Origin of the sequence: Buchnera aphidicola (Anoecia oenotherae) (assembly GCF_005080765.1) — a bacterium.
Lineage (GTDB): Bacteria > Pseudomonadota > Gammaproteobacteria > Enterobacterales > Enterobacteriaceae > Buchnera_E > Buchnera_E aphidicola_AB.
On record NZ_CP033012.1, the window covers coordinates 420,456 to 502,975 of the forward strand.

Genomic DNA, 82,520 nt, shown 5'->3' on the forward strand with positions numbered 1-82,520 from the left:
CAACAGGAATTTTATCGCTATCTGGATTTTTTTTAACAGTTTTTGGAAAAAAAGGAATAGACACACTAGAAAAATTAATGGGATTAATTTTAATTATGCTATCTGTTCAAATGTTTTTAGATGGTATTCATGCATGGTTGTTTAATTAATTTTTCAAAAAATTTTTTATTCTATCATTTAAGCTAATAATTTTTTATATATATAAAAAATAAATATATTATATGTATTTATTTTATTTTTATTTTTTTAAATTTTTATAATTTTACAAAGAATTTACATTAAAAGAAATAATATTTAAAAAAAATTAAAGTGATATATTCATAAATATTAAATAGATTAAAAACAATAGTAATTTTAATAGTTTTTTAAACTATATTATTCAATTCTAAATGCGCAAAAATTGTTTAATAACATAGTCTAAATAATACTAAGGAATTAATATGGAATATATAGATATAAAAACTCTAAATTTAAATAATAAACGTGTTCTTATTAGATCTGATCTAAATGTACCAATAAAAGATAGTAAAATCATATCTACAGCAAGAATTAAAGCAGCTATATCCACAATATTGCATTGTTTAAAAAATAATGCTAAAGTTTTAGTCATGTCTCATTTAGGAAGACCTAAAGAAGGAGAATATGATAAAAAACTATCGCTTTTCCCTATTTTTCAATATTTAAAAAAAAAAATCACTTTTACTAAAGTTCATTTTGTTAAAAATTATTTAAATAACGAAATACAACTAATTAATGGAGAATTATATATTTTAGAAAATGTTAGATTTAATATCGGAGAAAATAATAACGATATAAATTTATCAAAAAAATATGCTAAATTATGTGACATATTTGTTATGGATGCATTTGGTTCTATTCATAGAACTCAATCTTCTACGGTAGGAATAGCACAATATGCAAGTATATCTTGTGCAGGATTACTTCTAACTTCTGAAATTACATCACTAGATAAAATATTAAAAAATCCAAAAAAACCAATGATTTCTATCATCGGTGGATCAAAAGTATCTACTAAATTTAATATGTTGAATCATTTACTGCATATTTCGGATATAGTTATAGTTGGAGGTGGAATAGCAAATACGTTTTTAGCTATCAATAATCATATTGGAAAATCTTTACATGAAAAAGAGTTCGTAAAAGAAGCTAGTTTATTATATAAAAATTTTAACATTGTTATTCCAATAGACTCTAGGGTAAGTAAAGAATTTCATGAATATGCATTACCTACTGTAAAACTCGTTTCTAATATACAAAAAGATGAAGAAATTATGGATATAGGTCCTAAATCAGAAAATATTGTTCGAAATATAATAAAATCTGCAAAAACTATTCTATGGAATGGTCCGGTAGGAGTTTTTGAATTTAAAAATTTTTCGCATGGAACAAAAACATTAGCACATGCAATTGCTAATTGTAATGCTTTTTCTATTGCAGGAGGAGGAGATACTATCAGTGCTATAGATATATTTAAAGTAAGAAAAAAAATTTCATATATATCCACTGGAGGAGGTTCATTTTTAAAATATTTAGAAGGTAAAGTACTTCCAGGTATGAAATTTTTAAATAAAAAAGATACAATTTCTAATTAATAATATGTTATTATTGACTTGACATTCAATATATATATACTATATAGGAAAATTAATGTCTAATATTTTACAAGTTATACAACCAGGTGTTATTTTTGGAAAAGATATAAAAAAATTATTTAATTTAGCAAAAAAAAATAATTTTGCAATACCGGCAATAAACTGTATAAATACAGATATTATAAACGCTGTTTTAGAAAGCGCATCAATATATAAATCTCCAGTAATAATACAATTTTCTTATGGAGGATCTTCTTTTTTATCTGGGAAAGGAATACCAAATACAATAGATACACATAAAAAATCAGTCATAGGATCTATAGCAGGAGCTAATTATGTGCATTTAATGGCTAAATATTATAATATTCCAGTAATTTTACATACTGATCATTGTCATAAAAATAATTTGTCTTGGATTGATCAACTATTAATTAAAAACAAAGAATATTTTAAAGCATATAATCGTCCTTTATTTTCTTCTCACATGATTGATTTATCTAAAGAAACGTTAGAAGAAAACATTCATACTTGTAAAAAATATTTAAAAGATATGTCTAGTATGAATATGTATTTAGAAATAGAGCTAGGTTGTACAGGAGGAGAAGAAGATGGAATTGATAATACAAACATAGATCATAATCTACTTTATACTCGTCCTCAGGATGTTAATTATGCATATAAAGAATTAAAAAAAATTAGTTCTCTATTTACTATAGCAGCATCTTTTGGAAATGTACATGGAGTATATAAAAAAGGTAACGTACAGTTAAAACCATCTATATTAAAAAACGCTCAAATTCTTATTAGATCAAATAATCATTCACAAAAAAATCCTGTTAATTTTGTATTTCATGGAGGATCCGGTTCATCTTTGAAAGATATAACAAAATCTATATCATATGGAGTTATAAAAATGAATATAGATACTGATATTCAATGGAAATACTGGAAGGGAACTTTAGACTATTACCGTACTAATAAAGAATATCTAACAAGTCAACTTGGAAATTCTACTGAAAAAAATAAACCAAATAAAAAATATTATGATCCAAGATCTTGGATTCGAAATAGTCAATTATACATTCGTGCTAAATTAAAAAAAATATTTCAAGATTTAAATTCTTTTAATACATTATAATTTATTTGTAATAAAAATATTAATATTAAAATTCAAAAATTTTTACTAAAATTTAATGAAATACTAGTAACATTTTTTAGTTATTCGAACTATTCTAGTTAAAAAATTTATTTATTTTAAATATGAAGTATTTCTTAAATATAAACAAATTCACATTTATAATTTTTTTAATTATAAAAAATTATTAAAGTTTAATTATAAATTAATAACACATTACACAATTAATTTTTAGAGAAAAGAGATAATAATGGAAGATCTACAAATAGCTAATGATATTAATCTCGCAAGTAGTTGGTTAGCGAAAAATGAAGAACTGTTTTGCAGTTATACTTTACACATTACATCATCGATTATTATAATGATAATTGGAATATGTATAGCTAAAGGTATTTCAGAAGGAATAAACAGTATTTTAACGCACAGATGTATTGATGAAACTGTCGCGGGTTTTCTTTCTACTTTATTACAATATGTCATTATCGCCGTATCTTTTGTAGCTTCTATAAGTTGTATAGGAGTTCAAATAACCTCTATTATAGCAGTTCTAGGGGCTGCTGGAGTAGCAGTAGGTTTAGCGTTACAAGGATCTTTATCTAACTTTGCTGCAGGAACGTTATTAGTTACTCTTAGACCACTAAGAACAGGAGAGTATGTAAATTTATGCAATATAAATGGAACAGTTGTAAATGTACATATATTTTACACTATGTTACGTACACTAGATGGAAAAATAGTAATTGTTCCAAATAGTAAAATATTAGATAATAACATTATAAATTATTCTAGAGAACCAGCTAGAAGAAATGAATTTATGATTAGGGTAGCATATAATACTGATGTTGATTTTGTTATTAAAATTTTAAAACAGGTAGCTTTAAACGAACCAAGAGTATTACAAGATCGTGGAGTAATCGTAGGATTAAGTGAATTAGCTCCTTCTTCTATTAATTTTATTGTACGTTGTTGGAGTTATACAGATGATTTAAATGCAGTATACTGGGATTTAATGATACAATTTAAAAAAGCACTAGACAAAAATAACATAGAATCTCCTTATCCTCAGTTAGATGTGCATATTCATAAAAAAACAAAACTATAGTAAAATGATTCAAATTGTTTTTAACATTATTAATTTTCTAAAAAAAATTTATGTATTTTTTACAATGTAAATACAAATTTGTCTTTTTTATAAAAAATACATATTTACATTGTATTTATGTTGTAAATATAAATTTTTATTTATAAAACAAATCAACCATATAATTTTATCATTATAAAATAATTCATGCTATTTTTATATAAAACTAACGATCTTGATATAGTAGTAAACACTATATGTCTTCGTATTAAAGAAAATCCATTAGATAACCCTTTAACACAAGAAATTATATTAGTTAATAGTGAAGAAATTAAACAATGGTTAAATTATTCACTTTCTTTAAAATTAGGAATAACAGCTAATATAAAAATATTACATATACATTCTTATATTAAAAAGTTATATAAATATGTAATTCCAAAAAAAAAATGGTTAATAGAAATTAAAAATGATACTATTTTATGGTATTTACTGCTATTTTCTAGAGAAAAAAATATTTCAGTTTTTTTAAAAAAATTTAAAAATTCTTTTGAAAAATACTTATTTTTATCACACATCGCTGATTTATTTAAGAAATATATTAAAAATAGACCGGATTGGATTAATAAATGGGATAAAAAAAAATATTTCTTTAAAGTAAACAATCAAAAATTACAAGAAAAAATATGGATTTTTTTAATTCAATATATAAAAGATACTAATAATAAATTATGTTTTTATCCTAAGTTATTAGCACACTATATTAAGTATGTAAATAGAGAGAAAATAAATGTTTCTGACTTTCCAAATCGTATTTTTTTAATTGGAACAGTACAATCTTCAATTTATGAAATATTATCTATTATTTCAAATAGCAAATTTATAGATATCTATCTATATTTTTTTACTGTTAGTAAACATAAAATTAATACTAACTTCCAACAAAAAGAAACCAAATTTGTATCTAACAAAATTTTTGATTTTACTAAAAGATACGATATTTTTATTAAAAAAATAAAAAATAAAAATAAAAGATCAAATTTTAATAATTATTTATTAAATTTATGGGGTAATCTAGAATTAGATTCTATTTTTTTTTTAAAAGAAATAGATCATCAATATGTAAATTTATATAAAAATTATAATGTTGATGAAAAAAATAAAACTTTGTTAAATTTAATTAAATCTAATATTGTATTAGACCGTGAAGAAAATCTTATTAAAGGATTTCAAAAAAAACTTTATAATAAAAAAAATGTAAAAGAAAATATATATATAGATAATTCTATAGAAATACATATTTGTTATTCCATTCAAACTGAAGTTCAAGTACTTCATAATAATCTTTTACAAATTTTTAATAACAATCCAGACATCTTTCCTCATGATGTTATCGTAAAAAGTACGAACATTAATATTTATCTCCCATTTATAAAAACAATATTTAATTCTGTAAAAAAAACCCATTATATACCTTTTATTATAATAAATAAAAAAATAAATACAGATAATGTAATTTTTAATAGTTTTTTCAAACTATTAAATTTATCTAAATGTAATTTTTTTCATGAAGAAATATTCTGTTTGTTAAGATTACCATGTATATACAAAAAATTTTTATTGAATAAACAAGAAGTAATTTGGTTATATGATTGGACAAAACAATCCAATATTAAATGGGGTATAGATCAAGAACATCTAAAAAAATTAAATTTACCAATTGATATGTACAATACATGGGAGAAAGGAATAAATAGGATGATTCTTTCTTGTTCTATAAATACAAAAGAAAAAGTAATATGGAATAATACATTTCCTTCTCACGACTTTAATTTAGATGCATCTAATGTTTTAAATAAATTTTTAATATTTATTTCTTTTTTAAAAAAATGGAAAAGTAAATTATCTACTTCAAAAAAAATAAAAAATTGGACATTAATTGGGAAGAATATAATACATGATTTTTATGTAAAAAATAAAAAAACAAGTAAATATTTTAAACTAATTTTAAATGCATGGAAAAAAACAATTACAACTGCTTCAATAATAAAGCATTATCGAATAAATATTCTGTTATTGATAGAAGAAATATTAAAAAATATAAATAACTTTAAACGAAAAAACAAAATATTTATTGGATCTGTTATTATTTCTGATTTTTATTCTTTTGAATATATTCCATATAAAGTAACTTATTTATTAGGATTTAATGAAGAAAGTTATCCTGAAATAAAACATTATGATTTTTTTGATTTAACGAGTGATCAAAAAACTACTACTTATCATAATACTTATGAATTAAAAAAATATTGTTTTTTAGTTACTCTAACAAATACAAAAAACTTTTTTTTTATAAGTTATTCAGAATCTCAACATTTATATAAAGATAAAACATCTCAATCGCCTTTTATCAAAGAGTTAGAAGCATATATTCAAAAAATTATAAATATTAATCTTAATTATTGTAATAATAAAGAAATAAAGAAAAAAAATTTTTCCATAAAATATGATCATTCCACGATTATTCATAATCAAAAAGAATTGAAAAAAAATTCAATATTAACAGAATTTAGTCAAAAATATCTAAAAATGCCTAAAATTTATCATGAATCTAATTTAAATATAAAAAAAAAATTTTATTCGATATCTATATTTAACAAGAATACTATTTTAATAAAAAAATTTATACTTTTTTGGAAAAATCCAATTTTTTATTTTTTTAAATATTATTTAAATATTTTTATATCAAAAAAACATGTAAATGTTTCAGAATTCGAACCTTTTTCTATAGATTACTTGCATCGATATAAATTAAATGATGAAATATTTAATTACAAATTAAAAAACAAAAAAATAAATACTATTTTTAACAGATTTTTATTTTCTGGAAAACTACCATATAAATATTTTGGAGAAAGTTGTTTTTTAAAACAAGAAGAAGAAATAGACAATATAATAAAAAAGATTTCATTTCTAACAAAAAAATCATTTAAAAAAAATGTTTTTAATTTAAAAATAAATAATATTTCATTAAAAGGAAAAATACAAATTCTTACAGAAAAAAAAACTCATAAATTTGGAGTTTTTTGTTTTAAACCTTCCGTATTGAAATTAAAAGATGGTATTTCATTTTGGATACAACATTTAGTTTATTGTGCTTTAGGAGGAAAAAAACCTAGTATGTTAATAGGGTCTAAAAACAGTGAATGGCATCTCACCCCTTTAAATAAAAAAAAAGCAACTTATTATCTAATAAAATATATAAATGGATTTATTGTAGGATCAAAAAATCCTATTTTACTTACTTCTTCTGGAATGTATTGGTTAAATACAATATTTGATAAAAAGTTGAACCAAATTTCTAGTAATGAATGCATCGTCAAAGCAAGTAAAGAAAAATTCATGCAAATATGGAATGGTAATCAATTTCAACAAGGAGAAAAAGATGATATCTTTTTACAAAAATTAATACCTAATTTAAATGAACAAATTATTAAAAAAATTTTAAAAAATGCAAAAAAATGGTTTCTTCCTATTTTAAAACATTCTTTTAGAAAAGTTAATATTAGTTAAATAAATACTTTTTTTAAGAAAAATCATACATATCATTAATAATGAATAAAAATCTTGATATATTTAACATTTCTTTGCCAGGACAACATCTAGTTGAAGCTTCAGCTGGAACTGGAAAAACTTCTACAATTGTATTTTTATATTTACGATTGTTATTAGGTTTAAAAGATACAACATTACAAAAATTACAACTTAACATACAAAATATATTAATTATTACTTTTACAAATAGTGCTAAAAAAGAGCTAAAAAATAGAATTCAAAAAACAATGTTTGAACTTAAATTAGCATTTAAAAAGAATTATACGACACATCCTATCTTTTTGTCCTTTATGAATAAAATAAAAAATATTAATAAAGCAATTCAAATATTAACATTTTCTTTAAACAATTTAGATAAAATTGCTATTTACACTGTTCACAGTTATTATAAATACGTATTAGATATATATAAATTTTCCTGTGGAATTATTTTTAAAAATAAGTTTGTAACAGATGTTTTTAATTTACGACTAAATGCTACTATTTTTTTTTGGCAACATTATTGTTATAAACTTCCTAAAGATATATCAAAAATAATTTTTACGTATTGGAAAGAACCTACAGCATTATTCAAGCATATCAATCCTTGGTTAAATATTAATTTCGGAAAAATTATTAAATCTAAAATATATAAAAAATCTTTAATTGAACAACATGAAATATTAATTAACCATATAGTAGATTTTAAAAATTATTGGACAAAAGAAAATAGAAATATACTAAAAATATACAAATCTTTATCATTAAATAATGTTAATTATAATTTAAAAAAATTATCAAAACAATTTAGTGTAATCACTACATGGAGTAGTGCTAGCACTAACGATTATTACATACCAAAAGAATTACTTAATTTTAAATTAAATACATATTTTATATATGTAGATAAAAAAAATAATCAAGTGAACAATTTTCTTAAAAATGTAAATAACTTTTTAAAAATAAAGTTTTCTTTAAAAAATATTTTTTTATTTTATGCTATAAAAAATATAAAAATATTTATACAAAAAATAAAAAAAGAAAATTTTCAATTAGAATTTAATGAATTAGAAATCTTAATTAAAAAAAAAATTTTAACTAATCAAAATGTTACTGCTGCTTTGCAAAAAGCATATCCTATAGCATTTATAGATGAATTTCAAGATATTAACTATCAACAATACTCAATTTTTTCAAAAATATATACGCAAAAAAAGTGTTCTTCTTTAATTTTAATAGGAGATCCTAAACAAGCGATTTATAGTTTCCAAGGTTCTAATATTTTTTCTTATCTTAAGATAAAATCAAAGATTAAAAATATACATACATTGAAAAATAATTGGAGATCTTCTAAAAATATGATTAAAAGTATTAATATTATTTTTAGTAAAAATACTATACCATTTCTTTTTCAAGATATTTCTTTTTTTAAAAGTTCTATCCCAAATAAAATTAATTTTCAAACATGTAATATGTCTTTTAAAATACATGGAGTTACTCAATCAGCATTAAAAATATTTTTTGTGTCTAAAAAATTAATTTCATTAAAAAAATATAAGAAAAGTAGTGCTGATAAATGTGCAGCTAATATAAATTACTGGCTTCAAAAAGGAAAAGAAAAAAAAGCAGAATTATATTTTAATGGAACTCATCAATTTTTTGATATAGAACATATTACAATTATAGTAAGAAATAAATATGAATCTGAAATAATTCAAAAATCATTAAGTGAATTAAATATAGAATCTACATACTTTTCTGAACAAAAAACAATTTTTTCTTCTTTAGAAGCAAAAAATCTATTTTATATAATGAGATCTATACTAGATTTAAGTAATAAAAAATATTTAAACCAAGTAATTATGACTAATATTTTTTTTAAAAATTTTTTTGATATTTATTGCTTAAAAAATAATAAAATTATTTTTTATGATTTCTTAAAAAAAATGTACTTATATAAAAAATATTGGAAAAAATTTGGAATTTCTTTTTTTATAAAAAAAATTGTTTTTAATGAAATCTCGAATGTTAAATTTATATTAAGTCAAGAAAAAGATTATTCTATTTTAAATTATTTACAATTAGCTGAAATATTAGAAAAAAAAAGCGATTATTTTAAGTCTAACAATTTATTGTTATCTTGGTTAAAAAAAAAAGTTTTGTATGAAAAAAATGAATGTAATTCACAATACGTTCAAATACCACATTCTAAAAATTGTATAAAAATTATTAGTATACATCAATCTAAAGGATTAGAATTTCCTATTGTATGGATTCCATTCGGAATTTCTTCTGTAAAAAATAATTTATGTATGTTTTACAATAAAAAAACAAATTATTTCAATTTAGATATAGAAAAGAAAACAAAAAACGTTATCTTATCTAAAAAAGAAATGCTATCTGAAGATTTAAGATTATTATACGTTGCTTTAACTAGATCTATATTGCATTGTAGCATAAGTGTAGCTCCAGTTTATAAGAAAAAATTTAATACTAAATCTTTATATGAAACTGGATTAGGATACTTATTACGGGATAAATCCTATATAAACTCTAATAATTTGTTTAAAACATTTAAACTAGTACACATTAAAAATGTAATAAATGTTACTAATTATATTAGATGTTTTTCTAATGTAGAAAATAAAGAAAAAAAAAATATATATTTATCAACAATAGATAAATTTAACAGAAAAAAACTAAATAGTTGGAATATGTTCAGTTATTCTAATATAATTAAAAATTTTGTACATAAATCTACAAATGTTAGTCAATATTTGATAATAAGATATAAAAAAATCGAAGAAAATATAACAGAAAAAATATTAAACTCACATACTTTTCCAAAAGGAAAAAAAATCGGAAAATTTATACATTTACTTTTAAAAAATCATAATTTTTTATATTTATTTGATGAAATTTGGATTCAAAAACAAATGTGTAAAATTAATTTAGAAAAAAAATGGACTTCTCCTTTAACACGTTGGATGAATAATGTTATTAATACTTTTTTTCTAAACCAAGAATTTAAATTATTTAAATTAAATCCAACTTTTTTAAAAAAAGAATTTGAATTTCATATTCCAATACTAAACAAAATACATAAATTAGATTTATTTAACATCTTAAACAATTCAAATTGTTACGAAAAAACAATGTATAATCAATTTTCTAATAGAATACATGGATTACTTCATGGATTTATTGATTTAATTGTTATGCATAAAAAAAAATTTTATATTTTAGAATATAAATCAGATTGGTTAGGAATCAATAATAGTTATTATTCTAGTAAAGCATTACAGTCAATTATAAAAAAAAATCATTATCATATACAATATCAATTGTATACTCTTGCTATTCATAGATATTTAAAGTTAAGAATTCGAAAATATAACTATTCAACGCATTTTGGAGGTGTTATTTACATTTTTTTAAGAGCAATAGATAATAGAAAAAAAAACAAAAACAATGGAATATTTCATGTAATTCCAAATTTTTCTTTAATAAATAAGTTAGATCAACTTTTTTCTGGAGTATTTTAAAAAAATTTATGAAAAAAATATTATCATTATTAGTAAAAAAAAATATTATTCGATTTTTTGATTTTCATTTTTCTACAATAATTGCTAAAGAAAATGAAGAAGAATTAATGTTTTTAGCTTCTTGTGTTAGTAATTTTACCTGGCGAGGAAACATATGCCTTCCTTTTATTTTTTTAAAAAAAAAAATGTTTTTATCAAAAAAAATACTCAATGTTTAAATAAAATTTGGAAAAAAATAAAATTCGAAAAAAAAATATGGATAAAAAAAATTAGTACTAGTCATGCTATAACAACTGATCCAGATAATTTAATTGCTCCTATTGTAATAGATAACGATTCAATATACTTATATTCTATGTGGAAATTAGAAAAAAAAGTTATAAATTTTATATATCAAAGAGAAATATATAATACAAAAAATGTTAAAAACTATATTAAAGTAATAAATTTATTATTTTTAAAATATGATGAACAAGAAAAAAAATTAGCTCTTTTTATTAGTTTAATGAATAAAACTACTTTTATAACAGGAAAACCTGGGACAGGTAAAACTACTATGATAGCTAAACTAATCATCGCGTTTTGTATTATAAAAAAAAAAGAAATTAATGTTGGATTATCTTCTCCAACTGGAAAATCTACAATAAAACTAGCATATTCTGTTCAAAAAACATTAATAGAATTAAAAAAAAATAAAAATATTAATAGCAATAAAATAACATTTAAATATAGCGTTAAAACGCTACATTCTTTATTAGGAATTAAAAACAATTTTTCTCAACCTTATTATCATAAAAATCATGTATTAAAATTAGATTTATTAATTATTGATGAATCTTCTATGATTGATATTGATATGTTTTGCAAAATAATAGATTCGTTATCAAAAAAAACAATTCTTCTATTTTTAGGAGATATTAATCAGTTACCACCTATAAAATCTGGATCAATATTTAAAGATGTTTTTAACTATTATAAAAATGGATATACAATTGATCTTATAAAAAATATAAAAAATTTAGGACCTAACAAACTTTTACCATTAAGTAATTTAGATCAAAATTATATTAGTAACAAATTTGTTGTTTTAAAAAAAACCCATCGTTATGAAAAAAATTCAAATATTGATTTTTTTTCTCGTGCTATATTGCATAATGATATAAAAATTATTAATAACATTTTTAATAAAAATTCAAATAAAATCAATTTTTTTCAAATAAATGATGTAGTCAGTTATCAGTACATGATAAAAAATATTACTAAATGTTATAAGAATTATTTTCAATCTGTTAAAAATAATGAATCCCCAAAAAATATTTTAACTATTTTTCAATATCATCAAGCGTTGTGTGCAACAAATATTAGTAATTTTGGAACTAAAATTTTAAATAAAGTTATAGAATGTTATATACAAAAACACAATTTTTTATCTATGAAAAATTTAAATTTATTTGATAAAGAAGTTTGGTATGAAGGAAAACCAATTATAATTACTAAAAATTGTAATGTTTTAGGAATATATAATGGAGATATTGGAATAGTTTTATATGATAAAAACAAAAAGTTAAAAATATTCTTTTTGCTTGCTAATTTTAGATTAAAAAAAATTTCTTGTTATCTTGTTACTCATTATAAGTTAGCTTGGTTTATATCAGTACATCGTTCTCAAGGTTCAGAATATAATGCTGTTAGCTTAATTATGCCTATTAAAAACATTGAATTTATTACTAAAGAATTAATTTATACTGCTATTACTAGATCTAAGAAAGAAATTTTTATTTACGGAAAAAAAAATATTTTTTTTAAAATATTGAAGTATCAGAATACTAATTTTAGCAGAATATATTAAGATTAATTTCTTGATTAAGAATTAAAAATTTTACATGTTAACAATAAATTCTTTTACAATTATACTTAATATATTTTTATTAGAAGTACTAAATGTTATTTTGGTTGCGGGAGCTGGATTTGAACCAACGACCTTCGGGTTATGAGCCCGACGAGCTACCAGACTGCTCCACCCCGCGATGTTTTAAAATAAAATGAAAAACTAATAGAATATAATTTCTATTACAGGTTATCATTATACTATACCAAACAATATTTAGCAATAATTTTAATATTTATTTTAAATAAAAACGATTATAAATAAAATGTTTAAAAATCATTTATTCTAACTACTTAGAATTTTACTATATACTATATATATATAAAAAATATTTCATATACTTTCTATATTTAATTAATTTTATTTTAATAGGAATAGATTTTATTTAAATCGAATTACTTTTATTTAAAACCCGTATTTTACTAAATTTTAATTTTAATTTACACATATTTAATAAATTAAAAACATAGATTATTATACAAGCTATTGTCATTTAGTTAAAAACTATAATCAAAAACATACATTTTGCAAAACAATCTAAATATTAAAAATAATTATTTTTTAATCATTGAAAATGATTTATATATTAAAACTCACTAATAATCAATTTTGTCTTAATTTATTTAAAAAAATAAAAAAAACGCATATCACATGATGAATACCTATTTATTACAATATGTGAATAAAATTTGTTATTTTAAATTTTAAAAATATACCTTTTATTTAGTAATACTAATAACAATATTTTTTGTTTAAAACTAATACTACTACAAAAATAATAAAAACTATATATTTATTTTCATATTCTATCGTATTTAAAATTTAAAAATAATAATCTTATTTACAATATTGAAATTAAAAAAAAATATTTTATAAAAAATATTTTATTTTTGCATTGTTACAAATAAATATGCATTAAACATGTTAATGCATTTTTTTTAAATAATTTTATTATAAATTGTAAATATTTACTAAAATTTTATATTTAAAATTCAATTTAAATCGCAAAATTAATTTTATTAAATAAATAATGTTTTTTATTTGTTTAATTAAATGTTATAAAGATATATGCTAAATTTTTATTCAAAAACGCACTGCTAACAACATAATTTTAAACTTATAAAAATAAACTTTTTTTAATTTAAAATTTTTAATTGTTAAATCACTATTTATATAAATTACACATTACAGGACAAGTATGAAACCATCAGAACGAAGAAAAGCTAGAGAATATGCTGTACAATTACTCTATTCATGGCAATTATCTAATAATAACATTAAAGATAATATAGACTATTTTTTTTTAGAATATGATAGTAAAAATGTTGATATAAAATATTTTTATGAATTAATACTTGGCGTTACTAACAATTATAAATATCTTGATAAACTGATATCTCCATATCTTTCCCGTGATTTAAAAAATTTAGGAGAAATAGAAAAAGCTATTCTTCGTATATCTTTTTATGAATTGTTAAAAAGAAACGATATACCATATAGAGTTTCTATTAATGAAGGAATTGAATTAGCAAAATCTTTTGGTGCTGAAAAAAGTCATAAATTTATTAATGGAGTATTAGATAAAGCTGCTGTTGAACTAAGATATACTAAAAATGATTTTTAAAACTAATTTGTATGATCAAGATTATTTAAAATTAAAATTATACTTTTTATATAAAAATATATACATAGTATAATTATTTATTATAATATTAAAAATATTAAAAATAAATCTTTTTATAAAAAATATATATTGTATAAATATATATTTTATACATTTTGTATAATAGAAATATATATCTATATATTTATATAAATTTAAAAATAGAATAATTAAATAATTGTAATAATTATTAATTTTATTCAATTTTACAAATTTAAATTTAATAAATATATAAAATAATTTTTTTATAAAATTAAAAAAAAAAGTAAGTCATTAATATATTCTAATTTTAATTTAATTATCAAAAATATAAATTAACTTATAAGTATATAATTATACATATATTATAAACAAATATAATTAAAAATGTTTAACTCAAAAAACTTATTTAACAAAAGTAATTTTATTTATAAAATGAACTATTTATTTTAATTTATCACAAATATAAGAAAATTATTTTTATAATATTTATATACATATCTTTAAAATTAAATTTTAATAACAATACATACATACTAAAAAAAATTTAGTATTTTTATATCTAAAAAACACTTATTTTTATAATTGACATACAAATATATAAGAATATATATTGAAAGTTTTTTGCATATAAAACCATATGTATAATTACAATTATTACTAATATATTTTAAGTAAATGTTAAGATTAAAAAAAATATATATATGATATATATATATATACTGTATAAAAATTCATTAAAAATATAATTAGAAATTTTTTTTAAAAATACATACTTTTAATAATAAGTTTTTCTAATAATTTTTTATAACTATTTTAAAAATTTATAAAGTAATTACTAATATAATAATCATATCTATAATTTATAGAAGATATTTTTTTGTATATTAGAATAAATAAGAAAAAAGAAATAAAAAAAGATATAAGAAAATGCTACTATATCTATTTTAAATACAGGTGAATTATTTTTAATATATTAAAAATGATTTAAAATATACTAAAAATATAAAACATATACATATATACCTATATAACTAAAAATATTAAAGAGTAAATAAAAATTCTATGAATATATAATATTCACTATATTTTTTCTTCATTTAAATAATAATAGTAAATACCATATTACTATACAAAAATCGTACTAAGTTATTTTAATATTCTATATTATATAAAATATTAAATAAAAAAGATGAGATAAGCACAAAAATTTCAATAAAAATGAGAAAAATCAGATAATAGTTACTAACTATACTATATTTAATTAAATAAAAATTTGTTTGAATTTAACAAATAGATTCAAAATATATTTAACAAAAAAGTTCTAATAAATAAATTATTTTAATTTTTAAAATGTAAACAATTAGTATTAAAACAATAAAAAGATTTTTTTTAAAAAATTATATAATTAATACTTCTATATATATATATTATAGACTAATTATTGTTTTTTAATATATCAACTAAAATGTTTTTTACCCTAAATTATTTTTTAGAACTCTATACAAATAAAAAAATAAATAAATAAATAAAAACATTTATTTAAAACTTTTTAAAACTAGGTTAATAATAATGAATATAGATTCTAAAGGATATTTACTAAACTATAAAAAATGGGACTTTAACATAGCTAATAGAATAGCAGTAAAAGAATCTTTAATTCTCAATACAGATCATTGGAAAATCATTTTTTTTATTCGACAATTTTATTGCGAATACCATATATTTCCTTCATTAAGAATAATCATTCACAATATGAAAAAAAAATATAGTAAAAAAAAATTTAATAGCCAGTATTTATTCTTACTATTTCCAAAAGGACCATTAAAACAAGCAAGTAAAATAGCTGGACTTCCTAGACCAAATATTTGCTTATAACTTGTAATCATTCTAAACATCAAATTATATATAATATATAGTAAATTTATTTATAATAAATAAAAATTATCTATCATCATTACTAATACATTTACACACATTGTTAATAAAGAAAAAATAAATAATTTTTTAGACCATAAGTATAAATTTACGTTTTTAAATAAACCATAAATAGCTAGAAATAACCATAAAAAAGAAAATATTCCTAATATTATAAAGTATTGTATTTTAACATATGAAAAGTACAATAAAATTGCATTAACAATAATATAAAAAAAAATAAATAAAATGATGTATATTTTAGTTATTTTTATATTTTTATAAATAGGCAATATTGGTATTCCTGATTTTCTATAATCTTCTAAAGAATATAAAGATATAGAATAAAAATGCGATATTTGCCAAAATATCAATGATATATATAGTAATAAAGAACACAAATCAATTTTATTTTTAACCGAACAATAACCTATAACAGGAGGAATAGCTCCTGATAATGATCCAATAAAAGTTGAATATACAGAATATCTTTTAGTGAATAATGTATATACAAATACATATATAAAAAAAGCAAATGCAATTAAATAAAAACATAGTTTATTAACATAAAAATAAATAATATTAAAACCTAATATTGCTAATAAAATACCATATATAAAAACGTGCTGAATTGGTATTAAATTTTTAGGTAATACTCTATTTTTTGTCCTTTTCATTTTTTTATCTAAATCTATGTCAATAATGTTATTAAAAACACAAGCAGAAGCAATAACAAAAAGAGTACCAGTTAAAGAAAAAAGCAATAAATCCCAAATAACTGTTCCTCTAGATGCTAAGAAAAATCCTCCAATTAAAGAGATTAAGTTACCAATTATAATTCTAGGTTTTACAACCTTAAAATAATTTATCATAAGTTATTATTTTACAATCAATTTAATATTGATGAATCATAACATTATAATGTAAATTATACATAATCCAAGTTGATCCTATTATTATTATCAACATAATTATAAAAGTAAATAATAAAAAAACAATATTCCAAAAATTACCCATAGAATCTTTTAAATGTAAAAAATAATATATTTGAAAAAAAATTTGCAAACAACAACAAAGTAAAATTATTAAATTTGTATAAATCTTACTATTCAAAACATTTATTTTTTTTTCTATTAAAAAAAATGGAATAAAAGATAAACAAACAGAAAAAATAAAACCAAAAAAATACGAATATATATTGCTTTTTATAAAATTATTTTTTTCTTTGCTATGTTTTTTTATAATCATAAAGCACCAATTAAATAAACAAAAGTATATATACAAATCCATATTATGTCTAAGAAATGCCAAAATAGTCCTAAACAAAAAAAATCATTTATTAAAGTCGAAGAATAATTTTTCTTGAATGCTAGTTGAATAATCAAAACTACCATCCATATTATTCCTATAAACACATGAATGCCATGTGTTGCTAATAGCGTAAAAAAAGAAGATAAAAAAGCATTTTTTGTAGGTCCGTATCCATGTAATATAAGTGTATATAACTCAACATATTCAGTGAATATGAAATAACATCCTAATATAAAAGATACAATAAAAGTAAAATATGCTTTTTTTAAATGATTTTTTAGTAAAAAATGCATAGATATCCCATAAGAAACCGAACTAAATAATAGTAAAATAGTTTCTAAAATAACAGTATTTATTTTAAATAATGAATTTTTTTGTAAAAAATATGGACAACTACTATGCATAACTGAATATACAGAAAACAAAGTTGCAAAAATAATACAGTCGCTCATTAAATAGATCCAAAAACCAAACGTTTTTTTTCTATCTAATATAAAATTAAATTTTTCATGGTGTAGTTCTTTTTTTTCTTTTAAAATTTTATTTTCTATCATAAGCTTTCTTTTTATTTAAATGTTTAATCCACTGACTTTCTATTTTTAAAACATCATTAGATGTTATAATTTGTTTATTGCTTTTAATAAAACTTCTAACTATTATTAACATTAATATAAAGACAAGTGAAAAAGAGAATAACCACCAAATATGCCATACAGCAGAAAATCCTAAAAAAGTAGAAAAAAGTCCAATTAAAACCCCATATTTAGAATTTGTTGGCATTTTAAAAAAATATTGTTTTTCATGTAATATATTTTTTTTTATCTTTTTATTTTTTGAAAACCAAAAAGCATCTCTATTTGTTATATTCGGTATTTTTGAAAAATTATAAAATGGAGGAGGAGAAGAAACAGACCACTCTAAAGTTCTTCCATCCCAAGGATCTCCAGAAAAATCTATATTCTTTTTTCTATTCTTTATAGAGAAATAAAATTGAATTACTTGACTTATTATTCCCAATAAAATTAAAAATACTCCTATACCTGAAATTAATAATAAAGTATGAAATTCTGGATCAATGTTTTGACTAATACGACGTGTCATACCCATAAATCCTAATAAATATAAAGGCATAAACGCAATAAAAAATCCAGTAATCCAAAATAAAAAAGCTATTTTTCCCCAAAATTCGTTTAAAACAAACCCAAAACATTTTGGAAACCAATAGTTTATTCCTGCAAAACATCCAAAAATCACTCCTCCAATGATCATATTATGAAAATGTGCTATTAAAAATAAACTATTATGTAATACAAAATCAAGTGCTGGTATAGATAGTAATACTCCCGTCATACCTCCAATAGTAAAAGAAATTAAAAATCCTATAGTCCATAACATTGAAGAATGCATTTCAATTCTTCCTTTGTACATAGTAAATAACCAATTAAAGATTTTTACTCCAGTAGGAATTGATATAATCATTGTAGCTATACTAAAAAAAGAATTCACATTAGATCCTGCTCCCATAGTAAAAAAATGGTGCAACCAAACTATGAAAGATAAAATAGTAATAACTATTGTAGCCCATACTAACGAAACATATCCAAATAAAGTTTTTTTAGAAAACGTAGAAACAATTTCAGAAAAAATTCCAAATACAGGTAAAATTAAAATATAAACTTCTGGATGACCCCAAATCCAAATTAAATTAATATACATCATAGGATTTCCATAAAAATCATTTGTAAAAAAATGGAATCCAAAATATCTATCTAAACTTAATAATGATAAAGTAGTTGTTAAAACTGGAAAAGAAATTAAAATTAATAGATTTGAGCATAGAGATGTCCAAGTAAAAACTGGCATTTTAAACATACTCATTCCTGGTGCTCGTAATTGTATAATAGTCACTAGAAAATTAATTGCTGTTAAAGTTGTTCCTATACCTGAAATTTGCAAACTCCAAATCCAATAATCAACTCCTACTCCTGGACTATATATTATTTCTGATAATGGAGGGTATGCCAACCAACCTGTAGCCGCAAATTCTCCAATTCCTAACGAAATATTAATTAATATTGCTCCACTTACAGTTAACCAAAAACTTAAATTATTCAGAAATGGAAAAGCAACATCTCTTGCCCCAATTTGCAATGGAATAATAAAATTCATAAATCCAATTATTAAAGGCATAGCTACAAAAAAAATCATTATGACACCATGTGCAGTAAATATTTGATCATAATGATGCGGCGGTAAAAAACCTGAACTATGATTTAATGTTGAAGCTAGAATCTGTTGAATTCTCATCATAATAGCATCTGTAAAACCACGAAATAACATTACAAAAGCAAGAACCATATACATTATACCTATAGTTTTATGGTCAACCGAAGTAATCCAAATATTCCATAAGTCATTCCATTTTCTTATATATGTAATATATGAAATGATAATACTTCCAATAGTTATTATTATAAGATAAGTAATCATGATTATAGGTTCATGATAAGGAATAGATTGTAAATTTAATTTACCAAACATTTTTTTTCCTAAAATAATCATTTTTAATTTTATAAAATTAAAAATTTAATTATGGATAAAATTGATTAATTATATCCGTAAATATTTTTGAATACACACTAGAAAAATATTCTATATTATGATTTTGATTAGGAACAGAAATTTTTTTAAAATCATAAAAATTATTTATATGTTTTTTAGAATTTTTAACTTTATTAACCCATTTCATAAAAATTTTAGTATTTTTACTAGATATAACTGAAAATTTCATTCCAGAAAATCCTTCTCCGCTATAATTTGCAGAAATTCCTTTAAATACTCCTATTTTATTAGAAATAAGATGTAAAGTTGTTTTCATTCCTGCCATAGCATATATTTGACTACCAAGTGAAGGAATAAAAAAAGAATTCATATTAGAATTAGATGTTATTTTAAAAATGATAGGTACGTTTATTGGAATAGAAATTTCATTTATAGTTGCTATATTATATTGAGGATAAATAAATAACCATTTCCAATCTAAAGAAACAACATTTATATAAATTGGCTTTTTATCTTTTTCTAAAAAAATGCTTCTTTTTGGATCTAAATCATGCGTTGATTTCCATGTCATCTTTGCTAAAAAAAATATAATTATTATTGGAACTGTCCAAACTATAATTTCTACTGGTTTTGAATGACTCCAATTTGGATCATAATTTGCATTTTTTCTAGAAGATCGGTATAAAAAAGAAAAGAGTAAAGTCATTACAATTACTGGAACTACAATCAATAACATAATTAAAAAAGCTGTAATTAATAATTCATATTGTTGAGTGGCTATTATCCCTTTTCCATTTAAAATGCCATTATAACTACAACCATATAACAGTAAAATAGCACTACTAATTAAAAAAATTTTAAAAACTTTACTTTTTTTTATAAATTTCATTTGCAAACCTAATTAGATTATAAATAAAATTACTTGTTTAATATTTTTACCTAACATAAGTTAATGTATAAAATATTAATATAACTAGTAAATTTTTGCTATATGTACAAAATAACTTATAATAATTTAATTAAAAACAATTAACTTTAATTTTATTATTATAATATTAATATTATTTAATAAAGAGTATTTTATGAAAAATTTGTTAAAAAAAATTTTACAAAAAAATTTATCTACTACTACTTTACTAATTTTTAATAATAGTAAATTTCATTTAATAAAAAAAAATCATAGTCATTATAAATTAATTATTGTATCTGAACGTTTTTCTTCCTTATCCTTAATACGTAGACATCAACTAGTGAATTCAATTTTATTAAAAAATAACATTTCTATTTATTCTATTGATTTATATACTTATACACAAATAGAATGGAATACTAAAAAAAATAGTGAAAGTTATAAAATTATTTGTTCAAATAAACGATCTTAATAAGATGAGTAATAATTAATTTTAAATCAATAGAAATATATTCATATATATTTAATAAATGTTTAAATTATATGTAATATCTAATTATTATATAAAATAAAACATAGTATATTATACTTGATAATTATGTTTTTTGATCAATTTAAACTATATAACGCTACTAATTATTTAGTACCTTTAAAGTATTAGTAACAATAATTACTACATGTACATTTCATTTTTCTATAACTGTTATTAATTTATGTAATTTTTAAACGTAAATTAAAAGTAAAATAAAAATAAAAAAATTTTTATTTCTTTAGATTCTATACATATTTTATAAATGTATTTAAATAATTATACTTTATTGGAATTAGTATGAAAAAGAAAAAAAAAGAAAATAAAACAATCACATCTCATTTAGTAACATTAAACATTAGCAAACAAGAATTTTTAAAAAGAATAAATCTAGAAAGTATAATATTAAAAAAAAATATATCTCTACATGGTTTCAGAAAAGGAAAAGTGCCATTAAATATTATATATGAAATGCATAAAAATGAAATTATGCAAAAATCACTTACATATCTGATGGAAAAAAATTTTTTAGATTATCTTAATAAAAAAAAATGTAAAATATTAGAATATCCAAAATATATTTTTCAGGGATATTCTCTTAATAAAACTATTACTTATTCCGTTAAGTTTTATGAATATTTATCCCCTTCGATACAATCAATAAAAAATACTACAATCATAAAGCCAATAATTAATATTACTAATTCAGATAAATCTTTTTATTTAAAAAAAATATATAAAAATTATTTATCATGGAAAAACACATCTTATTCGCTAATACAAAAGTCAGATAAAATTACTATCGATTATGAATTAAAGTTTAATAACCTATATATTGAAAAATATAAAACAAAAAATTTTTCTTTTACTATAGAAAACAAATTGCTTTTTTCTGAAATTCGAAACAAACTATTAGGACATAAAATAGGCGATATTTGTAATATATATAAAACATTTTCGTCAAATTATTGTGAAAAAGAACTTAAAGGAAAAAAAGTAAAAATTGTAATTTTAATCAAAAATGTAGAAAAACCATGTTTGTCTATTTCAAAAAAAAGAGAATTTTTAAAAAAAATTAAAAATAATTTATTTAATACTATTAAAAAAAAAATAAAAATAGAATCAAATGTTTTAAAAAAAATATATATTAAAAAACAAGTTATTAATAATATTTTAAAAAGAAATTCTATATCTTTCCCAAAAAAAATAATAAAAGAAGAAATGGATTTAATATATAAGTATTATAATGTTAAATATAAAAAAAATTTTAGATGTTTACTTTCAGTTTATTCAGAAAAAAAAGTAAAAACTGAAGCTATAAAAAATTTAATTTTAAAATTAACTTTTAAAAAAATTATTAACGATAATCCAATTGTTATTGACAAAAATATTATTCAAAAATTTTTTCAAAATTATTTAAAAGAAAAAAATATATATTCAAGATATCTAAATACTTATTACAAAAATACAGAAATAAGAAAAAAAGTAGATAACCATATTATAGAAAAGCAAATTTATTTATCTTTACTAAAGATAATGAAAATTATATATAAAAAATATTCTTTTCAACAGTTTTTAAAAAAAATCTAAACAAATGAAAATTTTTAAACAATAAATATTGTATTATCTATATACTATCTTTTAATAATATTCAATGTATTTATATGTTGTATATTTTATATACTAAAATTAAAATGTTTTATATATGTAATAATTGTTTTTATTTTTTATAAATTTATCACTTTTAACAAATTAAATATAATTAATAGAAAAAATATGTATAAAAATAAAATATATCAAAATTATGTAAAAAATTATTCACATCTTATTCCTATGGTAGTAGAAAATCATGAAAGAGGAGAAAGATCTTACGATATATATTCTCGTTTATTAAAAGATCGGATTATATTTATAACAGGATCTATAGAAGATAATATGGCTAATACCGTAATAGCCCAACTCCTATTTTTAGAATCTGAAGACAAAGATAAAGACATCTTTTTATATATTAATTCTCCAGGAGGAATTATTAGTGCAGGTATGTCTATTTACGATACAATGCAATTTATAACTCCAGAAGTAAACACTATTTGTATAGGACAAGCATGTTCTATGGCGGCTTTTTTGCTTGCTGCTGGAAATGTAAAAAAAAGATATTCCCTTCCTAATTCTAGAATTATGATTCATCAACCTTTAGGACAATACAAAGGACAAGCATCTGACGTTGAAATACATGCTAAAGAAATTTTGTTTATAAAAAAAAAAATGAATAAAATTCTTGCTGAAATGACTAAAAATACTTTTGAAAAAATAGAAATGGATACTGAAAGAGATCGTTTTTTAAGTGCTCACGAAGCAAAAGAATATGGTTTAATTGATTCTATCCTAACAACTAGAATATAAATTCTATTATTTTGTTTAAATTTAACAATTATTTGTATAAATAAAGTTTATATTTTTTATTAGAAATTTATAAACTACAAAATTAAATATAAACTTTATATGTAAGGTTTCTTATGAACGACGATATTAAAAAAAAAGTTGAATCCATGTTATATTGTTCTTTTTGCAATAAGTCTGAAAATAAAATAAAAAAAATTATTACTGGAAAAAATGTATCTATTTGTGAAGAATGTATTCTTTTATGTAATAAAATAATTACACAAGAAAAAAATAGCGAAATCAGTCAATTTATGTGTAAAATACATTTAACTCCACATGAAATATACGAACATTTAAATCATCATATAATCGGACAAAAAAAATCTAAAAAAATACTTTCTGTAGCAGTATATAATCATTATAAACGCATTAAAAAAAACATTTTCGAAAACGATCAAATTGAATGCGAAAAAAGTAATGTTTTACTAATAGGACCAACTGGAAGCGGGAAAACATTATTAGCTAAAACATTAGCAAAAGTTATAGACGTTCCTTTTGTTATAGTTGACGCCACTACGTTAACTGAAGCAGGATACGTAGGCGAAGACGTTGAAAATATCATACAAAAACTATTAAGAACTTGTAATTTTGATATTAAAAAAGCTGAACGAGGAATTATTTATATTGATGAAATAGATAAAATTGCACGAAAATCTGAAAACGTTTCTATTACTAGAGATGTTTCTGGAGAAGGAGTGCAACAATCGCTACTAAAAATAATTGAAGGAACAATAACTTCTGTTCCACCTCAAGGTGGAAGGAAACATCCTAATCAAGAATTTTTACACGTTAACACTTCTAATATTCTATTTATATGTGGTGGAGCTTTTCATGGATTAGAAAAAATTATTTCAAAAAGAATCCATACTACTAATTCTATCGGATTTCATTCTGTTCTCAACAATATAAAAAAACATAACTATAATTTATTAGAAAAAATAGAACCCAAGGACTTAATAAAATTCGGATTAATCCCAGAATTTGTTGGAAGATTACCTATACTTACAAATGTAAAAGAACTAGATTATAAATCTTTATCAAAGATATTAACTAAACCAAAAAATGCATTAGTTAAACAATATCAAACACTTTTTAAAATTGAAGGGGTAGAATTAAAATTCTGTGATCAGTCTATTAAAGCAATAGCAAAAAAAGCATTACGAAAAAATATAGGGGCTAGAGGATTACGTTCTATTTTAGAAAACATTTTATTAGACACTATGTTTAATTTACCTTCTGTTAAGAATGTAAAAAAAATATTAATTACAGAAGACACTGTTTATAATAATTCTGATCCAGTATTAATATATAAAACAAAAAATTAATAAGCATATATATATAACGATAAATACTAATATTATTAAAACAATCAAAATGTTCATAAAATACGTTTGTCACATAGTTATTGAAAAAGTTTGATTGCCATACGCTATAATCATTAATTATTCATATAATTATTAACTTAGTTAAAAATCAATTTTTTCAAATTAGTTTAAAAATATAAAGGTCTATATTAATGAATATTGACATATTAGAAAAAATTATTAAAATTTCTATTTTACCATTACGAGATGTTGTAGTGTATCCCTATATGGTTATTCCTTTATTTGTAGGAAGAAAAAAATCAATTCAATGCATAGAATATGCTATGGATCATGATAAAAAAATACTGTTAATAACTCAAAAAAAATCAACTGTAGAAGAACCTAAAGAATCTGATTTATTTAAAGTTGGAACTGTAGCTAAAATTCTCCAAATGTTAAAATTACCAGATGGAACAGTAAAAGTACTAGTAGAAGGATTATTTCGTGCAAAAATAAAAAACTTTATAGAAGAAAAAAAAGAATATTTCCTTGCACATATTTGTAAAAACAAATCTGAACCTGTAGAAGAAAAAAAAGTTACTGTTTTATTAAGAACAACTATTAACCAATTTAAGACTTACATAAAATTAAATAAAAAAATTCCTTTTGATATATTGACTACTCTGAAAGAAATAGATGATCCAGAAAAATTAGCAGATACCATCGCATCTCATATTCCGCTAAAATTATCATCAAAACAATTAATACTAGAATTAACAAATGTTGAGAAAAGATTAGAAAATATAATGAGTGCAATGGAATCAGAAATTGATTTACTAGAAATTGAAAAAAAAATTAGAAATCGTGTTAAGAACCAAATGGAAAAAAGCCAAAGAGATTATTATTTAAATGAACAAATAAAAGCTATTCAAAAAGAGTTAGGAGAATCAGATATAAATTTAGACGAAAATGAAAGTTTAGAAAAAAAAATTAAAACAAGTAAGATGCCTAAAGATGCTAAAAAAAAAGCTATATCGGAACTTCAAAAATTAAAAATGATGTCTTCTATGTCTGCAGAAGCTACTGTTATCAGAAACTATATTGACTGGATATTGCAAGTTCCATGGAATATAAAAAACAAAACTAAAAAAAATTTAAATACAGCAAAACATATACTAGATAACGATCATTATGGGTTAGATAATATAAAAGAAAGAATTCTAGAATTTCTTGCTGTACAAAATAGAACAAAAAAATTGAAAGGTCCAATATTATGTTTAGTGGGACCTCCTGGAGTAGGAAAAACATCATTAGGAAAATCTATAGCAAAAGCTACTGGTCGAAAATATATTAGAATGGCATTAGGTGGAATAAAAGATGAAGCTGAAATAAGAGGTCATCGCAGAACATATATTGGTTCTATGCCTGGAAAAATAATTCAAAAAATAGCCAAGGTTGGAGTTAAAAATCCTCTTTTTTTACTAGATGAAATTGATAAAATGGCTTTTGATATTAGAATAGATCCAGTAGCAGCATTATTAGAAGTTTTAGACATAGAACAAAACATAGCTTTTAATGATCATTACTTAGAAATAGATTATGACCTTTCTGATGTGATGTTTATAGCTACTGCTAATTCTACAAACATTCCTACACCATTATTAGATAGAATGGAAATTTTACGAATTTCTGGATATACAGAAGATGAAAAAACAAATATAGCAAAAAATTATTTATACAATAAACAAATGAATAGAAATGCTTTAAAAAGTACAGAACTTGTTATACAAGATGATGCGTTAATTAATATAATTAGGTATTATACTCGCGAGTCTGGAGTTAGAAATTTAGAAAGAGAAATATCAAAGATATGCAGAAAAACAGTAAAGAAAATATTATTAAAAGAAACTTGTACAACTGTGTTAATTGACAAGAAAAATTTAAAAAAATATTTAGGAGTTAAAAAATTTCATTTTGGAAAAACAAGATCTTCTAATCATATAGGTCAAGTCACTGGTTTAGCATGGACTGAAGTAGGAGGAGAAATTCTTACTATTGAAACAGCTTGTGTATCTGGAAAAGGAAAATTAACATATACAGGATCATTAGGAAAAGTAATGAAAGAATCAATTCAAACTGCTTTAACAGTAGTAAGATCACAAGCTAAATATTTAGGAATAAAAAGGAATTTTTATGAAAAAAAAGATGTGCACGTACATGTACCTGAAGGAGCTATACCTAAAGATGGACCAAGCGCAGGAATAGCTATGTGTACCGCTATAGTATCTTGTTTAACTCATAACCCAGTTAAATCAAACATAGCTATGACAGGAGAGATTACATTAAGTGGGAGAGTACTAAGCATAGGAGGGTTAAAAGAAAAACTGTTAGCCGCACGCAGAAGCGGTATTAAAACCGTAATTATACCTAAAGAAAATAAAATACATTTAGAAGAAATTGAAAAAAACATTAAATCTAATCTAAAAATTACTACAGTAGAAACAATAAAAGAAGTATTAATTTTAGCATTAGAAAAAAAACCGTACTTAACTGACAATTTTACAAAATAATTACTATTATTTTGCAACTGGTGAAATTAAATATTTTACCAGTGTGTATTTTTATAAGAAAATATTATATAACTTAACTGTATATTTTTTAAAATAAAATTTTTTAATAATCCAAACATTAAATAATTTTTAACTATAAAATATCGATTTTATATTATATACTAGATATATATATAATATATATATATATATATATTTGTAATTTACACACTTATATATTTGCATTTTTTAATTAATTTAAATCAAATTAAATTTCATTTTTTATAATCAAGGCTAATTTCAAATTGAAAAAGATCATAGTTAATAGTTTATTAACTTTATTAGCTATTTCTTTAATGATAAGTACTACTTATACTTGCATTAAAAAAAACAGCGTAAAAAAAGAACACGTATCTAATGTCGATAGTATACAAAAAAAAGAAAGTACACTTAAGTATATTTATCAATTAATTTCTTTAGAAAAAGATGCAAAATCTAATAATTTACTAAATAATTTTTATTATAAAAAAATTAATTGTACTGATCACAATTATAAAAAATTATTATCTAATAAAATAAAAAGTGTACTATTAGACCAATACATGAACAAAATTCATTTTTCACTAAGTCCTTCTTTTATAAAAAAAAAAATACAATCATTATCTTTTTTTAAAAAAAACAATAAATTTAACCAAGTTAAATTTAATAAATTTTTAAGTATTTTAAATATTTCAAAGCAAGAATATGAAAATTTTGTTAATTTACAAGAATCAAAAAAAAAATTCTTGTCTGTACTAAAAAATACTGATTTTGTGACAAATGCAGAATTAAAAATACTTTTAAGGTCTTTCTCCGAACATAGAATAATTAGTCAAGCTAAAATAAATATTTGCAAACAAATAAATCGAGAAAAAATAAAACCACAAAATATAAAGAAATATTTTAATAAACATAAGTCTTCATTTTTTTATTCTGAAAAACTAAAAATAAATTATATTAAACTTGATATGAACAAGTTAAAAATATTAATTAATGATAATGAATTAAAAAAATGGTATATACAACATCATAAAATTTATAATATTCCAGAAAAAAGAAAATTTACTATTATAAAAACTAAATCTAAAAAAGAAGCTAAAACTATATTCGCATCTTTACTACTTGGAAAAAATTTTGAAAAAATAGCAAAAAAAAGAAAAAGAATAACTAACTATATACCTTTAACAAAAAAAAATAGTACAAATTGGATAACTAAATCATCATTTCCAATTGAAATTCAACATGCATCATTAGTAAACAATGGAGATATTTCTAAAATAATTTGTTCTAAAAAAAATTTTTTTATTTTTAAATTAAGCGGAATAATTCCTTCGCAAAAAAAACTGAATTTAATTCCAAAAAAAATTTTTCTATCACAATTAACTAATAATAAAATTTATCAAAAACTTCCAAATATTAATCAAAAAATAAAAAACAAAAAAAATAACCTAAATTATATTGCAAAAAAATTTAAGTTAAATATTCTACATGCCACTCTTTTTTCTAAAAAAAATACTCTAAAAAAATTAATTGATACTATTTTAGAAAAAAAAATGTTTAAAACAATGGGTATTCGCTCTATATCTTCTATATCTAATATAAATTTATATACCGTTGACTTTAAAAATGGAATATATTATCTCTTTAATATAGAAAAATATATCCCAAAAAAACAAAAAACTATTTCAGAATGTAAAAAAGAAATAGAAAATATATTGAAATATATAAAAATAAGAAAAAAAATAATAATGAATTTAAAAAAAACAATAGATACAAAACCAAATAATGAATTACAAACATTATTAAATAAACAATTTTTTTTCTCTGATAAAATTACCCTTTCTCAACTAAACATTTCACCGGTCCAAAAATTTTCATTTAATTTACAATTTAAATTAAAAAATAAACCAGTTTATGGAATTTTTGTAGATCCAAAAGGAAATATATTTCTTATTGCATGTCACAATACATTTTATTCTAATTCTTTAAACAAAAAAAACGTTTTATTACTACAAAATTATATCAAAAATTATTATTCTGGAGTTTTTCTTTATAACATTATTAATAGTCTAGAACAAAAATCTGATATTAAAAACAACACTCAACTGTTAAGAAATATAGTTTAAAAAAATATTTTTATTTAAAATAATTTTTAAAAACATATTCATTTTCTCTATAAAAATAAATTAGTATAAAATTTTGTATTTTTATTATTATTTTTTAGTATTAAAGTATTATACATAACTATATTTAAATATTAAAAATACAATAATTTTACTCATAAATTATTTATATATATACTTTAACTAGTAGGAAATTTTCTGTGAAATTGTTTAATCAATTAAAATGGTTTTTTTTAAAAGAGTGGAAACGTTATTTAGGAGCTATAACACTATTACTTATAATTGCTATACTTCAACTACTTCCTCCTAAATTACTTGGAATTTTAGTCGACGCAATTATTCAAAATAAAAAAAATAGTATTAATATATTCAACTGGGTTATATCCATGCTTGCTACTTCTATTATTATTTATATATTTCGATATATTTGGAGAATTTTATTGTTTGGTGCATCATATAAATTAGCTGTAGAATTAAGAAAAAAATTGTATGAATCACTTAGTAAACATAACATGTCTTTTTATTTAACAAAAAGAACTGGAGATTTAATGGCTAGAGCTACCAATGACGTAGACCGCGTAGTTTTTGCAGCAGGAGAAGGCGTTTTAACATTGGTTGATTCTTTAGTTATAGGTTTTTCCGTTTTAGTTGTTATGAGTACTCAAATTAGTTTAAAACTTACTATAATTGCTTTACTACCTATGCCAATAATGGCATTTATAATACAAAAATTTGGAAAAAAATTACATATTCGTTTTCTTGAATCACAAGCTGCTTTTTCTTCTTTAAATAATCAAGTACAAGAAAGTTTAACGAGCATTAGAATGATTAAAGCTTTTGGATTGGAAAAAAACCAATTAATAAAATTTAACAAAATTGCTGATTTTACTAGCTTTAAAAATATGGAAGTAGCTAAAGTTGATGCATGCTTTGAACCAATAATTCATTTTTTTATTTCTATGTCTAATATTTTATCTATTACCGTAGGAGGTTGGTTAGTATGGACTAATGTTATTACTTTAGGACAATTAACTAGTTTTATTATGTATTTAGGACTAATTATTTGGCCTATGTTAGCTTTAGCATGGATGTTTAATATAGTGGAAAGAGGAAGTGCTGCCTGGGAAAGAATTCAAGAAATTTTAATTGTTCCAAAACTTATAAGTGATAAAAATTTAAACACTGCTTTTCCAAAAATAATCAATAATTTTATTATTAATATAAATTGTTTTAAATATCCAAAAACTAAAAATTATTTTTTAAAAAATATAAAAATTATTTTATCATCAGGAAAAATATTAGGATTATGTGGACCAACAGGATCTGGAAAAACAACTGTGTTAAATCTTATTCAACGTCATTTCCCAATAAATAAAGGAGAAATTATTTTTAATGGAGTAAACTTAAATCAATTATCTCTAAAAGAGTGGAGAAATCGTATTGCAGTAGTAAATCAAACCACATTTCTATTTTCTGATACAATATTTAATAACATAGCTTTAGGAAAACCTAACGCAACTTATTCTGAAATCAAGTTTGTTGCTATATTAGCAAATATCCATACTGACATCATTCGATTTCCTAAAAAATATAACACTCAAGTAGGAGAAAAAGGAGTTATGCTATCAGGAGGACAAAAACAAAGAATTGCAATTGCTAGAGCTTTACTATTAAATACAGAATTACTAATTTTAGACGATGCTTTATCTGCTGTCGATGGATGCACTGAACATAAAATTTTAAGAAACATAAAAAAATGGAAAAAGAAAAATCAAAGTATAATTATTTCATCTCATAGACTATCTGTTATAAAAAACTCTGATAAAATTATAGTTATGAAAAATGGGAATATTATTCAACATGGTTCTCATATAAATTTAATGAAAGAAGTAAATTGGTACAGCAAAATGTATAATTACCAACATATTTAATATAATTAAAAAGGAAATTATTGAATGCTAAATTGTTTTATAAAACTGTGGCCAATTTTTCAACGATTACTTGCTTATAGCAAAAAATATAGTAAATCTCTCTATATTGCTTTTTTCTTACTAATAGCAGCTTCAATAGCTGAAGTGTCTAGTCCTATATTAATAAAATATTTCATACAAAATATCATAGAAAAAAAAGAAAGAAATGTTCATTTAATAACATTAATTATATTATGTTTTTTAATTTTGCAGATTATTGCTTCTACTCTAACCTATATAGAAGCTATTTTATTTAATAAAATATCTGTAAAAATAGTGTATGCAATCAGATCAGAAGTAATGCGTTCAGCTTTAGCACAACCCGTTTATATTTTTGATGCTCAGCCTATAGGACAATTAATTTCTAAAGTAACTAATGATACTGAAGTTATAAGAGAATTATATGATACTGTAATATCTACTACATTACGTGGAACAGCATTCATTAGTACTATGTTAATCAGCATGTTCTTCTTAGAATGGCATATGGCTATTTTAGCTATAACTATGATTCCTATAGTTTTAATTATTATGTTAATACACCAAAAGTTTAGTACACCCTTATTAAGAAAAGTAAGGTTTTATATTGCTAATATAAATAATAAATTTAATGAAATAATAAACGGCATGAATGTTATTAAACAATTTAATCAAGAAGATAGATTTGGAAAATATTTAAAAGAAACTAGTTATTCTCATTATTTAGCTAGAATTAAAATACTAAAATTAGACGGATTTTTATTACGACCTCTTTTGAGTTTTATTTCTTCAATTATTCTTTGTAGTTTAATGCTATTAGTAAATTATTTTTCTAACAAATTATTTGAAGTTGGTGTTTTATACGCTTTTATAAATTATTTAGGACGTCTTAATGAACCTCTTATAGCTATAATTACGCAACAAACTATTTTACAACAAGCTATTGTAGCAGGAGAAAGAATATTTGAATTAATAGACTCTCCAAAACAAAACTATGGAGAGAACAAAATTACTATATCTACTGGAAAAATTGCTATTAATAATCTAAATTTTTCATATTCTAAAAATAGTGCGCTTTCATTAAATAATATTAATTTAATAATACCAAATAAAAAATTTATAGCTTTTGTTGGAAATACTGGAAGCGGAAAAAGTACATTAGTTAACTTAATAATGGGTTTTTATCCTATTAAAAATCAACGAATCTTTATTGACAATAAAGACATAAACTCATTATCTTACTTTTCTCTAAGAACTGGAATTGCTATCGTACAACAAGATCCAATTATTTTAGCGGATACTATATTAAACAATATTGATTTAGGAAGAAATATTTCTATAAAAAAAATATTAAAAACTCTTAAATTAGTAAAACTTTATTCTTTCATTAAATCTATGCCAAATGGAATTCATACTATGTTAGGAGAACAAGGAAATAACTTATCAGTTGGACAAAAACAATTATTAGCTATAGCTAGAGTATTAGTTATAAAACCAAAAATATTAATTTTAGATGAAGCAACAGCTAATATTGACTCTGAAACAGAAAAGACAATTCAAGAAACCTTAACAACTATTAGAAAAAATACTACATTAGTGATAATAGCACATAGACTATCTACTATTACTGATGCAGATAATATAATTGTTTTACAGAATGGGAAAATAATAGAAGAAGGAACACATAAAGAATTAATAAATAAAAGAAAAGTATATTTTAAAATGTATAAAGGACAAACATACAATCAATAATATTTAATATTGCGTATTTATAAAAAAAAAGTAAATCCCTGTTAGTAATTTTCTAATACCTGATTCACTTGATGTAGCTGCTTTCTTCCGAACCTGACTTATTCATTCAAGATTACAACATTAGGTTACTAACAGAGATTTATTTGTAGTTTTACATATTTACATAGAAATATAATTTCTACAAAAAAAAATTTATATTTCTATATAAATAAAAAACTATATTCTTAATCGATTTATAATAACATAAAATATACATTTTTTCATCCTATAAACATCTATAAATAAAAATTTTTCTTTTTTTTACGATATTTATATATTTACATACATAAAATACAGATAACTATATATATTTTTTTATGATAAAATAAGAAATAATACACTGTTTTTTTTATATAATTATGACTTATAAAATATTAGCTAGAAAATGGAGACCTCAAAAGTTTAGTCAAGTATGCGGTCATGAATATGTTATAAAAGCTATTACTAATAGTATTAAATTAAATAAAATACATCATGCTTGGATTTTTTCTGGTAATAGAGGAACTGGGAAAACTACTATAGCTAGAATACTTGCTAAAAGTTTAAGCTGCGACTACTCTATTACAGAAAATCCGTGCAGAAAATGTTTTATTTGTAAAAATATAGAAAAACATTGCTTTTCAGATTTTATAGAAGTAGACGGAGCATCTAAAACAAAAGTAGAAGATATAAAAGAAATGCTTTCAACTGTTTTTTATAGTCCCTTACAGGGAAGGTTTAAAATATATTTAATAGATGAAATACACATGCTATCTAAACATAGTTTTAATGCTTTACTAAAAATTTTAGAAGAACCTCCAAAACACGTTAAATTTATTTTTGCAACAACAGAAATAGAAAAAGTTCCAAATACAATATTATCCAGATGTTTAATTTTTAAATTAAACGACTTAAATTTTATTGAAATATATAATTTTATTTCTAAAATTTTAAAAAAAGAAAATATAAAAATAGAACCTGAGGCTTTAAAAATAATTTCTAACTATTCTTTAGGTAGTATTCGAGATGCTTTAAATTTTCTAGAACAATCTATATATATAGATAATAAAAAAATTTTAACGTCAACAATTATTAATTTATTAGGAACGTTTAATGAAGAAATTATTTTTAAAATTACACAATCAATCATAAAAAAAAACATTACTAACACGTTTAAAAAATTAAAACAATGTGAATCTTCATATTTTAATTGGGATTATTTATTAGAAGAAATATTAAAAATATTTCATTTTATTTCTATGATAAAATTATATCCATCTATATTAAAAAACAATTATTATATGTCATCTTTTGAAAATGAATTATTAAAAATAGCAAAGAAATTAAGTTTTAATCAATTAAAATTGTATTATAAAACAATTCTTCATGGACGTTCACTAATCCATTTAGCTCCAACTAAAAAAATAGGTATAGAAATGCTATTATTAGAAATATTGCATTTATAAAATAAAATTGATATAAAATATTGCTAAACATTTTATGATTATTGTCAACAACATTAAAAATATAAAATAAAAATGGAATCCAAAGATAAAAATAATAGTTTTTTAAAACGTCAAAAATTATTAATGAATATTATTGAATCTAGAAAAAAAATAATAGAAAAAAAAAAATTATTATTTTAAATAAAGAAAAATATTCTTTAAAAAAAAATAATGCTATTAATTTAAACGAAAAATTTTATAAATTAATAAAAAAAAAATCTACATTTTTTTTAAAAAAAAAAGAAAAAAAATCTAACTTATCATCTTTTGATTTTACTAAAAAAAAAAGTTTGATAAAATCTATATGAAAGTGCAAAAAAAAAATTTTTTTATGAAAAAAAATTTTTTATACGATAAAAATTTTAAAAAAATTATACAAATATTTGAAATACATCTAAATGAAAATAAATTAAAAATAAAAAATTTAAAAAAAAAATAAAAACACCATCTATTATTTTTTTCATAAAAGGTAATATTACTATATGTTCAATAAACACAATTTAGGAAATTTAGTAAAACAAGCTCAAGATATGCAAGAGAAAATGAATAAAATACAAGAAGAAATAGAAAAAATTGAAGTTACAGGAGAGTCCGGAGCTGGTTTAATTAAAATAACTATAAATGGTTCTTATATTTGTAAAAAAGTAGAAATTGATTCTAGTTTGTTTGATGAAGAAAAAGAAATTCTAGAAGATCTATCAACAGCTGCTTTTAATGATGCTATTAGAAGAATATCGGAAATAAAAAAAAATAAAATGTCTTCTATTTCTAATAATATGAACATTCCTAATGCATTTAATTTGTCTAACTAAACTATACAATAGTACTATAATAAACATACTAGATACATCATATTATATACTTATTATTATTTATATCACATTTTTGATATAATTAAAAAAATATATATTTATATAATAAACATAGTCTAAATTTATCATTTAAGTCACAATATATATAAATTAATTTTTTATAAAACATAGAGATATCGATGAACAAACAAAAAAAAACCACTTATTCTTTTAAATCTGAAACTAAAGAATTAATGCAACTTATGATTCATTCTTTATATTCTAATAAAGAAATATTCTTAAGAGAACTAATTTCAAATGCATCTGATGCAATAGATAAACTAAGATATTTTAATATTTCTTCTTCTGTAGAGAACAAAAACGATCAGTTTGAAATAAAAATATTAATTGACACTATTAATAATCAATTGACTATTATTGATAATGGAATTGGTATGAATGAAAAAGAACTTATTGAAAATTTAGGAACAATTGCAAAATCTGGTACAAAAAATTTTTTAAAATCATTAAAAAAAGAAAAATTAAAAGAAAATAATCTTATTGGAAAATTTGGAGTTGGATTTTACTCTTCCTTTATAGTCTCAAAAAAAGTTTTAGTTCATACTAAAAGTGCAATAGATTCAAATTCTGAAGGATTATTATGGGAATCTTCAGGTTCAGGAGATTATTCTATAAAATATCTTAAAAAAGAAACTATAGGAACATCAATTACTTTACAACTAAAAGAAAAAGAAAAAGAATTTTTAGAAGAATGGAAAATAAAAAATACAGTCAACAAATATTCTGATCATATTAACGTTCCAATATTATTAAAAATAGTAAAAAAAGAGAAAAAAGAAAAAGAAAAAAAAGAAGAAAAAAATATTTGGAAAAAAATAAATCAAGCACAAGCATTATGGACAAAACAACAATCTCAAATTTCTGATTTAGAATATATAAAGTTTTATAAACATATAACTAATGATTCGCAAGATCCGCTAATTTGGAGTCATAACAAAGTTGAAGGTGAAAAAGAATATATTAGTTTATTATATATTCCTAAAATAGCACCTTGGGATTTATGGAACAGAGATAATAAAAAAGGATTAAAACTTTATGTAAAACGTATATTTATTATGGATGATGCAGAACAATTTTTACCTAATTATTTGCGTTTTGTACGCGGATTAATAGATTCAAATGATTTACCATTAAATATATCAAGGGAAATATTACAAGATAATCATATTATTAATTCTCTAAAAAAAGTAATAACAAAAAGAATACTAAAACTTTTAAACAATATGCTTGTTAACAATAAAGAAAATTATATAGAGTTTTGGAAACAATTCGGTGCAATTTTAAAAGAGGGACCAGCTGAAGATCCAATAAACAAAGAAACAATATCTAAATTATTACTTTTTACTTCTATTAATAATAAAAGTAAAGAACAAACTATTTTACTAAAAGATTATGTGAAAAATATGCCTTCACATCAAGAAAAAATTTATTTTGTTACTGCAGAAAGTTATGAAGCAGCTGTAAATAGTCCTCTCTTAGAAGTATTTAAAGAAAAATCTATTGATGTTTTACTATTATCTGAAAGAATAGACGAATGGATGATGAACTATCTAACTGAATTTGAAAATAAAAAATTTCAATCTGTTAGTAAATCAGATGATTCTTTAAATAAATTATTTTCAGAAAACAAAAATAAAGAATCTACTATAGAAAAAAAATTTACATCTTTTATTGAAGATATAAAAAAAATATTAGGAAATAAAGTAGAAGACGTAAGAATAACTTATAGATTAACTAATTCGCCTTCTGTTCTTTTAACAAACGAAAATGCAATGTCAACACAAATGGCTAAATTATTTTTATCAGCTGGACAAAAAGTCCCTCCGATTAAATATATTCTAGAAATAAATCCTAAACATAAACTAATAAAAAAAATATCTTCAATACAAGATACAGAAGAATTAAACGAATGGATTCAATTATTATTTGAACAAGCCTTATTAATCGAAAAAGGAAATCTAACAAATCCTAATCAATTTATATCGCGAATAAATAAATTGCTAATTTCTTAAAAAGTTTTACATCTAATACAGTAAAAATATTATATCAAAATATAAAAAATATTTTCTTGGAATAAGGAAAAAAATGAATATTATTTTTATTGGACCCCCAGGGGTAGGAAAAGGAACACAATCATTGTTAATATCAAAAAAAATGAAAATTCCAATAATATCTAGTAGTGAAATTTTAAAAGAAAAAATAAATGCATTGTCTTCAATGCAAGACGTATCAAAAAAAATAAACAATGGAAAACTAATTGACGACAATATTATTGTAAAATTAATTTTTTCTCAGATAAAAAAAATTTTTTTTAAAACAGGATTTATTTTAGATGGATTTCCAAGAACTATTATTCAAGCAAAAAAATTAAAAAAGTTTAGAAAAATTGATATAGTCTTTAATTTATTCGCTAAAAAAGATCTATTAATTAACAGATTAATGGGTAGAAGAGTTCATATTCCTTCAGGAAGAATATTTAATATTAACTCATTTTCTTTTGGAGAAAAACAATTAGATCCTTTAACTAAAGAACCGTTAAGTATTCGTAAAGATGATTCTGAAAAAATAGTTAAAAAAAGACTAAAAATATATAACTCTTTGACTAAACCATTAATAGAATTTTATCGAAAAGAAAGTAAATACGGAATATGTAAATTATATGAAATAGATGCTAGTAAAACTATTGAACGTATTCAAATAGAGTTATTAAATCATTTACGTTAGAGTGATTAATCTAAACTTAAAGTTTAAAAATAATCGTATAACACATTTGTACATTAAATATTATTTAAAAAAACGTTCAATTATTTGTTTAAAATTAAAAAAATTGCACTCTACAAGATTCGAACTTGTGACCTACGGCTTAGAAGGCCGCTGCTCTATCCAACTGAGCTAAGAGTGCAATCCAAAAAAAATATAATTTGTATATAAAACTAGTTAAAAATAACTATATATAAAATATATTACATATAAAAATCATGTTATGCAACATAAAATTATACAAATATTTTTGTATACAGAGATTACTATAATGAAATTAATAGAAAAAATTATGGATGGAGTAAAAGTATCTAATTTTTTTAAAGAAAAATTAAAAAAAAGATTATTATATTATAAAAATAAAGGAAATAGACCTCCATATTTGGCGGTGATATTAATAGGAAAAAATCCTGCTTCATTAATTTATGTACAACATAAAAAATTAGCTTGTAAAAATATAGGAATAAAATTTATTTTTTTTCATTTTTCAAAAAATGTATCTGAAATATCATTATTAAAACAAATTAATCATTTAAATAACGATAAAAAAATAGATGCAATCTTAATTCAACTTCCTCTTCCTAATCATATTAACACTGCAAACATATTTAATTCTATCTCTCCATACAAAGACGTAGACGGTTTTCATCCATACAATATAGGTTCTTTATGTCAAAAAAATCCTACAATAATACCTTGCACTCCGAGAGGAATAATTACATTAATGAAATTTTATAATGTACCGACCTATGGATTAAATGCAGTAATAGTAGGAGCTTCTAATATTGTTGGAAGACCTATGAATTTAGCATTACTTCTGCATGGATGTACTACTACTGTAACCCATAGATTTACAAAAAACTTAAAGGAACATACACAAAAAGCAGAACTTTTAATAGTAGCAATTGGAAAAGCAGAATTTATTGATTCTTCATGGATTAAAGAAAAATCTATAATAATAGATGTAGGAATAAATAAACAACATGATGGTGGAATTATAGGAGATGTAAAATTTAAGTCTGTAATAGATAAAGCTTCCCTCATTACTCCAGTACCTGGAGGAATAGGTCCTATGACAATTTTATCTCTTTTACAAAATACTATAGACATTTATGAAAAAAATATTAAAAAAATATATTAAATACTGTCGTTATTAAATGTATTTATATATTTCCATGTAGTTTTTTTTTCAGAATCTTCTACTCTTATATTTAGTTTTAAGAGTTTTTCTTTAATAAAATCAGCTTTTTTCCATTTTTTTAATATTCTAAAATAATTTCTTTTCTTTATTAACGTTTTAATAAATCGTTTATATTTTTCATTCTTAATAACTGAATTGGTGCTAAAAAAATCACTTGTATTTTGAAACAAAATACCTAATACATTTCCTAATTTTTTTAAAATGTAACTCAAATAATTAGAATAACAATAGCTTTTTTTCTTTTTATACATTTGTATTTTTTTTGATAATTCAAATAATATAGATAAAGCTTTTGGAGTATTAAAATCATCGTTCATAGCATGGAAAAATTTTTTTTTATACGATAAACCATAAATTTTTATTTGTTTAAATTTATCGTTTGTAAAACAAAAAATGTTTTGTTGCTGTAAAGCAACATATAATTTAGATAAAGAAAAAAAAGAAACTCTCAAAGAAGAATTTTTATCGTAATAAATTGGTTTTTTATAATGTGTAGATAAAAAAAATAAACGAATACTTTCTGGATTATTTTTTTTTAAAATGTCACGTAAATAAACACAATTTTTACCAGATTTTGACATTTTTTGTTGTTTTAAAAAAACCATTCCAGAATGCATCCAATATTTTGAATACATTGATGATTGATTATAACATGTCGATTGAGCGTTTTCATTTTCATGATGAGGAAATAACAAATCAATTCCTCCTCCATGTATATCTATTGTATTTCCAAAATAAAAATCATTTATAGCTGAACATTCTATATGCCATCCAGGCCTTCCTTTTCCCCAAGGAGAAATCCAATAAGGTTCGTTTTGTTTTGATTTTTTCCATAAAACAAAATCTTCAACATGTTTTTTACTGTTTTTATTTATACTAATTTTTGTTTTTTTTAATTTTTTTAATACTTGATTTGATAATTTTCCATAATTACTATCCTTGTTAACAGAAAAAAAAATGTCTCCATTTTTAGAATGATAAGCATAATTAGTAGCTAATAAAGATTGAATCATTTTAAATATAGATTCCATATGATCAGTAACTAATGGTTCTTGAGTAGGAATTAACATATTTAACAAAGAAAAATCCTTACGCATTTCTTTTATGAAATTGTTTGTAATAATATCTACAGGTAAATTATATTCTTTTGATTTTTGTATAATTTTATCATCAATATTCGTTATATTACGAATGTAATTAACTTGATATCCACTTTTTCTTAAGAATCTTACTACAATATCAAAAAATATAAAAGTTCTTCCATGTCCCAAATGACAGAAATCATAAGGTGTAATCCCACAAACATACATGTTCACTATATTTGATTTTATAGGTGTAAATTTTTCTTTTTTATTGTTTAAAGTATTAAAAATTCTTAACATGCTTCTTTATCTCATAATAAGAGTTTATTTATTTAAAAATAAAATGGTATAATTTTATATATATATAATTTCCTATTTATATAAATAAAAATTCTTAAACATAAATTTTTATTTTTTGATAAAAATCATATTTTATATTTAAATTAGGATAAATATGAAGACAAAACTAGAAGAATCTTTAAAATTTCCTTGCTTTTTTACTTATAAAGTTATTGGAATTGCTAAACCAGAATTGATTGATAACGTTATTAAAGTGATTCAATTAAGAATTCCTGGAGATTATATCCCAATAATAAAATCAAGTAGTAAAGGAAATTACTTATCTATTTCTATTACTATATATGCTAATAATTTTACTCAAATAGAAAATTTATATAATGATATAAATAAAATAAATATAGTAAGAATGGTTTTATAAAATTTATTCAAAAAAGTTTAAAACGGTACTTAGTGTACCGTTTTAAATGATTTAAAAGAATCTAATTTATACTTTTATTACTTTAAAAAAATTAAATACTTGTGACATTAGCAGCAGAAGGACCTTTCGCTCCTTCAGTAATTTCAAATTCTACACTTTGACCTTCCGCTAAAGTTTTGAATCCATTACTTTGTATAGCAGAAAAATGAACAAAAACATCCTTACTTCCATCTTCAGGAGTAATAAAACCAAAACCTTTAGACTCATTAAACCATTTAACAGTACCTTTAATCTTAGACATCTATATTACCTTTACATAAAATTACACTATTTTTTCTAAAAAATTTATTTTATTTATAAGTTATAAAAGACTTATAAAAATTAATTAACTATAAAATAAAATTTTATTTAAATTACTGTGAAAATATAAAACTATTTTAGTAAAATAACTACCTGGAAATTTCCTACTCTCACACGGGGAGACCCCGTACTACCATTGGCGTTAAAGTGTTTCACTTCTGAGTTCGGTATGGTTTCAGGTGGTACCACATTACTATAATAACCAGGTAATTATTTTACTAAAATTAAATTTTATTCATTAAAAACAAGCATTCAATAAAAATTTATTACTATTCATTTTAAAACACCTCTGGTGTTGTAAGGTTAAGCCTCTCGGGTCATTAGTACTAATTAGCTCAACACATTGCTGTGCTTACACATTTAGCCTATCAACGTCGTAGTCTCCAACGTCCCTTCAGTAAACAAAAGTATGTTTCAGGGAAGACTAATCTTGGGGTAAGTTTCGTGTTTAGATGCTTTCAGCACTTATCTTTTCCGCATTTAGCTACCGGGCAATGCCATTGGCATGACAACCCGAACACCAGAGATGCGTCCACTTCGGTCCTCTCGTACTAGAAATAGATCCCCTCAATCTTCCTACGCCCACGGCAGATAGGGACCGAACTGTCTCACGACGTTCTAAACCCAGCTCGCGTACCACTTTAAATGGCGAACAGCCATACCCTTGGGACCTGCTTCAGCCCCAGGATGTGATGAGCCGACATCGAGGTGCCAAACACCGCCGTCGATATGAACTCTTGGGCGGTATCAGCCTGTTATCCCCGGAGTACCTTTTATTTGTTGAGCGATGGCCATTCCATACAGAACCACCGGATCACTAAGACCTGCTTTCACACCTGCTCGCATTATCATGCTTGCAGTCAAATTGGCTTATGCCTTTACACTAACCTTACGATGTCCGACCGTAATTAGCCAATCTTCGTGCTCCTCCGTTACTCTTTGGGAGGAGACCGCCCCAGTCAAACTACCCACCAGACACTGTTTCTACACCGGATAACGGTGCTAGATTAGAATACCAAATTATACAGGGTGGTATTTCAAGGTTGGCTAAATTTAAACTAGCGTCTAAACATCAAAGCCTCCCACCTATCCTACACAATAGAACTCAGTAGTCAGTATCAAGCTATAGTAAAGGTTCACGGGGTCTTTCCGTCTTGCCGCGGGTATACTGCATCTTCACAGCAATTTCAATTTCACTGAGTCCTAGGTGGAGACAGCCTGGCCATCATTACGCCATTCGTGCAGGTCGGAACTTACCCGACAAGGAATTTCGCTACCTTAGGACCGTTATAGTTACGGCCGCCGTTTACCGGGGCTTCAGTTCAGAGCTTCAAGTTTCCTTTAACTCCTTCGATTAACCTTCCGGCACCGGGCAGGCGTCACACCGTATACTTCCACTTTCGTGTTTGCACAGTGCTGTGTTTTTAATAAACAGTTGCAGCCAGCTATTATCTGCGACTAACTTCAGCTAATAAAGAGTAAATCTTTCTCACTTACTGTTAGCGTGCCTTCTCCCGAAGTTACGGCACTATTTTGCCTAGTTCCTTCACCTAGGTTCTCTCAAGCGCCTTGGTATACTCTACCTAACTACCTGTGTCGGTTTGTGGTACGATTTCTTGTTATTTATAGCTTAGAAGATTTTCCTGGAAATATGGTATTAATTACTTCATCACCGTAATGACTCGTCATAACGCCTTAGCTTAAAAAAAACCGGATTTGCCTAGTTTTTATACCTACACGCTTAAACCAGGACAACCAACGCCTGGATAATCTAACCTTTTTCGTCCCTCCTTCGCAAATAACAAGAAGTACAGGAATATTAACCTGTTATCCATCGATTACGCCTTTCGACCTCACCTTAGGTGTCGACTTACCCTGCCCCGATTAACGTTGGACAGGAAACCTTAGTTTTTCGGCGAGCAGGTTTTTCACCTGCTTTATCGTTACTCATGTCAGCATTCGCACTTCTGATACCTCCAATATACTTTACAATATATCTTCATCAGCTTACAGAACGCTCCCCTACCCAATAAAATTAATTAATTTTATTGCCGCAGCTTCGGTATATAGTTTTAGCCCCGTTAAATCTTCCGCGCAAGCTGACTTAACCAGTGAGCTATTACGCTTTCTTTAAATGATGGCTGCTTCTAAGCCAACATCCTGGCTGTCTATGCCTTCTCACATCGTTTCCCACTTAACTATAATTTAGGGACCTTAGCTGGCGGTCTGGGTTGTTTCCCTTTCCACAACGAACGTTAGCACCCGCTGTGTGTCTCCCGTGATAACATTCTTCGGTATTCGGAGTTTGCATCGGATTGGTAGTCCGGGATGGACCCCTAGCCGAAACAGTGCTCTACCCCCGAAGATGAGTTCACGAGGCGCTACCTAAATAGCTTTCGGGGAGAACCAGCTATCTCCCGGTTTGATTGGCCTTTCACCCCTAACCACAGATCATCCGCTGATTTTTCAACATCAGTCGGTTCGGTCCTCCAGTTGGTTTTACCCAACCTTCAACCTGTCCATGGCTAGATCACCGGGTTTCGGGTCTGTATCTTGCAACTAAAACGCCTATTTAGGACTCGGTTTCCCTACGGCTCCCTTATTAAAGTTAACCTTGCTACAAAATACAAGTCGCTGACCCATTATACAAAAGGTACGCAGTCACTTGTATATTTCAACAAGCTCCTACTGCTTGTACGTATACGGTTTCAGGATCTATTTCACTCCCCTAGCCGGGGTTCTTTTCGCCTTTCCCTTACGGTACTAGTTCACTATCGGTCAGTCAGGAGTATTTAGCCTTAGAGGATGGTCCCCCTATCTTCAGACAAGATTTCTCGTGTCCCGCCCTAATTTTTTGAGTTTATAAAATATTTATTTTTCATATACGAGGCTATCACTCTGTATCGCTGATTTTTCCAAATCATTCTATTAAATTATAGATTATATAGTTAACTCATGGCTGGTCCCTTTTCGCTCGCCACTACTAAGGGAATCTCAATTGATTTCTTTTCCTCGAGATACTTAGATGTTTCAATTCTCTCGGTTTGCTTTACTAACCTATATATTCAGTTAATAATGATGCTATATATTGCATCGGGTTTCCCCATTCGGATACCAACGGTTAATATCGCTTCTTATCAGCTCACCGATGATTTTCGCAGATTAGCACGTCCTTCTTCGCCTCTGACTGCCAAGGCATTCACCATATACGCTTATACGCTTAACCTTACAACCCACAGGTGTTTATAAAATAAACTTACATTTATATTATATTGTATGCTTGTTTTCAATTGTTAAAGAACAAAATAATAAATTTTAAATCATAATAAGATTAACACAAATATAAAAAATAGTATACAAATAATTTAATTTCTTTACTAAATTTTTGTAGTTTGTCCCCTAGGGGAATTGAACCCCTGTTGCCGCCGTGAAAGGGCGATGTCCTAGACCGCTAGACGAAGGGGACTAGAAAAGTTTTTTTTAATATATAAAATATATATTTTATCAAAATAAAATAAATTATTATTATTTAATAAAACTACTTACTTTATATATAAAATTTATTTAATTAAATAAAAAATTAAATTACTTATCTAAATTAATATTTAGAATTCATACCTAAAACAAGATTACCACGTTGTTGCAATAAAGTAAAATACTATTATTTGTATATAAAAAAATAGTGAAAAGAAATAAAAATATTAACTTATCTGCATAGGAAAAATGTAAAATACTATTTTATAATTTTTTAGTTTTAATATATTTATATTAAACAAATAAAAAATTACATGCACTATTTTTCTATTTTTAAAAAATAGAGTTAATTCCATTATTTATATTTGGAAATTTATTGTACCATAAAAAAAAAGCAAATGCAGCTTGACTAACTAACATCCCTTTTCCATCAGACAAATGAATAGCTCCATGTTTTTTACAAAATTTTAAAAAAATAGTATTTTTTTTACTATAAAATAAATCGTAACAGTATGTATTACTACCAATAAAACATGTTGGAAAATCTGGAACCTGATTTTTCATACTACAAGAAGTTGCATTAATAATCAAGTCAAAAGGTTTTTGATAAAATTTCTGATTAGATAAATTTAAACAAAATATATTCCCTAAATACTTAAATCTTTTTTCTATTACTTCAGCTTTTTCTACTGTTCTATTTAATATAAATATGTTTTTACCTGTTTCTAATAATACACTAATTATTCCTGATACAGCTCCACCTGCTCCAAGTATAAGTACATTACTTATTCTATCATCTATAAATTTTTTTTTTTTAAATCATAAATCAATCCTACTCCGTCAGTATTATCACCTAATAAAATCTCATTATTTAATTTTTTTATTACATTTATACTATTACTAACTTTAGCTCTATCTGTTAAAGAATGACAAACAGATATAGCTGTTTCTTTAAACGGTACAGTAATATTTGCTCCTTTACTACTTTTTAAACTAAAAAAGCACTTTATTTCTTCAGTTAAATTATTTTTACATACACTGAGTAATTTGTACTGTAATTGAACACCTTGTTCTTTAGAAAAGATTTTATATATTTCAGGAGACTTAGAATGACTAACTGGATTCCCAAATAAAGCAAAATTATCTATTTCATCGTTTTTAGAATTTTTTTTACTCACTATATCATTCATATCTAATGTACTCTTGTGTATTTGCATTAATAATATTAGATGGATTTTTATTTTTACCAAGACTTCCTCTAACTATGTTTATAGTATTTCCAAATTGTTCTTTTAATTCTAATAAAGTTTTACATGGAGATTTTCCTGAAATATTAGCACTAGTAGAAATTATAGGTTTTCCAAACCTAATACATATACTTTTTATTACACTATGTTTACTTATTCTAATAGCTATTAAATTTGAGCTTCCAGTAATCCAATATGGTACAGAATTCTTTGAAGGTAATAATACAGTATTCATGTTTTTCCAATAACTAAAAAGTTGTTGTTTACATATTTTTAATCTAGAATACTCTATATAATGCTCTACTTGATTGTAATTATGAGATACTAATATAAATCCTTTATTTATGTTTCTATTTTTAATGAATAATACCTTATGAACTGCATTTTCATTTTCTGGATCACATCCAAGTCCAAAAACTGATTCTGTTGGATAAAAAATCATATGTTCGTTTTTTAATAATTGAATACTTTTTCTTATAGAAATAAGCATTATTTGCACTCTTGTGTAATATTATATAATTTAAAAAATATAAATCCAAAAATACAACTCACATAAATATTTTGTCTTTACAATGCTTTAGTATTAATTGATTGAATAATATTCATACTTTTAGTTATTTAACTATATATAAATCAATACGTTTTATTAACGTATATATTAAATGCTTTATAAAGTATATAAATATAATATATATATATATTCTTAGTTATTAGATATAAATGTTTCTCTATATATATATTTTAAATCTAATAAATTAACGCTACATTTTAGACTTTTTCATTTACTAAATTTAGTAAAAATAATTTATATCATGTAATTAATTAAATTAATTTAAACTATAACTATAGTAACAAGTAGTTATATATGTTATTTATTTTTTTTTATCTTTAAATAATTTTTCTTTTATTAGTACAGTATTAATATAACGGTATTTATTCTAAAAAATTGACTTATTATTGGTTAATAAAATATTACTTTGATAATTTTATAAAAAAACAAACTTTTTATATACATAATTATATAAAATAAATGGTTTTTAATTACTAGTTAAATATCAAAAATGCACACTTTTTTGACTATTATTTCATTAAATTTATTAAAATTAATTTTTAAATTAAAATAATACTTTTATTTTTTTTGTACTTTAAATGAAATTCAAACATTTTTACTTTCATCTTTTAATTTTTTTAAAAAGATTTATAATAAAAAATACTGATTGATTATTTTATAATAAAACTATGAGTATATTAAATATATTACAACATCCAGACATTCGTTTAAGAAGCATAGCTAAACCTGTAAAAACAGTAAATAAAAAAATTAAAACTATTATAGATAACATGTTTGAAACTATGTATAAAAATAATGGGATAGGATTAGCAGCTACACAAGTCGATATAAATTTACAAATAGCTATTGTTGTAGATTCTGAAAAAAAAAATAATCCTATAATACTAATTAATCCAACCATATTACATTATTCTGGAAATATTGAAGTAGAAGAAGGTTGTTTATCTATTAAAAATAAACGTGCAATAATATCACGATATTCTTATATAGAAATTAGCGCAACAAATTGGTCTAATAAATTATTTTTTATAAAAGCACACGAACTTTTAGCCGTATGTATACAGCATGAAATAGATCATTTGTCAGGAAAATTATTTATCGATTACTTACAACAAAAAAAATAACTACAAAAAGTTCATATATATACTACTATGAAAACACAAATTTTAAACAGAAATAATCCTAAGAAATTAAAAATTGTTTTTTCTGGAACTCCTATGTTTGCTGCTAAATATTTACAATCACTAATCAATTATAAATATGATATTTTAGCTGTTATTACTAAAAAAAATAACAAAAGTAAAAGAGGAAAAAAAACAATTGATAGCCCCGTAAAAAAAATAGCAAAAATCTTTTCTATTCAAGTATTTGAAATTAATTGCTTATCAAAAGATAAAAAAATCATAAAAAATCTTAAAAAATTAAATGCAGATATTATGATTGTCGTAGCTTACGGTTCAATTGTTCCATATTCTATATTACATTTATTTCCTTTTGGATGCATTAATTTACATCCTTCGCTTTTACCACGTTGGAGAGGAGCATCTCCTATACCTCATTCAATTTTATCTGGAGATAAAATAACTGGAATCACTATTATACAAATGAATGAATCTATAGATTCAGGAAGAATAATGTTTGCTTCTAAATGTTTAATTAAAAATAAAGAAACTAGTTCTAGTTTAGAAAAAAAATTATTTAAAATTGGAATTTATGGAATCGTTTATGTACTAAAAAAAATAGAACATAAAGAACCAATAAAATTAATATATCAAAAAGAAACTCTTTCTACATACTCTAAAAAAATAAAAAAAGAAAACGCAAGAATAAATTGGAATAAAGAAGCTTGTTATATAGAACGATTAATTAGAGCATTTATTCCATGGCCAATCGCATTTTTTATTTTTAATAATATTAAAATAAAAGTACTTCAATCATCTATTGTATACAATAATGAAATTTATAAAATAGGAGAAATTATTAAAATTAATAAAGAAGGAATCCAAGTTAATACAAAAAATGGTTTAATTTTATTAAAAAAAATACAGTTTCCAGGAAAAAAAATTATTTCTATTCAAGATTTTATTAATTCAAACAAAAAATTGTTGAAACCAGGAATTGTTTTAAATTAATATTTTACTTATTTAAAATTAAAAAAAGTTATATATAAATCTTATATTATTTTTACGAATATATAAAATCCTAAACTAATTATCTTTTATTTAAGAACATAACAAAATTTAAAACGCTATGTTCTTAATAATTATATATAAATGTATATGTATAGTTAATAACTATCAATAACATCTTCAAAAAACTTAATTACACTTAATGTAATTTATTTTCTAACTTTTTAGTAGTATTTAATTTTAAAATATTTTCAGTATTTTTGTTCACCAGTTCGATATATGCTATTGGAGCACAATCTCCAGATCGTACTCCGCATCTTAATATTCTAGTATATCCTCCAGTACGATTTAAAAATCTTGGACCAATATCTTTTATTAATTTAAAAACAATTTTCTTATCTCTAACTTTAGAAAATAATCTTCTTCTATTAGATAAAGTATCTTTCTTAGAAAGAGTAATTAATGGCTCTACTATTCTACGTAACTCTTTCGCTTTAGATAAAGTAGTTTGTATTATTTCATACGTAAATAAAGAATAAGCCATATTTTTTAACATAGACTTCAAATGACCTCTTTTTCTATTTAGTTTACGTCCAATTTTTCTATGTCTCATCTCTATATTCCTTTAAAAAACTATATAGATTTAAATTACTCTATAATTTTAAATTTATTAAACATTTAACAACTTCTTTGGAGGCCAATTTTTTAAACGCATACCCAAGGAAAGATTTCTTAATGCTAAAATATCTTTTATTTCTGTTAAAGACTTTTTTCCTAAATTAGGAGTTTTTAATAATTCTACTTCTGTTTTTTGTACTAAATCTCCAATATAGTAAATCATTTCTGCTTTTAAACAATTTGCTGAACGAACTGTCAATTCTAAATCGTCGACAGGACGTAATAAAATTGGTTCAAATTCAGGTTTTTCCTCTTTAATTTCTACTTCTGGAATGCTACTTAAATCTACAAAAGCTTCTAATTGATCTGATAAAATAGTAGCTGATTTTCTAATTGCTTCTTCAGGATTAATAGTTCCATTAGTCTCTATTTCTAATACTAGTTTATCTAAATCAGTTCTTTGTTCAACTCTAGCTGCTTCTACATTATAAGAAACACGATTAACAGGACTATAACAAGCATCCAGTAGTAATCTACCTATTATTCTTTCACTACTATTCCTAACTCTAGCAGAAACAGGAACGTATCCTCTTCCTTTTTCTATTTTTATTCTCATTTTAATAGAAGAATTTAAATCTGTTAAATAACAAATATGATGTTTTGGATTAATTATTTCTATATTAGCATCGTGAATAATATTAGATGCTGTAACTACTCCAATTCCAGATTTTTCTAAAAATAAAATAGCTTTATCTTTTCCATGAATTTTTACAGCTAATTTTTTTAAATTTAATAAAATTTCCAGTATATCTTCTTTAATACCTTCTTTAGTACTATACTCATGTAAAACATTATCAATTTCTACTTCTGTAACAGCACTTCCAGGCATAAAAGATAATAAAATTCTACGAAGTGCGTTTCCTAATGTATGACCAAATCCTCGTTCTAATGGTTCTAAAGTAACTTTTGCACGAGTTATATTTATTTGTTCTACATTTACTAATCTAGGTTTTAGAAAATTTTTATTTAAAAGTGACATATATTCCTCTCTTAATGATGGTTCTTTATTTTGAATATAGTTCAACAATTAAATGTTCATTAATTTCTGAAGAAAAATCAACCCGTTCAGGAACTCTAATTAATTTAGCCTGCATAGTAGACTTATTTAAATTTATCCACGTGGATGGTTCTCTTTGTTCTGCTAACTGCATAGAATTTTTTATTCGAATATAATTTTTAGCATTATTTTTTATTCCAATAACGTCGTTTTTTAAAATTTGATATGAAGGAATATTTACTATTTTATCATTGATGGTAATTATTTTATGAGTTATTAACTGTCTAGATTCAGCTCTAGTTGAACCAAATCCAATACGGTAAACAATATTGTCTAATCTATGTTCTAATAAAAACAATAAATTTTCACCTGTATTTCCTTTTAATCTTGCTGCTTTTTTATAATAGTTTCTAAATTGTCTCTCTAGAACACCATATAATCTTCTTACTTTTTGCTTTTCTCTCAATTGTACACCATAATCTGATAATCTTGTTTTTTTTATACCATGCTGACCAGGCGGTCTATCTATTTTACATTTCGATTCTATAGATCGAACTCCTGATTTAAAAAACAAATCTGTTCCTTCTCTACGACTCAGTTTTAATTTTGGACCAAGATATTTTGCCATGTATTATTTCTCCTTAACATTGACTAATTTATACACGTCTTTTCTTAGGAGGACGACATCCATTATGTGGTATAGGAGTTACGTCTGTAATATTAGTAATTTTAAATCCAGCAGAATTCAATGCTCTAATTGTAGATTCTCTTCCAGGTCCAGGCCCTTTTACCATTACTTCTAAATTTTTTAAACCATAATCTTTTACTAATTCGGCACACCGTTCTGCTGCTACTTGTGCTGCAAACGGAGTAGATTTTCTAGATCCTCTAAAACCAGATCCTCCTGCAGTTGCCCATCCTAAAACATTTCCTTGTTTATCAGTAATAGTAACAATAGTATTGTTAAATGAAGCATGAATATGCGCTATTCCGTCTAAAACTTGCTTTTTTACTCGTTTACGAGTACGTATTGTGGTTTTTGCCATAATTCTTTTATAAAACTCCAATTATTTTTTTATAGATTTTCTAGGACCTTTACACGTTCTTGCATTAGTTTTGGTTCTTTGACCTCGTACTGGTAACCCTTTTCTATGTCTTAATCCTCTATAACATCCTAAATCTATCAAACGTTTAATACTTAGCGTTTTTTCTCTTCGTAAATCTCCTTCTACAATAAATTTAGAAATAGCTGTTCTCAATAAATCTATCTGTGAATCACGTAAATCCTTTACTTTACTATCTTCATTAACACCTATACTATTGCAAATTAACTTAGAACTAGAAATTCCAATTCCGTATATTTTTGTTAATGCTATTCTTATATGTTTATGATCAGGAATATTAATTCCTGCAATACGAGCCATAAAAACTCCTAAATATTATAGTACAAAAGTTAATTATTTATAATAAAGTTTTATTTAATGTTATTTAACTTATTAAAGTTTAATCTAAATATTATTTATCCTTGTCTCTGTTTATGTTTTGGATCGCTAATGCAATATACACGAATCACATTTTTTCTACGTACTATTTTACAATTTCTACATAATTTTTTTACTGATGCTCTTACTTTCATTTGTAGATCTCAATATATTTAATTAAAAACTATTTTTTTTTATTGTTAAAATATAAATTAGATTTTTTTAAAATAACATCATATTGATTTGATATAATTAAAGTTTGTATTTGAGTTATAAAATCTATTATAACTACAACAACTATTAATAATGATGTTCCTCCAAAATAAAACGGCATATTAAAAACGTTTTTTATAAATTCTGGCATCAAACAAATAAACATCATATATATAGAACCAATACATGTTAATTTCAGCATAATACTACTAATATACTTTTCTGTCTTTTCTCCCGGTCTAATTCCTGGAATAAAAGCTCCTGATTTTTTTAAATTTTCTGCAGTTTCTCTTGGGTTAAATGCTAATTGACTATAGAAAAAACAAAAAAATACTATCGATATAGCATATAACAAACTATAAAGAATATGACTGAATTTAAAAAATAGAATTATTTTACATAATACATTTAAATTATCCAAATGTTTACTTAAATACCAAGATGCTATAATAGAAGGAAAAATTAACATGCTAGACGAAAATATTGCTGGCATAACACCAGACATATTTAATTTTAATGGTAGATGAGTATTTTGAGTAGAATACATTCTACTTCCTCGTTGACGACCAGCATAGCGTATTGTTATTTGTCTTTGACACCGCTCAACAAAAACTACGAAAAAGATAGATATTGTAATAATGATCATTACAACTATATACTGTAATACAGTATATTCATTGTTATAAAATTGATTAATTATTTTACTAAAAATTGAAGGAAATCCTGATAAAATACTGATAAATATTAATATAGACGTTCCATTTCCTAAACCATATTCAGTAATCAATTCACTTAACCACATTAAAAACAATGACCCTGAAATTAAACTAAAAATAGCAATAAAATAAAAATAAATGTCAGGATTAAGAATAAAATATTTCATTCCAGGTAAAAATGGAAGGCTAGTAGCTAATCCAACTGATTGAAAAATAGCTAATAACAATGTCAAATACCTTACATACTTATTAATTTTTTTACTTCCTAATTCTCCTTCTTTTTTTAGCTTAGAAAAAGTAGGATAAGCTAAAGTTAATACTTGAATAATAATAGACGCTGAAATATAGGGCATAATTCCTAATGCAAATATAGAAGCTCTACTTAAAGATCCACCAGAAAACATATTAAATATGTCAAAAATTCCACTAGAATTAGAATATATAATTTTTGACAATACTGGAATATTAATTCCAGGAATAGGAATAAACGAACCAATACGAAAAACAATAATAGAAAAAACAAAAAATATTATTCTTCTTTTTAATTCAATTATTCCTTTATTATAATTTTTGTAATAGTTAATCAATTTATATTCCATAATAGATTATTCATTTTTAATTGTTCCACCACATGATTCTATTACTAAACGTGCTCCTTTTGTAACAGATAAACCTTTTACTATAAGAGATTTTTTTAAAGTACCATGTAAAATTATTTTCACGTACTTTATATTATTATTTATAATATTATTTTTCTTTAATTCATTAATAGTAATAGCATGTTTAGTATTTATTTTATTTAAATCTGATAAACGAACTTCTACTGTTAACTTTTTCTTTCTGGAAAAAAAACCAAACTTAGGTGATCGTCTATATAAAGGAGTTTGTCCTCCTTCAAACGTTCTGCTAATTTTCCTTCCACTCCTAGATTTTTGTCCCTTGTGACCTCTTCCACACGTCTTTCCTAACCCTGAACCAATCCCTCTTCCAACTCTTTTTTTTCTTGTAACAGAACCTTTTTGTGAAGAAATAGTATTTAAACGCATATTAAAATTCCTTTACTGCTAACATGTAAGATACTAATTTTATCATTCCTTGCAAAGAAGGATTATTTTTTCTTATAACAGTATGCCCTATATATCTAAGACCTAGTCCTTTTAAAGTAGCTTTATGCTTTGGTAATATTCCTATAGAACTTTTAATTTGAGTGATTTTTACACTATCATTATTTATCATTTTACTTCACTCCAATATGTCACTAATAAGTTTATTTCTTTTTTTAGCTACCATAGAAGGGGATCGCATTCTAGACAAACCATCTAATGTGGCTCTAACTACATTAATAGGATTAGTAGATCCATACGTCTTAGCTAATACGTTGTGTATACCTGAAACTTCTAATACAGCACGCATAGCACCTCCTGCTATTATCCCTGTTCCTTCTGAAGCTGGTTTCATAAAAATATTCGATCCAGTATGAGATCCTGTAACTGAATGTTGTAATGTTCCTTTATTTAATGGAATACTAATCATATTTTTTCGTGCTTTTTCCATAGCTTTTTGAATAGCAGCAGGGACTTCTTTAGCTTTTCCATATCCGAATCCTACTTTTCCACGTCCATCCCCTACAACCGTTAATGCAGTAAAAGAAAAAACCCTACCACCTTTAACAGTTTTTGATACTCTGTTAACAGCTACTAATTTTTCTTTTAAATCTCCATGAGAAACATTCTTTTTTTCAAATTTTGACATCCTATTTTACCTTAAAAATTAAGTCCTGTTTTTCGTGCTGAAACTGCTAATTCCTTTACACGACCATGATATTTAAAACCAGAACGATCGAAAGAAACTTTTTTAATACCTTTTTCTAAGGCTCTTTTAGCTATTTCTTTTCCAATAATCGAAGCAGATTTTTTATTTCCAGTTCCTTTTTTACTATTTATTATTCGTTTTTCTAAAGTGCAAGCTGATGCTATAATTGTACAAAAATCTGAGCTAATTACTTGAGCATATATATGTTTTGAAGTACGATGAACAACTAATCGAATTGCTTTTAACTCTTTTAATTTTTCTCTTGTTTTACGTGCTCTACGTAATCTAGACATTCTTTTAATATTAGGATTCATATAAATTATTTCTTTTTTGCCTCTTTAATTCGAACTTTTTCATGTTCATAACGTATACCTTTTCCTTTATAAGGTTCTGGTATTCTGTAACTACGCAAATTCGATGCTACTTGACCAACTAACTGTTTATTAGCACTTTTCAATATAATTTCAGTTGTAGATGGACTTTCTGCTAATACACCTTTTGGTAAAATATATTCAACATTATGCGAATATCCTAATGACATATTAATAATGTTTTTTTTTGATAAAGAAATTCTATATCCAACACCTGATAACTTTAACTTTTTAATAAATCCTGTAGAAACTCCAACTATCATTGAATATATTATTGATCTAGTAGTACCTGCTTGAGCCCAACTTTTAGAATCATCGACCTGAGTTTTAAAAACTAAAACATTACTTTCATACTGTACATTAACATATTTGTGTATTTTATATGATAAAGAATCGAATGATCCTGTTATATGAATTATTGGATAGTTTAAAACAACTTTTACTTCTTTTGGAACAACAATAGGTAATTTTGCAATTCTAGACATACACACACTACTCCAATTAAGCTACATAACAAATTATTTCTCCACCTAATCCTATTTTACGAGCATTCTTATCTGTCATAACTCCTTTAGAAGTAGATAAAATGGAAATTCCAAAACCATCCATAACCATTGGAATAGATCGCTTTTTTTTATATATCCTAGAACTAGGACGACTTGCTCGTTCTATTTTTTCTATAACAGCATGACCTTGAAAATATTTTAAAAATATTTCTAAAAAAAATATTTTTTTGCTTTTTTTTATTATTACATCTAAAATATATCCTTCTTCTTTTAATACTTTACTAATTTCTAATTTAATGTTTGAAAAACTTATTTTTACTGAAATTTTATTAGAAGCTTGACTGTTTCGTATACGAGTTAACATATCTGAAATAGGATCTTGCATGCTCAATTAAATTTTCTCCCCTTAAATCTTTCTACTATATATGTGTATAATACTTAAATAATAGACATAAATATTAAAAATATTGGTCTTTTGACACCGTATATAAACTACCAACTAGCTTTTCTTAAACCTGGTATTTCTCCTCTCATAGCAGATTCTCTTACTTTCATTCTACTTAATCCAAATTTTCTTAAATAAGCATGAGGTCTACCTGTTTGACGACATCTATTTCTTTGTCTGCACATACTAGAATCTCTTGGTAATGACTGTAGTTTTAACACAGCATCAAAACGTACTTCTTCTTTTAAATGAGAATTTAAAATAATAGATTTTAATTTTTTTCTTGCATTGAAAAATTTTTTAGCTAAATAAATTCGTTTTACTTCTCTAGCTTTCATTGATTGTTTAGCCATAATAATACATAATTCCTTTCTTTAATTTCTAAATGGAAAATTAAACGCAGATAATAATTCATATCCTTCAGAATCTGATAAAGAAGTAGTTGTAATAGTAACGTTTAATCCTCTTATTTTATCTACTTTATCATAATTAATTTCTGGAAAAATAATTTGTTCTTTTATTCCAAAATTATAATTTCCTTGTTTATCAAAAGAAGAACGAGGAAATCCTCTAAAATCACGAATTCTAGGTATAGCTATCGATATTAAACGATAAAAAAAATCCCATTTTCTTTTTCCTCTTAAAGTAACCTTACATCCTATAGGATACCCTTTTCGAATTTTAAATCCTGCTACTGATTTTCGAACTTTCGTAATCAATGGTTTTTGACCTGATATTAATGATAAATCTGATACAGCATTATTTAATATTTTTTTATCTGATATAGCAGTTCCTACACCCATATTTAAAACAATTTTTTCTATCTTAGGAACTTGCATTATAGAACTATAATTAAATTTAACCATAAGTTTCTTTATAACAACACTATTAAAATAATTATATAATATAGACATATAAATAATCCTTTTTTTCTTTCTATATAAGTATTTCATTACTGGACTTAAAAAATCTAAATTTTTTTCCTGATTGAAATTTAAATCCTATTTTTTCTGATTTTCCAGTTTTTTTATTTAAAACACCTACATTAGAAATATGAATATAAGCCTCTTGTTTTATAATTCCACCACTTTTATTTTGAGAAGGAACTGACTTTTGATGTTTAGTTACTATATTAATCCCTTTAACCATTACTTTATTACTATCTGATTTTATTCCTATAACTTTTCCTACTTTACCTTTATCTCTCCCTGATAAAATCATTACTGTATCATTTTTACGAATTTTAGCTGCCATAATTTTACCTTTATATTACTTCTGAAGCTAAAGAAACAATTTTCATAAATTTTTCATTACGTAATTCTCTTGTAACAGGACCAAAAATTCTAGTACCAACTAATTGTTCATTTACATTATTTAATAAAACACAAGAGTTTCTATCAAATCGAATTAAAGAACCATCAGTTCTCCTAACACCTTTTCTTGTTCTTATCACTACAGCTTTAAGAACATCTCCTTTTTTTACTTTTCCTCTTGGAATTGCTTCTTTTATAGCTATTTTAATAATATCTCCAATGTTCGCATATCTTCTCTTTGAACCACCTAATACTTTTATACAAATTGCTAATTTAGCACCCGAATTGTCAGCTACATTAAGAACAGTTTCTACCTGTATCATTTTAAATTTTATCTCTTTATTATATTCACAAAATTATAAAACATAGTTATATTATGTTTGTTAAACATATATGAAAAAGTCATGATATTAAACTATATACTTATTCTTATATAGTATAATACTATATTGAAATATAAATAAATTAAATAACTATTTTTTTTACTATACATACTAATTTCCATGATTTAGTCTTAGAAATAGGACGACATTCCTGTACTTTTACAATATCTCCTACAGAACATTCATTCTTTTCATCATGAATATGTAATTTAGTAGTACGCTTTACAAACTTTCTATACAAACTATGCTTTACTAATTTTTCTATTATTACCGTTGCTGACTTATACATTTTATTACTACTTATTTTTCCCTGTAATGTATTCTTTTTTTTAACCATTATCTTCATGCCTTTTTTCCATAAAAATAGTTTTAGTTCTAGAAATTTGCTTTCTAATTTTTTTTAATAAATGTGTTTGTTTTAATTTTCCTGATGAAAATTGCATTTTTAAATTAAACTGTTCTCTATAGAAAATTATTAACTGCTCATAAATTTTGTTTTTTTTTAAAGAACGCAATTTATCTATTAACATGTATAGTCTCTCTTTTATTAATAAATATAGTTTTTATAGGCAATTTTGATGATGCTAATTTAAATGCTTTTCTAGATGTTTCTTCAGAAATTCCTGAAATTTCATATAAAATTTTTCCAGGTTGAACTAATGCAACCCAATATTCAACATTACCTTTTCCTTTTCCCATTCTCACTTCTAATGGTTTTTGAGTAATAGGCTTATCTGGAAAAATACGAATCCATACCTTTCCTTGTCTTTTGATAAAACGAGAAATAGTTCTTCTAGCCGATTCAATTTGTTTTGCAGTCAACCTTCCGCGATCCACTGCTTTTAATCCAAACATTCCAAAACTAATCTCATCTCCTACTACTATCCCTCTATTACGGCCTTTATGCATTTTTCGAAATTTAGTACGTTTTGGTTGCATCATAATAAATGTTTATCCTTTATCTTCTGTTCTTTTTTTTCTTTCTGGAAAGTAAAGTAGGTTTTTCTAACCTATCTATTTCTTCAACTGAAGTCATTCCTCCTAATATCTCTCCTTTAAAAATCCATACTTTAACACCAACTATTCCATATGTAGTTTTAGCTATTGAAGAATTATATTCTATATTCGCTCTTAAAGTATGTAATGGAACTCTACCTTCTCTATACCATTCCGTTCTAGCTATTTCAGCTCCTCCTAATCTTCCACTCACTTCTACCTTTATTCCTTTTGCTCCTTGTCTCATAGAATTTTGAACAGCCCTCTTCATAGCTCGACGAAACATAACTCTTCTCTCCAATTGAGAGACAATGCTATCCGATACTAATTTTGCATCTAGTTCAGGTTTTTTTATTTCTGCAATATTTATTTGTGCAGGAATACCGGTAATATTTAAAATTTCTGATCTCAATTTTTCTATGTCTTCTCCTTTCTTTCCTATAACTATTCCAGGTCTAGCTGAATAAATAGTAATTCTAATACTTTTAGATAATCTTTCTATTACTATTTTTGATACTGATGCTTTTAACAATTTATTAGTTAAAAATTCCCGTACTACAAAATCACTATGTAGATTATTTGCAAAATTCTTACTATTAGCAAACCAAACTGAATTCCATTTTTTCACAATTCCTAACCGCATTCCGTTAGGATGAACTTTTTGTCCCATATTATATTACTCCAAAAACTTAAGTATCAGAAACAACTACTGTTATATGACTTGTTCGCTTTAAAATACGATCTGAACGTCCCTTAGCTCTAGGCATCATACGTTTCATGGTAGGTCCTTCATCTGCAAATATTTTTATAATTTTTAGTTTTTTTGAATCACAATTATTGTTATGTTCAGCATTTGCAATAGCAGATTGAAGAGTCATTCTAACAAAATGAGCAGCCTTTTTTTTTACAAAATTTAAGATGTTCATAGCTACTAAAACATTTTTCCCCCGTATTAAATCAGCGATGATACGTATTTTTTGAGCTGAAGAACGAGCTTTACAATATTTTGCTAAAATTTCCATCGTTATACCTTTAATTAACTCTTAGATGTTTTTTTCACTTTTTTATCTGAAGTATGTCCTCTATAAGTTCTTGTTAAAGAGAACTCTCCAAGCTTATGTCCTACCATTTCTTCAGTAATAAATACTGGAATATGTTTTTTTCCATTATGAACAGATATAGTTAAACCAATCATATTTGGAAATATAGTAGAACGCCGAGACCAAGTTCGTAACGGTTTTTTGTCTTTATTTTTAACTGTATTTTGTACTTTATTAAACAAATGTGAATCTATAAAAGGACCTTTTTTTAAAGAACGTGGCATATGCAACTACCTTATAAATAATTATCGAGTTCTACGACGTAAAATAAATTTATCAGTTCTTTTATTTTTACGAGTTTTTTTTCCTTTCGTTTGATAACCAGAGGGAGAAACTGGATGTTTACCAAAATTCCTACCTTCACCACCTCCATGAGGATGATCTACTGGATTCATAGCTGTTCCTCTAACAGTAGGTCTAACTCCTCTCCAACGAGATGCTCCTGCTTTTCCTAAAATTTTTAACATATTTTCAGAATTTCCTACTTCTCCTATTGTTGCTCTGCATTGAATTTCAATTTTTCTCATTTCTCCAGATCGCAATCTTAACGAAGCATAATTTTCTTCTATTGAAATTAACTGAGCATAATTTCCAGCTGATCTAGCTATTTGACCTCCTTTTCCAGGTTTCATTTCTACATTATGAATAAGACAACCTATAGGTATATTTTTTATCGGCAAAGAATTTCCAATATTAATTTCTGATTTAGGACCTGAAACTACTGTATCTCCAATGCTAATATTTTTTGGAGCAATTATATAGCTTCTTGTTCCATCTTTATATAATAATAATGCTATATTAGCTGACCTATTAGGATCATGTTCTATTCTTTCTACAACTGCCAAAACATTATCTTTATTTCTTTTAAAGTCTATTACCCTATACCTTTTTTTATGACCACCTCCAATATGTCGAGTAGTTATTCGACCATTGTTATTTCTACCTCCTGTTTTAACAATTTTTTTTAATAAAAGGGAATGTGCTTTTCCTTTATATAAATTAGTAGTAACTACTTTTACAGCATGTCTACGTCCTGGAGATGTTGGTTTATATTTAACAACTGTCATTTTTTTTCCTTTAGTACAACTATTTATTTTCTAGAATCAATTAAATCTAATTTTTGTCCTTTTTTTATAGTGACAAAAGCTTTTTTCCATTTTTTTCTAAATCCTATTTTTTGTCCATGTCCTTTTTTTTTTCTCTTTACGATTAATGTGTTTACGCTATCTACTTGTACAGAGAACAATTTTTCTACAGATTTTTTAATTTCATATTTTTTTGCAGAATATAATACTTTTAACACTATAGTATTTTTTTTTTCTGCAGAAATAGTTGATTTTTCAGAAATATGACGAGATAAAATTATATTTAATAAGCGTTCTTCCATAATCATACCAGCATATCCTCAATTTTTTTTACCGCTTTTACAGTAATCACTGTTTTATCAAATTTTATTAAGCTATATGGATCAATATAAGAAGCTTCTCGAACTTCTATTTTTTTTACATTTCTAGAAGCTAACATTAAATTCTCTTCCACTTTATTTGTAATAATTAATACTTTATCTAAAGATAGTTTTTTTGTTAATGCTATAACTTTTAATTTTTCTAATAACAATTTAGTTTTTGGATATTCTAACGAAAAATCTTTAAAAACTATAAATCTTTTTTGCCTTATTAGTTCAGATAATATACTTTTTAAAGCTCCTTTATACATTTTTTTGTTAATTTTTTTTGAATAATCTTTATTGCAAGATGCAAAAGTTACTCCTCCAGAACGCCAAAGTGGACTTCTTATGGAACCTGCTCTTGCTCTTCCAGTGCCTTTTTGTCTCCATGGCTTTTTTCCTGAACCAGAAACTAATGCTCTACTTTTTTGAGCTTTTGTTCCTTGTCTAGCGTAAGAAGTATATGCCACTATTACTTGATGAACTAAAGCCTCATTAAAATCACAACCAAAAACAGATCTAGATACAGGGACTAATTCCTGTATGTCTTGAAGTACTAAATCCATATCTAAATCCCTCATCCCTTAATAGCTGGTTTAACAATAATATTACTATTTTTTGGACCAGGAACAGATCCTTTAATCAGTAATAAACTATTATTTACATCAACTTCTATTATTTTTAAATTTTGAATAGTAGTTCTACTGTTTCCTAAATGACCAGACATTTTTTTTCCTTTAAAAACTCTTCCAGGAGTTTGATTTTGTCCAATAGATCCAGGCACTCTATGTGATAACGAATTTCCATGAGTAGCATCTTGCATTTTAAAATTCCATCTTTTGATAGTACCGCTAAATCCTTTTCCTTTTGAAAATCCAGTAATATCTACTTTATTAATATTTGAGAATATATCTACAGTCAAAATTTGACCAACCTTAAAATCTACAATATTTTCGACTCTAAACTCCCATAAACCTATTCCTGCTAATACTTTATTTTTCATAAAGTGTCCTATTGCAGGTTTTTTTAATCTATTATTCTTTATCTTACCAGTAGTTACTTGAACAGCATTATATAAATCTTTTTCTTTTTTTTTGATTTGTGTAACTCTATTATTATTTACTTTAACAACAGTAATAGGAATGACTATACCTTCTTTAGTAAAAACTCTAGTCATTCCAATTTTTTTTCCTACTAAACCTATCATTTTTAGTACCTCTAAATCACATTAAGATACCTTAACTTAAGCTAATTTGAACATCTACACCAGCAGCTAAATCTAACCGCATTAATGCATCTACAGTTTTTTCAGTAGGTTCAACGATATCAATTAATCTTTTATGTGTCCTAATTTCGTACTGATCACGAGCATCTTTATTAACATGCGGAGATACTAAAATAGTAAATCTTTCTTTTCTCGTTGGTAAAGGAATAGGACCTCGAACTTGAGCTCCTGTTCTTTTAGCTGTTTCTACTATCTCAGCTGTAGATTGATCAATTAGACGATGATCAAAAGCCTTAAGACGAATACGAATTCTTTGGTTCTGCATAGCATCAGAACTCCATTATATACAAACTATAAATTTACTCCATATACATGAAAATACATGTTATTTGGCGTAATCGTGTTAATATAAATCCTTTATTAGGAATTTTTGAAATAAGTTTTAATATTTTTATATTATATAGATAACCCTACAATTTAACTCCTACAAAGAATATTATATTCTTTAAAATAAAAAATAAAAATAAAGCTAAATCTAGCTATATTTTATCATATAAAAAAAAAAAAAAAAACTCATAAATTATTATTTACATATATAACTATATTATTAAATAAATAAATATATATATAAACATAAAATAAAACTTACTAAAAATACTATTTTTAGTATTAAAAAAAATTTAAAACAATTTTTATTTAATTAAATTCTACTTTCTGAAAAATTATTTTGTTTAAAACGAGAAAAGAGCATAAAAAAACTACTCCTTTCCCTATCTTTATTTATTATATTAAGTAACAAACATATAATAATACATTATTAGTTTTTTACATTAACTCATCACTTTAGAAACTACTCCAGCACCCACAGTTTTTCCTCCTTCTCTTATAGCAAAACGCAATCCTTCTTCCATTGCGATTGGATGAATTAAAGTAACCACCATTTCTACATTATCTCCAGGCATAACCATTTCTACTGAACCTAAAAGTTCAATTGAACCAGTTACATCAGTAGTTCTAAAATAAAATTGAGGTCTATATCCTTTTAAAAAAGCTGTATGCCTTCCTCCTTCATCTTTAGATAATACATAAACTTTAGCTGTAAATTTAACATGAGGTAAAATAGAACCCGGTTTTGATAAAATTTGACCACGTTCTATATCTTCACGTTTTGTACCTCTTAATAATACACCAACATTTTCTCCTGCTCTACCTTCATCTAATAATTTTCTAAACATTTCAACACCAGTACAAATCGTTTTGCTCGTTGGTTTGATTCCAACTATTTCTACTTCATCTCCAATTTTAATAATACCTCTTTCTACTCTTCCAGTAACAACAGTTCCTCTTCCAGAAATAGAAAAAACATCTTCTATTGGTAATAAAAAAGGTTGCTCAATAGCACGCTTTGGCTCTGGAATATATGAATCTAAAAAATCTGTTAATTCAATAATTTTTTCTTCCCACTTTGCATCTCCTTCTAATGCTTTTAAAGCGGATCCTCTAATAATAGGAGTGCTATCTCCTGGAAAATCATATTGTGTTAATAGATCTCTAACTTCCATTTCTACTAATTCTAATAATTCTTCATCATCTACCATATCACATTTATTTAAAAAAACTAATATATAAGGAACTCCTACTTGACGTCCTAATAAAATATGTTCTCTAGTTTGAGGCATAGGTCCATCTGTAGCTGCTACTACTAAAATTGCGCCATCCATTTGTGCTGCTCCAGTAATCATATTTTTTATATAATCAGCATGTCCAGGACAATCTACATGAGCATAGTGACGCTTTTCAGTATCATACTCTACATGGGAAGTATTGATAGTAATACCTCTTGCTTTTTCTTCAGGTGCATTATCTATTTGATCAAAAGCACGAGCCGTACCTCCATATTTTTTAGATAAAACTGTTGTAATAGCTGCTGTTAAAGTAGTTTTACCATGATCTACGTGACCGATAGTACCTACGTTTATATGCGGTTTAGAACGTTCAAACTTTTCTTTAGCCACTTTCTATATTCCTCATATGTTTATTTATGTTTTAAAAAATCACTATTATTTTTTTCTACTATCTAAAATAGAAGAAATTGTAGATTTTGAAGCTTCTGCATACTTTAAAAATTCCATAGAATAAACAGCTCTACCTTGTGTTTGAGAACGCAAATCAGTTGCATATCCAAACATTTCTGATAAAGGAACTTGAGCTGTTATAAACTTTGCGGACATTATATCTTCCATTTTTTCTATATGCCCCCTTCTTCTATTTAAATCTCCTATAACATCTCCCATATATTTTTCTGGAGTTTCTATTTCAACTTTCATAATTGGTTCTAACAAAATTGGGTTAGCTAAATTAAAAGCTTTTTTAAATGCAAAAGAAGATGCTAATTTAAAAGCAATTTCTGAAGAATCTACATCGTGGTATGAGCCGAAATGTAGTCTAACTCCAATTCCAACTACTGGATATCCAACTAGAGGACCTGATTTTAGCTGCTCTTGAATACCTTTATCAATAGCCGAAATATACTCCCCTGGAATTACTCCTCCCTTGATGTCATTAATAAATGTATAATTTACATCACTATCTTTCAATGGAAATAAATCAATTACTACATGACCATATTGTCCTCTTCCTCCAGATTGTTTAATATGTTTTCCTTCTACATCATTTACTCTTTTTTTAATAGCTTCACGATATGCAACTTGAGGTTTTCCTATATTAGCGTCCACATTAAACTCACGTTTCATACGGTCTACAATAATTTCTAAATGCAATTCTCCCATTCCTGATATAATAGTTTGATTAGATTCAATATCAACATGTACTCGAAATGAAGGATCTTCTTTCGCAAGACGAGCTAATGCAGAACCCATTCTTTCTTGATCAGATTTTGTCTTAGGTTCAACTGCAATAGATATTACTGGTTCTGGAAACTCCATTTTTTCCAAAACAACAGGATTGTTCTGATCACATAAAGTATCGCCTGTAGTAACATTTTTTAAACCTATTGCAGCGGCTATATCTCCAGCATATACTTCTTTTATTTCTTCTCTCTTATTTGCATGCATTTGAACAATACGACCTAATCGTTCTTTTTGATCTTTAACAGAATTAAAAATAGTATCTCCAGAACGAACAATCCCTGAATAAACTCGAAAAAACGTTAAATTTCCAACAAACGGGTCATTTGCTATTTTAAAAGCTAAAGCTGAAAAAGATTTTTTATCTAAAGAATCAATATTATTAGAAATAATGTTATTGTGTCTAGTATTCTTATTATCGTTTTTTAATTCTTTTTCTAACTTTACAACATCTAAAGGAGAAGGTAAATATTCTATAATAGCATCTAATAAAGCTTGTACACCTTTGTTTTTAAAAGCAGAACCACAAGTTACTAACATTATTTCATTTTTTAATGCCCTTTTTCTTAAACAATTTTTTATTTCTTTTTCAGATATATATTGATTATTTAAATATTTATTCATCAAAAATTCATCTTCTTCTACTGCTGCTTCGATCAAATGCTGTCTCCATTTATCAGCAATAACTTGCATATCTACAGGTATATTTTCATATTTAAAAGTAATACCTTGATCTTCTCCATTCCAACTAATAGCTTTCATTTTTATTAAATCAATCAATCCTGTAAAATTTTCTTCTTTTCCAATAGAAAGTTGAAGTGGAACTGGATTAGCACCTAATCTAACTTTAATTTGTTCTACTACTTTTAAAAAATCAGCTCCCATTCTATCCATTTTATTCACAAAAGCAATGCGTGGAACCTTGTATTTATTAGCCTGCCTCCATACTGTTTCAGATTGAGGTTGAACTCCTCCTACTGCACAATATACCATTACTACTCCGTCTAGTACTCTCATTGATCTTTCTACTTCTATAGTAAAATCAACATGTCCTGGCGTATCAATAATATTTATTCTATGTGGTTTAAACTGATTTGCCATTCCAGACCAAAACGTTGTAGTAGCAGCAGAAGTGATTGTAATTCCTCTTTCTTGTTCTTGCTCCATCCAATCCATAGTAGCTGCTCCATCATGAACTTCTCCTATTTTATGATTTATTCCTGTATAAAATAAAATTCGTTCTGTAGTTGTAGTTTTTCCAGCATCAATATGAGCACTAATTCCAATATTACGGTAATGTATAATAGGTGTTATACGAGCCATTATTTCTTCTGCCTTTTTATATTAATAAACATACTGGGACTAAATAAGAAATTTAATTTTACTTAGTACAAATGTAAAATAATTTATTTTATTTTTACCAACGATAATGTGCAAATGCTTTATTAGCTTCAGCCATTTTATGCACTTCTTCTCGTTTTCTCACTGCAGCTCCTTTATTATCTATAGCATCAAGCAACTCATGAAACAAACGTAATGTCATAGATTTATCTTTTCTTTTTCTAGCTGATGAAATTATCCATCTCATAGCTAAAGCATTACGCCTTACTAAACGAACTTCAACTGGTACTTGATAAGTAGAACCACCTACTCTACGTGATTTGACTTCTACTACTGGACGAACATTTTCAAAAGCAATTTCAATAGCATCTATTTCTTTTTTTCCAATTTTTTTTGATAATTTATCTAACGCACTGTAAACAATACATTCTGCAATAGATTTCTTTCCATTTACCATTAATATATTAATAAACTTAGCTAATAATTCAGAAGAAAACTTTGGATCAGGTAAAATTTTTCGATTATTTACTACTCTTCTTCTTGGCATATAGTTCTCCTATTTTAAAAAATATTCATTTAAACTTATTTAAAATAAAACATTTTTATATTATCTCAAATAATAAATTTAAGATTTATTTTTTTTGACTCCATATTTTGATCTACTAGTCTTTCTTTCCTTTACTCCGGCACAATCTAAAGATCCTCTAACTACATGATATCTTACTCCAGGTAAATCTTTTACTCTTCCACCTCTTATTAATATTACAGAATGTTCTTGCAGATTATGCCCTTCTCCACCTATATATGCAGTAACTTCAAATCCATTTGTTAAACGAACTCTACATACTTTTCTTAATGCTGAATTAGGTTTTTTAGGAGTAGTCGTATATACTCTAATACACACTCCTCTTTTTTGAGGACAACTATTTAATGCTGGAACATTACTCTTAGTACTTTTATATAACCTTGACTTTCGCACTAACTGATTAATAGTAGACATAATTTTTCCTAATATTTTTAAGTTTTATTTAAAATATATTGTGTTTTTCAATAATTTGTTTTATAGATACTTCAATTTAAATAAAAATACTTCTTTACCAATTCATTTGTGTGGTATGTTTAAACGTAAGCTGTACAAATTGTATGTAATTTATAACTTTAAAACTAGAATTAATATTTTTCAAACCCCGAGCTTCTAAATCTTCCTTTAAAATATATATAATATTTATATAACTTTTATAAGTTAAAACAAAATTTTCATCTACTGCAAAAATCACTCCATCTTGCAACATAATAATGTCATCATTTAAATCTACCATTAAAAACATAGTATCTAAATCGATAAAATATGGGGACTTCATCAATGTATGCAGCAAATCTATTACCTCTAAAAATTTACGATGCAATTAAAACTATTTAATTTTTTTTTAAAGGATAAAGTATTTAATACTTCTATATTAACTAAAAAGTCATCAAAAAAAAATATCCCTCGCTTATTAACAGATTCTAAATGTAAATAACACTTTTTTTCGCAATAAATTGAAAAAATGCGAAATGCATGAGTATATTTATAAAAAAAAATATTTTTAGAATTCTGCTGTTTAGATAATTGAAGTACTCCGTCATTTATAAAAAAAAGCCCTATTTTATTAGTAAATGAAGATAATGCTAAAGCAGCATTTAAACCTTCTTGACCATTAGAAGTTCCATAGGGAAGATGAGAAAAAACAAAAGCTATATTATTCATTATTCACATAAATCTATTTTAATTAACTGATTAATACAATTTAAAATTGTATAAAACGATGAGACTTTTTAACTGATTTCAAAAACCTACTAAAACCTACAATAGAAAATGCTTTTGAAATATTTTTTGTATTTTTTTCTTTACTTAAATTAGTATTTTTCTTTATTACTCCACGTTGTATTAATGAATTTATACACAAATATAATCTCACATTATGTGTATCATGTAATTTTCTCCATTCTTCTTCTATATTTACATAATGTACATTTTTCATGCTACTAGTAGTAACTCCATTAAAAACACCATCACCATAAAAAAATACACTGTATATATTATGTCCTAAACTAATAACAGTTCTAGAAAAAATAAAAGAACTCATGGAATTTTGTGAACTATACAACGAAGAAGTTACCATTACTGTATAAACATATTTCATTGTTAAAAAGATCAAGTTGATTTGATATAAAATTATTATTTACAACCTTAAACTCATCTAAGTTTAAGATAACGCATTAACAATCTATTATTATATAAGCAATATATATATACTAATTATTTAGTATTAAAAAATTTAAATATATTTTTTTAAAATAATAATTTATTACTAAAATAACGATTAAATTTAATAATTCATTTTATAGTTCTAACAAATTAAACAAAATTAAGCTAGCATTTTTTTTAAAAAAATAATCAAATAAACAAATTAAAAAAATAGCAAAACATCATAATTTGAATAAATAAGTTTTAAATATTTTAACTAATTTATTCATTCTATACTTCTAAATATTTTATTTAAATAAATAATCTATATTTAAATAGTATTTTTAAAAAAATTATTAAACAAAAATTTTTTTTTAAAATTAAAGTTAATTCAATTAAATGTAATTAATCAAAAAAAAATAAAACCATTATGTTTATTAATTCTTAACTTAATATAAATTCTGCACTTAATAATATCTAATATATAAATATTCTGTATATAATATAAAAATATATATTTACTTTAAATTAATTATTATTAACGCTAATATCATGAATACACATATATATTTCTCTTAATTTTTCATTTTTAAGATATAATAATGATTATTATATTAATAATCATATTAATTATTACTAATAATATATACTTATATCTTAATTGAAAGTATGAAAATTCTTAATTTAATACTAAAACTGTTATTAAGTATTAGTCTAAAACAAAAAAATATAACCTATATAACACTAAACATTATTACTTTGTATATATGTGTTCTGTAATTAAATTTATTAAGACCAAATATTTACAATTATTTCTAATAGAATTTTTAACGGTTTAATATAAATTCTCAGTTCAAAATTATAATGTTTTTAAAATTTATATAAAATCCAAAAACTAATAATAACTATATAAATAGTGTATATATTTATCTATAATAAAATATTTGTTTAACACTCTATATTTTCTAATTAAAACTATGCTTATATATTAAAACTACAAATAACTGTAACTATTTATAATATTAATAACCATAAAATAATAATTATTTATTATTTCAAGTTATATGTAAATTATCATTTTTAATGATTTTTAACATAAAACTAGTATTTTACAACATTTATAACACCAATAAATACTACTATTGTAATATATAAATATATAGTCAAAAATACTATTCAATAAATTTTACGTATTCAATTACAAAACAGTAATCACTACTACTATTTTTTATTTATATTTTCTTTACTATTAAAAACATTATTTTTATTTTATTTCACAAAATATTAAAAAAATAAAAAACATATTCAAAGAATTTTGTAAAACACCACTTTACTTTTAAAATAAACTATTTTTAATTTTAAAGTTAAATAAAAAATACTGTTCTCTACAAAAAATAATTATACTTTTTAATATTAATTTATTTTCTTAAATACTTTAACTCATTCAACAAAAATATATATAATATTTTCATTATAATTTCTTATATAAAAATTTTTAAAAAAAAATATACTATATTATGTTTTCTATAACTAACACTCTACTATTTATTATTTGTATTATCTATTCGTATTAAAAACTATATTTAATAGAAAAAACATAATTTACTACTAACGTTTTTAATAACAAATAAATCTATAGTATTGTACAATACATATTTGTATTGTATATTTTACAATTTTAAAATTAAATTATAATTCTTTTTTTTCTTAAGTACTGCGAAGTTTTAAATTATCATCAATAGGAAAACTCTAATCCTCATAATTTTTTTTTTAAAATTGATTGCACATTCTTTTTTATGAATAATAATTAAGGAACAATAATGAATTATAACCGTGTTGGTTTAACTTGGATTAGTTTTTTATCATATGCTTTTACTGGAGCTTTAGTGACTGTTACTGGTATAGTAATGGGTAATATAGCAAAAGATTTCAAACTATCTTTAGTAGATATGAGTAATTCTTTCACTTACTTAAATTCAGGAATTTTGACCGCTATGTTTATAAATAACTGGTGTGTCAAAATTATATCTTTAAAAAAACAAATTTTTTTTAGTTTTATATTAACTGTATCGTCTATTTTAGGATTATCATTTTTTCATAGCATCACTATTTTTTCTTGTAGTATGTTTATATTAGGTAGTGTTAGCGGTCTTACTATGTCTATAGGAACATTTATAATTGCTAATTTATATAATGGCACAAAACGTGCTACTTTTCTGCTATTAACTGATTCTTTTTTTAGTATGGCAGGTATTTTTTTTCCATTTATTACTGGATTTTTACTAGCAAAAAATGTTCCTTGGAACTGGATTTACATCCTAATAGGAATAATAGATTTATTTATTTTTTTTATTGCGATGAATGTGCAGTTTCCCGCTGTTAAAGAAAAAAATATAGAAGTACACTCAAAACTATCAAAAAATGGAAAAATTAGTGTAATTCTGCTTGCTGTATCTGCTTTTTTTTATATTTTAGGACAATTAGGTTTTATTTCTTGGGTTCCTCAATTTGTTATGCAAAACATGCATACAAATATCAACTATTCTAGCCAATTAGTAAGTAATTTTTGGATGGCGTATATGGTAGGAATGTGGTTTTTTACCGTTGTATTAACTTTATTTGATTTACAAAAAATAGTTATATTGTTAACTGCTAGTTCTACTGTACTAATGTATATTTTTATTCATAGCTATGATATTCATCATTTACCATGGATGATTTCTATGTTAGGATTTTTTTCAAGTGCTATATATACAATAATTATTACTTTAGCTTCATTACAAAAAAAAGTAGCTTCTCCAAAAATCGTAAACTTTATTTTAACATCTGGAACAATTGGAACACTATTAACCTTTGTTTTCACAGGTCCTATCGTAGCTGCAGGTGGAGTTAATGCTGCATTAAACACTGCTAATTTTTTATATTTAATAGTATGTGTTTTACATGTAATAGTAATCTATTTTTCTCAGCATAAAAAATATTTATTAAGAAAAATATAAAATATATTTTTTTCATTTTAAACTAATTTTAATAAAAATAATTACATAAAAATATTAAGTAAACTTTTAAACTATAATGTATATAATTATATATTTTATATTTAAAAGTTTAATTGTAAAATATAAAGCATATTTACTTGATGTAAAATACACTAAATAATTAAACTACTTATCTAAAAAATAGATATATTTATATTTTTAGTTAAATAAATTAAATAATCTTTCAATTGTTTCTTTCGCTTTTTTTGTAGCTTTTATTGCCCCTTTAAATAAAATATCCCTTAAATATACTTCATCTCTTCTATATAAAAAATATTTTTCTTGTATAGGTACTAATTTTTTTTTAACTGTTTGAAAAATCATTAGTTTTAAATCTAAATATGTCTTATTTAAAAAAAATTTTTCTAATTCTACAATAGGTATTTTTTTAAAAGCAGAAAGTATTTCTAAAAGATTAGAAATTCCTGGTTTTTTTTTCTTATTAAAAGATATGTTTGCTGGATTTTCAGAATCTGTTACTGCTTTTGCAAATTTCTTCTTTATTAAGTCTATATTATCTAACATAAATATACTACTATTTCTATTAGAATCTGATTTAGACATTTTTTTTGTTGGATCTAATAAAGACTTTATTCTAGATCCTGATTTAGTTATAATTAAACTAGGAATAGTAAATATTTCTTTTTTGTAAATTCTATTTACTCTGCGAGCTATTTTTTTTGTTAACTCTATATGTTGTTTCTGGTCTTCTCCTACTAATACTTTATTAACATCATATAGTAATATATCTGAAGCCATCAATATCGGATAAGTTAATAATCCTGAATTTATACTAGCATTCTCATTTTTAGACTTGACTTTAAATTGCGTCATTCTAAATAAATCACCAAGATTCGTATAACAATTTAATATCCAGTTTAATTGAGTATGTTCAAGTACTTGAGATTGCAGAAATACAATACTTTTATTTGGATCTACTCCACATGCCAAATATAAAGCTAAAGTATCTAATATAGTTTTTGTACTTCCATTCTTATTTTTTTTTTTATAAATATTTTTTTTTGCTGTCATAGCATGTAAGTCAGCAATACAATAAATACATTGATAACTATCTTGCATTTTTTTCCAATGACATAAAACTCCTAAGTAATTAGCAATAGTTAACAATCCAGAAGGTTGAACAGCACTAAATAAAATCTTTTTTTTTTATACATATTTTTCATTTCTTTATTCACAGTTACAATTTTCATTTATTTGTTTAAATAAGTTTTTGATTATAAATAATTAATTCTTATTTATAAATGTTACTCAGTATATATTAATATTATTATTTATTCTATTAAGCTTCATACTATCTATTTCAAAAATAATTCATTACTACCCAATTAATATATATTGTTTGCTTGCTCACGTAATTTTTTTAAAATAGAAAAATAATTTTTACTTTCAAATACTACAGAACCAACAATAAATACATCACTACCTGCTCGTGAAATATCTGCAATATTTTTTAAATTAACACCTCCATCGATATGTAATAATATTTTTAATTTACTATTTTCAATTATTGATCGAACTTTTCGTATTTTACCTAATGTTGAATCAATAAACGATTGTCCTCCAAATCCTGGATTAACTCCCATTAATACAATGTTATCTACTTTATCTATAACATGTTCTAAACAACATAAAGAAGTTGCCGGATTGAAAACTAAACCAGTCTGACATCCATACTCTTTTATTATATTTAATATTTTGTCTATATGATCAGTGCATTCTGGATGAAAGAAAATTGAATCTGCTCCTGCTTTTAAAAAATCGTGAATCAAATTTTCTAATGGTCTCGCCATTAAATGCACATCGATTCGTGACGTAATATTAGATTTTCGTAAAGATTTTAAAACCATTGACCCAAAAGTTAAATTAGGAACATAATGATTATCCATCACGTCAAAATGAATCAAGTCTGCTCCAGAAGACATTACGTCTATAATTTCTTTCTCTAAATTTGAAAAATTTGCAGATAAAATTGATGGAGCTAATAATATTTTTTTCATAGCTTTATTCCATATGTACAATACAATTGTAAAAATAATTCTAAATAATTAAAGTAATGTGTATAAATTTTAAACTATTAAATTAAATATATATTCATCGTATTTTTAAATAACTTTTTATAAAAATTAAAATTATTTACACCATCACGCTTTCAATAGATTTCAAAATTATATCTGAATCTATTTTTGAATAAATATCACACTTCCCTATTTTTTTTGGCAAAATTAATCGTAAAACTCCTGAAATTACTTTTTTATCTCTTTGCATATGATTTAAATAAGATTGTGCGGAACTATTTTTAGAAAGATGTACAGGCAAACCGATATTTTTTAACAAAAATATAATCCTTAATAATTCTTGTTCTTGAAGAAATCCTAATAAAAAAGAAGTATACGAAGAGATTACAATACCTACTGAAACTGCTTGTCCATGAGACCAAAAACCATATCCTAATTCTGTCTCTATAGCATGACCATAAGTATGTCCTAAATTTAATAATGCTCTTAGATCATTTTCTTTTTCATCATTAGATACTATTTTAGCTTTTAATTCACAACACTTTTTTATACAGTATAGTACTGATACTTTATCTAAATTTAATACTAAAGAGAAATTTTCTTCTAACCAAATAAAAAATCGTTCATCAAAAATAATAGCATACTTTACTACTTCTGCCATTCCAGATTGTATTTCAGAAAAAGGTAAACTACTTAAAAAATCTAAATTTAAAATTACACTTTTAGGTTGCCAAAACGAACCTATCATATTTTTCCCAAAAATATGGTTTACCCCTGTTTTTCCTCCTATAGAAGAATCAATTTGAGATAAAAAAGTAGTAGGTAACTGAATATAACTAATTCCTCTTAAATATATAGATGCCACAAAACCTACAATATCTCCTATTACTCCACCTCCTAAAGCAATTAAAACACTATTCCTGGAATATTTCTTTTTTAACATAATACTGATAACAAACTCCACTGTTTTTAATTGCTTAAACTGTTCTCCATCATCGAGAACAAGTTCATCTATATGTCCATATTTTTCACTTAAGTAGGTAATAACATTATTTTTCCATAATTTAGATATACGTGTGTTTGTTATTAACATTACCTTATTTTTTTTTTCTATACAAAAAAAAGATTTATCTATTTTTTCTAATTTAGATCCTATAATTATAGGATAACTACGATTCCCTAAATTTACTCGTAAAATATCCATAAAGTTATTCCCTATAAATGTGTAATAAAAATATATGTATATAAAAATGTTTTTTTATATTGTACTGGCTATAATAGTCATAGCTTAAACTAAATTGTCTATATATCTAATTATTTCTAATACTAATGTTTTAATTCCTTTATCTTCTGTATATATTACTATATCTTCAATTTCTTCATACAAAGGATTTCGAATATTTTCTAGTTTCTTAAAAATTAATTCATTTGGATCTTTAGTATTTAACAAAGGCCTATTTTTATCTCTTGACGTTCTAATAATTTGTTTTTCAATAGATGTTTTTAAATAAACTACTATACCTCTAGAAGACAATTTATTTCTAACTTTTTTAGATAAAATAGATCCACCTCCAGTAGCTAAAACTATACCTTGTTTTTTTACTAGAGTATTAATTACTTTTTCCTCTCTAATTCTAAATTTTTTTTCTCCTTCAACATCAAAAACCCAACTAATATTTGCTCCAGTACTTTTTTCAATCTCATCATCTGAATCATAAAAATCCATATTTAATCGTCGTGCTAATTGTTTTCCAATGGTGCTTTTTCCTGCTCCCATAGGTCCAATTAAAAATATATTACGTTTTTCTGCCATATTTTACTATTTTAAACTTAATCATTTTGTTGTGTTGTATAAAATCCAGTATAACCATACTGGTGAGAATAAAGTATAAAACTATAAACTAAAGTAAAATTACTACTTTAAATAAAAAAAATTTAGCTTATTTTGTTTTTTTATATTAAATATTGTCTATCAATTTAATTAACTATATCTAATTATTAGTTATATCTAATGGTGAACACAAATTACCGCTCTAAAAATACTAACTATTAGTAATAATATGTTTTAATACTATAAAAATTTACCATCGATTTAATTTATAAAATTTGAAATTATCTAATTAATAATATTTTAAAATTTAAAAAAAATATATAAAATAAACAAATATATAAACCTATTTAGATTTTAGTTACAATAATAAAAAGTCTATATTTATTACACAATTATTAAAATATTTAAACATTGTTTTACATATAAATAATATATATTACTTATTTTGTTACATAATACGAAAATATATAAATTTGCATAAAATTTATATATACTTATTACATCAAATAATGTACATTTAAAATGTAAAATAAAAAAGGTGAGATGTCCGAGAGGATTAAGGAGTACGCCTGGAAAGCGTATATACGTTATTCAACGTATCAAGGGTTCGAATCCCTTTCTCACCGGAAAATAACTAAATATTTTACCTAAAACAGTTTTTAGATTAATTATTAATATATAAAACAATACTTTTATAACAATTACTAGAAAATAAATATAGGTTGTATACTATACTTTTAGTTTAAATGAATAGAATTCAATGCTATGTCTATCATTTTACTACAACTTTCTTCTCTATCTTTGACACTTAGTTTATCATTTTTTATTAAATGATCTGTTACAGTGCAAATAGAAACTGCTTTCGCATTAAGTTCTGCTGCAATACTATAAATTCCAGACGTTTCCATTTCTATTGCAAGAATATTATATTGCACTAACATTTTTAATAGTTCACTAGTATTAGAGTAAAAAGAATCTGTTGTAAAAAAATTTCCTACCTTAACAACAATATTCATTTTTTTAGCACTTAATACTAATGAAGATAACGTATCGTAGTCAGCAATAGCTGAAAAATCATGATTTCCAAAACGTAATCTATTAATTCTAGAATCAGTACACGCACCCATTCCAATAACAACATCATTTAAATTGACAGAATCTAATACCGCACCACAAGTACCAACACGAATTATCTTTTTCACTCCAAACTCTGAAATTAGCTCTCTTACATATATAACAGAAGAAGGGATTCCCATTCCATGGCTCATAACAGATACTCTCTTATTTTTAAAAAATCCAGTAAATCCTAACATAGATCGTACAGTATTTACTTGTATTGCATTTTTTAAATAATTTTCAGCAATATACTTAGCTCTTAACGGATCTCCAGGCATTATAACAACTTCAGCAAAATCACCTTTTTGAGCATCAATATGCGGTGTAGACATAAAATTTCTCCTAATTATTATATATTTCTTTTATTACTACACATTAATGAAATTAAAGCATATTTTTTCCATAATTCATTCTAGTAGTTCCAAAATAAGAAGCAATAGTTTGAGCTATATCTGAAAAAGTTTTTCTAAAACCTAAATATTTAGGTTCAATACTTAAACTATATATTAGTATAGGTATATTTTCTCTAGTATGATCAGTCCCAAACCATGTAGGATCACAACCATGATCAGAGGTTATAATTAACAAATCATCTTTTTTTAAAGATTTTAAAATTTCAGGCAATCTAGAATCAAACAACTCTAGTCCTGCAGCATAACCAGATACATCTCTTCTATGTCCCCAAGAAGAATCAAAATCAACAAAATTAACAAAAATCATAGAATTGTCTTGATTACATTCTTGAATTTCTGTTAAAGTACAATTAAATAATTCATCTATACCAGTAGCTTTTATTTTTTTTGAAATTCCTACATTAGCATATATATCTGAAATTTTTCCTATAGAAATAACATTTCCTTTTTTTTCTTTGATAACTTTTTCCATTATAGTAACAGATGTAGGTTTAACTGAAAAATCATGCCGATTTCCTGTTCTATAAAATTCACTTTTACTCTGTCCAAGAAAAGGTCTAGTTATTACTCTAGCAATATTATATTTCTCTTCATCAAGTATTTTTCGGATATCTTGTCCTAATTTATTTAAATTATTTAATCCGAATATTTTTTCATGACACGCTATTTGAAATACAGAATCTGCAGAAGTATAAAATATAGGATATTTAGTTTTTATATGTTTTTCCCCTAAAACACTTAAAATATCTGTTCCAGAAGATCTGCAATTACCTAAATAACCATGTAAAAAACACTTATCTACAATTTTTTTTAACAAATTTTCAGGAAAACTATTTTTATATTCAAGAAAATAATCCCAATTAAAGAGAACAGGAACACCTGCTATTTCCCAATGTCCAGAAGAAGTGTCTTTTCCAGAAGATATTTCTTCTGCATAACCATAACTTCCTATTAAATCTAATGAATTATTGATTTCTAACCCGATCACTGGTTTTTTTCTCGATTTTTCAGCTGCTTTTGATATACCTAATTGAACTAAATTAGGGATTTTTAACAATCCTTCTCTTAACTTACTATTTGCTAATCCTCTAAAACAATACTCAGCGATATGACCGAAAGTGTCTGATCCATTATCTTTGAATTTATATGAATCTTTTGTAGATCCAATTCCAAAAGAATCAAGTACTATCAAAATTACTCGTTTCATATAAATATCACTCCATATATATATACATTATTATAACAAATGTGCATCTATACTTCTTTATAAAAAATCACTATACTTAATATACGCAAAATACAATCTATATAAATTATATTTTACATATCTAAAAAAACAAATTTCGTTTTTAAATCACATATTTATAATGATTAATGTTTTTAATTAAAAAATACTTTATTCAGATTAAATGTTAATTATTTTCTTTAATTAATAAAATTTTCTATTTTAAAAAAATAAAGTTTTAAAAAAATATTTAACATTTAAGTGTATTATTTTTTACAAAAAATTTTTTTTGTTTTATACAAATGAATGTATTTATTTATTAAAATAAGTATTTCTTTTAAAATTAAAAATTTATTGTACTAGAGAAAGATATGTATTTCTTATATAGATCAGACGTAATCTTTAAATTTGCTGAACTTGTAGCTATATAAACTAAGTTTTTTTTAAAATCAAGAGCTAAGTACTGAGAATACTTATTCATAAAATCTTTCAATTTTTTTTTAGATTTACATTTAATCCATCTAATTAAAGATATATTAATATCATTATATACTATATCAACTTTATACTCTATTTTTAGACGATCAAGTACTACTTCAAATTGTAACAAACCTATAGCACCTAAAAATATAGTATTATTATCTATTTTTTTAAAAACTTGTATAGTTCCTTCTTCAGATAACTCTATTAATCCTTTAACTAATTGTTTTTTTTTTAAAGGATTTTTCAATAATATTTTTTTAAAAATTTCTGGAGCAAATAATGGAATTTCTATAAAACTAAAATTTTCCCCTTCAGTAAAAGTGTCTCCTATATTTATAGTACCATGATTATGTATTCCAATAACATCTCCTGGATAAGCAACATTAACTATTCGTCTTTCTCCTGCTATAAAATATACAGCATCTGATAAAACAAATATTTTTCCTGTACGAACATTTTTTAACTTCATGCCTTTAAAAAAAGTTCCAGATACAACTCTCATAAAAGCAACTCGATCACGATGTCTTAAATCCATATTTGCTTGAATTTTAAAAATAAAACCTGTTACAAAAGATTCTTTTGGATCAACTATTCGAACATTAGTTTTTCTAGAATTAGGACTCGGTGCATATTTCACTACATAATCTAACATGTAATCAATTCCGAAATTTCCTAGAGCTGTACCAAAAAATACAGGAGTAGATATAGACTTAAGAAATTCTATAGAATCATACTTATCATATACGTTTTCTATTAATTGTAATTCTTCATATATTTCTTCAGCATAATTTTCTTCATATATCTTTTTTAAAGAAAATAAATTTAAAATTTTAGGATAATTAAATAAAATATCGTGATTTTGTTTATTTTTTTTTTTTTTTAAATATTTATATATTTTTTTATCTTTTAAACTATAAATTCCGTAAAAACTAGTTCCAGAACCTATAGGCCAATTTATAGGAATACATTTAATATTTAAATCTGATTCAATTTCGTCTAACAAAGATATAGAATTCTTAGAATATCGATCTAATTTATTAATAAACGTTATAATTGGAGTTTTTCTTAATCTAGTAACTTCAATTAATTTTTTTGTTCTTTCTTCTACTCCTTTAGCAGCATCTATTATCATTATACAAAAATCTACTGCTGTTAAAATACGGTATGTATCTTCAGAAAAATCTTCGTGTCCAGGAGTATCTAAAAGATTTATTATATAATTTTTATAAGAAAACTGCATGACCGATGTAGTAACAGAAATTCCTCTTCTTCTTTCTATCTCCATCCAATCAGATTTTGCATATTTACTACTTCCCTTCGATTTTACTGTCCCCGTTGTATGTATAACTTTTCCTAAAAACAACATCTTTTCTGTAACAGTAGTTTTACCTGCATCTGGATGCGAAATAATAGCGAACGTCCGTCTTTTTTTTATTCTATCTTCATAGTTAATAGTAAACATTCATTGATCCATACATATTTTATAATAAATAAATTTAATCCCTTTTAAAAATGTCTTACAAGACTTACTAAATAACTATAGATTGATTAACATTTATATAAATATTAGTATCTTATACTAAGACAAATAGATTAGCTTAAAATTAAGCTATATTATATCCAAAGTATATTATGAATTACATTTGAGTATTATGAAACTTATATAACTTAAATAGTATAGTACATTATATATATATATATTATTCAAATAAAAACATTAGACTAAAAATAATCAATATTGTATTTTATATATACTTAAAATCAATTTTATGACTGTTCATTTATATAATAATTGTATTGATATTTTCATATTTTATATTATCTAATTCTATTTTATAAAATATATATGTATATACTTTATATTAATATTTCATTATATATATTGAATATTATGTTTTAAACTACTCAAATAATGTCATAATTAATTACTATACTATTTTTTTAATGAAAATTAAAAAAAATAAAAAATAAAATTATTCTGTTAAATATATAAAAGCGTATTAATTTATTTTTTATAGAAATTCATTAATCATTTAACTAATACTTAAATAGTTAATTATACCTTTTTTTTTTTTTTTTTTTTTTTATTTTTTGTGTATATTTTTTTTTTTTTTTTCTTTTATTTTTTTAAAAGTTCTATAGGTACTATTGTTTTTTTTTCCTCGTTTGTTACTTTTCATTTTTTTTTTTTTTCGAATTTTATAGGGTCGATTTTTTTTTTTTATTTGTTTTTGTATTTTTTAAATAAAGAATACTACTTTACTTTCAAGTAAACAAGAAAAATTATTCTCATGTTTCTTTTCTGTAAAATAAATAGAATTTAAAAAAATACTATTTTCATCTTTTTTTTACATAGCAAAAATTATTACATGAAAAATAATCCTATTAGAAACATAGACTTTTCCTCCACATATAGAATTGTAAATATATTTAAAATA

The 82,520-nt window shown here is 23.7% G+C and carries 79 protein-coding genes, 4 tRNA genes and 2 rRNA genes (1 of these 85 only partly in view); 28 read left to right on the forward strand and 57 right to left on the reverse strand.

The window, feature by feature from the left end; all coding sequences use genetic code 11:
- The 8 genes from D9V65_RS01745 to recD all read left to right on the forward strand — a co-directional run.
- Window positions 1-149, forward strand: the end of a protein-coding gene (locus D9V65_RS01745) for a YhgN family NAAT transporter (protein WP_158341924.1). It extends 445 nt beyond the left edge of the window; the window shows 149 of its 594 coding nt (coding positions 446-594); its start codon lies beyond the left edge, outside the window; the stop codon is at window positions 147-149.
- Window positions 150-440: 291 nt separating this feature from the next.
- Entirely contained in the window at window positions 441-1,613 is a 1,173-nt protein-coding gene (locus tag D9V65_RS01750) for a phosphoglycerate kinase (RefSeq protein WP_158341926.1), read from the forward strand.
- 55 nt (window positions 1,614-1,668) lie between these two features.
- A complete protein-coding gene (gene fbaA, locus D9V65_RS01755; protein ID WP_158341928.1) occupies window positions 1,669-2,751 on the forward strand; it encodes a class II fructose-bisphosphate aldolase in 1,083 nt (360 codons plus the stop codon).
- Between the two features lie 247 nt (window positions 2,752-2,998).
- Window positions 2,999-3,850 carry a small-conductance mechanosensitive channel MscS gene (gene mscS / locus D9V65_RS01760; protein WP_158341930.1) on the forward strand — a complete coding sequence of 284 codons (852 nt, stop codon included), beginning with the start codon at window positions 2,999-3,001 and terminating at the stop codon, window positions 3,848-3,850.
- Window positions 3,851-4,036: 186 nt separating this feature from the next.
- The gene (locus D9V65_RS01765) at window positions 4,037-7,402 is read left to right on the forward strand and encodes an exodeoxyribonuclease V subunit gamma (RefSeq protein ID WP_158341932.1); all 3,366 of its coding nucleotides are present in this window, start codon (window positions 4,037-4,039) and stop codon (window positions 7,400-7,402) included.
- Window positions 7,403-7,443: 41 nt separating this feature from the next.
- Complete coding sequence (recB, locus tag D9V65_RS01770; RefSeq protein WP_158341934.1) at window positions 7,444-10,968, forward strand: exodeoxyribonuclease V subunit beta; 3,525 nt, start codon at window positions 7,444-7,446, stop codon at window positions 10,966-10,968.
- Between the two features lie 8 nt (window positions 10,969-10,976).
- On the forward strand, window positions 10,977-11,186 hold the full coding sequence (locus D9V65_RS01775; protein ID WP_158341936.1) for a hypothetical protein: 210 nt from the start codon (window positions 10,977-10,979) through the stop codon (window positions 11,184-11,186).
- On the forward strand, window positions 11,123-12,817 hold the full coding sequence (gene recD, locus D9V65_RS01780; protein WP_158341938.1) for an exodeoxyribonuclease V subunit alpha: 1,695 nt from the start codon (window positions 11,123-11,125) through the stop codon (window positions 12,815-12,817). The genes D9V65_RS01775 and recD overlap by 64 nt, the downstream gene beginning before the upstream one ends.
- A 101-nt stretch (window positions 12,818-12,918) precedes the next feature.
- On the opposite strand, the gene D9V65_RS01785 is transcribed toward recD, so the two are convergent.
- Window positions 12,919-12,995 (reverse strand) — tRNA-Met (locus D9V65_RS01785).
- Between the two features lie 1,059 nt (window positions 12,996-14,054).
- On the opposite strand from D9V65_RS01785, the gene nusB reads away from it, so the two are divergent.
- Together nusB and D9V65_RS01795 are read left to right on the forward strand one after the other, a co-directional pair.
- Window positions 14,055-14,480: a transcription antitermination factor NusB gene (gene nusB / locus D9V65_RS01790; protein ID WP_158341940.1), complete on the forward strand. Its 426-nt coding sequence runs from the start codon at window positions 14,055-14,057 to the stop codon at window positions 14,478-14,480.
- 1,590 nt (window positions 14,481-16,070) lie between these two features.
- The gene (locus tag D9V65_RS01795; RefSeq protein WP_158341942.1) at window positions 16,071-16,376 is read left to right on the forward strand and encodes a TusE/DsrC/DsvC family sulfur relay protein; all 306 of its coding nucleotides are present in this window, start codon (window positions 16,071-16,073) and stop codon (window positions 16,374-16,376) included.
- Between the two features lie 50 nt (window positions 16,377-16,426).
- On the opposite strand, the gene cyoE is transcribed toward D9V65_RS01795, so the two are convergent.
- From cyoE to cyoA, 5 genes are read right to left on the reverse strand one after another with little or no spacing between them, the layout of a single operon-like run.
- Window positions 16,427-17,287, reverse strand: a complete 861-nt coding sequence (cyoE, locus tag D9V65_RS01800; RefSeq protein WP_158341944.1) for a heme o synthase — start codon at window positions 17,285-17,287, stop codon at window positions 16,427-16,429.
- A 22-nt stretch (window positions 17,288-17,309) separates the two neighbouring features.
- Entirely contained in the window at window positions 17,310-17,705 is a 396-nt protein-coding gene (locus tag D9V65_RS01805) for a cytochrome o ubiquinol/quinol oxidase subunit IV (protein WP_315984276.1), read from the reverse strand.
- Window positions 17,660-18,280, reverse strand: coding sequence for a cytochrome c oxidase subunit 3 (locus D9V65_RS01810; protein ID WP_158341948.1), 621 nt, complete (start codon window positions 18,278-18,280; stop codon window positions 17,660-17,662). Before D9V65_RS01810 ends, D9V65_RS01805 begins: the two co-directional genes overlap by 46 nt.
- Entirely contained in the window at window positions 18,267-20,267 is a 2,001-nt protein-coding gene (cyoB, locus tag D9V65_RS01815) for a cytochrome o ubiquinol oxidase subunit I (RefSeq protein WP_158341950.1), read from the reverse strand. Before cyoB ends, D9V65_RS01810 begins: the two co-directional genes overlap by 14 nt.
- Window positions 20,268-20,316: 49 nt before the next feature.
- Window positions 20,317-21,177, reverse strand: coding sequence for a ubiquinol oxidase subunit II (gene cyoA / locus D9V65_RS01820; RefSeq protein ID WP_158341951.1), 861 nt, complete (start codon window positions 21,175-21,177; stop codon window positions 20,317-20,319).
- 193 nt (window positions 21,178-21,370) lie between these two features.
- On the opposite strand from cyoA, the gene D9V65_RS01825 reads away from it, so the two are divergent.
- The 12 genes from D9V65_RS01825 to D9V65_RS01880 all read left to right on the forward strand — a co-directional run bounded on the left by D9V65_RS01825 (window position 21,371) and on the right by D9V65_RS01880 (window position 39,004).
- Window positions 21,371-21,670, forward strand: a complete 300-nt coding sequence (locus D9V65_RS01825; RefSeq protein WP_158341953.1) for a BolA family protein — start codon at window positions 21,371-21,373, stop codon at window positions 21,668-21,670.
- A 357-nt stretch (window positions 21,671-22,027) separates the two neighbouring features.
- On the forward strand, window positions 22,028-23,317 hold the full coding sequence (gene tig, locus D9V65_RS01830) for a trigger factor (RefSeq protein WP_158341955.1): 1,290 nt from the start codon (window positions 22,028-22,030) through the stop codon (window positions 23,315-23,317).
- Between the two features lie 186 nt (window positions 23,318-23,503).
- Window positions 23,504-24,130, forward strand: coding sequence for an ATP-dependent Clp endopeptidase proteolytic subunit ClpP (gene clpP / locus D9V65_RS01835; protein ID WP_158341957.1), 627 nt, complete (start codon window positions 23,504-23,506; stop codon window positions 24,128-24,130).
- A 113-nt stretch (window positions 24,131-24,243) separates the two neighbouring features.
- On the forward strand, window positions 24,244-25,494 hold the full coding sequence (gene clpX / locus D9V65_RS01840; RefSeq protein WP_158341959.1) for an ATP-dependent Clp protease ATP-binding subunit ClpX: 1,251 nt from the start codon (window positions 24,244-24,246) through the stop codon (window positions 25,492-25,494).
- 191 nt (window positions 25,495-25,685) lie between these two features.
- Window positions 25,686-28,043 (forward strand): endopeptidase La, encoded by a 2,358-nt coding sequence (gene lon, locus D9V65_RS01845; RefSeq protein WP_158341961.1) that lies wholly within the window; start codon window positions 25,686-25,688, stop codon window positions 28,041-28,043.
- 284 nt (window positions 28,044-28,327) lie between these two features.
- Window positions 28,328-30,187 (forward strand): peptidyl-prolyl cis-trans isomerase, encoded by a 1,860-nt coding sequence (locus D9V65_RS01850; protein ID WP_158341963.1) that lies wholly within the window; start codon window positions 28,328-28,330, stop codon window positions 30,185-30,187.
- A 197-nt stretch (window positions 30,188-30,384) separates the two neighbouring features.
- A complete protein-coding gene (locus D9V65_RS01855; protein ID WP_158341965.1) occupies window positions 30,385-32,115 on the forward strand; it encodes a SmdA family multidrug ABC transporter permease/ATP-binding protein in 1,731 nt (576 codons plus the stop codon).
- A 24-nt stretch (window positions 32,116-32,139) separates the two neighbouring features.
- A complete protein-coding gene (locus D9V65_RS01860; RefSeq protein WP_158341967.1) occupies window positions 32,140-33,885 on the forward strand; it encodes a SmdB family multidrug efflux ABC transporter permease/ATP-binding protein in 1,746 nt (581 codons plus the stop codon).
- Between the two features lie 398 nt (window positions 33,886-34,283).
- Entirely contained in the window at window positions 34,284-35,369 is a 1,086-nt protein-coding gene (gene dnaX / locus D9V65_RS01865) for a DNA polymerase III subunit gamma/tau (RefSeq protein WP_158341969.1), read from the forward strand.
- 521 nt (window positions 35,370-35,890) lie between these two features.
- Entirely contained in the window at window positions 35,891-36,220 is a 330-nt protein-coding gene (locus tag D9V65_RS01870; protein WP_158341971.1) for a YbaB/EbfC family nucleoid-associated protein, read from the forward strand.
- Between the two features lie 179 nt (window positions 36,221-36,399).
- Window positions 36,400-38,292 (forward strand): molecular chaperone HtpG, encoded by a 1,893-nt coding sequence (gene htpG / locus D9V65_RS01875; protein ID WP_158341973.1) that lies wholly within the window; start codon window positions 36,400-36,402, stop codon window positions 38,290-38,292.
- Window positions 38,293-38,365: 73 nt separating this feature from the next.
- Window positions 38,366-39,004, forward strand: coding sequence for an adenylate kinase family protein (locus D9V65_RS01880; protein WP_158341975.1), 639 nt, complete (start codon window positions 38,366-38,368; stop codon window positions 39,002-39,004).
- Between the two features lie 104 nt (window positions 39,005-39,108).
- On the opposite strand, the gene D9V65_RS01885 is transcribed toward D9V65_RS01880, so the two are convergent.
- Window positions 39,109-39,182: transfer RNA gene (locus D9V65_RS01885), tRNA-Arg, on the reverse strand.
- A gap of 129 nt (window positions 39,183-39,311) precedes the next feature.
- On the opposite strand from D9V65_RS01885, the gene folD reads away from it, so the two are divergent.
- The gene (folD, locus tag D9V65_RS01890; RefSeq protein WP_158341977.1) at window positions 39,312-40,181 is read left to right on the forward strand and encodes a bifunctional methylenetetrahydrofolate dehydrogenase/methenyltetrahydrofolate cyclohydrolase FolD; all 870 of its coding nucleotides are present in this window, start codon (window positions 39,312-39,314) and stop codon (window positions 40,179-40,181) included.
- Here the strand turns inward: folD and cysS are convergent.
- Complete coding sequence (gene cysS, locus D9V65_RS01895) at window positions 40,178-41,623, reverse strand: cysteine--tRNA ligase (protein ID WP_158341980.1); 1,446 nt, start codon at window positions 41,621-41,623, stop codon at window positions 40,178-40,180. The genes folD and cysS overlap by 4 nt on opposite strands.
- 154 nt (window positions 41,624-41,777) lie before the next feature.
- Here cysS and ybeD point away from each other — a divergent pair, with 154 nt between their 5' ends.
- Window positions 41,778-42,041: a DUF493 family protein YbeD gene (gene ybeD / locus D9V65_RS01900; RefSeq protein WP_158341982.1), complete on the forward strand. Its 264-nt coding sequence runs from the start codon at window positions 41,778-41,780 to the stop codon at window positions 42,039-42,041.
- Between the two features lie 91 nt (window positions 42,042-42,132).
- Here ybeD and cspE read toward each other — a convergent pair whose 3' ends face one another.
- The 7 genes from cspE to D9V65_RS01935 form a co-directional block, all read right to left on the reverse strand.
- On the reverse strand, window positions 42,133-42,342 hold the full coding sequence (cspE, locus tag D9V65_RS01905; protein ID WP_158341984.1) for a transcription antiterminator/RNA stability regulator CspE: 210 nt from the start codon (window positions 42,340-42,342) through the stop codon (window positions 42,133-42,135).
- A 150-nt stretch (window positions 42,343-42,492) separates the two neighbouring features.
- Window positions 42,493-42,608, reverse strand: a 5S ribosomal RNA gene (gene rrf / locus D9V65_RS01910).
- 92 nt (window positions 42,609-42,700) lie between these two features.
- Window positions 42,701-45,627: ribosomal RNA gene (locus D9V65_RS01915) — 23S ribosomal RNA — on the reverse strand.
- Between the two features lie 167 nt (window positions 45,628-45,794).
- Window positions 45,795-45,867 (reverse strand) — tRNA-Glu (locus D9V65_RS01920).
- Window positions 45,868-46,208: 341 nt separating this feature from the next.
- Complete coding sequence (locus D9V65_RS01925) at window positions 46,209-46,676, reverse strand: hypothetical protein (protein WP_158341986.1); 468 nt, start codon at window positions 46,674-46,676, stop codon at window positions 46,209-46,211.
- Window positions 46,673-47,065: a hypothetical protein gene (locus D9V65_RS01930; RefSeq protein ID WP_187305762.1), complete on the reverse strand. Its 393-nt coding sequence runs from the start codon at window positions 47,063-47,065 to the stop codon at window positions 46,673-46,675. Before D9V65_RS01930 ends, D9V65_RS01925 begins: the two co-directional genes overlap by 4 nt.
- Entirely contained in the window at window positions 47,058-47,612 is a 555-nt protein-coding gene (locus D9V65_RS01935) for a Sua5/YciO/YrdC/YwlC family protein (RefSeq protein WP_261978534.1), read from the reverse strand. Before D9V65_RS01935 ends, D9V65_RS01930 begins: the two co-directional genes overlap by 8 nt.
- A gap of 749 nt (window positions 47,613-48,361) precedes the next feature.
- On the opposite strand from D9V65_RS01935, the gene def reads away from it, so the two are divergent.
- Together def and fmt are read left to right on the forward strand one after the other, a co-directional pair.
- Window positions 48,362-48,817, forward strand: a complete 456-nt coding sequence (gene def, locus D9V65_RS01940; RefSeq protein WP_158341990.1) for a peptide deformylase — start codon at window positions 48,362-48,364, stop codon at window positions 48,815-48,817.
- Window positions 48,818-48,844: 27 nt separating this feature from the next.
- On the forward strand, window positions 48,845-49,825 hold the full coding sequence (fmt, locus tag D9V65_RS01945) for a methionyl-tRNA formyltransferase (protein ID WP_158341992.1): 981 nt from the start codon (window positions 48,845-48,847) through the stop codon (window positions 49,823-49,825).
- Window positions 49,826-50,021: 196 nt separating this feature from the next.
- On the opposite strand, the gene rplQ is transcribed toward fmt, so the two are convergent.
- The 35 genes from rplQ to tusD all read right to left on the reverse strand — a co-directional run bounded on the left by rplQ (window position 50,022) and on the right by tusD (window position 69,896).
- A complete protein-coding gene (gene rplQ / locus D9V65_RS01950; protein ID WP_158341994.1) occupies window positions 50,022-50,435 on the reverse strand; it encodes a 50S ribosomal protein L17 in 414 nt (137 codons plus the stop codon).
- Between the two features lie 57 nt (window positions 50,436-50,492).
- Window positions 50,493-51,479, reverse strand: a complete 987-nt coding sequence (locus D9V65_RS01955) for a DNA-directed RNA polymerase subunit alpha (protein ID WP_158341996.1) — start codon at window positions 51,477-51,479, stop codon at window positions 50,493-50,495.
- Between the two features lie 25 nt (window positions 51,480-51,504).
- Window positions 51,505-52,125 carry a 30S ribosomal protein S4 gene (gene rpsD / locus D9V65_RS01960; RefSeq protein ID WP_158341998.1) on the reverse strand — a complete coding sequence of 207 codons (621 nt, stop codon included), beginning with the start codon at window positions 52,123-52,125 and terminating at the stop codon, window positions 51,505-51,507.
- Between the two features lie 28 nt (window positions 52,126-52,153).
- A complete protein-coding gene (rpsK, locus tag D9V65_RS01965) occupies window positions 52,154-52,543 on the reverse strand; it encodes a 30S ribosomal protein S11 (RefSeq protein WP_158342000.1) in 390 nt (129 codons plus the stop codon).
- Window positions 52,544-52,564: 21 nt separating this feature from the next.
- Entirely contained in the window at window positions 52,565-52,921 is a 357-nt protein-coding gene (rpsM, locus tag D9V65_RS01970; RefSeq protein WP_158342002.1) for a 30S ribosomal protein S13, read from the reverse strand.
- 95 nt (window positions 52,922-53,016) lie between these two features.
- Complete coding sequence (rpmJ, locus tag D9V65_RS01975) at window positions 53,017-53,133, reverse strand: 50S ribosomal protein L36 (RefSeq protein WP_158342004.1); 117 nt, start codon at window positions 53,131-53,133, stop codon at window positions 53,017-53,019.
- Window positions 53,134-53,162: 29 nt separating this feature from the next.
- Window positions 53,163-54,506 carry a preprotein translocase subunit SecY gene (gene secY, locus D9V65_RS01980; protein ID WP_158342006.1) on the reverse strand — a complete coding sequence of 448 codons (1,344 nt, stop codon included), beginning with the start codon at window positions 54,504-54,506 and terminating at the stop codon, window positions 53,163-53,165.
- A 6-nt stretch (window positions 54,507-54,512) separates the two neighbouring features.
- Window positions 54,513-54,953 carry a 50S ribosomal protein L15 gene (gene rplO, locus D9V65_RS01985; protein WP_158342008.1) on the reverse strand — a complete coding sequence of 147 codons (441 nt, stop codon included), beginning with the start codon at window positions 54,951-54,953 and terminating at the stop codon, window positions 54,513-54,515.
- 1 nt (window position 54,954) lies between these two features.
- A complete protein-coding gene (gene rpmD / locus D9V65_RS01990) occupies window positions 54,955-55,143 on the reverse strand; it encodes a 50S ribosomal protein L30 (RefSeq protein ID WP_158342010.1) in 189 nt (62 codons plus the stop codon).
- 6 nt (window positions 55,144-55,149) lie between these two features.
- Window positions 55,150-55,659 carry a 30S ribosomal protein S5 gene (gene rpsE / locus D9V65_RS01995; protein ID WP_158342012.1) on the reverse strand — a complete coding sequence of 170 codons (510 nt, stop codon included), beginning with the start codon at window positions 55,657-55,659 and terminating at the stop codon, window positions 55,150-55,152.
- An 11-nt stretch (window positions 55,660-55,670) separates the two neighbouring features.
- Complete coding sequence (gene rplR / locus D9V65_RS02000; protein WP_158342014.1) at window positions 55,671-56,033, reverse strand: 50S ribosomal protein L18; 363 nt, start codon at window positions 56,031-56,033, stop codon at window positions 55,671-55,673.
- 5 nt (window positions 56,034-56,038) lie between these two features.
- Window positions 56,039-56,575 carry a 50S ribosomal protein L6 gene (gene rplF, locus D9V65_RS02005; protein ID WP_158342016.1) on the reverse strand — a complete coding sequence of 179 codons (537 nt, stop codon included), beginning with the start codon at window positions 56,573-56,575 and terminating at the stop codon, window positions 56,039-56,041.
- 16 nt (window positions 56,576-56,591) lie between these two features.
- Window positions 56,592-56,987 carry a 30S ribosomal protein S8 gene (gene rpsH / locus D9V65_RS02010; RefSeq protein ID WP_158342019.1) on the reverse strand — a complete coding sequence of 132 codons (396 nt, stop codon included), beginning with the start codon at window positions 56,985-56,987 and terminating at the stop codon, window positions 56,592-56,594.
- A gap of 101 nt (window positions 56,988-57,088) precedes the next feature.
- A complete protein-coding gene (gene rpsN, locus D9V65_RS02015) occupies window positions 57,089-57,394 on the reverse strand; it encodes a 30S ribosomal protein S14 (protein ID WP_158342020.1) in 306 nt (101 codons plus the stop codon).
- 21 nt (window positions 57,395-57,415) lie between these two features.
- Window positions 57,416-57,955, reverse strand: a complete 540-nt coding sequence (rplE, locus tag D9V65_RS02020; RefSeq protein ID WP_158342022.1) for a 50S ribosomal protein L5 — start codon at window positions 57,953-57,955, stop codon at window positions 57,416-57,418.
- 22 nt (window positions 57,956-57,977) lie between these two features.
- A complete protein-coding gene (rplX, locus tag D9V65_RS02025) occupies window positions 57,978-58,295 on the reverse strand; it encodes a 50S ribosomal protein L24 (RefSeq protein ID WP_158342024.1) in 318 nt (105 codons plus the stop codon).
- A 10-nt stretch (window positions 58,296-58,305) separates the two neighbouring features.
- The gene (rplN, locus tag D9V65_RS02030; RefSeq protein ID WP_158342026.1) at window positions 58,306-58,677 is read right to left on the reverse strand and encodes a 50S ribosomal protein L14; all 372 of its coding nucleotides are present in this window, start codon (window positions 58,675-58,677) and stop codon (window positions 58,306-58,308) included.
- 142 nt (window positions 58,678-58,819) lie between these two features.
- Window positions 58,820-59,074 (reverse strand): 30S ribosomal protein S17, encoded by a 255-nt coding sequence (gene rpsQ, locus D9V65_RS02035; protein WP_158342028.1) that lies wholly within the window; start codon window positions 59,072-59,074, stop codon window positions 58,820-58,822.
- Entirely contained in the window at window positions 59,067-59,267 is a 201-nt protein-coding gene (gene rpmC, locus D9V65_RS02040) for a 50S ribosomal protein L29 (RefSeq protein ID WP_158342029.1), read from the reverse strand. The genes rpsQ and rpmC overlap by 8 nt, the downstream gene beginning before the upstream one ends.
- Window positions 59,254-59,679: a 50S ribosomal protein L16 gene (gene rplP, locus D9V65_RS02045; protein WP_158342031.1), complete on the reverse strand. Its 426-nt coding sequence runs from the start codon at window positions 59,677-59,679 to the stop codon at window positions 59,254-59,256. Before rplP ends, rpmC begins: the two co-directional genes overlap by 14 nt.
- 16 nt (window positions 59,680-59,695) lie before the next feature.
- A complete protein-coding gene (gene rpsC / locus D9V65_RS02050; protein WP_158342033.1) occupies window positions 59,696-60,403 on the reverse strand; it encodes a 30S ribosomal protein S3 in 708 nt (235 codons plus the stop codon).
- A 19-nt stretch (window positions 60,404-60,422) separates the two neighbouring features.
- Window positions 60,423-60,755 carry a 50S ribosomal protein L22 gene (rplV, locus tag D9V65_RS02055; RefSeq protein ID WP_158342035.1) on the reverse strand — a complete coding sequence of 111 codons (333 nt, stop codon included), beginning with the start codon at window positions 60,753-60,755 and terminating at the stop codon, window positions 60,423-60,425.
- A gap of 14 nt (window positions 60,756-60,769) precedes the next feature.
- Complete coding sequence (gene rpsS / locus D9V65_RS02060) at window positions 60,770-61,057, reverse strand: 30S ribosomal protein S19 (RefSeq protein ID WP_158342037.1); 288 nt, start codon at window positions 61,055-61,057, stop codon at window positions 60,770-60,772.
- 21 nt (window positions 61,058-61,078) lie between these two features.
- Complete coding sequence (gene rplB / locus D9V65_RS02065; RefSeq protein WP_158342039.1) at window positions 61,079-61,900, reverse strand: 50S ribosomal protein L2; 822 nt, start codon at window positions 61,898-61,900, stop codon at window positions 61,079-61,081.
- A 23-nt stretch (window positions 61,901-61,923) separates the two neighbouring features.
- Window positions 61,924-62,220 carry a 50S ribosomal protein L23 gene (gene rplW, locus D9V65_RS02070; RefSeq protein WP_410049984.1) on the reverse strand — a complete coding sequence of 99 codons (297 nt, stop codon included), beginning with the start codon at window positions 62,218-62,220 and terminating at the stop codon, window positions 61,924-61,926.
- A 2-nt stretch (window positions 62,221-62,222) separates the two neighbouring features.
- Window positions 62,223-62,846, reverse strand: a complete 624-nt coding sequence (gene rplD, locus D9V65_RS02075) for a 50S ribosomal protein L4 (protein ID WP_158342043.1) — start codon at window positions 62,844-62,846, stop codon at window positions 62,223-62,225.
- An 11-nt stretch (window positions 62,847-62,857) separates the two neighbouring features.
- Window positions 62,858-63,487 (reverse strand): 50S ribosomal protein L3, encoded by a 630-nt coding sequence (gene rplC / locus D9V65_RS02080; RefSeq protein WP_158342045.1) that lies wholly within the window; start codon window positions 63,485-63,487, stop codon window positions 62,858-62,860.
- A gap of 31 nt (window positions 63,488-63,518) precedes the next feature.
- Entirely contained in the window at window positions 63,519-63,830 is a 312-nt protein-coding gene (gene rpsJ, locus D9V65_RS02085; RefSeq protein WP_158342047.1) for a 30S ribosomal protein S10, read from the reverse strand.
- 505 nt (window positions 63,831-64,335) lie between these two features.
- Window positions 64,336-65,520, reverse strand: coding sequence for an elongation factor Tu (gene tuf / locus D9V65_RS02090; RefSeq protein ID WP_158342049.1), 1,185 nt, complete (start codon window positions 65,518-65,520; stop codon window positions 64,336-64,338).
- 45 nt (window positions 65,521-65,565) lie between these two features.
- Complete coding sequence (gene fusA, locus D9V65_RS02095; RefSeq protein ID WP_158342051.1) at window positions 65,566-67,695, reverse strand: elongation factor G; 2,130 nt, start codon at window positions 67,693-67,695, stop codon at window positions 65,566-65,568.
- 94 nt (window positions 67,696-67,789) lie between these two features.
- Window positions 67,790-68,260 carry a 30S ribosomal protein S7 gene (gene rpsG / locus D9V65_RS02100; protein WP_158342053.1) on the reverse strand — a complete coding sequence of 157 codons (471 nt, stop codon included), beginning with the start codon at window positions 68,258-68,260 and terminating at the stop codon, window positions 67,790-67,792.
- 78 nt (window positions 68,261-68,338) lie between these two features.
- A complete protein-coding gene (gene rpsL, locus D9V65_RS02105) occupies window positions 68,339-68,713 on the reverse strand; it encodes a 30S ribosomal protein S12 (protein WP_158342055.1) in 375 nt (124 codons plus the stop codon).
- A 94-nt stretch (window positions 68,714-68,807) separates the two neighbouring features.
- The gene (tusB, locus tag D9V65_RS02110) at window positions 68,808-69,074 is read right to left on the reverse strand and encodes a sulfurtransferase complex subunit TusB (RefSeq protein ID WP_261978535.1); all 267 of its coding nucleotides are present in this window, start codon (window positions 69,072-69,074) and stop codon (window positions 68,808-68,810) included.
- Between the two features lie 26 nt (window positions 69,075-69,100).
- Window positions 69,101-69,460 carry a sulfurtransferase complex subunit TusC gene (gene tusC, locus D9V65_RS02115; RefSeq protein WP_158342059.1) on the reverse strand — a complete coding sequence of 120 codons (360 nt, stop codon included), beginning with the start codon at window positions 69,458-69,460 and terminating at the stop codon, window positions 69,101-69,103.
- A gap of 40 nt (window positions 69,461-69,500) precedes the next feature.
- Window positions 69,501-69,896: a sulfurtransferase complex subunit TusD gene (gene tusD, locus D9V65_RS02120; protein ID WP_158342061.1), complete on the reverse strand. Its 396-nt coding sequence runs from the start codon at window positions 69,894-69,896 to the stop codon at window positions 69,501-69,503.
- Between the two features lie 1,861 nt (window positions 69,897-71,757).
- On the opposite strand from tusD, the gene tsgA reads away from it, so the two are divergent.
- Window positions 71,758-72,939, forward strand: coding sequence for an MFS transporter TsgA (gene tsgA / locus D9V65_RS02125; protein ID WP_158342063.1), 1,182 nt, complete (start codon window positions 71,758-71,760; stop codon window positions 72,937-72,939).
- 198 nt (window positions 72,940-73,137) lie between these two features.
- Here the strand turns inward: tsgA and trpS are convergent, their stop codons facing one another.
- The 4 genes from trpS to aroK form a co-directional block, all read right to left on the reverse strand.
- A complete protein-coding gene (trpS, locus tag D9V65_RS02130; protein WP_158342065.1) occupies window positions 73,138-74,136 on the reverse strand; it encodes a tryptophan--tRNA ligase in 999 nt (332 codons plus the stop codon).
- A gap of 188 nt (window positions 74,137-74,324) precedes the next feature.
- The gene (gene rpe, locus D9V65_RS02135) at window positions 74,325-74,996 is read right to left on the reverse strand and encodes a ribulose-phosphate 3-epimerase (RefSeq protein ID WP_158342067.1); all 672 of its coding nucleotides are present in this window, start codon (window positions 74,994-74,996) and stop codon (window positions 74,325-74,327) included.
- 136 nt (window positions 74,997-75,132) lie between these two features.
- Window positions 75,133-76,218, reverse strand: a complete 1,086-nt coding sequence (gene aroB, locus D9V65_RS02140; protein WP_158342069.1) for a 3-dehydroquinate synthase — start codon at window positions 76,216-76,218, stop codon at window positions 75,133-75,135.
- A gap of 84 nt (window positions 76,219-76,302) precedes the next feature.
- Window positions 76,303-76,827, reverse strand: a complete 525-nt coding sequence (aroK, locus tag D9V65_RS02145) for a shikimate kinase AroK (RefSeq protein WP_158342072.1) — start codon at window positions 76,825-76,827, stop codon at window positions 76,303-76,305.
- A gap of 555 nt (window positions 76,828-77,382) precedes the next feature.
- Between aroK and D9V65_RS02150 the strand changes: the two genes are divergently transcribed.
- A tRNA-Ser gene (locus tag D9V65_RS02150) sits at window positions 77,383-77,471 on the forward strand.
- Between the two features lie 111 nt (window positions 77,472-77,582).
- Here D9V65_RS02150 and deoD read toward each other — a convergent pair.
- The 3 genes from deoD to D9V65_RS02165 form a co-directional block, all read right to left on the reverse strand.
- Window positions 77,583-78,293 carry a purine-nucleoside phosphorylase gene (gene deoD / locus D9V65_RS02155; RefSeq protein ID WP_158342074.1) on the reverse strand — a complete coding sequence of 237 codons (711 nt, stop codon included), beginning with the start codon at window positions 78,291-78,293 and terminating at the stop codon, window positions 77,583-77,585.
- A gap of 52 nt (window positions 78,294-78,345) precedes the next feature.
- On the reverse strand, window positions 78,346-79,581 hold the full coding sequence (locus tag D9V65_RS02160) for a phosphopentomutase (protein WP_158342076.1): 1,236 nt from the start codon (window positions 79,579-79,581) through the stop codon (window positions 78,346-78,348).
- A 361-nt stretch (window positions 79,582-79,942) separates the two neighbouring features.
- A complete protein-coding gene (locus D9V65_RS02165) occupies window positions 79,943-81,544 on the reverse strand; it encodes a peptide chain release factor 3 (protein ID WP_158342077.1) in 1,602 nt (533 codons plus the stop codon).
- Window positions 81,545-82,520: the final 976 nt, after the last annotated feature.

What these genes read in the sequence shown, in the direction of transcription:
- tusB (WP_261978535.1), bottom strand. Translation starts at nt 69,074, where the DNA reads ATGAAGTCCCCATATTTTATCGATTTAGATACTATGTTTTTAATGGTA.
- rplP (WP_158342031.1), bottom strand. Translation starts at nt 59,679, where the DNA reads ATGATGCAACCAAAACGTACTAAATTTCGAAAAATGCATAAAGGCCGT.
- rplF (WP_158342016.1), bottom strand. Translation starts at nt 56,575, where the DNA reads ATGTCTAGAATTGCAAAATTACCTATTGTTGTTCCAAAAGAAGTAAAA.
- rplO (WP_158342008.1), bottom strand. Translation starts at nt 54,953, where the DNA reads ATGCGTTTAAATACTATTTCTTCACAAAAAGGTTCTGTTACAAGAAAA.
- rpe (WP_158342067.1), bottom strand. Translation starts at nt 74,996, where the DNA reads ATGAAAAAAATATTATTAGCTCCATCAATTTTATCTGCAAATTTTTCA.
- rpsS (WP_158342037.1), bottom strand. Translation starts at nt 61,057, where the DNA reads ATGCCACGTTCTTTAAAAAAAGGTCCTTTTATAGATTCACATTTGTTT.
- secY (WP_158342006.1), bottom strand. Translation starts at nt 54,506, where the DNA reads ATGGAATATAAATTGATTAACTATTACAAAAATTATAATAAAGGAATA.
- rpsQ (WP_158342028.1), bottom strand. Translation starts at nt 59,074, where the DNA reads ATGGTTAAAAAAAAGAATACATTACAGGGAAAAATAAGTAGTAATAAA.
- mscS (WP_158341930.1), top strand. Translation starts at nt 2,999, where the DNA reads ATGGAAGATCTACAAATAGCTAATGATATTAATCTCGCAAGTAGTTGG.
- rplN (WP_158342026.1), bottom strand. Translation starts at nt 58,677, where the DNA reads ATGATACAGGTAGAAACTGTTCTTAATGTAGCTGACAATTCGGGTGCT.
- rplX (WP_158342024.1), bottom strand. Translation starts at nt 58,295, where the DNA reads ATGGCAGCTAAAATTCGTAAAAATGATACAGTAATGATTTTATCAGGG.
- rpmC (WP_158342029.1), bottom strand. Translation starts at nt 59,267, where the DNA reads ATGTTAATAGATAAATTGCGTTCTTTAAAAAAAAACAAAATTTATGAG.
- D9V65_RS01870 (WP_158341971.1), top strand. Translation starts at nt 35,891, where the DNA reads ATGTTCAATAAACACAATTTAGGAAATTTAGTAAAACAAGCTCAAGAT.
- rplQ (WP_158341994.1), bottom strand. Translation starts at nt 50,435, where the DNA reads ATGAGACATAGAAAAATTGGACGTAAACTAAATAGAAAAAGAGGTCAT.
- rplW (WP_410049984.1), bottom strand. Translation starts at nt 62,220, where the DNA reads ATGGAAGAACGCTTATTAAATATAATTTTATCTCGTCATATTTCTGAA.
- rpsC (WP_158342033.1), bottom strand. Translation starts at nt 60,403, where the DNA reads ATGGGACAAAAAGTTCATCCTAACGGAATGCGGTTAGGAATTGTGAAA.
- rpsM (WP_158342002.1), bottom strand. Translation starts at nt 52,921, where the DNA reads ATGGCTCGTATTGCAGGAATTAATATTCCTGATCATAAACATATAAGA.
- D9V65_RS01930 (WP_187305762.1), bottom strand. Translation starts at nt 47,065, where the DNA reads ATGAATGATATAGTGAGTAAAAAAAATTCTAAAAACGATGAAATAGAT.
- rpsK (WP_158342000.1), bottom strand. Translation starts at nt 52,543, where the DNA reads ATGGCAAAAACCACAATACGTACTCGTAAACGAGTAAAAAAGCAAGTT.
- rplV (WP_158342035.1), bottom strand. Translation starts at nt 60,755, where the DNA reads ATGGAAATTTTAGCAAAATATTGTAAAGCTCGTTCTTCAGCTCAAAAA.
- recD (WP_158341938.1), top strand. Translation starts at nt 11,123, where the DNA reads ATGCCTTCCTTTTATTTTTTTAAAAAAAAAAATGTTTTTATCAAAAAA.
- ybeD (WP_158341982.1), top strand. Translation starts at nt 41,778, where the DNA reads ATGAAGACAAAACTAGAAGAATCTTTAAAATTTCCTTGCTTTTTTACT.
- recB (WP_158341934.1), top strand. Translation starts at nt 7,444, where the DNA reads ATGAATAAAAATCTTGATATATTTAACATTTCTTTGCCAGGACAACAT.
- rplB (WP_158342039.1), bottom strand. Translation starts at nt 61,900, where the DNA reads ATGACAGTTGTTAAATATAAACCAACATCTCCAGGACGTAGACATGCT.
- D9V65_RS01795 (WP_158341942.1), top strand. Translation starts at nt 16,071, where the DNA reads ATGAATATAGATTCTAAAGGATATTTACTAAACTATAAAAAATGGGAC.
- rpsN (WP_158342020.1), bottom strand. Translation starts at nt 57,394, where the DNA reads ATGGCTAAACAATCAATGAAAGCTAGAGAAGTAAAACGAATTTATTTA.
- dnaX (WP_158341969.1), top strand. Translation starts at nt 34,284, where the DNA reads ATGACTTATAAAATATTAGCTAGAAAATGGAGACCTCAAAAGTTTAGT.
- D9V65_RS01935 (WP_261978534.1), bottom strand. Translation starts at nt 47,612, where the DNA reads ATGCTTATTTCTATAAGAAAAAGTATTCAATTATTAAAAAACGAACAT.
- rplD (WP_158342043.1), bottom strand. Translation starts at nt 62,846, where the DNA reads ATGGATTTAGTACTTCAAGACATACAGGAATTAGTCCCTGTATCTAGA.
- tusD (WP_158342061.1), bottom strand. Translation starts at nt 69,896, where the DNA reads ATGAAATATGTTTATACAGTAATGGTAACTTCTTCGTTGTATAGTTCA.
- nusB (WP_158341940.1), top strand. Translation starts at nt 14,055, where the DNA reads ATGAAACCATCAGAACGAAGAAAAGCTAGAGAATATGCTGTACAATTA.
- tusC (WP_158342059.1), bottom strand. Translation starts at nt 69,460, where the DNA reads ATGAATAATATAGCTTTTGTTTTTTCTCATCTTCCCTATGGAACTTCT.
- folD (WP_158341977.1), top strand. Translation starts at nt 39,312, where the DNA reads ATGAAATTAATAGAAAAAATTATGGATGGAGTAAAAGTATCTAATTTT.
- cyoA (WP_158341951.1), bottom strand. Translation starts at nt 21,177, where the DNA reads ATGAAATTTATAAAAAAAAGTAAAGTTTTTAAAATTTTTTTAATTAGT.
- D9V65_RS01775 (WP_158341936.1), top strand. Translation starts at nt 10,977, where the DNA reads ATGAAAAAAATATTATCATTATTAGTAAAAAAAAATATTATTCGATTT.
- rpsD (WP_158341998.1), bottom strand. Translation starts at nt 52,125, where the DNA reads ATGGCAAAATATCTTGGTCCAAAATTAAAACTGAGTCGTAGAGAAGGA.
- D9V65_RS01880 (WP_158341975.1), top strand. Translation starts at nt 38,366, where the DNA reads ATGAATATTATTTTTATTGGACCCCCAGGGGTAGGAAAAGGAACACAA.
- D9V65_RS01810 (WP_158341948.1), bottom strand. Translation starts at nt 18,280, where the DNA reads ATGATAGAAAATAAAATTTTAAAAGAAAAAAAAGAACTACACCATGAA.
- D9V65_RS01805 (WP_315984276.1), bottom strand. Translation starts at nt 17,705, where the DNA reads ATGGATTTGTATATATACTTTTGTTTATTTAATTGGTGCTTTATGATT.
- rplC (WP_158342045.1), bottom strand. Translation starts at nt 63,487, where the DNA reads ATGATAGGTTTAGTAGGAAAAAAAATTGGAATGACTAGAGTTTTTACT.
- rplR (WP_158342014.1), bottom strand. Translation starts at nt 56,033, where the DNA reads ATGAATCCTAATATTAAAAGAATGTCTAGATTACGTAGAGCACGTAAA.
- rpsE (WP_158342012.1), bottom strand. Translation starts at nt 55,659, where the DNA reads ATGTCAAAATTTGAAAAAAAGAATGTTTCTCATGGAGATTTAAAAGAA.
- deoD (WP_158342074.1), bottom strand. Translation starts at nt 78,293, where the DNA reads ATGTCTACACCGCATATTGATGCTCAAAAAGGTGATTTTGCTGAAGTT.
- D9V65_RS01955 (WP_158341996.1), bottom strand. Translation starts at nt 51,479, where the DNA reads ATGTCACTTTTAAATAAAAATTTTCTAAAACCTAGATTAGTAAATGTA.
- D9V65_RS01750 (WP_158341926.1), top strand. Translation starts at nt 441, where the DNA reads ATGGAATATATAGATATAAAAACTCTAAATTTAAATAATAAACGTGTT.
- D9V65_RS01860 (WP_158341967.1), top strand. Translation starts at nt 32,140, where the DNA reads ATGCTAAATTGTTTTATAAAACTGTGGCCAATTTTTCAACGATTACTT.
- D9V65_RS02165 (WP_158342077.1), bottom strand. Translation starts at nt 81,544, where the DNA reads ATGTTTACTATTAACTATGAAGATAGAATAAAAAAAAGACGGACGTTC.
- D9V65_RS02160 (WP_158342076.1), bottom strand. Translation starts at nt 79,581, where the DNA reads ATGAAACGAGTAATTTTGATAGTACTTGATTCTTTTGGAATTGGATCT.
- lon (WP_158341961.1), top strand. Translation starts at nt 25,686, where the DNA reads ATGAATATTGACATATTAGAAAAAATTATTAAAATTTCTATTTTACCA.
- fusA (WP_158342051.1), bottom strand. Translation starts at nt 67,695, where the DNA reads ATGGCTCGTATAACACCTATTATACATTACCGTAATATTGGAATTAGT.
- D9V65_RS01765 (WP_158341932.1), top strand. Translation starts at nt 4,037, where the DNA reads ATGCTATTTTTATATAAAACTAACGATCTTGATATAGTAGTAAACACT.
- D9V65_RS01825 (WP_158341953.1), top strand. Translation starts at nt 21,371, where the DNA reads ATGAAAAATTTGTTAAAAAAAATTTTACAAAAAAATTTATCTACTACT.
- rplE (WP_158342022.1), bottom strand. Translation starts at nt 57,955, where the DNA reads ATGTCTATATTATATAATTATTTTAATAGTGTTGTTATAAAGAAACTT.
- htpG (WP_158341973.1), top strand. Translation starts at nt 36,400, where the DNA reads ATGAACAAACAAAAAAAAACCACTTATTCTTTTAAATCTGAAACTAAA.
- rpmD (WP_158342010.1), bottom strand. Translation starts at nt 55,143, where the DNA reads ATGATAAATAATGATAGTGTAAAAATCACTCAAATTAAAAGTTCTATA.
- fmt (WP_158341992.1), top strand. Translation starts at nt 48,845, where the DNA reads ATGAAAACACAAATTTTAAACAGAAATAATCCTAAGAAATTAAAAATT.
- rpsJ (WP_158342047.1), bottom strand. Translation starts at nt 63,830, where the DNA reads ATGCAGAACCAAAGAATTCGTATTCGTCTTAAGGCTTTTGATCATCGT.
- fbaA (WP_158341928.1), top strand. Translation starts at nt 1,669, where the DNA reads ATGTCTAATATTTTACAAGTTATACAACCAGGTGTTATTTTTGGAAAA.
- clpP (WP_158341957.1), top strand. Translation starts at nt 23,504, where the DNA reads ATGTATAAAAATAAAATATATCAAAATTATGTAAAAAATTATTCACAT.
- aroK (WP_158342072.1), bottom strand. Translation starts at nt 76,827, where the DNA reads ATGGCAGAAAAACGTAATATATTTTTAATTGGACCTATGGGAGCAGGA.
- def (WP_158341990.1), top strand. Translation starts at nt 48,362, where the DNA reads ATGAGTATATTAAATATATTACAACATCCAGACATTCGTTTAAGAAGC.
- clpX (WP_158341959.1), top strand. Translation starts at nt 24,244, where the DNA reads ATGAACGACGATATTAAAAAAAAAGTTGAATCCATGTTATATTGTTCT.
- aroB (WP_158342069.1), bottom strand. Translation starts at nt 76,218, where the DNA reads ATGGATATTTTACGAGTAAATTTAGGGAATCGTAGTTATCCTATAATT.
- cysS (WP_158341980.1), bottom strand. Translation starts at nt 41,623, where the DNA reads ATGTTAAGAATTTTTAATACTTTAAACAATAAAAAAGAAAAATTTACA.
- rpmJ (WP_158342004.1), bottom strand. Translation starts at nt 53,133, where the DNA reads ATGAAAGTAAGAGCATCAGTAAAAAAATTATGTAGAAATTGTAAAATA.
- rpsL (WP_158342055.1), bottom strand. Translation starts at nt 68,713, where the DNA reads ATGTCTACTATTAATCAGTTAGTGCGAAAGTCAAGGTTATATAAAAGT.
- rpsG (WP_158342053.1), bottom strand. Translation starts at nt 68,260, where the DNA reads ATGCCAAGAAGAAGAGTAGTAAATAATCGAAAAATTTTACCTGATCCA.
- cyoE (WP_158341944.1), bottom strand. Translation starts at nt 17,287, where the DNA reads ATGATAAATTATTTTAAGGTTGTAAAACCTAGAATTATAATTGGTAAC.
- cyoB (WP_158341950.1), bottom strand. Translation starts at nt 20,267, where the DNA reads ATGTTTGGTAAATTAAATTTACAATCTATTCCTTATCATGAACCTATA.
- cspE (WP_158341984.1), bottom strand. Translation starts at nt 42,342, where the DNA reads ATGTCTAAGATTAAAGGTACTGTTAAATGGTTTAATGAGTCTAAAGGT.
- tig (WP_158341955.1), top strand. Translation starts at nt 22,028, where the DNA reads ATGAAAAAGAAAAAAAAAGAAAATAAAACAATCACATCTCATTTAGTA.